This is a genomic window from Mesorhizobium sp. G2-6-1, from assembly GCF_055809095.1.
Map to the genome: position 1 here is coordinate 57,672 of NZ_CM147896.1, position 115,343 is coordinate 173,014.

Sequence of the window (115,343 nt, forward strand, 5' to 3'; positions counted from 1 at the left end):
CTTCGCAGTAACGAACAAAGGGATGTTGCGCAAACAGCGAGACGCATCATGAACATTCCTACCCAACCAGAAAGCCGCTTGCAGCGATGCAGGCACCGGGATTTCCCGGTCACCCTACTTCGAATCGAAAGGAACGCCTGATGGCCGAAGTAAAGTCTGACATTGAGATAGCGCGTGCTGCGAAGAAGCAGTTGATCCAGGAAGTTGGGTCCAAGATTGGCATTGCGACGGAGCATCTGCTTCCCTACGGCCACGACAAGGCGAAGGTATCGGCCAAGTTCATCAACTCGGTGCAAGGCAACAAGGACGGCAAGCTGATCCTTGTCACGGCGATCAACCCGACGCCTGCGGGCGAAGGCAAGACGACGACGACGGTTGGCCTTGGCGATGGCCTCAATCGCATCGGCAAGAAGGCAATGATCTGCATCCGCGAAGCCTCGCTGGGGCCAAACTTCGGCATGAAGGGTGGCGCGGCCGGTGGCGGCTATGCCCAGGTGGTGCCGATGGACGACATGAACCTGCACTTCACCGGCGACTTCCATGCCATCACCTCGGCCCACAATCTGCTGTCGGCGCTGATCGACAATCACATCTACTGGGGCAACGACCTCGGCATCGACACGCGCCGCGTCACCTGGCGCCGGGTCATGGACATGAACGACCGGGCGCTTCGGCAGATCAACTGCTCGCTGGGCGGCGTTGCCAATGGCTATCCGCGCGAGGCCGGCTTTGACATCACCGTCGCCTCCGAAGTGATGGCGATCCTTTGTCTTTCGCGCAATCTTCAGGACCTCGAAAAGCGCCTTGGCGACATCATCGTCGCCTATCGCCGCGACAAGACACCGGTCTTTGCCCGCGACATCAAGGCACCGGGTGCCATGGCGGTGCTGCTCAAGGATGCCATCCAGCCCAATCTCGTGCAGACGCTGGAGAACAACCCGGCCTTTGTGCATGGCGGCCCGTTTGCCAACATCGCGCATGGTTGCAACTCGGTGATGGCAACGACAACGGCGCTCAAGCTGGCCGACTATGTGGTGACCGAGGCCGGCTTCGGCGCTGATCTGGGAGCGGAGAAGTTCTTCAACATCAAGTGCCGCAAGGCAGGCCTGAAGCCTGCCGCAACCGTCATCGTGGCAACCGTTCGCGCCATGAAGATGAATGGCGGCGTCAAGAAGGAGAACCTTGGCACCGAAGATGTGGAAGCCGTGCGCAAGGGCTGCCCGAACCTTGGTCGTCATATCGAGAATGTGCGCCAGTTCGGCGTCCCGGCAGTGGTTGCCATCAACCATTTCCACTCCGACACGGACGCCGAGATCAAGGCGCTGAAGGACTATGTCGCGGAGATGGGCGAGGAGGCGATCCTGTGCAAGCACTGGGCGCATGGCTCGGCCGGTATCGAGGAACTTGCCCACAAGGTGGTGTCGCTTGCGGAATCGGGCGCTTCGCAGTTTGCACCGCTTTATCCCGACGACATGAAGCTGTTCGACAAGATCAACACCATCGTGCAGCGCGTCTATCGCGGTTCGGAGGCGATTGCCGACAAGAGCGTTCGCGACCAGCTTCATACATGGGAGCAGGCAGGTTATGGCAATCTGCCGGTGTGCATGGCCAAGACGCAATATTCGTTCTCGACGGACCCGAACCTGCGCGGTGCGCCGAGCGGGCACACGGTTGCGGTGCGCGAAGTGCGCCTGGCAGCGGGTGCGGGCTTCATCGTCGCCATCTGCGGTGAGATCATGACCATGCCGGGCCTGCCCTCCAGGCCATCGTCGGAGAACATCCGTCTCAACGCCGACGGCGACATCGAAGGTTTGAGCTAAACGACCGGCCCCGTAAAAGCCTGTCGCCCAAAACCGCTCGCTGCACACTTTTGGACGACAGGCATCAAGGCACAATCATCTCGAACAAAAGGGCGGGTGCCAAAACACCCGCCCTTCTTGTATGCGGCTAATCACATCCTGACCATCGCTGGCATATCGACAACAATCGCGCGAAATGCCAAACGCCACTATGCGCGGCACGGCGTTTCCGACAGCTGTTAACTGGATGAAATTGTAAATGCTGGCTTATGCCGAAGCGATGCGAAACGTCAGGCGCAAAGCCTAAATAGGCCCCGCACCTAATCTTATCTGCATTCAATTCAGATCATGTGATCCGGTTACTTCAACACCATATTCGGCTGAAGAGTCGAGTATGGCGTGCCAGATACTGTCCGCGAAGCTGGTGGTGACCAAAACATTGAATACTGGCGATCCGTCTTTGGAATTGGCTTCGCGCCATATACTGACGCCTGTGTGATCGATGGAACTCGCAGCAGCCGCGCCGACCGGGAAGATCTTGTCATCGAGGTCCAGCGATGACAATTTGGCCAGCATCGCGCGTGCCTTGGCACCAGAAATGCGAATGAATGCGCGCCCATCCGACTGATCGGACAAAGACGCTTTGCCCGCAAATGCTTTGTCCAAACCATCCTGCGGCTGCTTGTTTGCGGCGCGTGGGAATAGTGCATAGAATTGATCTGCTCCAGACCAGATCAGCGTTGCGGCCTTGCCTGATACAACTTGCGCAGGTGCTGGGGCTGCTACGCCGAAGAGGGTCTTGGCGGCTTTGGATGTCACTGACCATTGGCCTCGTCTGGCCAATACCAAGACAAGGTTGAAGCCGTAAATTTCCGACAGGATGACGCCGGGCTCTTGTGCTGCCGCGCCGTAACGACGAGCGTTTGCGGCGTGCTGCAGTGGTGAAATTGCGGTCCAGGTAAACTCAGGCACGCTGGCGTCCTCCTTCGGGATCGTAGAAGACGGGATTGCAGATTTCGACATCGTAGTCTTCATCGCGTAATGGATCGTGCGCGCGGGCAACCTCACCAATGCGATCGCGTCCGCGTTCGACAATTCCAAGCCCAACCCACTGACCAAGCATGGGTGAGTGGCAAACCGAGGTGACATAGCCCTGATCCGTAGCAGGACCCGGCAGGGCACCTTTCGGAATGATATGCGCGCCCGAGCGCAAACGCCGTGCCTTGTCGAGCGGCTTGATCCCGACGACAACCTGACGGTCGGGATCGGCAAGGCTTTCGCGGTTTGCCAGAATACGCCCGACAAAATCCTTCTTCTTCGATGCCATCTTGCCAAGACCAAGATCGCCCGCGGTCGTCGTGCCATTGAGTTCAGGCCCGGCAACATGACCTTTCTCGATCCGCATGGCGCCGAGTGCCTCTGTCCCGTAAGGCGCAATGCCAAACTGCTTGCCTGCAAGCATCAGATTTTGAGCCAGTGATCGGCCATAGCGTGCCGGAACGGCAATTTCGAAGGCCATTTCGCCGGAGAAGGAAATTCGGAACAGCCGCGCCATGATGCCGCCGCGCAATTTCACCTCGCGCACGCCCATGAACGGGAAGCCTTCATTGGAAAGGTCTTCCGCCGGATCGACAATCTCGCGCAACAGATCGCGCGTCTTCGGCCCCGCGATCGAGAACTGGGCCCATTGGTCCGTCGCCGACGTCAGTTGCACGTCGAGTTCCGGCCAGAGCACTTGCCGACAGTATTCAAGATATTGCATGACCGGCCCGGCCTTGGCCGTGGTCGTGGTCATGAAGTAATGATCCTCGGCAAACCTCGACGTGGTGCCGTCATCCATGGCGATGCCGTCTTCACGCAGCATCAGACCATAGCGCGCCTTGCCAATTGCGAGTGTGGAAAAGAGGTTGATATAGACGCGATCAAGGAGAACACCCGCGTCCGGCCCCATCACCTCGATCTTGCCCAATGTGGAAACGTCGCAAAAACCAACACCATTGCGCACGGTAAGAATTTCCCGATCAACGGAGGTCAGCCAATCATTCTCGCCCGCGTGCGGATACCATTGCGCCCGTTTCCAAAGGCCGACATCAACAAAGACCGCCCCTTGTTCGGCTGCCCAATGGTGTGAAGGCGTCAAACGGGTCGAATGAAAACTTTCGTCGCGATGATGGCCAGCAAGCGCCCCAATCGCCACCGGCACCTGTGGAGGCCGGTAGATAGTGGTGCCCGTCTGCGGAATCGAGCGGCCGCTGACTTCGGCCATGATAGCGAGACCCGTGACGTTGGAATTCTTGCCCTGGTCCGTCGCCATGCCAAGCGTCGTATAGCGCTTCAGATGCTCGACCGATTCAAAGCCTTCACGCTGGGCAAGTGCGACATCGGATGCTGTCACATCATGCTGGAAGTCAACGAATGCCTTGTGCTTGCCTTCAACATGCCAAAGTGGCGTGATCGAAAATGTTTCACTGCTGGCAGTCGGTGCCTTGGCCACCTTGGCCTTGTGCCCGCTTTCGGAAGATGCAGCTACACCGGCGGCATGCCCGTCACGCAAGCAGGCATCGAGTGCGAACTCGCCATTGGCTGCGCCAATCACCGTCATTCCCAGAGGGCATTCACCAGCTACAAAGGCTGCAATGTCTTCGCGCCAGCTTGGTCTCCCACGATGATGGGACGATAGACCAACCGATGGGTTCCATCCGCCGGACATGGCCAGCGTATCGGCATCAATTTCAGCCGAACCACCGTTGGCCTGAGCGATACTGACCTTGCTGACACCCGAAACGCCGCCCTTGATGTCGTGCACAACACCATTGAACACCCGAGTGCCAGACTGCTCCGCTTTGGCGCGCAATTCATCTGGAATATTCGGCCGCGAATCAATGACAGCGGACACCGAAACGCCTGCACGAATAGCTGAATCCAAGGTCTTCCAGCCGTCACTATTGTTGGTGAACAGTGCAATGCGCTTGCCCGGCAATGCTGCGAACCGCTCGATATATGTGCGAACCGCCGACGCCATCATGACGCCAGGACGATCGTTTCCGGAAAACACGATCGGGCGTTCGATCGCACCTGCCGCCACCACGCACCGTTTGGCAACGATACGCCACAATCTTTGACGAACCTGATGTGGATCGGGAACCGCGACATGGTCGTTGACACGCTCAAGCGCGCCATAAGTGCCACCATCATAAACGCCGAACACGGCCGTTCGCGTCATGATGCGGACATTAGGTAACGATGTGAGTTCGGCAAGCACAGCTGCTGTCCATTCGAGCGACGCCATGCCATCGATCTCGTCAGGTTCCGACAACAATCGGCCACCAACCCGGCTGTCTTCTTCAACGAGAATGACGCGTGCTCCCGCACGTCCAGCCGCAAGTGCCGCCGAAAGACCAGTCGGACCGCTCCCGACAATCAGAACGTCGCAATGAGCCCAAGCCTTGTCGTAGTGATCGGGATCGGCAAGTCCGCTTGGCCTGCCCATACCTGCGGCGCGACGAATGGCAGGCTCATACACAGCCTCCCAGAATTTCGCGGGCCACATGAATGTCTTGTAGTAGAAGCCGGCGACGAAAATCGGTGACAGCAATTGGTTGATCGACATCACGTCGTTGCGTAGCGACGGCCAACAGTTTTGGCTTTGGGCGTCGAGCCCATCATAAAGCTCAGTGGTGGTCGCCTTCGTATTGGCCTCGCGGCGCGCACCTTGCCGCAATTCAACCAATGCATTCGGCTCTTCCGATCCCGCAGTCATGATACCGCGTGGACGGTGGTATTTGAACGAGCGGGCTACGAGTTTCACCCCGTTGGCCACCAGCGCGGAAGCCAGCGTATCTCCGGCAAAGCCGGTCATTGGCTTGCCGTCGAAAGTAAAACTCATCGATGCGGCGCGATCAATCAGGCCGCCTTTGTCGAGACGATTGGATTGGGAGCTTCCGGTTGCCGGCCTGTGGGCGGCATGGGAAGGCGTTGACTGGCCTGTCATGATCTCTTGCCTGAGGTTTTGGATTTTGGTGCTGAATTTGCGCCAGCGCCGGGCGCGGCTTCAACCGCGGTGATCTCATGCGTCGTGGTGCTACGGGTGACGGTCAGCCAGGAACGACAGCCGCCGCCGTGATACCAGTGCTCGTTCATCGTTCCAGCTACGTTGTCACGCAGATAGACATAGTCGAACAGCGCCTGTTGCTCGGCGGTTTCATCGCCTTCGGCATCGCGCGCCACCAAGGCCGGACGCCTGGGTTTGGCATCACCGAGATAGGTGAACTCCCCAATCTCGCGCGTTCCACAATATGGACAAGCTATGCGCATTTACCCACAGTCCCGTTGTTGTCTTCAATGAAGGTTCGGTTGAGGCCCCTGCCCCTTTTCGTCGATCATCGCGCCCCGCTGGAAGCGGTCGAGGCGGAAACGCTTCGCCTCTTCATGCGGCTCGTCGCGCGCCAGCAAATGCGCAAATGTCAGTCCCGCCGCCGGCGTCGCCTTGAAGCCGCCATAGCACCAACCCGCATTGATATAGAGCCCATCGACGGGCGAGCGATCAATGATCGGCGAGCCATCCATCGACATGTCCATGATACCGCCCCACTGGCGCAGCAGCCTGACACGACCAATCATCGGCATCAGCGCCATACCGCCTTCGCAGACGTCTTCCATGGTCGGCATATTGCCGCGTTGTGCGTAGGAGTTGTATCCATCGAGATCGCCGCCAAATACCAGGCCGCCCTTGTCGGACTGGCTGACATAGAAATGGCCTGCACCAAAGGTGACAACACCGGGAATGAGCGGCTTGATGGCCTCCGTGACGAAGGCTTGCAGGACATGACTTTCAATCGGCAGGCGCATTCCCGCCATCGCCGCCACTTTCGACGAACTACCAGCTACAGCCATACCGACTTTGCCGGCACCGATTTCGCCACGCGACGTCTCGACGCCGGTGATCTTGCCATTCGCATCCCGAACAAAGCCTGTCACTTCGCAGTTTTGAATAACGTCAACGCCGTATTTGTCGGCTGCATGGGCATAACCCCATACGACGGCATCGTGGCGTGCCGTGCCGGCGCGCGGTTGCGAAAGACCACCCTGAATGGGGAAACGGGCATTGTTGTAATTGAGGAATGGCAAGACTTTACGTATCTGTTCGCCGTCAAGCAATTCGGCATCAATACCATTGATGCGCATGACATTGCCGCGACGCGCAAAAGCATCACGTTGTGCATCAGAATGGTAAAGGTTGATGATACCGCGCTGGCTGACCATCGTATTGTAATTCAGATCTTGTTCCATGCGCTCCCAAAGCTTCATTGAAAGCTCATAGAAGCCGGTATTACCAGGCAGCATGTAGTTGGATCTGATGATCGTGGTGTTTCGGCCAGCGTTGCCCGAGCCTATCCAGCCTTTTTCCAATACAGCGACGTTCCTGATGCCATATTCATGGGCAAGGAAATACGCTGTGGCCAGCCCGTGACCACCGCCGCCGATAATCACCACATCATAGTGTTTTTTCGGTGCAGGATCACGCCAGGTTCGCGCCCAGTTTTTGTGGCCCGAGAGGGCTGCGCGCGCAAGTGAGAAGATGGAGTAATTCATCGCGTTAATTTCCGCCGCCAATGCATTGGAGCGACCTCAAAAACCATTCGTCAACTGCCCTGCCCAAAACGATGGGCCGCAGTGGTTGAGAACTATCCGTACTGGTTCCTAGACATCCAGCGTGTGGTCACGTTCCCATTGCGTGAGGTGAGAGGCATAGGAGTTCCACTCCTGCTGCTTCAGCTTGATATATGCGCTCGAAAACTCTTCACCCATCGCCGCCTTCAGTTCGCTGTCTTCGTCATATTGACGCAATGCGTCGAGGAGATTGAGTGGTAGTTTCGGACCGCTCTTGACGGTGTGGCCGTCCTTATACATGTCGATGTCTGAACGCTCGCCGGGATCGGCTTTGGTGCGAAGTCCCGAAAGGCCCGCAGCAAGGATTACCGCCTGCATGAGATATGGATTGGCCGCTCCATCTGGCAAGCGCAGTTCAAAGCGACCAGGTCCGGGAACACGCACCATATGCGTGCGATTATTGCCGGTCCAGGTCACCGTGTTTGGTGCCCAGGTCGCGCCGGAAACTGTGCGAGGTGCATTGATACGCTTGTAGGAATTGACGGTTGGGTTGCAGATCGCGGCAAGAGCCGAAGCGTGCTTCATGATGCCGCCGAGGAAATGCCTGCCCTGATGGGAAAGTCCCAATTCCATATTCTTGTCGGCAAAAGCATTTGTCTTACCGGCAAGATCCCACACAGAGATATGTGCGTGGCAGCCATTGCCGGTCAGGCCAAGGAACGGTTTTGGCATGAATGTCGCGCGTAAGCCGTGCTTTTCAGCAATCGACTTGACCATAAATTTGAAGAAGGAGTGTTTGTCTGCGGTTTTCAGGACGTCATCATACTCCCAGTTCATCTCAAACTGGCCGTTCGCATCCTCATGGTCGTTCTGGTAAGGTGACCACCCCAAATCCAGCATGCCATCGCAGATTTCTGCGATCACATCGTAACGGCGCATCACCGCCTGCTGGTCGTAGCAGGATTTCGCCGCGGTATCGTATTCGTCCGATATTTTCTCGCCATTCGGTGTGGTCAGGAAAAACTCCGGTTCCACACCGGTCTTTACCCTTATGCCCAATTCCGCAGCGTCCGCCACCAGGCGCTTGAGGGTGTTGCGCGGTGCCTGATCGACGCCTTTTCCGTCCATGACACAGTCGGATGCAAGCCAGGCAACGTCTTTTTTCCAAGGCAACTGAATGACGGAAGATGCATCTGGAACTGCCAGCATGTCGGGGTGGGCAGGCGTCAGGTCCAACCAAGTGGCAAAGCCGGCAAAGCCGGCTCCGTCTTTTTGCATATCTGAAATCGCCTGCGCGGGAACAAGTTTGGCGCGCTGACCGCCAAACAGGTCCGTGAAGGTAATCATGAAGTATTTGATACCTTTCGCTTTAGCGAACTCCGTCAGATCGTTTATCACCGTAGGCTCCAATTTGCTTTCGAAAGCCGACCCCATGGCATCCTCCTCCCAGATCTTATTTGATTAGAAATTGTTCTTGCCAGGTACCCAGCTCGTGCCAGCCAAGGGAACCCCGGCCATCGCCGCAGCCTCAAGCGTCAGCGCGCAAAGGTCTTCGGGCTCAAGGTTGTGCATGTGGTTCTTGCCGCATGCACGGGCGATGGTTTGCGCTTCCAGCGTCATGACCTTCAAGTAGTTCGCGAGCCGCCGACCGGCAGCGACCGGATCGACACGTTTCATCAATTCGGGATCCTGAGTGGTGATACCGGCAGGGTCTTTCCCTTCGTGCCAGTCGTCATAGGCACCTGCTGTCGTGCCAAGCTTTTGATACTCGGCCTCCCAACGCGGATCGTTATCACCCAGCGCAACAAGCGCCGCTGTGCCGATTGAGACCGCATCCGCACCAAGCGCCATGGCTTTTGCCACGTCCGCGCCATTGCGAATGCCACCGGAAACGATCAGCTGCACCTTGCGGTGCATGCCGAGGTCCTGAAGCGCCTGAACGGCGGGCCGGATACAAGCAAGTGTCGGCTGACCGACATGTTCGATGAACACTTCCTGCGTTGCTGCCGTGCCGCCCTGCATACCATCGAGAACGACAACGTCGGCACCGGCCTTCACTGCAAGCGCGGTATCGTAATAGGGTCTGGCGCCACCGACCTTCACATAGATCGGCTTTTCCCAATCGGTTATCTCGCGAATTTCGAGAATCTTGATCTCGAGATCGTCCGGACCGGTCCAGTCTGGGTGCCGGCAGGCGGAGCGCTGGTCGATGCCCTTTGGAAGCGTGCGCATCTCAGCGACGCGGTCGGAAATCTTCTGGCCAAGCAACATGCCGCCGCCGCCCGGTTTCGCGCCTTGACCGACAACGATCTCGATCGCATCGGCACGGCGCAAATCGCGCGGATTCATGCCATAGCGTGAGGGCAAATACTGGTACACAAGCGTTTCTGAATGACCGCGCTCTTCCTCGGTCATGCCACCGTCGCCCGTTGTGGTCGACGTCCCGGAGAGCGTCGCGCCGCGCCCAAGCGCTTCCTTGGCCGGACCCGACAGCGAGCCGAAGCTCATGCCGGCAACGGTGATCGGGATTTTCAGCGTGATCGGCTTTTTCGCATTGCGTGCACCAAGCACAACAGTCGTTTCGCATTTCTCGCGATAGCCTTCGAGCGGGTAACGCGAAATCGACGCCCCAAGAAAAAGCAGGTCGTCGAAATGGGGAACTTTGCGTTTCGCGCCGCTACCGCGAATATCATAGATGCCGGTGGCCGCAGCACGGCGGATTTCCGACATCGTATATTCGTCGAACGTTGCTGACTTGCGTGGTGTGGTTGGTGGGTTTTGATAGGTCATGATGAATGGCCTCAATACGCAGCAGCGTTATCGATGTTAAAGTTGTAGAGCGTGCGCGACGAACCATAGCGGGTGAACTCTTCCGGCTTGATGCCCTTCACTCCAGCCCGGTCGAGCAACTCCTGTAGCTTGGCGATATGTTCAGGTCGCATCTCCTTGGCAACGCAATCGGCACCCAGGCTTTTAACCTTGCCGCGGACAAAGAGCTTTGCCTCATAAATGGAGTCGCCCAATGCGTCGCCGGCATCACCCAGCACGACCAGATGACCTGATTGCGCCATGAAGGCCGACATATGACCTACATTGCCATGCACGACAATGTCGATGCCCTTCATCGAAATACCGCAACGCGACGAGGCGTTTCCTTCAATAACCAGAAGACCTCCCCTGCCCGTTGCTCCGGCATACTGGCTGGCGTCAGCCTTTACGACGATTTCGCCCGACATCATGTTTTCACCGACGCCTGGGCCGGCTGAACCGTGCACTGTGATGGTGCCTTCGCTGTTCATACCACCACAATAATAGCCAACGCTGCCACGGATATCGACCGCGATCGGCTGGTCAACGCCGGCGGCAACCGCATGGCCTCCATCCGGGTTCAGGATTTCCCAAGAGGTTTCATTCGATCCATCCTGAATATTGTGCAGCGCCTGATTGAGTTCGCGCAGCGGCGTTTTGGCAAGATCGAATACTACCGGCGCTTGGCCAGAATTGCGTGACACTTCAGCTGTTGCAAGGGTCGAAGTATGCATGGCCTCAATGCTCCCAAAAATAGACGGTTGACGGCTCGGGCTCCCAGACCTTGGCTCCATCAATGCCCGGAAGCATTGCAAGCGCCCGATATTCAGATCCGAAAGCGACATACTGATCGGTTTCCGCTAGGACTGCCGGCTTGCAGGCGATAGGATCGCGCACAACGCCGAAGCCGGATTTGGTGCCGACCACGAAAGTGAAGAAACCGTCCAGATCGCTCAGCGTCCCTTCAAGGGCTTCACCCAGATTGCTGCCATGCGCCATCTTTGACGACAGATAGGCTGCGGCAACTTCAGTATCGTTCTCAGTTTCAAACTTCATGCCGTCGCGCTTTAGTTCGCGCCGCATATTGTTGTGGTTCGACAGCGAACCATTGTGAACGAGGCACTGGTCGGGGCCAGTCGAAAACGGATGCGCACCCATCGTGGTGACGGCAGACTCCGTTGCCATACGCGTATGGCCAATCCCATGCGTGCCTGTCATCTTCGTCAGATCGAAGCGTTTGACTACTTCTTCCGGCAAACCGACTTCCTTGTAAATCTCGACGGCATCGCCCGAGCCCATGACGCGCACCGACGGGCGCAACTCGGAAAGGGCATCGCGCGCTTGAGCGATCTTCGCGGTAGGCAAATCGATAACTGCATGTGTCGAATTTACGGTGACCTTTGCCTCGACACCAATCTTCTCACTCAATGCCTTGGCAAGACCGGGAAAATCATCTTGCGGGGCTGGCGACTGAATGGTGATCTTGCCGCTACCGGCTTTCGACGCACCGTAGATCGCTATGCCCGCGCTATCGGGTCCGCGGTCGGTCAGCGACACCAGCATTTCCGACAGCATTGCACCCAATTGGGGCTCAAGCGATTTGTCCTTCAAGAAGAGTCCTACAATACCGCACATGACGGCCACCCCATTGTGATTGCACCTGACGAAATTGGTATCAGGTTCAAAATAGAAATTCAACTAGCAGGAATTTTTTTTCATAAGGGAAAAGCGACGAAGCAAATCACATATCTTTCGGTGCCACCACCATCATGTGCGGCAGACTGCAAGTTCAAATTTCCTGCGAAACCTCGGTTCAATTGCCGAATTATGCAAACCCGAAAATGAAATCACAAACGTGAAAATGCTGAGATAACGGATATGTTTTGGTCGCATATCTCCGCTGAAATACGGGGATAAGGAAAGCGCGTGCCGACCTTCCTTATCCCACTCTATCGCCGACGCCAGGCCTGGGTGCGCCCCAGAATGCCACGCGAGGCAACGGCGTGCAGAATCCGAGCACCTGCATTTGTATAGAATATCATCATCCCCATCGCCGCCGCAGGCGCGATATCGCCGGCATCGTCCATATTTAGCACCGCAACTGATGCCAGTGCCGTATGGGTGGAGTAGATGAACACGACCGCCGAAACAGTCGTCATCGCATTGACGAACATATAGATCGAGATATCAAGGATTGCTGGCAGGCAAACCGGCACCGTAACGCGCGCGAACAGCCTGTAAAACGGCTGGCGCAGAGAACTGGCGACCGGCTCGAACTCCGCATCGATCTGCTTCAATGCTGTCAGCGCGGTCAAATGGCCGACGGTGTAGAAATGAGTCACGGTGGAAACGACAAGGATCGCCATCGTGCCGTAGATGAAGTTTAAGGGATTAGAGGGATTGTTGAAGAAGAAGATATAGGCCAACCCCAACACCATTCCCGGCACCGCCATCGGCAACATGGCAAGAAACTGGAAAACGCCCCTTCCCGTTTTAAACCCGTCGATCTTTTCCACCATATAAGCGCCGGTGAAGATTACCGCCGTGCCGATCACGGCTGTCAAGCCGGCCAGTTTGATCGAGTTCCAATAGGCTGCCCAGCCACCGCCATCCATTCTATCGAAGGCATAATTCTTCAAACTCAGGCTCATGTCATAAGGCCAGAATTTGACAAGCGCGGCGAGTTGGCAAACCCCGATGATGCCGATGATGAACACCGCCATCAGGCTGCACCATGCCAGGCACGCCATTTCAAACCGCCGGTTCGGCCTTGGCTGAAAGGGCACCGAGCGGGCCGACAACAGCGACACCTGTTTCTTCTGTACCATCCGGTCGACAACGAAAGCCAATACCGCCGGTATCAAAAGAACTACGGAGACGACCGCGCCCATTTCGAAATTCTGCTGGCCGATAACCTGCTTGTAGATGTCGATTGCCAGCACATTATATTGACCGCCGATTACCTTTGGCAGACCAAAATCGGTGATGACCAGCGTGAATGTAACGAAAACCGCCGAAATCAAACCATAGCGCGCGCCCGGAACCGTAACTGTCCAGAATGTTCGCCAGCGACTGGCGCGCAAACTTTCTGCGGCTTCATATTGGCGCTGATCCGAGATCGCTAACGCCGTCGAAACAATGATCAGCGCATGGGGAAAGGTGAAAAAGACAGAGCCTATGACGAGGCCAAGAGGGCCATAGATCGTCTGGCCCATCAGCAATTCCTTGAGCAAGCCCTGATTGCCGAACAGATAGATCAACGCGATACCCGGAAGTAGCGACGGTACCAGTATGGGCATCATGGCGATCAAGCGGAACGTACCCTTGAACGGCATGCGGCTGCGATTCATCGCGTAGGCAAAACCAAACGCCAAAAACACCGTCAAGGCCGTGCTGACCGTTGCGATGAACAGCGAATTCTCGATCGAAGAAAACAGCACTGGGTTCGAAAAATATTCGCTATAGTTCTGCGTTCCGACCGACTGTACCGGTCTCAAATTAATGCGCCTGAATGTGGCGCTGTCATATTCGCGCCATTCCGTGGAATTCTGAAGATTCAACCCGACCAGATAGGGCGCATCGGCCTGAGTTCCGCGTATGCGGTATTTGACCGGACTACGGAAATTAAAATCAGGGAACAGGTCGGTCACCGACAGGCGGCCATCGGAACTCGAGTGCAGATTTTCTGCTGATATCAGGCTATTTTCGGCATTCAACGCCGACCCGGTAGCGGGTTCGCTCCAGTTGCCCGCGCCGTCGCTGACCTGGAACTCGTAGCGGGCGAGATCGAAGGCGTATGTCACGAATGATTTGGAGAGCATCGCATAGATCGGCAATGCCAGAGCGACAATGAGATAGAGCGCGATGATACCCATGAACAGGCGCTTGATCGCGCCGTCGCTGTCTATGCCGAGCTTGACGGGACGTCCCGGCGGCAGAGCAGTTGCGCCATCGACCACGCTCATGCTTTTCGTCCAAACACGAGCACGCGCTCGGCGGGAAGTTCAACATTGAGGTCCACGCCTGTTTTCAATTCCAACCGACGCACCGCATTCATCGAGAAATTCGCGACAAGCGCCGTTCCCGCCAGTGCATTGCTGCGCAGGTGGGTACGCCAATAAGAACCCAGGAACTCCATGTCAGTGATCGTCGCAGGAAGTACATTTTCAGCGCCACTGCGGTCGTCATTCAAGGCATGGGGCAATATGTCTTCAGGACGCACCGCCACCGTGACGTTTGCACCCTCCTCAATCCCCTTTGCGCTGGTCTTCAGGACGACATCACCAATCTTGACCGATCCCTTGGCGAAATTTGAGGCCACCTTGTTGGTTTCGCCGATAAAATCAGCTACAAACAGCGTGTCGGGGTGGCGATAGACTTCGGTCGGCGTGCCGACCTGTTCGATAACACCGTGGTTCATGACCACGATCCGGTCCGCCATCGACAGCGCCTCTTCCTGATCGTGCGTCACCATTACCGTAGTGACGCCAAGCTTGCGCTGCAATTCCTTGATCTCGTGACGAAGATGAACGCGCACCTTGGCATCCAGCGCCGACAATGGTTCGTCGAGCAGCAAGAGACCCGGATTGATAGCAATGGCGCGCGCCAATGCGATGCGTTGTTGTTGACCACCTGAGAGCTGGGCCGGATATTTATCCGCCTGTTCCGGCAAACCGACAAGTTCGAGAAGTTCCTTCACTCTCGCGGTTATCTCAACACGGGGGCGTCCGGTATTTTCAAGCCCGAAGGCGATATTCCTTCTAACCGTCAGGTTAGGAAACAAGGCATAAGACTGAAACACGATGCCATAGTCCCGCTTGGAGGCGGGTAGGCTTGAAATATCGACGTCGCCCTGGCGGATTGTTCCGCGCGTCTGTGGGTCAAGACCGGCAACCGTGCGCAACAGCGTGGTCTTGCCGCACCCCGACGGGCCGAGAAAGCAGACAAATTCGCCTTGTGCGATATCGAGCGAAACATCCTTGAGAGCAAGGAAATCGCCAAAAGCCTTCCACAAACTCCTGATCTGCAAGTAAGGCTCGCTGGCCGGATGTATATCGGCCTCGCCGGCAGGGGTTGGCGTATGCTCGTGCATTTTCACAGCATTCATAAAACCATCCGGTTGAAGATTATGGAGAGGGTCAGGTGCCACGCAGTCGCGCAGCACCCGTTTCGAGACTATTGGCCTCGCTCAGCCCTTCGGCTCCGACTTGGAGTCGTAACGCTTGCTCCACTCTTCAAGGATGGCGCTGCGGTTGTTTGCAGCCCACTCGAACTTATTGTCGATCATCTTGGTGTCGATATCTGCCGGAAAATGTTCGACAGGCTTGGCAATGCCGGGAATACCAACAACGGCATAGCCGACATTGTACATTTCCATGGCTTTTTTGGAGATCGCCCAATCAACCAGCGTCTTGGCAGCCTCTTCCTTGGCTGTGCCAGCAACGATGCTGATGGCTTCCATGTCCCAGCCAACGCCCTCTTTCGGCAGGATGATGTCGATCGGTGCGCCATCAGCCTTGGATTTTGCACCACGGAAGGCAAATGAGACACCAATCACGGTTTCGCCCGCCGCAGCCATTTTACACGGCTTCGAGCCTGAATGTGTATAAGCGGCGATGTTGTCGTGCAGGCTGTCCATATAATCCCAGCCCTTGTCCTCACCGAAGATCTGCAACCAGCTCGACACATCTAGGAAGCCAGTGCCCGACGAGGCCGGGTTCGGCATCACGACATGGCCTTTGTATTCCGGCTTGGTAAGGTCCATCCAGCTTGTCGGCGCGGTCAGACCCAGCTTTTCGCCTTCGACCGTGTTGTAGCAAACGGCCGCAACCCAGGCGTCCATGCCAACCCATGATGGCGGCGTATCGCTGTCGCGGAAATTGGCGCTCAATTTGTCCAACCCGGCAGGCGCATAGGGTTCGAGCATGCCTTCCGTCTTGAGCACCAGAAGCGACGTTGCGGCAAGTCCCCAGACCACGTCGGCTTGGGGATTGTTCTTTTCAGCCAACAGCTTGGCGGTAACAACGCCAGTTGAATCGCGAACCCAGTTGATCTTGATGTCTGGATGTTCCTTGTTGAAAGTCTCGGCGTAGCGCGCGAGATCTTCCGCTTCAATCGCCGAATAGACAGTCAGTTCGGTATCGGCGGCATAGGACGCACTCGAATAGAGTGCGGCAGCGAGTACTCCTAGGAGCAGTGATTTCTTATTGACCATGTGGTTCCCCTGTCTCTGCACTAGCAGATGCTTTGTTGCGACATGCGCGACCATGGCTGGCGCCGTGATCCGAACCCGTCGGGTGGTAGCGACCGAATGTGACAAGGCGACAACAGTCACCATATGACTTCGGCACCTCTTCCATTTTGGAGTTTGGGAACTTGCCATCAGTAAGTAAAATCTATTTATTTTATGAAAAGCAAAGAAATAATTATAGATCAGCCCGACGCAGCCAGCGCAATGACACCGGCGGCAACGAGCGTCGCTGCGATCAGCCTTCCACCTACAGGCCGCTCGCCAAACATCACGATGCCGATCAGCGTTGCAATGACAACGCTTGATTCACGCACGGCCGAAACGGCACCCAGTGGCGCGAACGTTGAAACAAACAATACCAATCCGTAGGCGGTGACAGCAAATACGCCACCGAGCATACCGGTTGCGATGGTTTTTGTGTCGAACCGACCGCCCCTCTTCAAGCGTGTCAGGGCAATGGCCAATGGGACCGGCGCTTCGCACAAAAACAGCCATCCCATGTAGCCAAGCGGGCTACCGGAATGGCGCACACCAATACCATCGGCCACCGAATATGTGGCAATGCAGATGCCCAACAGACAGGCCAATAGAATTGGCCAACGCCCGGCTCCAGCCGCCCCTTTTGCAAAGCCAGTACGCCAATTCCCAACGAGACGGCAGCCAAACCTGCCCACCCTAGTGGCGCAAGTGTTTCGCCGATCAGGAAAAATGCCGAGAACGCCACGATAACTGGTGCCAACCCACGCGAAACTGGATAGACCTGCGACAGGTCGCCATACCGATAGGCGTAGAACAAAAGGACATAATAGCCGTAGTGAACAACGGTCGAAATGAAGATTGCCGGCCATGATTCAATGGCAGGTGCGGGCACATTCAAGACGAAGATCAATCCGAGAATGGCATGCGTTGCCGAAACCGCAGCCAACACCGCCGCGCGATCTTTGCCCACCTTGAGCATGGCGTTCCAACTGGCGTGCAGCAGCGCTGCCAGCAATACGAGCGACAAGGCAAACAGGCTCATTCAGTTTGTCTCGGCGCAAATGGCCGTTTCGACAATACTCAAAGCATGATCGAGGTCCTGGCGCGCAATCATCATCGGCGGTGAGAGGGTCAAGACATTTCCAGCACTGATCTTGAAGCTCAAGCCTGCTTCCAGACACCGGTAGTAGATGCGTTCAGCCCGCTCAGGTGCCGGTATGCGACTGTCACGATCCTCTACGACTTCCACGCCAAACATCACACCCCTGCCCCGAACGTCGCCAACATATGGGCTTCGATCAAACAACCCCATCAAACGTTGCATCGCGTAAGCACCCAATTCTGCGGCGCGCTCAGTCAACCCTTCTTCCTTGATGATAGCCAGTGTCGTCAGCGCGGCGCGCGCGGTCACCGGGTTCTTCTCGTGGGTATAATGGCCAATCGCATAGTCGCCGCACACGTCGAGATCACGCCGGGCAATAACGGCAGCAATTGGCAAAATACCGCCGCCCAGCGCCTTGCCCAGCGTTACGATATCGGGAACGACATCGTCATGCTGAAAGGCGAAATCGCGCCCGGTCTTGCCCAGACCGGTGGGGATTTCATCCATAATCAGCAAAGCACCGTGCCGGTTGCAAGCTTCGCGTACAATGCGCCAGAACCCCGGAGGCGGAACTGTTGGCACGGCACGCATCGGCTCGGCAATCACAGCAGCCACATCGCCCTCCCGCTCAAGCACATATTCGACCATTTTTGCGCAGGCCAGACCGCAATTTTCCGGGCCCGGATGGTTGTAAGGGCAGCGGTAGCAATTGAAGGGAGCTACATGCTCGGTGCCAGGAAGCAGCGGGCCGGCAATGCCGGATCTGAATGTCGCCTCGCCCCCACACTTGCTGCGCCAAAGCCTGCACCATGAAAAGAATCCCAGAAACTGATGGTTTTGAAGCGCCCGGTTGCGGCCCGTGCGATCTTCAACGCAACCTCATTGGCGTCCGTGCCACCGGTCGTAAAAAGCACCTTTCCCAGATCGCCGGGGGTCATGGCCGCCAGCGTCTCGGCCAGTTCAACAGACACCTCGTTGGTAAACCGGCGTGGAGAAAAGCTCAGATCATCGAGTTGCGCTTTGATGGCGGCGACAAGGCGAGGATGAGCATAGCCGATATGATGAACCGAGTTGCCGTGAAAATCCATGAATCTTCGCCCGGCCGTATCCTCGATCCAGATGCCTTCGGCTTTGGCAATCGTCGACACGCAGGGACTGGACAGGCTTTGATGAAGAAAGGCATCGGCATCGCGTGCAAGCAGGCTGCGCGTGGCAGCATCGGCGTGGTTTTCGGCCCAGAGGCGGCGGGCCTCAGAGGTGTTCGATTCACCCTCGATGTGCGTGATCTTTGCCTTCATACTGCGGCCCCTCGCGGCAAACCAATGCGAAACCCGCAAGTTACGCCCTGATTGTATGTTCGCCCATCATCAACCGAACCGCTATCCCCAAGGCAGCGAAAATGTCTTGACGTTGGTGAAACTCTTCATCGCTTCGATCACGCCTTCCTTGTAGCCGTTGCCGCTGTCCTTGATGCCGCCGAAAGGCGACATCTCGATGCGATAGCCAGGAACTTCCCAGATATTGACGGTGCCGACAACCAGCCCCGAGATATAGTGCTGCATCCGGTGCCAATCGTTGGTGCAAACTCCGGCAGAAAGGCCAAAGGCAGTTGAGTTGGAAATGGCCATGGTTTGATCGTCATTGTCAGGCACCCTGACTATCGGAATAACCGGGCCGAAAGTTTCTTCCATCACCAGTTCGCTCTCATGGTCAACATGATCCACCACGATCGGCGGCAGCAGCGCGCCTTTTCGTCCCGGATTGTAAAGAATGGCTGCGCCTTTCGCTTCGGCCAGATGTACCCGGTTTTCAAAAGTCTCGGCAGCCTTGGCATGAACCACGGTTCCCAATGCCGTTTTCGAGTCCATCGGATTACCGAAGGTGATCGCCTTTGCCCGTTCCAGCACCAGCGCAACGAAACGATCAGCAACGCTTTCCTGACACAGGATGCGTTTTACCGCCGTGCAGCGCTGCCCGGAATTTTTGGTGGCTCCTGCAACAGCCAGATCGGCGGCCTTGACGAGGTCCGCATCATCGAGGTCGTTGCAGATAATCAACGGGTCGTTGCCGCCCAGCTCCAGCACCTGGCGCTTGTAGACCGCCTTGGCTGCGATCATCTTGCCGACGGGAACGCCGCCGGTAAACGTGATCAGATCAAAGTCCGGATTGGTAATCATCTCGTCACCGATGTCACCGGGCCATCCTGTCACGACCGACAGCATCTGCGGCGGAAGCCCCGCTTCATAGAGCGCGTCAGCCAACCAGATTGCCGTCAGCGGTGTCAGTTCCGTCGGCTTGACGACCATGCAATTGTTGGTCGCAATCGCTGGCGCGATCTTGTGACTGACCATGTTGAGAGGGTGATTGAAGGGTGTGATGGCGGAGATGGCGCGCAGCGGTTCACGCGTCGTGAAAATCTTGCGGGCTTTGCCATGCGGGGTCAGGTCACACGAAAAGACTTCGCCATCGTCGTGAATGCACATCTGGCCGGCGAGCGTATAGACATCATAGGCCCGGCCACACTCGTAAAGGCTGTCCGATATCGAGATGCCAAGTTCTGCGGTAATGATTGGCGCAAGCTCAGCCTTGCGGTCATTGATGATGGCCGCGACATTCAGAAGGATTTTTTGGCGTTCATAACGCGTCAGCGTAGGGCGATAGCTGGCGGCAATGGCAAAGGCTTCTCGCGCGTGCTCGGCGGTTCCGGCTGGAACCGATCCGATCTGCTCATCCGTATAGGGATAGAAAACCGGCACGCGATCCTTGGTGTCCACCTTCCTCCCGGCAATCCGCATCGCTTCATGGCGCATCGCAATAGGGGAATTTCCCATAGTCTGTCCCCTTACAAAGCAGCAGCGGTGGTCGCGTAGAAGAATGCATCGAAATTGCGCAAAACAGGCATTGCCGGAAGGGCGATGACCCGGTTCACGATGAAAGGCACTTCCTGTTCCGTCAAACCGCCGTGGCTGCGCAACGGTTCGTTCAAGGCCGCAAGGTTGTGACGGTCCGCCGATGTGCCGATGGTCATGTTCTCGCCGGAGATCATGACAATGTCGCCAATGCGGTCGCCGGGGAGTTCAAAACGCCTGATTGCCTCCTCCTTGTCAACGACCAGGATGATCCCGTCGACGGCCTTGAGCTTTGCAATGATGGCGGCCTTGTCGGCACCTGATGGCAAATACGCCGTTGCAAACGAACCAAGCGCGCCATGATGGACGACATATGGATCAGTGATGGGCAAGATCACGCGCGCCTCTGCCTTGCCAAGCCATGTGTCCATCAAATCCTGCACATAGACGACCGCTGGTGATCCATCGGCCAGATGCTTGGGCTTCATGCCATGATCTGCCGTCACCACGATGGCCGCTCCCATAGCGTCCAGTTCAGCCAGATATTTGTCGAACATTTCATAAAATGACTTGGCTTCGGCGTGTTCTGGCGCATATTTGTGCTGCACATAGTCCGTCGTGGTCAGATACATGACGTCGGGCTTCCACTCGCGCAGCAGCTTGACACCAGCGGCGAACACAAACTCGCTGAGCCTGGCTGAATAGACATCGGGTTGGGCCATACCAAGCCATTCGGCAGCATTGTCCTGACCATGTTCGGCAATGGTGGTCGTCGCTGATTTTTCTGCCGAGAAGCACTTGGCCCGGTCTTCATCAAATGAGAGGCCAGCCCCCAACAGGGCGCGCAATTTGTCCTTGGCCGTAACCAGCGCAACACGAGCACCAGCATCGTAAAATTGTTTGAAGACGGTTGGCGCGCGCAGAAAACGCACGTCGTTCATCATGACTTCGTCGCCCGTTTCCGGGTCGTAGAGATAATTGCCGCAAATGCCATGCACGATTGGCGGACGGCCCGTGGCAATCGACATATTGTTGGGATTGGTGAAGGACGGTATCACCGAATGCGCCAACCGATCAGTGCCGGTTTGGCGCATGCGCTTGAGAGTCGGCATAAGGCCGGCCTTGATCGCCTCCTCCAGATAGGCCGGCTCGCAGCCATCAAGGCAGATCGCAATCGCGGTCACGCGCGGCCAGGGATAGTCGCGGCCATTGGCGCTCACGGCGGTGTGCGAGGTCTCGGTCATTCTTCGTCCTTCCAATTAAATGTTCTTGCGCCGTTCAGGCGGCTAGTTTCGCGCGCTCGGCAATCGCGTCTGCAGGAGGTGCAGCACTATCGACGCCCATTTCAGCAAGAGACAGACGCGCTGCTTCGACCACACGGCGCATCACATGTTCGTCCATTCTCCCGATGCAGCCGATGCGGAAAGAATCCACAACCGTCAGCTTACCGGGATAGATGATGAAGCCCTTGGCTTTCATCAGTTCGTAGAAGCGGGTGAACTCGAATTTCGGATGCGCCGGATTGAAGAAGGTCACGATAATCGGCGAAAGCCAGTGGTCCTTAAGCAACGTCTCAAAACCGAGAGTGCGCATGCCATCAACCATTACATCGCGATTGCGGGCATAGCGTGCGCCACGGGCAGCAACACCACCTTCTTCACTATGAATGCGCAGCGCTTCCAGAAAAGCTGCAACCACATGGGTTGGCGGTGTAAAACGCCATTGGCCTGTCTTGTTCATCGCCGCCCATTGCGCGTGAACGTCAAGGCACAGCGAGTGGCTGCGCCCCTTGGACGCCTCAAGCTCATCTTTGCGCGCAATGACAAAGCCGAACCCCGGCACACCCTCAATACATTTGTTGGCCGATGAAACCATCGCCTCATAGCGTATGTCATTGACATCGAGCGGCACCGCGCCAAAGGCGCTCATCGAGTCCACCAGCAGCTTGCGGTTCTTCGCATAAACTGTTTTGGAAATTTCGGCGACAGGATTGAGGATGCCGGAACTCGTCTCGCAATGGACGACAATGACGTGGCTGATTTCAGGGTCAGCATCCAAAGCGGCTGCTATCTCGTCGCCGCGCGGGGGCATGTAGTCGCCCTTGTCGATGACCACATGGTCTCGACCCAGATAGCGCAATGTCTCTACGGCACGCAGCCCATATGCGCCATTGGCGAGCACCAATATTTTGCCGTCCCTTGGAACGAAGCTGGCAAGCATCGCTTCAACGACGAAACTGCCGCTACCCTGTATCGGCACGCAATCAAACACATCTTCGCGGTCGCCGGTCAATGCCAGCAGATCGTGGCGCAGCTTCGCTGTCATCGCCCGAAATTCGGCATCCCATGAACCCCAATCGCGCAACATGGCCTGTTTCACGCTATATGCGGTGGTCAACGGGCCAGGCGTCAACAGATATGGCTCACCAAGTTCCGGTGCCGGAAATGGTGCGCTTGAGGTGGCCAAGTCGTTCGTCAACATGGATAAACATCCTTCGCAAAGACCAATGATCTATCCACATTTTCCACGCACCGATCTATATGTAAAATCGTTATTTTGTATCATTCCATAAATTATGCTGTTAGTTGTGAGAGGCGAGTTCGCTTCACATATCATCGGCCATATGCCGATCAGACCGATTGCGTTGGATTGAAGTGATCGCGGTTGGTTTTTGTGGGAGGTTCAGATGCGCTATGTTCAACTCCGTGCCTTTCACTATGTCGCTATTTGCGGTGGCTTTTCACGGGCAGCAGAAGAACTCTACCTCACGCAACCGGCAATCTCGGATCAGGTTCGCAAGCTCGAAGAGCAGTATGATGTGTTGCTTTTCAATCGCCGCAAAAAACAGGTCATCATGACCCCCGCTGGGGAGCGGTTGCTGGAAATCACCCGCAGATTGTTCGACAACGAACAGCAGGCTCTCGAACTGTTGTCTGAATCGCGGGCCTTTCGCTCAGGTACGCTGCGAATCGTGGCCGATTCCGCCTACCATCTGCTGCACATACTTGCCCGGTTCCGCGAGAAATATCCCGGCGTGCGGGTTTCAGTGCGCTCCGGCAATACCGAGACCGTCATCGAAAGCCTCTATAATTACGATGCCGATATCGGCGTCTTGGGTGAAATACCTTCGCGCCGAGATTTCGAGTCCGTCCTGTTGAGTTCAACACCAATTGTCGCGTTCGTGTCGAGCGCGCACGCTTTGGCCGGACGAGCTTCAATCAGTTTGGAGGAACTCAACGCAACCTCTCTGGTCATGCGCGAACAAGGTTCAAAAACACGGAAGAAACTTGAAGATGCCGCGACAGACAAAGGCATCCAACTGCAACCGGCGATCGAGGCTGAGGGGCGAGAGGCGGTGCGCGAGATCGTCGCTTCAGGTGCCGGAGTCGGTTTCGTTTCCGCTGCCGAATATGGCGTAGATACCCGACTGGTACAGATCCCCATCGAAGATGCTCAGAATGTAACGATGGACGAGGCATTGATCTGCTTGCGCGAACGCAGCCAGGGGAAACTGGTCAATGCTTTTTGCAATCGCAAACGCTGCGATGACCTGATCACGACTGCTATATGAGGATGAGCGACCCAGGAAGATGCACGAAATGAGTGAATGCCTTTTGATACAAGCCGGGCCTCGATGTCTCAAGCCGTTCCAGTCATCAGGTCCGCTATATAAACAATGCTCGACAAGAGTTCCTTGCGCCTTGCCGCTGACAGCGCCACGAATCGCTCGGCAAAGGCCGTACCCAACAGGCCGGGCGCGCTGCTGACCAAGTCATGACCCTTTTCAGTCAGACGCGTGAAAACAATCCTGCGATCTGCACTTGAGCGATAGCGCTCAATTATGGCGCGGTGTTCCAAATTTTCCAAAACCATGACGACGGTTGCTGCGCTCAGATCTGCATGATCTGCGAGTGCCTGCGTCGTTACCTCGCCCTTTTCGGCAATCGCCATGAGAATGACGAGTTGCGGGCCGGTGAGTCCTGTAGATTTGGCCAGCACACGCGACTGCAAATCGTTGGCACGAACAATTCTTCGGATCGATTTCAGGAGTACGCGCGTTTCTTCAGGCGCGATGGTGTCTGATGGTGTTGGAAATGTGGCTTCTTTTTTCATTGAATTATTTGACTTCTAATCATTCGCACCCTAATTAATAGCGCATTCATGACAGGCTGACAATGGAGGTTCAAAACCCGCGTATGTGTGGAATCTGCGGCGAAATAACTTTTGACGGATCAAGCCCGTCAATTTTGACGATCTCGAACATGACAGACGCTCTTGCAAACCGCGGCCCCGACGGATCTGGCATCGTGGCTCACTGCAATGCCGGATTCGGACACCGGCGTTTGCGCATCATTGATCTTTCCGAAAAAGCCCAGCAACCCATGGTCGATGCCCAACTTGGCATGACCATCGCGTTTAACGGCTGCATCTACAATTATTCGCAGCTTCGCCAGGAGCTTGAGAGTGCTGGGTACAGTTTCTTCTCAAACGGCGACACCGAGGTGATTTTGAAAGCGTGGCACGCTTGGGGAGACCAATGTGTCGAACGCTTCAACGGCATGTTTGCCTTCGTCATACAGGAGCGCGATACGGGCCGCATCTTCATGGCTCGTGATCGGTTTGGCATCAAGCCTCTCTATCTATCGCAAACGGGCAAACGGTTGCGTTTTGCATCGTCGCTGCCCGCTCTTTTGAAAGCTGGCGACGTCGACACATCAATCGACCCCGTCGCTCTCCACCACTATATGAGCTTCCATGCGGTCGTGCCGCCGCCGCGTACCATTCTCAATGGCGTGCGCAAGTTGCCGCCCGCGACCGTTCGCACCATCGACCCAGATGGCGCAGCGCGAGACCGGCGCTACTGGGACGCGCCGTTCGGCCGCTCAGAAGGCGACCTCGCGATATCGGATGAAGAATGGGGCGAACGCCTTCTGGATGCACTAAGACTGGCGGTGAAGCGACGCATGGTGGCCGACGTTCCTGTTGGCGTGTTGCTGTCTGGTGGCGTCGATTCCAGCCTGATTGTTGGCCTGCTCGCAGAAGCAGGCCAACCAAGCTTGATGACATTTTCTGTCGGCTTCGAGGAAGCAAACGGCGAAAAGGGCGATGAATTTGCCTATTCTGACCTGATTGCGCGCGAATACGGCACCGATCACAGCAAGATTTTTGTTCCTTCCGACCAGTTGATGGGCGCATTGCCCGGCACTTTCGCCGCGATGTCGGAACCAATGGTGTCTTACGATAATGTCGGTTTTTACCTGCTCTCGCAGGAAGTCTCGAAACGGATCAAGGTTGTCCAATCGGGACAAGGAGCCGACGAAGTGTTCGGGGGCTATCACTGGTATCCGCCGCTGGCCAATAGCAACAACGTCGTCGACGATTACGCTCGCGTATTTTTTGACCGATCGCATGAAACGCTGAAGAAGCAGCTTTCGCCGGACTGGATCGGCGACCGGGACCATAGTCGCGAACTGGTCGCAGCCGAACTCGAACGCCCTGGCGCAGACACGCCGGTCGACAGGGCGCTGAGGCTGGATTCCACTGTTATGCTGGTGGACGACCCGGTAAAACGGGTCGATAATATGACAATGGCTTGGGGCCTTGAGGCGCGTGTACCCTTCCTCGATCATGAATTGGTCGAGCTTGCGGCGCGTATCCCGCCCGAATTGAAGCTGAAGGATAATGGCAAGGGCATATTGAAAGATGTGGCGCGCCAAATTATTCCGCATGAGGTGATCGACCGTAAAAAGGGCTATTTCCCGGTTCCACAATTGAAATATGTCGATGGTGCCTATCTTGACCTTGTGCGCGATGCACTGGGTTCAAGTGCGGCACGCGAGCGCCATCTGTTTCGCGACGACTATTTGAACGCCTTGTTTGATGCGCCGTCAGAACACATCACACCGTTGCAAGGTTCAGAGCTTTGGCAGGTTGGCCTGCTTGAAATGTGGCTCCAGACACATGGTATCTAGGACTATGGCAAAAAGCGGCACTACCAGCCACAAGTCGGGAACCGGCCGAACGGAACGCTCGCTCGACCATCGGCTGAAACGGCTGCGCGTCAATTCCATGCAGGAAACGATTGCCGGTGGAGAACTTGCCGCCCCCGTGCCAAAATCCGTCACTCTCGACTGCGGCTGGGGACGACTTCTGTTTTCGCAGACATTTGGCTCTGATAGCGATCTGGTCGATGAATTGCGCAAGGAAAGCCCCGGCCAGCGCGACATCGCTTTTTATGTCCGGGACCCGCATGTCCTTCTCACATTGGCCCCGCAAGAGGCTTTTCTCGATCCCTCGCACACATACCGGCTTGATTTGTCCACCCACAGGACAGGACGGCGGCGCCCCAAGGGCTTTTTCATCCGCCGACTGACGTCCGAGGCTGACGCCAAGGCCGTCAATGCCATCTATGTCTCGCGCGGCATGGTACCGGTTGCGCCCGACTTCTTCTGGGCCAAGCGCGACAGCCGTTCACTGACCTATTTCGTCGCCGAAGAAGAGACCACAGGCGATATTATTGGAACTGTAACAGGTGTCGATCACCACAGGTTGTTCGACGATCCCGAGCGTGGATCGTCACTATGGTGTCTGGCGGTTGATCCACAATCGCGGCATCCAGGCATAGGCGAGATGCTGGTTCGCCGGCTTGCCGAGTATTTTCAGGCGCGCGGTGCCAGCTATCTCGACCTGTCGGTTCTGCATGATAACGAACCGGCGATCGGGCTTTATGAAAATCTCGGCTTCCGGCGTGTTCCTATCTTTGCCGTCAAACGCAAGAACCCGATCAATGAGAAGCTGTTTTCCGCGCCCATCGATGATTATGACGCGCTCAACCCTTATGCGCGCATCATCGTCGATGAAGCTCATCGACGCGGCATTCATGTCGAAGTGACTGACGCACCGGGCGGATTCTTCCGCCTTTCTTACGGTGGGCGCACCATCCGCTGCCGCGAGAGCCTCTCCGAGATGACCTCTGGCGTTGCCGTATCATTATGTGACGACAAGGCAGTGACGCGCCGGCTTGTCGCTTCTGCCGGCCTTAACGTACCCGAGCAAATCATTGCTGGAGACGACCATTCCTTGCGCAAACTGCTTGCCTGCCACGAATCGGTGGTCGTCAAACCCGCCCGTGGTGAACAGGGACGCGGCGTTTCTATCGGCCTGTCCGAGCCGGATGAAATCAAGGACGCAGTGGAAGCAGCCGGCCAGATTTGCGACCGTGTGCTGATTGAGTCCTGTTTCGAGGGCGACGATCTTCGACTACTGATGATTGACCATAAACTGGTCGCTGCCGCCATACGCCGACCGCCAACGGTGATAGGTAATGGCCAGATGACCTTGCAAGCCCTGATCAAGCAGCAATCGCGCCGTCGAGCAGCAGCGACCGGCGGCGAAAGCATCATCCCGATTGATGACGAAACACGGCGCTGCATCAAAAATTCAGGGCGCACTCTCGATACCGTTCCGGCAGAGAATGAGGAGGTTCTGGTGCGCAAAACTGCCAATCTCCACACTGGTGGGTCGATCCACGATGTTACCGATACGGTGCACCCCAATCTGGTGGAAGCCGCTGTGATTGCCGCACAGGCAATCGATATCCCCGTTGTCGGCATCGACTTCATGGTCAAGGCTCCGTCACAACCCGACTACATCTTCATCGAAGCGAATGAGCGGCCAGGCCTTGCCAATCATGAACCACGGCCAACGGCGGAGTGCTTCATTGACCTGCTGTTTCCTCAATCGCGTATGCGCGCCGGGAGAAATACCGGTGCAGACAGCAAGGTTTCTTTATGACGTCTCCCCTGATTGATTGCGACTATCTGGTCGACAAGCTGAAAGGCCTTTTGGCAATCGACAGCCCGACCGGCTATACTGATAATGTCGTTCGTTATTGCAGCCGCGAGCTTGAAAAGCTCGGCCTTGCTCCGGAATTGACACGGCGTGGCGCGATCCGGGCGGTTAGCCAGGGCAACCAGCGTGAGGGCGCACGCGCCATCGTCTCGCATCTCGACACGCTTGGCGCACAGGTCAAATTCGTTAAACCCGGCGGCCGCCTCGAACTCGTTCCTATTGGAAACTGGTCGGCGCGTTTCGCCGAAGGCGCGCGCGCTACGATCTATAGCAATAGCAAGGTGTTTCGCGGCACTATCCTGCCGCTCAAAGCTTCGGGGCATACTTTCAATGACGAGATCGACACGCAGCCAACAGGCTGGCCATTTGTTGAAATGCGTATTGACGCTCCAAGCACCAGCACTCAGGAAACTCTGGCCCTTGGCATCGAGGTTGGCGACATTGTGGGCATCGACCCCTGCCCCGAATTCAGCGACAATGGCTTCATCAATTCACGCTACCTCGACGATAAAGCGGGTGTCGCCATCATGTTGGCAACAATCGAGGCATTCGAGCGCGCTGGTGCGCGTGTACCAGTCGACATTCACTGGTTGTTCACAATCGCAGAAGAAGTGGGCGTCGGAGCCTCCTCCGTCATCCTGCCTGAGGTCGCATCGCTTGTCGCTGTTGATAATGGCACGACGGCACCCGGTCAAAACTCCTCGGAATTTGGCGTGACCATCGCCATGGCGGACCAGTCAGGTCCGTTCGATTACCACCTCACGAAGCAACTCCGGCAGCTCTGCCGTGACAATGCCATCAGCTATCAGAAAGACGTTTTTCGCTACTATCGCAGCGATTCTGCGTCCGCACTTGAGGCGGGTCACGATATTCGTACTGCTCTCGTGACGTTCGGGGTCGACGCCTCGCATGGCTATGAGCGCATTCATCTTGATGCTTTGCGCTCAGTCAGCGAGTTGCTGATGCACTATGTTGCAAGCCCGATCGAAATCGCAAGGGACGTGGAAGATTTCTCCGATGTTCGCGATTTCACCGTCTTGCCAGCGCGAAAGCCAGTTGGAAACGGACGTTGAACATTTGCAAATAGGCAAATCGTTACGCCGGAGGCGGCCCGCACGTTGCAAAGCCGCAGAGTGCTACGCCCTCACCTCAGAACGGGATTTCGTCATCGAGGTCGCGCGAACCACCGCCACGACCTGCGCCAGACCCGCCGCCGCTACCTGAGTCATAACCACCAGGCCCCGACTGGCCGAAATCGGAACTGCGGCCACCGCCACCACCGGAATAGCCGACCTGTCCGCCCTCACTCTGGCCTCGCGAATCAAGCATCTGCAGTTCACCACGGAACTTCTGCAAAACAATTTCCGTCGAATAGCGCTCAATGCCATCTTTTTCCCATTTGCGGGTCTGCAACTGGCCTTCGATATAGACCTTCATGCCTTTTTTCAGATAGGATTCAGCGACCTTGGCAAGATTGTCGTTGAAAATGACAACCGAATGCCATTCGGTCTTTTCCTTGCGTTCGCCGGAATTTTTGTCTCGCCAGGTTTCCGACGTTGCGATGCGCAAATTGACGACCGGATCGCCAGAGTTCAAACGGCGAATATCGGGGTCAGCACCGAGATTGCCGACCAAAATGACCTTGTTGACGCTGCCCGCCATCACACTTCTCCACGCTCATCCGAAACAAATTTCCAAGCCGCACCTTACAGATTGCAAAGCCGTTTCGCTCGCTTCCAACCGCTTTTCCCCATAAGGATTTTGTTCTATATTTGTTCTACTCTCTCCGGATTTCGTGTCAAGATTTTTCCCTATGGGGGCAAGTCTGCACACCATCCAGAGGAGAAAGCGGTTTTACGCGGCTTATTGCGCGGAAAGATACCGAAGTTCGGAAGCGGCCTGATCGGCATTGTCTTGCGCGCGATCAATATCCCACCCCGCCTGGCGCAATCGGGTCACGTATTCCAGATTTTGCATTCTGCTGGTTTCTGATTGGTCTGGATTGTGCTTGATCGCGGGTCTATCATCGCACCATGGCAAAAGGACCTACCGACATATCAACGACAATGATCGGCGTGGCATTGCTTCTTGCAGCCTTGCCGACAAGTAGCATTGCCGGAAGCCTTTCTAACGGGAAAAGCAATCCCGCATTGCCCGGTGTGAACAGCGATTTTCGGATAATCCAGCCACTTGAAGCAGAACCGGACGATACCCTGCCATCTCAGGGTACAAGTCAATTCAAGGTTGGCGATGTTGATGTCCGGATTTCCGGCAGCGTTACTGTTGATATCGGGGTCGGTTCGACACGACCACCGCGACGCTGAGGTTCAACATAAATCGCCCCACCACTGCTTGCGCAAACTGGTGGGGCTTTATGGGTCTACCCATTTTTGTCGGAAGATTCTTCCGGCTTTGTAATTCGGATGCCTCGTGGCATTTAGCCAACGATCCGACCATTGGTCTCTGATTTTGGAGTGGGAAACAGCAGATATCCGGCAAATCAGCCAAAAGCAAACTGCGCGAATTTCCTACTGCGGCTCCGTCTAAGCGCGGAGCCTTGGGGTACTATCAGGTGGAGTCATGCCTCACTCCTTCGCTTCATTGCGCCGTTTGTCTACAGAGCACTTCATTTGCTGGTCTGCGGCCTATTCAAAGCCATTTTCCAGTAGCAAAGATCGCCCTTCCGGCAATCGGCTTCTGCGACAATTGATAGCCTGCTCCCTTTTCTGGCACGTCGTCAACCTTAGAAAGGCCCCGGCAATGAAATGTGATCTTCTGTAACATGAAGACACACGCGCTGGCACGATTTGTCAGGAGCCTGTTCGGTCTTTGTTCTTTTCACTTGCCCGCTGCCCCGAAAGACGCTTAAACCCAATTGAAGGCAAAGTTGCCGCGTCTCTCGAATCTGTGGCAAAACGACCTATATTGGCGGAGGGCCGGGAATTCCTGCCATTCCGAAACATTCAAGACCGAGGCGGCGTACCGGCTATGGCCGACCAAAAGTATATTTCCATTCGCGGCGCGCGCGAACATAATTTGAAAAACATCGATATCGATCTGCCGCGCGACTCGCTCGTCGTGATGACCGGTCTTTCGGGTTCCGGCAAATCATCGCTGGCGTTCGACACGATTTATGCCGAGGGCCAGCGCCGCTATGTCGAAAGCCTTTCGGCTTATGCGCGTCAGTTCCTCGAAATGATGCAGAAGCCGGATGTCGACCAGATCGACGGCCTCTCGCCCGCCATTTCGATCGAACAGAAAACCACCTCGAAGAACCCGCGTTCAACTGTTGGAACCGTCACCGAAATCTACGACTACATGCGCTTGATGTTTGCACGTGTCGGCGTTCCCTATTCACCGGCGACCGGATTGCCCATCGAAAGCCAGACGGTCAGCCAGATGGTTGATCGCGTGGTGGCGCTCGATGAAGGAACCCGGCTGTTCATTCTGGCGCCAATCGTTCGGGGGCGTAAGGGCGAGTACCGCAAGGAACTGCTGGAGTTACAGAAAAAGGGCTTCCAGCGCGTCAAGGTCGATGGTGTCTTTTATGAAATTGCCGAGGTGCCGACGCTCGACAAGAAATACAAACATGACATCGATGTGGTGGTGGATCGTATCGTCGTGCGGGGAGACTTGGCAACACGGCTTGCCGATTCCATCGAGACCGCGCTGAAGCTCGCGGAAGGCCTTGCTCTCGCCGAATTTGCCGACAAACCGCTCGATTCCAGCCAGACTGGCGAGGATTCCGTCAACAAATCGAAGAATGAAACGCATGAACGTATTCTGTTTTCGGAAAAATTTGCCTGCCCGGTTTCCGGTTTCACCATCCCGGAGATAGAGCCGCGGCTGTTTTCCTTCAACAATCCATTCGGGGCCTGCCCCACCTGCGATGGGCTCGGCAGCCAACGCGCCATTGACGCCAGCCTGATCGTTCCCGACGCCAATGTTTCATTGCGTGGCGGCGCGGTCAGCCCGTGGGCCAAATCGACCTCGCCTTACTATTCGCAAACATTGGAGGCGTTGGGAAAGGTCTATGGCTTCAAGCTTGCCGACAAGTTCAACGATCTGGACGAAGAAGCGCAAAATGCCATTTTGCACGGCACTGGCGAACGCGAAATCGCCTTCCAATATGATGATGGTTTGCGCTCCTACAAGACGACCAAGACATTTGAAGGCGTCATCCCAAATCTTGAACGGCGCTGGAAAGAAACCGAATCTGCATGGATGCGCGAGGAAATCGAGCGGTTCATGTCGGCAACCCCTTGCCCCGCCTGCAAGGGCTATCGCCTGAAGCCGGAGGCGCTGGCGGTCAAGATCGGCGGCAAGCATATTGGCCAGGTGACAGAAATGTCCATTCGCAAGGCCAACCAGTGGTTCATCGACCTGCCGGCGCTGCTCAATGAGAAGCAAAACGAAATCGCCGTGCGTATTTTGAAGGAAATTCGCGAGCGGTTACGCTTCCTCAACGATGTCGGGCTCGACTATCTGACACTGGCGCGCAATTCCGGCACGCTCTCTGGTGGCGAAAGCCAGCGAATCCGCCTGGCATCGCAAATCGGCTCGGGGTTGACTGGCGTGCTTTATGTGCTGGATGAGCCGTCGATAGGCTTGCATCAGCGTGATAACTCCCGCCTGCTCGACACGCTGAAACATCTGCGAGATATCGGCAATACCGTCATCGTCGTCGAGCATGATGAAGATGCGATTTTACATGCCGATTATGTGGTCGACATTGGTCCTGCTGCCGGCATTCATGGCGGGCGCGTCATTGGTGAAGGCACGCCCCAGCAGATCATGGCCAATCCCAACTCGATCACTGGCAAATATCTGTCCGGCGACCTTGAGATCGCCACGCCTGCCCTGCGTCGTGAGGCCAAGAAGAGCTGGCGGCTGAAAGTGGTTGGCGCGCGCGGCAACAATTTGAAGAATGTCACCGCCGAAATCCCGCTCGGCACCTTCACCGCGGTTACCGGCGTTTCAGGCGGGGGCAAATCAACCTTCCTGATTGAAACACTCTTCAAGGCAGCCTCGCGGCGCATCATGGGATCGCGCGAGCACCCGGCCGACCATGACCGCATCGAGGGGTTGGAATTTCTCGACAAGGTTATCGACATCGACCAGTCCCCCATCGGCCGCACGCCGCGCTCCAACCCGGCCACTTATACGGGGGCGTTTACGCCGATCCGAGACTGGTTCGCCGGCTTGCCGGAAGCCAAGGCGCGCGGCTATCAACCCGGTCGATTCTCATTCAACGTCAAGGGTGGCCGTTGCGAAGCCTGCCAGGGCGATGGTGTCATCAAGATCGAGATGCACTTTCTGCCGGACGTTTATGTCACCTGCGATGTCTGTCACGGCAAACGCTACAATCGCGAAACACTTGACGTTGTGTTCAAAGGCAAGTCGATTGCCGACGTTCTCGATATGACGGTCGAGGAAGGCGTCGATTTCTTCGCTGCCGTACCAGGCGTGCGCGACAAGTTGGAGACGTTGAAGCGGGTTGGCCTCGGCTATATCCATATCGGACAGCAGGCGACGACGCTTTCCGGCGGAGAGGCGCAGCGTATCAAACTGGCCAAGGAATTATCGCGCAAAGCCACAGGCAAGACGCTTTACATTCTTGATGAACCAACCACCGGCCTGCATTTTCACGATGTCGCCAAACTGCTCGAAGTGCTGCACGAGTTGGTCGAACAGGGCAACTCGGTCGTTGTCATCGAGCACAATCTTGAAGTTATCAAGACGGCGGACTGGGTGCTCGATCTTGGCCCGGAGGGTGGCGACGGCGGTGGCGAACTCGTGGCGTCCGGTCCACCGGAAGCAATCGTTTCCGAACCGCGCAGCTATACCGGCCAGTTTTTGAAAGAGTTGCTGGAACGAAGGCCGGGAAGGAAGCGGGAAGCGGCGGAGTAAGTGATGGACCAAGACACAAGCATCAGAACGGCGCGAGCCGATGATTTTGCTATCGTCATTTCTCTAACCGACGTCGCTTTTTCTCCTTACACGCTTCAGTTCGGTGCGCCGCCGATCCCGGTAACGGAAGATTACGTGCCACGCATCGCACGCGACGAAGTCAGTATTCTGGAAATTGACGGTGAAGCGGCAGGGATACTGGTGTTGGTGCGACACGCCGATCATGCTGAAATATTCAGTATTGCCGTAGCGCCACGCTTTCAGCACAAAGGACTAGGTATCGTGCTGCTGGATTGGGCAGAAAAACAGGTCGGCCTTTGGGGTTTGCCAGAGATTCGACTCTATACAAATGCGATGATGGAGCGAAACATTTCGTTCTACCTGGCATACGGTTTTCACGAAACGGGTCGCCGTCCAAATCCATACCGTGAAGGATGGATTTGCGTAGACATGGCGAAAGCCATCGAACCGAATATACACGCTTAGGGACTGTTCAACATCTTGGAGGGCGGAATGACTACCACCGGAAAAATCCGCGCAGGTATGGGCGGCTGGACATTTGAGCCGTGGAATACATCTTTTTATCCTGAAAAACTGGCGAAGGCGAAGCAGTTGCAATTCGCGTCGCGGCAAGTGCCAACCATCGAGGTCAATGGCACCTATTATTCGAGTTTCAAGGAGCCAACCTTCGTAAAATGGGCGAATGAATCGCCCGATGATTTTGTTTTCGCATTGAAAGGCAATCGTTTCATCACCAACCGCCGCGTGCTTGCAGAGGCGGGTGAATCGATGACGCGCTTCTTGCAATCCGGCATAACAGCACTTGGTGACAAACTCGGGCCACTACTTTGGCAATTCATGCCGACCAAGAAGTTTGACCTCGACGATTTTGGCGCTTTTCTCGCCCTTTTGCCGGAAAAACAGGATGGAATAACACTTCGGCACGCGGTTGAGGTTCGAAACCCAACTTTTGTCGTTCCGGAATTCGTCGCGCTTGCGCGAAAATATAATGTGGCGATCGTCTATGCCGACCATGAAAAATATCCGGCCATCGCCGACGTGACCGGCAACTTCATTTACACACGGCTTCAAACCGGCGAGGACGATAATCCAGATTGCTATCCATCCAATGGATTGGATGAATGGTCTCTACGCGCAAAGGTCTGGGCTGAGGGCAAGGTTCCGACCGACCTCACCCGCGCCGATCCTTCGAGTGAGGCACCGGTCAAGCCGCGCGACGTATTTGTCTATTTCATTACCGAAGGCAAAGTTCGTGCACCTTTCGGTGCGATGGCTTTGATGAAACGGCTGGAAGGCAAGGCTTGAAAGGAGTGCTATAGAAGCCCTGTCCAGTTACGAAAGTGCGTTGCTTCAGATTTGGCGTGTGTGTGTGTCAGGAACCCCGCGCAACACGCTCGATTTCTTCACGCACCAACCGTTCGACCAGAGTCGGCAAATTGTTGTCCAGCCAATCCTGCAACATGGGCCGCATCATATCCTCGGCCATCTCGTCAAAGGTCTGCTTGCTTCTGCTGGCAAAAGCCTCGGACAATTCGCCAAATGCAGCCGCGACCTGCCGACCGGTCTGTTCCGACACAATCGACGGTTTGAGAGCCGACAGTTCGCCCAAATTCGGCTGCACCGGCTCGTCATGAGGCGTTGCAGCTTCCGGTCCCAATTCTGACAATGCGTCGACGAAATCCTTGTCGCCAGCCATCGTGTCCGGTGTCTGTTCGGGCTGCTGCTCAGCGGGGCCGGCACTCGCCTGCTCGGCTATCGACACGATGTCTCGACGCCAATCCGCAACGGCGGAGTGTAACGATACGTCCTCTTGCGGCTTCAATGTCGCGTCGTGATCAGCCTGACTTTCAACGGAAAGCTGCGCACTCACGTCAGCCAAAGCTACCGGGGTGGCCGTTTCCGGCACAGGTGCGGCAGCCGCTTCATCAGTCGTATCCCCAGAATCACCAGCCGCAATCTGCGTCTCGACATCGGCTAATGATATTGGTTGTGTGTTCTGTGTGGGCGCGTTGAACTCTTCGCGAAACGCATTCGCTTCAGGCACATCCACGGACCTCGGTCCAAGATCCTGCTTGAACTCGTCGGATGATTCTTCCGTTTGCTTGCGACCGGTGTCACTATCTTCAATGATCCGTCGTATCGAAGCCAGTATCTCTTCCATAGAAGGTTCGCGCTGCGCGCTGCTTGCCATAGCCATTGTCACATCTGCCGCCCTTGCGACCCAGGCTGGTTTTCTTGCCGATGCCGGCTAGGCCCGAATCATTTCACCAGCGTAACCGAACGATGGCCGTTCGAGAATCCCCAATCCGGAGTCATGTTGGATTTCAACAGATTAGAGAATTTTCAAAGAATATGGGTACAGGGTTGCTCTCGGAATCTCGCAAAATCAAAAGATTCGAGCCGGATTTAGATCCGATGACAGGCGAATCAGAGCCTGCATTACAGATGCAAACGCCTGGATACCGCACCATCATGACGCAGCGAGTGTGTAGATTCCTAAAGCGCGCCGCGTCTAAAAGGATTCATGCAGGGTGCTTTAAGCCCTTGTTTTTGTGCATGTCGTTGCCCCAAAATCGCTGCACACTTTTGGGCGACATGCACGAAAGCGCCGAACCGAAAAAGGTTTACCGGCTTCCCGAATTCCTCGACGCTCCATCAAGGTGATAGAGCGCCCCACGCATTGGTTTAGCGTCCGTCGGGCGTGCGGAGACCGTACCACTTGTCTTTCACCGCATTGTAATGCTCTTCGGGCTTGTACTTCGCCACCTGAAGCCCGAGGCGTTCGGTGGAAAGACGCCCCATCGCCTGGACGATGGCATAGCTTGCAAGAACCACATCGCGTTGCGACCCGGCAAGATTGATCTTCGCGCTGATCACATCTGCCTGCGCATTCAGCACATCAAGAGTGGTGCGCTGGCCAACATTGCGTTCTTCGACAACTCCGTTCAACGCAAGCTGCGCTGCGTTCACCAACGCACGATTGGCAGAAACGCCTTCCTGCGCAGCAACGTATGACGTCCACGCTGATGTTACGGCATTGCGCACCTGGTCGCGATTGACGTCAACCTCGATACGGGCCTGACCAAGTGATTCCTTTGATTGACGAACCTGCGCAGAGGCACGACCACCTTGATAGATCGGGACACTCAACGTCGCGCCAATATTGGCCGAGGTCGAGTCGCCCGTCGAGGTGGTCACAAGACCTCTGGCACCGGAATAATTCTGAGAAATTCCGGCAGATGCGGTCACCGAAGGCAGCAACGTACCTTCCGCCGACTTCACCGCATATGCGGCGGCATCGACCAGATGGGCGGTTGCGAGAATTGCCGGGTGTTCTTTCGACGCAATAGCAATTGCAGAGTCGAGGTTGCGCGGCAAAAGCCTTGAGAGCGGTGAAGGTGATTTCAGCTTGCGCGGTTCTTCGCCAACGAGCTGGCGATATGAGGCGGCGCTGGCCAATGCCTGTGCCTGCGCGGCACTCACCTGCGCCCGTGCGCTGGAGCGCGCTGCGTCCGCCTGGGCCACGTCGGTGCGGGTTCCCTCACCGACTTCGAAGCGCGACGAGGCAGCCCGCGCCTGCTCGTTCAGGAATTGTAGATTTTGCTTGGTGAGCGCCGTAACCTGGCGGTTATAGATTACATTCATATAGGCTTGGGCAGCCGTAAACAGAATGTTCTCTTCAGTGTTTCGCAAGCTTTCCTGCGAGGCGGCAACGCGCGCTTCGGCAGCGGCTACATTGTTCTTGGTCTGGAAGCCGTCGAACAATGTCTGATTGATCTGCACGCCGAAATTGCCAGACGTCAGGCGTGTCGATCCGGCGCTGCGGCGCGTATTGGTGTAGTCGATACTGGCCGAACCAACGACGGATGGACGCCAGCCGGACTTGGCAATGGCGACACCTTCATCAGTAACGCGCACACCGGCACGCGCCGAGTTCAACTGTGAATTGTTCTGGTAAGCCTTGGAGAGTGCACCGGCTATGGTCTCTGCAGAAGCAGTCAGCGGCGAGAGCGCTGTTGCAGAGAAAAGCAGGGCAGCAAAAACAGTCTTTCTAAAGGACAGCAAGTTGACCCCTCACACATTCAAAATCGCAGACACAGCGCAGTTCCAACCTTCCCCCTACAGAGCAAGCCGGACCGCGCATTCCACACCCCAATTTGCAGTATCACGAAACTATTAACCTGAACTGCAACATTTATTGAGCCCTAGGCGAACATGACATTGCCCAGGCTGCAAGAAAAAACCGTTCAAAACTCGAAGGTTCGAGTACGTTCGAACCCCGGTAGTGGCTTTATTGCCGCATTAAATGCCCATCGCCCCGACACAACCCCCATAGTTTTCAGGAAGATTCGCGCAGTGCCAGCATTTCCGTAACCTTCCACGGCCACAAGGCGACCGCCTTCCGCAAGCTGGTCCAGCAATGTCTGCGGCACTTCTTCGACGCTGCCGCCAACAAAAATGGCATTGTAAGGTGCCTTTGGTGCATGCCCGCTTGAAGCGGGCCTGTAACAACAGAAACATTGTCGCAATCAAGCGATGACAGTGCCTCCTCAGCCTGCTGCGCCAACGCCGCATCGCTTTCCAGCGCAACCACGCTCCCTGCCAAACGAGAAAGGATTACCGCCGAATAGCCTGTGCCGCAGCCGACATCGAGCACATGGTCGTCGGCCCGGATTTCCGCAAGTTGTATCAACCGGGCAAATGGCGATGGTTCCATCAAGTAGCGCGGGCCATCAGCCCCGTCGGCAATCCTGATATCTTCGTCGATATATGCGAGATCTCGCAGCGATTCGTTGACGAAAGCCTCACGCGGCACTGAAAGCAGCGCATCAAGCAGTGGCGCGCTGGTCACGTCTGTGGTGCGAACCTGGCCATCGACCATTTTCACGCGACGTTCGGCGAATTCCGCATTCATACCCAGACCGTCCTGTCCTTGGCGCGAGCTGCGCGCAACCGTTCAACCGCACAGCGCGACAATGCGTGCGCTTGCGTCAAACGTCCGGAAAACTGGAGGCCTCGCCCGGAATCGAACCGGGGTGCAAGGATTTGCAGTCCTCTGCGTAACCACTCCGCCACGAGGCCTCATTTCTTCGGGCGTTCCACGGCGCTTCAATAGGTTGACCGCGATTTCGCGTCAAGCAGGCAAAGGTCATTCCCAAAACAATCCTTTACCTCCGGTGAATCTCGAACCGCGTCAGACCGGTAAAAAACGTCAAACAGGTAATTTCGACCCGATCGCGGCAACGCTAACAGTGTGTTTCAAGTTCGAGCCGTCGCGCTCAATTCGCATTCTTATTTACCCCGCCGCCGGCGGCGCTCCCACCAAACCATGATCCGGCGACGAAAACGGCGAACGGACGCGTATTCGTAAGACAGTATCAACAAGCCAAGCGGAATCATCCAGAAACCAAGAACTGGCAGAAAGCCAAAAATGCCGAGCACGATCAGCGCAATACCGATAATAACGCGGGTGCGCCGCGACCGGGGCATCGCAAACTCACGCCCGAATATGAAAATCTTGCGTGACGCGTCGGGTGGGCAGTTATGTTCCGAAGTCATCTTCTATGCGCCCATGCATTATATGGATTTCCCGTGATCATCTGGCTTTAAAAGCTTGTTGCGCGCTCGCATAGCGCCGTCAAACGCCGATATGATGGCATATAGCGCCAATTGCTAGAACGCTGCGCGCAATGGCTGCAAAAAACCGAAATGCTTCTTTGCAAAGCGGAAAAGGGTTTGCTATAGGCTGCCTGTCTGCACAAGAGCGTACTGTTCCCCGGTAGCTCAGTGGTAGAGCAACCGGCTGTTAACCGGTTGGTCGCTGGTTCGAATCCGGCCCGGGGAGCCATATCTTCAACCTCTTAGCGAATTCTCAAATCTGCACGAAAAGCCGATAGGTAGGGAAACGAGCGTTGTTTCGGCGCGCCACCGAACAACGGTCCAGTGAAAAACAATGTTGCTCCGACCACGGCCGGGTTCCATATTCATGTTTGAAAAGAGAGACGATGAGAGAACCATATTTCAAATGCGCTTTGGCAGGTATGGCGTTGTCGGCTATGGTCAGCATCGGCCATGCACAAGCGACTTCCGACAGAAACTTAGCTTTGTCGGCATTTGCAAAAGATTTGGCGCACCTTCAAGAACAGGTACCCACGAGTTCACAAGAATACATGGCGATGAATGGGGAGATGATTGCCGATTGGTGGGATCAACTCATCAAAAACGCGCAAGAGATGAAGCTGCGCTGGAACGATAATCCATTTGTAAGCGTCACGGGATTTTCACTTTCGCTTAGCGTTCCGCCCTCAATTGATGTTGAATTTGAGTTCAAATGAAAGCCGCATTGATCTCTCAAGCCGGCAATTGTTGTTAATCGCGTGCAAACGTTCACACTGCGACCTTGTATGCTTGACGGGCTGGGAAAATCGGACTGTTCGCCATGCTGGCAAACATATAAGTTCCTTCAAATTTTGGTGGAACAAACTATCGGGTTGTGGCACTCTTGAAACGCGACCATACGAGCGTAACGCTACGCTAGAGCAATATTAGCTTGAGGTTATATAGTGGTCTCGCACATTTCCAATGACGCCAAGGCGCAAGCTCAGAAGACTTGGGGGCCTCTCCAACTGGGCATACCTCCGCTGTCGGGCATCAACCTGGAACCGACGAGTTTTTCGAAAAGGCGCGACATTTCAGGGACACCATTGAACAAGACTGGCTTGAGGATGTCGTGCCGTTCAAAGATATGGCAGACAAACGTGTTCTCGAAGTGGGCTTTGGCCCCGGCTATGATGCGTTGAAATTCATGGAACATGATGCCGAGTATTCCGGCATCGACATTACCCCTGAAAACGTCGATCGAACCAAAACCCATTTGCAAAAATTCGGTTTCAAACCAAACGTGGTGCAAGGGGATGCGGAAGCCCTGCCCTATGACGATGCTTCGTTCGAGATTGTCTATTCAAATGGGGTGCTTCACCACGTTCCCGATATGGCGAAAGCATTTAGAGAAGCAAACCGCGTCCTCGAGCCAGGAGGAACCTTCTACGTAATCCTCTATCACAAGCGGTCAGTCTTTTACCTTCTATCAGTGGTGGGCGTCCATTTCTTGACTGGTGGTTTCCTTCGAGAGAGCCTTGCCGCAAGACGCTCGAGGATAGAATTTACAAACGCCGAAGCGGCACCACTTGTGAACGTTTACTCCCGCTCGGAGTTGACCACCATCCTGTCCTCCGCTGGATTCAACGTAGTTCGAACGTCTGTCCGAAAACTCACTTGGGATGAATTGCCTGGGGCCAGTAAGCTTGGCCGGCTTTATCGCAGCGTCCCAAAATCCGTTTACGACGCGATCGGGAAATATGCAGGCTGGTATGTCATCGCCGAAGCTACGAAACTATAAACCCCACCAAGCGAAAAATATTTGTTAGGGTTTTTATGTTGCATAATAATTTTATTCGACATGTTTCGAGTATATACCCAATGTATATATTCCTAGGAATGTATTTCTCAACAACAATTATCGGTAATATTATTTATTTGACTCCTTTTGGCCGTGATTGGCCAGCATTATCAATTATCGATTTTTCCTGGCATGACTTCAGCGCAACATTTGGGCTCGAGTATTGGGCCCTACTTCTGTTCCCGTTTGTCCTCACACCTGCCATTGCGCTCCCTATCAGCACCGGCACCAAGCCCATTATGAAGGCTGTGACGCCATGGATAGCCGAAATCGGTCGGCTTCCCTATTTGCTTGTCTCCGGCTGCCTGTTTTTCTATGCATTTTATTCTCTCTATAGTGCTGATGCTTCGACACGAATGACAGCGGCCGAGGGCGCAATCGATGCAGTGCATGCCAGATTCTCGGTCCTTGCCGCACTTGGATACTGGCCGCAGATGGTCATGCAATCCCTCTTGGTTTTCTTGGTCATCTACGCCGTCATAAAATCGTTACAAGGCAGCGGACTGTTCTGGTACATAGCAGCAGGGATTGGCGTGCCGCTTCTTTCTGTCGCCTTGATCCTGTTGAATATGAAATGGCCGGTCGTTATCTTCCTTCTGTTGGTAACTGCATGTGTATTCGTTTGCTCGAAGCGATATGTGATCGTAAAGACCAGTTTGGCCCTGATATTGGCGATTTGCGTTTATCTGGTCATTTCTGTCGTTCTGTTACGTCTGGGACCGTCATACATCTCTCAAGAGAATGAACGTTCTCAAGAGAGTGAACAAACGCGGTCGTCCATCGAGCGCGGCCTCCATACCGCTGGGCAAGCCTATAGTTTTGCGCCGCGGCTGCTTGTCGTAGGATTCAACAGAATGGCTATGGCTACACCATACTACTATGATCGCTTCACGACGAAGGGCGCGGTATGTGGCACGCTTTTGGATCGAATTGAACGAAAACCAAGCAGATGCCAACCCTCCACCTACATTTACAAGCAGATGTTTGGCGATGACGGATTCGTTGGAACAGCTCCGGCTGCACTTAACATTTATGGCTATGCATTAGGAGGTTGGACAGGGGCGCTTGCAGAAACCATTGTCGCCAGTATCTTACTTGGGTTGTTACTTTCCCTTTACGGCCCCGCCCAATCGCAACCTGTAATAATGGCCGCGTTCATGATGGGCGGATATGCCGCTTACTTCATGACCCAGTTGCCTGTAGAAGGTTCTGTCATTTATACGCATGGCATGCTCTGGTGGGCACTTCTCGTCGTGGCTCTATCGATCCCGCTCGGCATATCACAGAATCATGTCCCTGCGTTAAGCTGACAGCGCTGTTGGTGGGAAGAACGAGGCAGTAAGTACCATCCGCCACATCGCGCTAAAATGTTCCAGCTTTTATGGAATCGTTGAACCACTTTAAGTATTTGTTTTACGTAATTCTTGGCAGAAACCGCTGCACAGTTTTGGGCGACATGCATTGGCGCGGACTATCCTGCCTGCAATCACCTCACAGTGTCAGGCGCTGGATACCACATCGGCGGAAAAGCGCAGTTCACGCATGGGTCTCACCTTGCGTGTCGTTTCGGCATAAATTGGATGGGCCTTGAATGCGGCCAGAGCCGCATCGTCATCGAACTCGGCATACACAACAATGTCGATTTCATCTGAGAGTGGATCGACTTTGCTGTTCATGGATACTTCGAAACGACCTGAACCGGGAATATCGGCCAATGACAGCAAGCCGTGGCGCACAGCTTCTGCGTCGATTGTCGGTTTTACACTGAAAAACACGATGTGGCGTATCAAGCCAGTCTCCGAGGAAATTGAGTGGAAAGGCGAACAGCCCTCCCCATTGGCATTCATGGCAGGGCGAGCGTTCACGGTCGTGGACGTATCTATTGGGTCGCGAATTTTGTGACGTCAACCGGCAGGATGTCGCGCCTAAAGCACGCCGCGTCTAAAGGGATTCATGCAGCGTGCTTCAAGCCATTGTTTTCATGCATGTCGTTGTCCCAAAACCGATGCACACTATTGGGCGACATGCATTTGGTTCAGCCTGCAACAAGATGAACGATGTTTCTGGTCCCCCTGACCGTATAGTCGAGGTAGTGGCCTTCATTGTACATGCCGTCCCAAATAATGAAGACAGCGAGGCTGCATATTATGATGACGTAGCGCATGGCTCTAGCTAGCGCAAAACATGGCGGATCGCCATAGCTTCGCATCGGCGCAACACAGCGCGTCCCCACTTATTTCCGCAGAAAAAGCAGACATCCCGGTGCCACCGGAGATATAGATATGCGACCAGAAATCGGCGCAAATGTCGCCAAATGACTGGCGAATACTAATGTTCGCGCCTAATTTCGATTGAATTTTGGAATGGAGAGACAGCATGAGCGGCAATGACGACGAAAAATCCGGGCACTATGCGTCTCCGCCGTGCTTCATGCATGAACTCGATCCCGAATATAATTCTCCACCTAGTGACTGGGATGATGTCAGGCGCTGGCGCAAAGCCGAGCGCGAAAGGCTGATCGCCGCGCGCCTTGAAATCCCGGCTGATACGCGCGCGCAAATGTCAGAACGCATCGCCGAGGGCATTGATGCGGTGATCGGCGACATTGCGGGGCGCATGGTTAGCCTCTATTGGCCATTTCGCGGCGAACCGGACCTTCGCCCGTGGATGGATAGAATCAATGAACGGGGTGGACGTACAGCGCTGCCCCTTGTGATTGCAAAGGCGCAACCTCTTGTATTTCGGGCTTATCGCAAAGGGGACCGTCTGGAAAAAGGCGTCTGGAATATTCCCATTCCAGCCGAAGGAGATCCGGTCTTTCCAGATATTGTCATTTCTCCCATCGTGGGCATAGATCCCGGCAAGTACCGGCTTGGCTATGGCGGTGGCTTCTTCGACCGGACTCTGGCAGCCATGCCATTCAAACCGATAGTAATCGGCATCGGCTACGAAATGCAGCGCATACCCACCATCTACCCGCAAGATCATGACATTCCGATGGACCGGATCGTGACGGAGTCGTCGCAAGGGTCGTGACGAACCGGCACCGGGTTCAGGCCAATTCAGGCCAATTCAGGCCAATTCAGGCTTGAGCCCCACTGCGGTACGATCAACAATTTCGCGTAGTGCGAAGGAAGAGTTGATCCTTGTCACATGGGGCATTGCCGAGAGCCATTCCTTGTGAATGCGCTCATAATCAGCCAGATCTTTTGTCGCGATACGCAATATGTAGTCATATTCGCCCGACATCAGGTGACACGACAACACATTTGGGCAGCGCATGATCGCTGCTTCAAAATCCGACAATGTCTTTTCAAACTGACCCGACAGCGAGATGTGCACGATGACCGTCGTCTGATGGCCAAATGCCACATTGGAAAGACGGGCATGATAACCTCTGATGGTGCCCGATTTTTCCAGATTGTCGAGGCGGCGCGAACAGGCCGATTGCGACAGGCCGACCTTCTCGGCCAAGCTGGCGTTCGGTATGCGCCCATCCTTCTGCAAAGCCTCAAGAATGGCGATATCGATCCTGTCTAGTGAAATTTTTCGTTGTTCTTGCGATGAATTTGTCATTTGGCGCAAATATTAACGGTGACGCCCCAGTCATGCAAGCCCATTCGCAAACACATGCGAAGCGGTTCGTGATTTAATCTGCCCATCAAGGGAGCATGGCCGGTCCGGCCAAGAGGAGATAAACACGATGCGCGTCGGTTGCCCGAAGGAAATCAAGAATCACGAATATCGTGTCGGGCTGACTCCCGGCTCGGTTCGCGAATATGTAGCCCATGGCCATGACGTACTGGTCGAAACCGGCGCTGGTTCGGGTATCGGTGCCGATGACAATGCCTATCGCGGCGCGGGCGCCACTATCGCCAAGACCGCAGCCGATGTGTTTGCCAAATCCGACATGATCGTCAAGGTCAAGGAGCCGCAGCCCGGCGAGTGGGTTCAGTTGCGCGATGGTCAGATCCTTTACACCTACCTCCACCTCGCGCCGGACCCGGAGCAGACCAAGGGCCTGCTCGGTTCAGGTGTTACCGCGATTGCCTATGAGACGGTCACCGACGACCGGGGCGGGTTGCCGTTGCTGGCACCAATGTCGGAAGTCGCCGGTCGCCTCTCGATTCAGGCGGGCGCTACGGCATTACAGAAAGCCAATGGCGGACGCGGCGTTCTGCTCGGCGGTGTGCCGGGTGTGTTGCCGGGCAAAGTCACCGTTCTGGGTGGCGGGGTCGTTGGCCTGCACGCCGCAAAAATGGCGGTAGGCCTTGGAGCCGACGTTACCATCATTGACCGCTCGATCCCTCGCCTGCGCCAGCTTGACGATATTTTTGGCGGTCGTGTTCATACGCGCTACTCGACTGTCGAGGCACTGGAAGAAGAATGCTTCTCCGCCGACATTATCGTTGGTGCCGTTCTTATTCCCGGCGCGGCCGCGCCAAAGCTGGTCACGCGTGAAATGCTTTCCGGCATGAAGAAAGGAGCGGTGCTGGTCGATGTCGCCATCGATCAGGGCGGATGTTTCGAGACCTCGCATGCCACCACCCATGCCGATCCGACTTATGAAGTGGATGGCGTCATTCATTATTGCGTCGCCAATATGCCGGGTGCCGTACCGGTTACCTCGGCCCACGCGCTCAACAATGCGACATTGCATTTCGGGTTGCAGCTTGCCGACAAGGGCCTGAAGGCACTGGTCGACGACCCGCATCTGCGCAATGGCCTGAACGTCCACAAGGGCAAGATCACCAACAGCGCGGTCGCCGAAGCTCTTGGCTACGAACTGGCCGAACCCAAAGCCGTGCTGGCCGCATAAACGCGGCACGTCTTGACGACATGTATTAGGGCCTGTTGAGTATCAGCGAAGCAGATCGCCGATGTGGCTCGCATATCGCCAGCAACAAAAAAGCGGAGCCAGAGCCCCGCTTCCTCGTTGTCGAGATTTCCCGCCGGTTCATCCGCGGTCGAAATATCTATCGACATCTGCCTTTTACCCCGTCAATGCGACAGAGATACGACAGCCGTAGATGATATTCGATCATCATGGTTAACAAACCGTTTCATATTGAACGTTCGTGGTTCAATCGGGATGTTCCGACATTCGGGCCGCCTGCTCCATCACGCCAATTCAGCAAATCAAACTGTCGAAGCGGCGCAACTTCGTCGTGGCGCACTGTCGGGTTGCCGCTCAATCTGGGAGGCAGAGGGTGTTGTTTGCGAAGATTGCGAACCGAAATTGAAGCAGGAATGAAGATGTGTTCAGGAACCCGAGCTTACGCGCGCATCACGCTTGCAGAGCGTTCGTCGAACGACATGGGATGGACCATTTCCTTTTTTTGCCCAACTGGTTCGAAGCCAAACTTCTGATACAAGGGAAGCGCTGCGGGATGATCGAGCGTACAAGTCTGTACCGTCACCCGTTTCGGTTCATGAGCCCAACATGCAGCAATTGCCGATCCGAGGAACCAGCGGCCAAGTCCTTGTCCGGTTGCGTGTTTCATCATGCCAAAATAGGCCAGTTCCACTTCATCTGCCGAATGTGGCTTGATATCGAAGAAACCGGCCGGCGCACCATCGAGGTAAAGCACGCTTATTTCCCGGTCCTCGTGATGAATGGAAGCTGCCAATTCCGCGTCGGTCAATCTGAGGATATTGACCCATTCCCATTTCCGTCCAACCCGATCATTGAGATACCGGTAGAAATGCAATGGGATGTCATGCACCTGTAGCAGGGCGATCTGGCGATTGAACGGTAGCGGCGGGGTCGCAGCTGGCTGAACGCTCATTTCGAGAAACGTTACAGTAACTTCGATGCTCTCCTGCAATCCATTCTCCATTCAGTTCAATCCTTGCCGGTCGCGACGGGCGTGTCGGTTAGACCACCCCACTGCGTCCACGAGCCATCGTAAAGCCGGTTGTCGGTGTGACCCAGTGATTCAAGCGCCAATGTGATCACCGCGGCTGTAATTCCCGAACCGCACGAGGTCACGACGGGCTTGGAAAGATCAATGCCCGCCCCTTCCAACACGTCGCGCAAGCGGGTCTTGGACAAAAACGCGCCATTTTGCGCGAGTGCGGTTGCCGGCACATTGTGCGCGCCCGGCATGTGCCCGGAGCGAATACCGGCGCGTGGTTCCGGCTCCGTACCGGCAAAGCGCCCCGTTCCGCGCGCGTCAGCAATTTGAGACTCGCCCGTCTCGACGACATCGCGCATATCGGCCAGACTGGCCACTCGAGCCTTGTCGAAATTCGCGTGGAAAACGCAAGGTGCAATTTTGGTAATGTCAGATGTTACCGGCTTACCGGCCGCCTTCCAGCGATCAAAACCACCGTCCAGCACATAGACCTGATGAACACCCATTATCCGAAACATCCACCATGCGCGTGGGGCGGAGAAAAAGCCCGGTCCGTCATAGATGATGATGGTGTCGTCGGCTGAAATGCCTAACGCCCCAACAAATTTGGCGAAGTGTTGCGGAGTGGACAGCGTATGGGGAAGCTCACAATCCTGATCCGATACGGCATCGTGATCGAAAAACACGGCGCCGGGAATATGAGCGGCTTCATATTCGGCTCGCGCATCGCGATTTTGTGCGGGCAAGTACCACGAGGCATCAATGATGCTGATGCCGGCCTCACCAAGGCGGTTTTGAAGCCATTCGGCGTCAACGATGAAGGGACTGTCTTCGGCCATTGTGTTTCCCCGTAACTCTAAAACGCGCTCCATGCGCCCCATATTTTTCTATCCGCGATCAAGCAACAGGCGATGGGCCGAAGCGGAGGCGAAAGCGCCTGTTCTCGCGCCCCTTTTTTCAATTTTTCCAATGTGTATATCGCCAATTTCGCCGGTGCTTTTGACATGTGTGCCACCGCAAGGCTGGCTGTCGACAACCCCATCATCGCCAATGCAAACCAATCTTATCTTACCGGTGCCGGTTGGTGGGCGTACATTTTTCGATTTTACCAAGCTCGGATTCGCGGCAAGCTCATCTTCATCTATCAGCCGCAGAAAAACGGGATGGTCGGCTCGCACCAGAGCCATCAGTTGTTCGGTCACATCCTCCTTGGTCAATCCAGCATCGGGCATATCGAAATCGACGCGCGAGATCTTCCTCGGAAACCGATGCCCCGGTGATCGGAAACGGACAGATGACCGTCAGCAGGTGGCAGGCTGTGTGCATACGCATGAGGCGGTAGCGCCGCTCCCAGTCAATCGTCAACCTGACCGCTTCACCGACCGCAGGTAGCGGCTGGTCGGGTGCAGGCACATGGACAATATCGTCCTTGGTCTCGCCCGTCACGGTTGCGGCAATGGCTATGCGGGTACCGTCCGACCGTTCGAACTGACCAGTATCGCCCGGCTGCCCGCCGGAGGTGGCGTAGAAAACCGTTCGATCCAGAACAATGCCGCCTCGATCATTTAGAGCAACGATGCTCGCATCCGCTTCCTTCTGGTAGGCGTCATCGCGAAAAAGCGTCTGTGTCAAATTGCTCATGCAGGAATTTCCTCAAACGGCACAGGGATATCGCTTTTGCCTTCCATCCAGCCGGGGACCGGCAAATTCTTGCCGCGCAGAAATTCAGGATTGAACAGTTTTGACTGATAGCGATTACCGTAGTCGCAAAGAATTGTTACGATGGTGTGGCCGGGGCCAAGTTCACGAGCCAGACGAATGGCGCCGGCAATATTGATGCCGGTCGAGCCGCCAACGCACAATCCCTCTTCCTGAATGAGGTCAAAGACGATGGGCAATGCCTCGCCATCAGGCACCTGGAAGGAAAAATCGGGCGCAAAACCTTCGAGATTGGCGGTTATGCGCCCCTGTCCGATCCCTTCCGTGATGGAACTGCCTTCCGACTTCAATTCGCCATCCGTATAGAAGCTGTAGAGTGCTGCCCCCAATGGGTCGGCCAGCGCGATTTTCACGTCTTTGCTGTTAGCCTTCAACCCCTCTGCAACGCCCGCCAGCGTGCCGCCCGAACCGACAGCCGAGACAAAACCATCAACCTTGCCGTTCGTCTGGTCCCAAATCTCGCGGGCAGTTGTGCGCACATGGCCATCGCGGTTGGCGACATTATCGAACTGGTTGGCCCAAACGGCTCCATTCGGTTCCGACTTCGCCAATTGCGCGGCCAGCCGTCCCGACAGCTTCACATAATTGTTGGGATTTCGGTAAGGTACTGCTGGCACTTCGATCAATTCGGCCCCAAGCAGCCTTATCGTGTCCTTTTTCTCCTGACTCTGGGTTTCAGGGATGACGATCACGGTTCGATAGCCAAGCGCCTTGGCGACCAGTGTCAGTCCTATCCCGGTATTGCCTGCCGTACCCTCGACAATCACACCACCCGGTTTCAAAAGGCCGCGCTTTTCAGCATCGCGAATTATGAACAGCCCGGCTCGATCCTTGACCGACTGGCCCGGGTTCATGAACTCCGCTTTGCCTAGAATTTCACAACCAGTTTCTTGTGAGGCACGCCTCAACTTGATCAAGGGAGTGTTGCCGATAGCGTCGATGACCGAGCCGTGCATGGGGAGTCCTTTACGAATATGGGTGTCACGAAACCCTAGAAATGCGCGGGCCGTGTTTCAAGGTAAGAAATTGCCTGGACCAGCCGCATTCGAGCATTGCCTACCGCAAATCGCTCAAAAAGACTCGGTTCAGAACACGATATTTCCACAGTTCTTCCAATTACGCCCTTTTCTTTGAATTTTCATCCCGATAGACCATCGGCAACGTATTCTTTCGAACTCCAGATCGCCCACGGACATATCCTGATTTCAGATGACACTTTATAGGGCCAACCCCGCAGACGGCGTCGCTTGGCTTACAGGTGGCAGTTCGGGCATTGGCCGGGAGCTGGCCAAGGAACTTGCCGCAGCGGGGTACCGCGTTGCCGTTACGGCACGAGAAGGCGACCCGATCGACATGCTCGTCGCGGAAGCGGCACGCCTTGCCGGGGATATCATTCCCTACCCCTGTGATGTGACTGACGAAAAGCAGATGGCTGCCACTGTAGCCACCATTGAAGACAATATTGGCCCGATCACGCTGGCTATTTTCAACGCAGGCAGCTTCACGCCGATAGCCGGCGAAAATCTTTCCGTGCGAAAATTCCGCCGCTCATTCGATGTCAACGTCTTCGGTATTGTTCACGGACTTGTGCCTGTGGTCAGACGCATGCAGACACGTGGACGCGGCCATGTCATGTTTGTCGGCTCCATCAGCGCCTACTTCGGCTGGCCAACCACCTCAGCCTACGGGGCAACCAAGGCTGCCATCAATGTCATGGCGCAAGCCCTGAAATTCGATTTCGACAAGATCAATATTCGCATCCAGGTGGCAAATCCCGGCTTTGTCGATACACCGTTGCTTCAGGAGAAAGGCATTCGCCTGCCGGCGACGATATCGTCTTCAACTGCCGCGCGAAAGATCATGCGCGGGCTCCGTTCGGGCGGCTTTGAAATTGCCTTTCCACGAAGGTTGGTATGGGGCCTGAAATTTCTTGCCATGATGCCGCAACCTGTTTGCCACTGGATGATTGCCAGATTGACAGGCTGGAAAACGCGCTCCCTGAGCTTTGGGCGCAAAGCGCCGCCGCATTGAAAATGCTTCGGATGTTTTGAGTCTGGAAAACACTACAAGTCTTTGTTCTTAAATGGTTCGGGTCAATGGTTGTTTGGCACGCAAAGTGGAATTTCAACCAAATACAATACGCAAATAACAAGGGCGCTCGCGGTTAGCGAGCGCCCCTTATGCTGAATCTTGACGTGACAGATCAGGCAGCTCTTGTTGCTGGGCGCTTTCCGCCAAAACGACGCTTGTTGTTGCCCTTGAACGGCTTTGCGCCTGCCGGTTTGTGTTCACCGCCCGGCTGACCGGCAAATGACCGATCACCACCCGGCTTGCCGCCGAAGCGTTTTTTACCAAAGCCACCGCTTGGCTTTTCGCCTCCGGGCCGCCTGCCATCGCGCCGCCCATTGCGATCGTTGGCCGGGGCGTGGGCACGGTCGTTTTTCTCTTTGGGATCGCGTTGCGGGTCTGGATCGCCCAGATGATCGGCGATCACTGCCAATTTGCCACGAATAATGCGTTCCACCTGGCGCAGCTTGCTGTTTTCGGATGGATCGACCAACGTGATGGCAATACCGTCCAGCCCATTGCGACCCGTGCGGCCAATACGGTGGACATAGCTTTCAGCTTCGTCGGGAAGATCGAAATTCACCACATGGCTGATGCCGGGAACGTCGATACCGCGCGCCGCAATATCGGTTGCCACAAGAATACGCACCGAACCGGCGCGGAATTCACCAAGTGCTTTCTGGCGGGCGTTTTGCGACTTGTTGCCGTGAATAACCGCAGCTTTGAAGCCGTCGCGCTCCAGATCGCGCACCACGCGGTCGGCACCATGCTTGGTGCGCGCAAAGATGATGACCGAACTCATCGCCTCGTCGGCAAGCATGGTCGACAGAACTTTGCGTTTCTGCTTGGTACGTGCAAGCACGACGCCTTGCACGATTTCAACCGCGGCAGTGCTTTGCGGGGAGACTTCAACCCGAACAGGGTTTTTCAGAAGCCCTTTCGCCAGATTTGCGATTTCATCAGGCATGGTAGCTGAGAACAGCGCGGTCTGGCGGTCCGGTGCAGTTGCGCGTGCAATGCGCTTCACATCATTGATGAAACCCATGTCGAGCATGCGGTCGCCCTCATCGAGTACCAGCCATTTGGTATCGGAAAGCACGAGATCGCCCTCGCGCACCAGATCGGTCAGACGTCCGGGTGTCGCAACCAACACATCAATGCCGGGAGCAATTTTCTTGACCTGGCTGAAACGCGAGACACCACCCAGCACCAGCGCGGTCGAAACATGCGCGCCCTTGGCCAATATCTTGATGGTGTCTTCGATCTGAACGGCAAGTTCGCGCGTTGGAGCAAGAATCAGCGCTCTGGCCGTCTTTGGCCTGCGCTTTGTACCAAGAGCAATGATCTTGGACAGGATAGGCAGCGCAAAGGCCGCAGTCTTGCCCGAGCCCGTCTGGGCAATGCCCAGAATATCGCGGCCTTCAAGCTGCGCCGGGATCGCCTGCTCCTGAATCGGTTTTGGTTCGGCAAAGCCGGCACCAAGTGTCGCCTTCAGAAGTTGCCCGGAAATTCCCAATTTGGCGAAGCCGGAAAGCTCCGCAGTGTTTTCATTCGTCAAAATTATCTTCTTTCATGCGGCGTCATGGCCGCAAACGGTTTCGCGACAGGGCGCAACCTGTCGTCAAAAAATTGTCATGGAACGACAAGGCGGCGAACATTTTTGTTCGCGCGGCTGCGCTGTCGTGCCCGCAGGCTTTATCCTGCAGGGCTTTTTCACCACCTTTCCAACATCGGAAAGCGGGAAAACAGACGCAACCTGTCTCAATTCTTGGAGAAAGCCGAATTGCCCGGCTCAAGCGCCTATGTGCTGCATATGGAGGAGTTCATCACCAAAAGCAAGAGGCGTCATGTTGCAGTGCAACAATTCAACCGGGAAACGCCGGATGCTCGACCAAAGCCATGCTTGCACTTGATGTCCGGCACGGATACCAAGTTTTCGAAACTCGATACAGGGGGATTGCCGCATGAAAGATGTGCTGAAGGAACTCGAACGCCGCCGTGCCAATGCGCGCGCCGGTGGTGGCCCCGTGCGTATCGAGGCTCAGCACAAGAAGGGCAAACTTACCGCGCGCGAGCGAATTGACGCTTTCCTCGACGAAGGTTCATTCGAAGAGTTCGACATGTATGTCGAACACCGTTCAACCGATTTCGGTATGGAAAATTCCAAGGTCTCGGGTGATGGCGTCGTTACCGGCTGGGGGACTGTAAATGGTCGCCCTGTCTATGTATTTGCCAAGGATTTCACGGTGTTCGGAGGATCGCTTTCGGAAGCGCATGCCGAAAAAGTGGTCAAGGTTCAGGAAATGGCGCTCAGAAACCGCGCGCCAATTATCGGTCTGTACGATGCTGGCGGCGCGCGCATTCAGGAAGGCGTGGCCGCGCTCGGCGGGTACGCTGAAATTTTCCAGCGCAATGTTCTCGCTTCAGGCGTTATCCCGCAGATATCCGTGATTATGGGCCCCTGCGCCGGAGGTGACGTCTACTCACCGGCCATGACCGACTTCATCTTCATGGTGCGTGACACCTCATATATGTTCGTGACGGGCCCCGACGTGGTAAAAACCGTAACCAATGAAACGGTGACATCCGAGCAACTTGGCGGCGCCTCGATCCATACAACGAAATCTTCAATTGCCGACGGCGCATATGACAACGACATAGAAGCCCTTTTACAGATGCGTCGTCTGGTCGACCTTTTGCCCGCTTCGAATACAGCCGAAATTCCCGAGATCGAATGCTACCAATCCGTCACAGATGACGATTTCTCGCTGGACCGGCTGATACCCGACAACGCCAACAAGCCCTATGACATCAAGGAATTGATCCTGAAAACCTGCGATGAGGGCGATTTCTTCGAAATTCAGGCCGATTTCGCCAAAAATATCGTCACTGGCCTTGGCCGTATCGAGGGCAGCACGATCGGTTTCATTGCCAATCAACCGATGGTTCTAGCCGGGGTTCTGGATTCGGATGCCTCGCGCAAGGCCGCGCGGTTTGTGCGTTTCTGCGATTGCTTCAATATCCCGCTGGTCACATTTGTCGATGTGCCGGGCTTCCTGCCGGGAACGGCGCAGGAATATGGCGGGCTGATCAAGCACGGCGCGAAGCTTCTGTTTGCCTATGCGGAGGCAACCGTGCCGAAAATCACAGTCATCACACGCAAAGCCTATGGTGGTGCGTATGACGTCATGGCCTCCAAGCACTTGCGGGGCGACATGAATTATGCTTGGCCGACTGCCCAGATCGCCGTTATGGGTGCGAAGGGCGCGGTGGAGATCATTTATCGCAAGGACATTGGCGACAAGGAAAAGATTGCCGCTCACACGGCCGCCTATGAAGACCGCTTTCTCTCACCTTTCGTTGCCGCCGAACGTGGCTATATCGACGAGGTGATCATGCCTCATTCTACGCGCCGCCGCGTTGCGCGCGCGCTGAGAATGCTGCGTAACAAGGATATGCAAAATCCCTGGAAGAAGCACGACAACATTCCGTTGTGATATATCCGCCAAGTGAAACCGCAACATGGTTCCCGAAATATTTAGCGCCATGCCGACGAAACATCTGCGGGAATAGCTCTCTGTCTGAATCAGAAAGCTATTCTAGCTAACTGTTTTCACGATGTTTTGCACGATAAAACGGCTCTGTTTTCTGCAATCGATCCGATTGGCCTTATGCTGCCTCAACGACCTCGTTAAAGGTATCGAGATCGACATAAAAGACGCGAATGATCTCCTTGATCAGATCATCGTCGTCGTAACCTTGAGATTTCAAAATATTGATGGCGGTCAAGATATCGAAGCGATCCGTTAACCGGCGCTTCTGATAATCTTCCACAAAACGTTCCATCGACGATCCCCTGCCAGATTGCCCAAACGCGATGAACAACACTGAAACTGCTGGACAGATGCTAGGAACATTCGCTTGCGCGGAACTTGCAGGACACCAATGACGCCCGCATATTGACCTGTCCCAACTCAGACTGACTCGCAAAGCGGCCGACTCGCCGTGACCAAGGGTACAATAGCATGCAACTTGCAGCACGCCATGATTGCACCGCGCCATATGTGGAGAAAGTAGCTGCCGTGTCCGCCACATGGAAACAAGGCCGAACCAAGCGCCAACCATCGCGGCTGAACATGGGGCACATCCTGCTTGCGGCAAGTCTCGCCCTCATCACAACGACCAGCGTCACTTCCGCGTCGGCTATCGATGGTAAATTGCCAGACGGCTCCTATGGCTGCGAGGCCTATCTGCTTGGCCAGTTCATCAGCCTTGGCACCATCACAATCAAAGGAAACGTCTATACGGAACCCTCTCTTCCGGCATCTGAAGAGCAGGGGTACAACTACCAGATGAACCCCAATGGCGAGATCGCATGGCTCGGACCATTGGGCGGGTTCACTTCCGGCGGCAACAGCATTTCCCTGACACAGGCCACTCTCAACGGTGGAAATGATGCCTCGTTCGACATCATCATGCGCCAACCGGGTGGAGCTTTTACGGCCATAACCTGCACGAAGCACTGATTAAACAATCGGCAAGCTAATACGAGTGGGATCAGTCAAACCAGTTGCGGGGTGTTCGGATTACTCTTCCAAAACTTCTTTCACAACGGTCGCCAATTGCTTCAATGAAAACGGTTTCGGCAAAAATCCGAACTGTGCATCGGCTGGAAGGTTCTTGGCAAAGGCATCTTCAGCATAGCCCGAGACAAAGATGAACTTGATATCGGCCTGGCGCTCACGCAGTTCGCCAAGCAGCGTCGGACCATCCATCTCCGGCATGACCACATCGGAAACAACGATATCGACCTTGCCTCCCAGTGCCTCGAATACTTCAATCGCCTCGACGCCCGAGGAAGCCTCATGCACTGTATAGCCACGCGATTTCAGGGCTCTGACGCCACCCATGCGAGACCGCATCCTCATCCTCAACCAGCAGCACCGTCGCAGAACCGGAAAGGTCTTTTGCCGCTTCGGCTGGCTTGGCTGGAGCAGCAACGGCGTCCGAACCGGCTGCGGATTCGACCTGCGTCCTAACCTCAGCAACATAACGCGGCAGGAAGATACGAAATGTCGTGCCTTTTCCGACTTCAGATTCGCAGAAGATAAAGCCACCCGTCTGCTTGATTATGCCATAGACCATGGACAGACCGAGGCCGGTTCCCTTGCCCACTTCCTTGGTCGTGAAGAATGGCTCGAAAATCTTTTTCAGGACATCGGGGGCAATACCGCTACCCGTATCGACAATTTCCGCCAATACGTAATCACCCGGCGTCAGTTCCCGATAAGAATAGGTCCCGGCTTCATCGGCGCTTACGTTACGGGTGTGCACGGTAAGCTCGCCGCCCTCGGGCATGGCGTCACGCGCATTGACGGCGAGGTTCACCACCACCTGCTCGAACTGACCAATATCCACCTTTACTGCCCACAAATCGCGTCCATGATCGATCTTGAGTTTGATCTCATTGCCGACAAGGCGGGCAAGCAACATCCGAAGATCGGCCAAAACGTCTGTCAGGGTCAACACTTCGGGGCGAAGCGTCTGCTTGCGCGAGAATGCGAGCAACTGGCGTACCAGAGATGCTGCCCGATTGGCGTTCTGCTTGATATTCATGATGTCAGGGAATGACGGGTCAGACGGGCGGTGATTTGTCAGCAACAAGTCCGACGCCATGATGATGGCGGTCAGCACGTTGTTGAAATCATGGGCAATGCCGCCCGCCAATTGCCCAACGGCCTGCATTTTCTGGCTCTGGGCCATCTGGCCTTCGAGCGCCTTCTGCTCGGTCGTGTCAACGGCATAGACGATGGCCGCCTCCTCGGCCCCATCATCGCCGGTGCCATCGGCCACCGCATTGACGTAAAAACGGATGTGGCGATCTTCGTTGCCCGGCAATACGGTATCGATCGGGTCAATGTCAGCCTGGCGCTGGCACGCCCTTTCAAGGGCAGCCGCGAAAGTCTGCGTGTCACGCTCGTGGATCACGGTGTCGAGGCGAACACGCCGATCAAGCGCATCGCGATCAACCACCGATGAAAAGAGCGACAGGAAAGGCGCGTTGGTGCGCAAAATGCGCCCGCTCTTGTCGACACCGGCAATCGCCATCGGTGTCGAATTGAAGAAGCGGGTGAAGCGGATTTCCGACGCGCGAAGATCGGCGGAGGCATCTTCGCCTTGCGTTCGATTGAGCACGATGGTTCGGGTGGGGCCATTATTGCCTTCACGGCTGGCCGATACACGATGCATGAAGCGCACCGGAAGCGCCTCACCCGACATTGTCGTCAAATCGAGATCAATGACCGCGTTGCGCGTCGTTCCGGGGTCTGCGCGAACCGACTGCACCAGCGCCATTCCATCGCCGGCAACGATGTCTGACAAGGCAACCGCGCCCGGCGTGAAACTGGCAAGATCAATGCCCAGCCATTCCGCCAGTGTTGCGTTGATATAGGTGACATGCCCCTCCTGATCGGCTGAGAAAAAGCCTGCCGGAGCATGGTCGAGGTGATCAATGGCCTGCTGCAAATCAAGGAAAAACCGCTCCTGTTCGGCCCGCTCCTTGGAAATATCCGCCAATTGCCATGCCAGCAGCGGTTGGCGCTGCCCCGGAATGCTGAATGTCCGCGCGCTTGTTCGATACCACTTGGCACCCGAATCGGCACCCGGTCGAATGGATTGGCCAAGGCGAAATTCACCATCTCCGCGCTGGCCGTCGCGCAAGGCAGATGCCAATCGAATGACGATTGCCGATGCTTCCGGCACGTCCGAAAGCAAACCTTCCACCGTTTTAATGTCGGCGGCAGAGCTTGCGCCTGTCATCTCTGCATAGGCGCGGTTGGCATAGATGATGCGGGCTTTGGTATCGGTGACCAGCAATCCCTGCCCCATCGAATCGATGAACGCTTTCGAAAGTTCGTCATTATTTGATCGTGGGGCAATCTGGACGAAGCCGATCGCGGTCGCGAACAGGAAGCCAACGCCAATCATCGCCAGGACGCCAAGCATGCCGAGCAGAAATGGATCGCCCAAATGATTGCGGAACAGGCCGAATATAATCGCCGCCCCGATCAAAACGAGGATAAAGACGATTAGCCGTGTGACCGTGCCGGGTCGTGTGCTTTGGTCAACAATCGGCACCGGATAGAAATCGCCGCGCGTTTCCTTGGCCATCTGCCCCCTACTTTGCGAATCTGGTGCCCCGACACCAATCCGGACCGGTTGAATCACATTCTCAGGGTCGGGAAAAGTCCCCGATAGGAATTGTTCGCGAAAAATGACATGGAATCACAGATGCAACGTTGTAACCGACGTTTCATGTAGGTTACGAAGCGTGAATGGCAGCTTGCGACAGGCCGATGCACAGGTCTAGAGTCGCGTTACTTTTTCGCCTTTTTGAGAGATTCGATGTTGGATTGGCTGGATAGCGTCACGGGGCCGGGGTATGGCGCGGCAATCTTATGGACCGCCGGCGCCCTTATTCTTCTGGTAATCGTCCTGATCGTTATCAAAATGATCCGCAGCCTGACGTTTGGAACATTCGTGGCAGGAGGCAGGAATCGCAAGACGCGCCTTGCAGTCATGGATGCGACCGCGGTGGACAGCCATCGGCGCCTCGTACTTATCCGCCGCGATGACGTCGAACATCTCCTGTTGATTGGCGGACCAACCGATGTTGTTGTCGAGCGGGACATCAGGCTGGCGGCGTCACGCCGGTCCAACCTGACCAATGAGGCCAAGCAGATGCAACCGGCTTCCAGCACATCCAGACCTTCTGCGCCCCGGTCAACGCCAGTTTCGAACACGGCACCGGTTACGTCTCGGACGCAAGCCATTGTCGCGCCGCCGCACAGCCCGGTTGCTGCACCGCGCCATCAAGAACAAGGACAGCAAGCATCTGCAACCCATTCCGCAGGCAACAACCAAGCTGCCCTCAATAGCTCTGCACAGGCAAAACATGCGCCGTCCAGCCAGTTTGACGGTGACGATGCTGCCTTGATGGACGAACTCACATTGTCACTGGATGAAGCCACGACGGGCAATAACCTGCCAAAAGCTCCCCCACCGTCGCCGGACGACGAGATGGCGAAACTGCTTGGGGAACTTTCGAGCCTTAAAAGATAGGCGCAATACCCTCAACAAAGGTGATGATTGCCAGCCAATTCAGCTTGCGCCTGCAATTGCCTCAAAACTCAGTCGTCGCGATAGATTTTCTCACGCTTCTCATGGCGCTCTTGCGCTTCGATCGACAAGGTGGCGATAGGGCGTGCGTCAAGACGTTTCAGAGCGATCCGCTCTCCTGTCTCTTCGCAATAGCCATACGTGCCCTCGTCAATACGTTGAAGAGCCGAGTCAATCTTGGAAATGAGCTTGCGCTGACGGTCACGGGCGCGAAGCTCGATCGAGCGGTCCGTTTCCGAAGATGCACGGTCAGCAAGATCAGGATGGTTTGCGTTTTCCTGCTGGAGAATTTCCAAAGTTTCACGCGCCTCGCGCAAGATGTCGCTTTTCCAGGTGACAAGCTTGTCACGGAAGTATGACTTCTGCCGGTCATTCATGAACGGCTCTTGTTCTGAGGGAACGTAATCGGCAGTAACGGTTTCGTTCATTCGACTCACCCGACAACCCCAAATTTGGCGTTTATATATTCACCGAAGCGCAAAGGCACAAGTGCAATTGGTGATGCATTCACACAATCGTTAGTGGCATTTGATGTCGGACGCGCGACATGCTTTTGGCTATTCAACTGTTCCTCGGACATGGCTTTTAGGATTAACATTCGTGGATTTCGTTGCGCAAAATCATACCTGTGGCTAAGCCTGTGGTATCACACAACGCAGGAGCGCCAGTGGCCAAGCTATATCTTCTCAGACACGCAAAGGCCGGATGGGCGTTGCCCGGTGTTCGCGATTTCGACCGGCCGCTCGACGCTTCAGGCGTCGAAGACGCTGCGGCAACCGGGGTTGCGATGCACAACCGAGATTTCGTGCCGGACCTGACCCTGTGTTCCAACGCAAAACGCGCGCGCGAAACATTGGAGGGTATAGCCTCCAAGCTCGATACAGGACGGGTTTTGTTTTTCGATACGCTCTATACCGAAGATGCGTCCGGCTATCTCACCATCATCCGCGAAAACGGGGTGAAGGGGTCTATTTTGGTCATTGGACACAATCCGATGATGGAAGACCTTGCAATGGCTGTTTCCGGCGATGGGGACAACATGGCTCAGACAACCCTGACTTGTGGTTTTCCAGCTTCTGGCCTGGCTGTCATACGTTTCGATGGCAGCCTTGCCGATGCTGCGCCGGGCGCTGGCTATCTCGAAACCTTCCTGACGCCGGCAGACCTATAAACCGGCGCCAGCCATTCCAAAAGCGGGATGACACACCTATATCGGATGACACGAGGCCGAAGAGGACCAGATTGGCATCATCGCTGACCACCTTTACCGACGAAGCGCGTATTGCGCTGGATACGTTATCCGGGCGGGCCAGCGGTCTTTTCTCGCCATCTCTGCGGCTTGGCGTAACCGGGCTTTCGCGTGCCGGCAAAACGGTATTCATCTCCTCACTCGTTCATAATCTCATTCATGGCGGGCGGCTTCCGCTGTTCGACGCGCAGAAAACAGGGCGAATCGCGCGGGCTTATCTTGAAGAGCAGCCGGACGACGCCGTTCCCCGCTTCCAATATGAAGACCATGTCGGGGCATTGATCAATGAGCGTGTCTGGCCCGATTCCACACGCGCCATTTCGGAATTGCGGCTCACCATAGAATTTGAGTCAGCTTCCGGCTGGAGTCGTTTGTTTTCCGGGGGAAAGTTGTCTCTCGATATCGTCGATTATCCCGGCGAATGGCTGCTTGATCTGCCCCTATTGGGCAAATCCTTTGCTGACTTCTCGCAAGAGGCGTCCGAGATGGCAGCCTTGCCGGTGCGGGCAGATCTTTCAAAGCAATGGCGTGCGCTTTCGGCAGAAATTGACCCCGACGCTGATGCCGATGAAACAGTGGCACGGCGGCTGGCTGAGAATTTTGCAGCCTATCTCAAGGCGTGCAAGCTGGATGAACGGGCCCTTTCGACGCTACCGCCCGGACGTTTTCTGATGCCGGGCGACCTCGAGGGTTCACCGGCGCTGACCTTTGCCCCTTTGCCGCAACTCGATACCAAACGCCCTCGTCCTGGTTCGCTTCACGCAATGATGGAGCGCCGCTACGAAGCCTACAAAACTCACGTCATCAGGCCGTTTTTTCGGGAACACATCACTCGGCTCGATCGCCAGATCGTGCTGGTAGATGCCATGCAGGCATTGAATGCAGGGCCTGACGCGATGATGGATCTCGAACGGGCCATAACCGAGATTCTCGCCTGCTTTCGGCCCGGACGCGGCAATCTTCTCACTGATTTGCTTTCGCGGCGAATTGACCGCATTCTCATCGCCGCCACCAAGGCGGATCACCTGCACCATGAAAGCCACGATCGGTTGCAGGCAATTGTGCGTCGCCTTTCCGACCGGGCCATTGCCAATGCGAATTTCACTGGTGCCGCGGTCGATGTTGTCGCCATGGCAGCCGTGCGCGCAACCCGCGAAGGAACCGTGAAACAAGGCCGTGAAACGTTACCGGTGATAATGGGAACTCCCCTTGCAGGCGAAAAAATCGGCGGCGACACATTTGATGGAGAGACCGAAACGGCCATATTTCCCGGCGACTTGCCCGAGAATGTCGATGCAGTCTTCGATCTGCGCGCAAATGAGCAGCAGCGCGATAAGAGCGACCCAGAAATTCGATTTGTACGCTTCCGGCCCCCGAAACTTGAATGCACCGCCGAAGGCATCAAGCTCTCATTGCCCCATATCCGGCTCGACCGTGCCTTGCAGTTCCTGATCGGAGACTATCTCGCATGAGCGGCCCCCGCAAACCCTCGGCATTCCGGATTGAACCTGATGCCAAGCTGCAAACCGCACAGCGCGAGGACCGGCATGCGACAACAATCAAAGCGCAACCGCGAAAGCCGCGCGCGCTCAAAGACGGTGCTGTCATCGTCACTCCGGCGGCGATAGACGTCTTCGATGAAGCAGATTTGATGAGCGCCGAGCCGCTTCCGGCAACCGCCCGGAGAAAGCGATCGTTCCTTGGGAAAATCCTTTTCAGTGCGATCGGTGTCCTTTTATCGCTGGCTGCCGGCCTGTGGCTCGACCAACTGATCCGCGATCTTTTCGTGCGCGCGCCTTGGCTGGGGTGGCTTGCTGCGGGCATGGCAGCGGTAGCGGCGCTGGCTCTCGTCATTGTACTTGCCCGTGAATTTCTGGCCATCAGCCGGCTTGCCAAGGTGGAAAAACTGCAACAGCGCGCGTTCGATGCTGTTGCGCGCGACGATGCCAAGGCCGCGCGCCACGTCGTTGATGAATTATCCGATTTCGTGGCCTCAAAGCCCGACACTGCGGCTGGCAGACGATCACTCACCGAACTTCGCGGTGATATCATCGACGGTGGCAATCTGGTGCGGTTGGCCGAAACTGAGATCCTCGGGCCACTCGACGCGCGCGCCAAAGTGCTGATCCTCGATGCAGCAAAGCGGGTATCTCTGGTGACGGCGGTAAGCCCGCGCGCCTTGGTCGATATTGCCTATGTCGTGTTTGAGGCCGGGCGATTGATACGGCGCCTGTCGGAACTCTATGGCGGGAGGCCCGGAACGCTGGGGTTTTTCCGGTTAGCGAGAAGTGTTCTTGCTCATCTGGCAATTACAGGTTCAATTGCGGCTGGCGACAGCGTCGTCCAGCAAATCGTTGGCCATGGCCTTGCCGCGCGCCTTTCAGCCAAACTTGGCGAAGGGGTCGTCAACGGCATGATGACCGCACGCATTGGCGTTGCGGCAATGGAAACGGCCCGTCCCTTCCCTTTCAATGCCGTCAAACGCCCCGGAATGAGCGATTTTCTGTCCGCACTCACATCATTTGCTGGCAAAAAAGCGAAGGAACCTGAGCCGTGAGCTCCAGACGCAGTTCCAATGACAGTTTCGACGCAATTGCGCGGCGGTGACTAAGCATTAACCAATCTTGTTCATGGTTGAGTTCTGTTCTCCACAGTGCAGTTGCAGCCGGGTGTCGTTGATGAAAAGCGTAATGGTCTCTTATGTGCTGCCAGTGGCGTGCGCCGCCGTGGCATTTACCGGTCTGTCCGGGCATGCATTGGGTGGCGAACGCGACCAGCAGTTCTTCCATTCCGTGCAGGGCGAATGGGTCGGTCCCGGCGAAATCGTCGCGGGAAAGTACAAGGGCACCAAATTTACCTGCAGTTTCACCGGTACGACGCCCGAAGAGAATATCGGAATGACGTTCGATGGGTCATGCCGTGTCGGCGTCTTCAGCCAGAAAATGTCGGCAAAGGTCGAACGCAAGGGCAGCGACGGCTACAAGGGAAGTTTCATGGGCGGCGCGTCCGGTTCCGGGCTCGACATCATTTCCGGCAAGGTAGTCAATCCGAACAAGGTCGTCTTCGCGATCCATCGCAAGCAGTTGCGTGGCGTCATGCAGGCGAGCATGAAGGGTAACAATTCGATGATTGTAACGATTTCGGTTCGTGTTGAAGAGCAGGCCATTCCTGTTATCGGCATGAATTTGAAGCGTGTCGATGCTGTTGAAGTCGGCTCCATCGCGCCAAACTGATCCCCGCGAAATATTCCGGGCCTCAGACACCTCCCTGAAATTCATGCCGGATTGGCACTGTTCGACACCGCATCAAATGCCTATCCTCACGGCATTGAATTGTATCGCGAACAATTTGCCGGGGGTTGGATTTATCAATGGCTGTAGAGGCATCCAGCAGTGATCTTGTTCAGGTTGTCGCGCTTCTTGCGGCAGGCGTCATCGCAGTGCCGATCTTCAAACGGATGGGATTGGGTTCGATACTTGGCTACCTCGCCGCCGGAATCGTGATCGGTCCGTTCGGTCTGGCCATATTTTCTGAATCCGAAGCCATTCTTCATATCGCCGAACTTGGCGTCGTCATGTTCCTGTTCATTATCGGTTTGGAAATGCAGCCGTCGCGATTGTGGGGGCTGCGCCGTGAAATCTTCGGCTTGGGCGCGCTGCAAGTCGGCATATGCTCGGTATTGCTGGCCAGCCTCGGGTGGATCGGTGGCTTTCCCCTGGCGCAATCCTTTGTCGCGGGCGCAGGCTTTGTCCTGACCTCCACGGCGATTGTCATGCAAAGCCTCGAAGAGCGCGGCGATATGGCCACGCCCAAGGGTCAACGCATCGTCTCGATCCTGCTTTTGGAGGACCTTGCCATTGTGCCGCTTCTGGCGCTCGTTGCATTTCTGGCACCGGGAGGTGCTGAGACCACGTTTTTGGAACGAGCGACCAATATTGGCATCGGCCTTGCCGCAATTGCGGCACTGGTCGTAGCCGGGCGTTATCTGCTTAATCCGTTCTTTCGCATGCTTGCCGCAGCGCAGGCGCGCGAGGTGATGACGGCAGCCGCCCTGCTCGTCGTCCTGGGGTCGGCGCTGATCATGGAACTGGCCGGTCTGTCCATGGCAATGGGCGCATTTCTGGCTGGTGTGCTTCTGTCTGAATCGACCTTCCGCCACCAGCTTGAAGCCGACATCGAACCTTTTCGTGGTGTGCTGTTGGGCTTGTTCTTTCTGGCCGTCGGCATGTCGCTTGACCTTCATGTCGTGGTCCAGAACTGGCAGTTGATCGGCGTTTACGTCGTCGCTTACATGGTGGTGAAGGGACTTGCCATCTATGGTGTTGCGCGTTTCCTCAAGGCCGGTCATCGCGAGGCGGTCGAACGCGCGGTGCTGATGGCGCAAGGCGGCGAGTTCGCTTTTGTGCTCTATTCCTCTGCTGCCGCTGTCGGCATCATCGACAGTCAGGCGAACGCGACGCTAACAGCCATCATCATCATTTCCATGGTGCTGACGCCACTGGCAATCATAGTCTTGCGCATGTTCACCTCGCAGGACGAACAGTCGCTCGACGGTGTCGATGTCGCCTCCGGTCTTTCCGGCAGCGTCCTCGTCATCGGCTTTGGCCGCTTCGGACAAATTGCCAGCCAGCCACTTTTGTTGCGCGGCGTCGATGTGTCGATCATCGATAATGATGTCGAGATGATCCAGGTTGCGGCGGATTTCGGCTTCAAGGTCTATTATGGTGATGGTGCGCGGCTGGATATTTTGCGTGCTGCGGGTGCGGGACGCGCGCGTGCCGTTCTGATTTGTGTCGACAAGGCAGATGTTGCCGTGCGTATCGCCGAACTGGTCAAAGCGGAGTTTCCGCTCGTGACCGTGATGGCGCGCGCCTATGATCGAGGCACCGCGCTGCAACTTATCCAAACCGGGGTCGACTATCAGGTTCGTGAAACCTTCGAATCGGCTTTGGCCTTTGGCAGTTCCACGCTTGAAGCTCTTGGCGTCGATCAGGAAACTGTCGGCGAAGTAATCGAGGACGTGCGCCGGCGCGATGCGGCCCGACTGGATATGCAGATCACCGGCGACATACGCGACGGACGCAATTTCCTGAAAGGCAATATCGCCAGTCCGGTGCCAGCGCCCTTCGCCCAACCGCGCCGCCCTGGCCAGCCGCTTAACGAAGAGACAGCGGATGTGCTAAGCAAACACGCTCAGGCAGATTGAACAATATCGAGGCTATGTTGGAAAAATCAGACGAACGCGCCCTTTTGCTCACTCAATTCTGGCGTGATGCCGGACCTGAGGCATGGTTTCGCAAGGATTCCGCCTTCGACGTTGATTTCAAGCTGCGGTTCCTAGACTTGCACTACGCAGCGGCACGGCGCGAACTCGACGACTGGATTGCAGATGCAGAAGGTGCGCTGGCGCTGATGATCCTGCTGGACCAGTTCCCACGCAATTGCTTTCGCGCAACCGCCCATATGTTTGCAACCGACCCGCTGGCGCGGCACTTTGCCAAAGCCGCCATTGACGCGGGACACGACGAAGCCGTCGATACTCAAATCCGCGTTTTCTTCTACCTGCCCTTCGAACACTCAGAAGACATCGTCGATCAGCGTCTTTCTGTGGAACTGCACGAGGCCAAGGCTCCGTCATATCTGGATTACGCAACCCTTCATCGCGACATTATCGAACGGTTCGGTCATTTCCCGCATCGAAATCAGGTGATGGGCCGTCAAACAACGCCGCAGGAACAGGCATTCCTCGATGAAGGCGGCTTTTCAGGCTAACTATTCCTCTGTAAATTCAGAAATGCGGGAGCGAACTTAGTATTTGTTTTTACGCAATCCCGGACGGAAAACCGCTACACACTTTTCCTGGAATTGCTCTACTCCAGCCACCAGCCCCGACCCGAAGGCTGACGCTCGATACCTGCAGCATCGACAGCCTCAAGGCGTTCGGCAATGCGCTTTTCATCCACCGACAGATCGGGAGCGATCTCAGCCAAGGGCGCGAGGACGAATGCCCGTTCAAGCATGCGAGGATGCGGCACCTCCAGCCCTGTTTCGTGAATGATACGATCTCCGAACACCAATATGTCGATGTCGATCAAGCGTGGTCCCCAGCGCTCCTCACGCACGCGCTTGAGCTTGCGCTCCGCTTCCAGGCAACGATCGAGAATTTCGCGAGGTGAAAGCCCTGTGGATAACTGTGCGGCGGCATTCAGGAAATCCGGTTGATCGAGCTTACCCCATGGTGGCGTGCGGTAGAGTGACGAGACAGCCACGACGTCAATCTGCGGATCGGCGCTCAGAATCCGCAGCGCAGAGCCCATGGATCTGGCGGGATCGCCCAGATTGCCACCCAAACTGACGTAGACGGCGTTATTGGGGCCAGACAACTGTCACCTCTACATGATCGAGCACCCCGCGCACGGGTGCGTTCGGCTTGCGAACGGTGATCTCGGCTTGCTTGATTTGCGGGAAGCGGGCGGACAGGGCTTTGGCGACTTCCAGGGCCAAAGCTTCAATCAGGAAGCGACGAGCGCCGGTGATGATCTTTTCGATCACTTCAAAAGCGACACCATAGTCGACCGTGGTTTCGATGGAATCGTTTTCCAGTGCCTCGCTGGGATCAACGGAAAGTGCCGCATCCACATAAAACCGTTGGCCAAGCGCTTCTTCTTCGTCCAGCACGCCGTGGCGGGCAAAGAAAGCACAATTCTTCATGCGGATAACATACATTATTCAATGCCCGGCTTCTCAGTTCGCAACAACATAGCATCGACCACAGCCAATGCATCCATGTTGATTGCGACATCATGGACGCGAAAAACATGCGCGCCCTTCATTCGCAATATGACGCTGGTCGCGGCGGTACCCGGCCCGCGCTCCGCGGCCTCTTTACCCGTGACCGTGCCAATGAAACGCTTTCGCGACGTACCGACCATGAACGGGAAGCCCAGCGCGTGCAGTTCTTCAAACCGAGCCATGACATCGAGGTTCGCCTCAGCGGTCTCCTTGGCAAAGCCAAAACCGGGGTCGAGGACGATGTGATCGTCTCGAACGCCAGCGTGTCTTGCAATTTCCAGCGATTTTTCGAGGAATGTGAACTGATCTTCGATCACGTCAGGCAATTTTTGACGATCGCGCCCCGTATGCATGATGACGAGACCCGCCCTCGTTTGCGCGGCAATCTTTGCAATACCGGCATCGCGCTGCAATCCCCACACGTCGTTGACTATATGCGCGCCAGCGGCAACAGCCAGCCGTGCCGTTTCCTCGCGATAGGTATCGATTGAAAGCAGAGCATTGCCATGGCTTGCCAGAGCCTCAATGACAGGAAGCACCCTCGCCTGCTCTTCAGCGGCTGTGATTGGTTCGGCGCGCGGACCGGTCGACTCGCCGCCGACGTCGATAATCGTTGCGCCTTCTTCCACCATGCGCCTAGCCTGAGCGATTGCCTTTTGTGTCGTGTCAAACAGGCCACCGTCGGAGAAACTGTTCGGCGTGACATTCAAGATACCCATCACAATGGCCTTGGGACCAAGATCGAGATGGCGCCCATGTGCCAAATGCCATCGCTTCTTCATCATTGCCGATCAACCGAATATTAGGCCAAGCCGATTTTCGTTGCGCCGATAAGGGCCGTAAAGCAAGGTGAAAGGCGAGGCAATATGATGAAAAGACTTCTGTTCGCTGTTCTCGTCCTTATTCTTGCTCCCCTTCCCGCCGATGCGGCGAAGCTGGTAAAGTCGTATAGCTACTTCACCATTGGCGGCACGACGTTTGAGGGTATTCAAGACCAACTGTCAAAACGTGGTCCACATGTGAACACAACGGGCCTGCGCCATCCCGGTGCCACACGCATCGCCTTCACCACGCGTATCGGTTACGCTCAGGATGCCGATCACTGTCGGATTGCGTCGGCCAAAGTGACGGTGAAAGTCAAAATCATCCTGCCTCGATGGCGCAAGCGCAGCAAAGCGGACGCCGATGTGCGGATTTTCTGGGACACATTGTCGGCAGATATCAAGCGCCATGAGGAACGCCACGTCGAGATTGCCAAGGCGCATGGGCGAGACCTTGAACGCGCGCTCATGGCTTCGGGACGCCAGGATACGTGCAAGATTGCTGCCGCAAAGGCGAAGAAAATCAGTGCCTCCGTTCTTGCCAACCATGACAAGGCGCAGGCGCGCTTCGACCGCGTCGAGGCCATCAATTTTGAAAGCCGCATTCTGAGGTTGCTGCGCTACCGCATCGAACGCATAGAAAATGGGCGTTTGCCGGGATAGCGCCTCGCCCCCTCACAAGGCCAACGCCCTTTCACAATATCGATATGGCCACGCTATCCCTCGACAGGCGCGTGCGCGTCTGCTATCTCCCGCGCCGCTGTTTGAAAGAAACGCGAGCCGGTTGGTAGTCCGGCGATCCTGTCATTCAGGGTCCGAAGCCCGCCATAGTGGCGAGGTCCACAGCCTAATCCGGAACTTATGTTCCTGCCTTTGTGCAGTCATGCGACAGGCGGGTGAGCGAGCAGATTTCTGTTCCGGGAATGGTATGCGCAAGCGAGTGGATCTATGGACAAGCAAACAAATGCGAATGTCGCACAAAGCTTTGAAGCGCCGCCGCTGACCGAAAAAGAAAAGAACGTCATAATTGCCGGTGTTCTTTTGTCGATGCTTCTTGCGGCACTGGACCAAACCATCGTCGCACCCGCACTACCCACCATTGCCGGTGCGCTTGGTCATGCCGAATATCTGCCTTGGATCGTAACCGCTTATCTTTTGACGGCAACAGCGGTGGCTCCTCTTTACGGAAAGATTTCAGATGTTTATGGACGCCGCCCGACGATCTATGCGGCGCTGCTGATTTTTTTGGCCGGATCGGTAATCAGTGCGCTGGCACCCAATATGCTGGTTCTGGTCGCGGGGCGTGCGGTACAGGGATTGGGTGGCGGTGGCCTGTTTGCCCTCACTCAAACCGTCATCGGCGATCTCGTTCCCCCGCTTGAACGCGCGCGTTATGCGGCTTGGATATCAGGAACCTGGGCCGTGGCCAGCGTTGCTGGACCACTTCTTGGTGGGACCCTTTCCGAGCATCTTCACTGGTCGCTCATATTCTGGATCAACCTGCCGCTCGGTCTTCTGGCCATGACAATCATCAACAATCCTCTCAAAAAGCTGCCGATTGCGGCAAAACATCACCGCATCGATGGCTGGGGCGCAATGCTTCTGGTAGCGGCTACCGGGATATTGCTGCTTGCCATGAACTGGGGCGGAAACCGATATCCGTGGATTTCAGCCGAAATCATGAGCCTTTTGGCCTGTTCGCTCCTGTTCTGGAGTGCATTTGGGCTCCGGATTTATCGCGCGTCAGAACCGCTGGTCTCGCTGGAAGTTCTTGGCAATCCGATCGTCCTTTTCGGCACATTCTCGATGTTCGTGTTGCAAGGTGCCAGCGTCGGATTGGCTGTATATCTTCCGGTTTTCCTGCAATCCGATCTTGGCCTTTCGGCAAGTGATGCCGGCATGGGCATGCTTGGCCTGCTTCTAGGCACGGTTGCCGGCGCAACGACGAGTGGTCGGCTGATTCCACGCTTTGTCCACTATAAGAGAATCGCCCTGATAGGCGTTACGTTCGCCGCGATTTGCCTTGTTGTCCTGGGTTTTGTCGCCGGGAGCGCCTCATTGCTGGAAATCGAGATCCTCACTGCCTGCATTGGCTTTGGAACCGGGACGATATTCCCCGTTTCGACGGTATCGGTTCAAAATGCGGTGGATCGCGCGCATCTCGGCGTTGCCACCGGCGTTTTGACGTTCCTGCGCTCACTGGGTGGAGCTCTGGGCGTTGCGCTGCTTGGTGCGGTTGCGATGAGCTTCGGGCTCCCACTTGCGGGTGAAGGCCAGCAGACCAGCGCCCATGCCGTATCTGCACAGCCGTTTTCGGTCATGTTTTTCGTTGCAGCCGCCATGTTGATCGTGGCGCTCGTCATTTTGTCATTCATGCCTGAGAAGCCGCTTCGCGGTTATGCCGCCGAGGCCGCGCCCGTCACCGTGGAATAATACATCAGCCTCCCACGCCGAGCTTCTTTTGAAGGCTGGTCGAAGATGTCGTATATTGAAACACGATGCGTTCGCCGGGATTAACGATACGCTTGGCCGCCTGCGCCATCAGCGCCGCCTCGTGAAATCCGGACAAAATAAGCTTCAACTTGCCGGGATAGGTGTTGATGTCGCCGATGGCGAAAATCCCCGGCACCGAGGTCTGGAATTTCTCCGTATCGACTGGAATGAGATTTTCATTGAGATTGAGGCCCCATTGCGAGATCGGCCCCAACTTCATCGTCAGCCCAAAAAACGGCAGCATGCGCGTGCAAGGCACGTCGACATTGCCCTCCGGTCCCTTGATTGTGGCTGAGGCAAGTTGGCCGTCAGCACCAGTCAGCGCGGTGATCTGCCCAACCTGGAATTCGAGGTGTTTCATTTCCTGAAGGGCATACATCTTGTTGACGCTGTCGGGAGCCGCACGAAACTCAGGCCGACGATGTACCAATGTTACGCTTTTTGCGACAGGCTGAAGGTTGAGCGTCCAATCCAGCGCAGAATCACCGCCGCCGACGATAAGCAGATCATGGCCGCGAAACTCTTCCATGCGCCGCACGGAATAGAAAACGCTCTTGCCTTCATAGGCTTCAATGCCGGGAATGGGCGGACGTTTAGGCTGGAAAGAGCCACCACCGGCAGCAATCACTACCACCTTGGACTCGATAATTTCGTTTTCGTCAGTCGTGGTGCGAAAACTGCCGTCCTCCAGTCTTTCCAGGCCTGAAACCATTCGATTGAAGGAGAACTGCGGATCGAACGGGGCAATCTGTTCCATCAACTTGTCGACAAGCCCTTGCGCCGAAATAGAGGGCCATCCAGGAATGTCGTAGATTGGCTTTTCCGGATAAAGTTCGGCGCACTGGCCACCGGCTCGGTCCAAAATGTCAACCATGTGGCATTTCAGATCAAGCAACCCGAGTTCGAAAACCGCGAACAGGCCGACTGGCCCTGCCCCTACGATGAGAACATCCGTTTTTGTAACACCGCCCATAAAAGTCGCCCCTGTTCAGAAACTGGGCAACACTGCATCACGTGGCCTCGTAAGCCAAGCGACAGTCGTTGAATGTTTATGGGCCTGTGATGTCAGCCTTGGCGGGCGGGTACCCTCACGACGAGGCCGTCAAACTCATCCCGAACCTTGATCTGGCAGGACAAGCGAGAGTTCGGCTGCACGTCGTAGGCGAAGTCGAGCATATCCTCTTCCATCGCCACCGGCTCACCAACCGTGTCTTTCCATGCCTCGTCAACATAGACATGGCATGTGGCACAGGCACAGGCGCCCCCGCACTCCGCCTCAATGCCGGGAACTGCATTACGAATGGCATTTTCCATGACAGTCGAGCCGTTTTCGGCTTCAACGGGAAATTGGGTGCCGTCATGGGCAATGAAAGTCAATTTTGTCATTATGTCACCTGAAGAAGTCTACGCCGAGATAATCAATCAGGCAGACAAGTCAACTCTCTCGCGAAAACGGCGTTCGTTGACGATTTTCGGAAATTGCAACGATTGCTGAAATCGAAACTTCGGATTCAGCGGTTTATAGCGGCAACGAAAGCGCGCACATCCTCCACCAGATTGGTCAGGCGCTTCAAATTGCCCTTGTTGTCGGGATGCAGCTCTATCGCATCGGCGCAATCTGCAACTGCGAAAGCTCCGACACCGCGCGCCGCACCCTTCAACCCGTGTGCCAATGATTTCCGCTGTCTGGCATCCGCTAGAGCAATCTGTTCGCAAAGGCCGAGCGACTGCTGGACAAAGAGTGCGAGCACCTCGCGTTCCAAATCACGGTCGCCCATTGTTTGGCGGGCGAGATGGTCGAAATCCACGGGCCTGCCCTTGGCTTTGCCGCATGTCTCCCCACCAGGCATCGTAAACGCCACTCCACTTTCTCTATGCATCATTCCGGCTCCCCAGCCCAGTATGTCTGCCTGTGACAAAATTTGGACATCAACATGGTCGAGACGAATGGATATCGCGTTAACGGCCTAAGAATCTGTCATCTTTGAGAAATTTGACGCTAGTTTGATACTCACGACCACGTTAACCTTATATTTAAAGTTTTACGTATCGCGCCGAATGCAGGTTTTCTTTACCCCCTGTGTCATTACGATACGAAGTGTCCACTTTCAGCCTCACGCGCGGGGCACGAGAACCACAACAATGCGTTCCGCAGCAGCTAGTACAGGGTAGCGAAGGCATGGCCAAGAAAACGATCACGGCAAAGTCGCTCGACAAAGACGTCGCCAAGGAACTCGAAAATGCACTCGATCTTGATCTGAGTGCCGATGATGCGGACCTCGATATCGCCGCCTCGATGGAAGATCTGGAAGCCCAGATTTCTCAGGCAGCCGACGAACTTACCCGCGCCAGCTCATCTGAAAACAAGGCGCCAGAAAGCAAGACGTCTGAAAGCAAGGCACAGGCTGGCGCCAAAGCTGCACCCCAGCAAAAGAGCGAGAGCCCGGCAAAGCCTGCTGATCTGCGGCCCGTGGAACCGCGCGACGTTGCCAAGCCCGCGGGATTTTCGCCGGCCAATGACGACCGCCAAAAAGACTACAAAGCGCTACAGCACAATCTCGCCCGGCGCGCATCGAACTCGATTTATTGGATAGTCGCCTTTATTTCGATCGCCTGGATCGTCGGTGCCGTTGCCTTGGTCAACCTGCTTTTTGGTTCCGATGTCTGGAATATTCGTTCGATTGACCAGATATTGGCGCGCCCGGAACTAATCGGTGCCTTTGTCGCCACCGTCTTGCCTATCATCCTGTTTTGGGCATTCGCCGCAATGGTGCGTCGTGCGCAGGACATGCGCATTGCCGCGCAGTCGATGACGGAAATGGCCCTGCGCCTCGCGGAGCCGGAAAACCTCGCCCAGGATCGCGTAATGATGATTGGGCAGGCTGTGCGCCGTGAAGTTGCCGCCATGGGCGAAGGCATCGAGCGCACCCTGGCGCGCGCTGTCGAGCTTGAAACGCTGGTCCATAGCGAGGTCAATCAGATCGAGCGGTCCTATTCGGAGAACGAAGCCCGCATCCGCTCGTTGGTCGATGGCCTGGGCAGCGAGCGAGAAGCCGTCGTCAGCCATGCCGAGCGTGTTCGAGCCTCGATTTCGGGCGCTCATGAGACATTGCGCGATGAAATCAGCTCCGCGAGCGATCTTATCCGTGAAAACATTCTTGGCGCTTCGTCCAAGCTTTCGATGACCATCACCGATTCCGGCGACACGCTTATCGATCGCATCAACGAAAGCAGCCTTTCCATTTTCGATACCGTGGAAACCCGTCTCGACACGATTACCGATCGCCTTTCGACCTCCGGCGAGGCTTTTGCCAGCCTGCTCGACACCCGCATCGCCAAGTTGACCGACAGCGCCGACGGATTGACGCGCTCATTGACCGACCTGCTCGACGATCGTACGGCTGGCATGGTTTCGCTGCTCGGGGTGCTGCGCGCACGCTCAGCTCCGAATTCGAAACAAGTCTCAATGATATCGAACGGACATTGGCCGAACGCGGCCAGAGCCTGATCAGCGAGTTCCAAACCCGCGCCGAAGCGCTCGACACCGGGACGCAAAAACTCAATGCGGCGCTCGAAGAGCGTGCACGCCAGATCAACGAGACGTTGGTGGAACGTGCCCGTGACATCGCCGACACGTTCTCACAAGGTAAAGATTCATTGTCGGTCATGATCGATCAGGGCAAGACCCAGATCGGCGCCGAAATGGCAGACATCATTACATCCACATCAACCATGCTTGAAGCCCGCGCGATCGATTTCAGCGGCCGCATGGAAGCCTCGCGAGAAACCGTGTCGCGCGCTTTCGATGCCGATATCGAGCGGCTTGCGCATGCGCGCTCCGGCATTGTGGAGGCGGTGGAAGCACAGAGCCTCAAGCTCGCCGAAAGCCGCGACCGAATGGCGGCAGCCTTGCAGGAAGACCTGGCACAGTTCGCCGAAGGACGCGCCAGCATCGACACTGCTGTCACAGATCAGGTCCAGAAGCTTGCCGAAGGCCGCGCCTTGATTGCACGCGCCCTCGAAGAAGATCTGCGCAAGGTCAATGAATCGCGCGCAGCCATCGACACGTCTCTGGGTAGCCACCTCGAACGGCTGCAAGAAGGCCGGACACGCCTTTCCGAAGCTTTGGAAGAAGACACGGGCAAGCTGGCCCAGACGCGCGCAGCCATTGACGAAATGGTTGCCGGTCATGTCGGCAAAATCGCCGAAGGACGCAGCATTCTGGCGCGTGCGCTCGAAGCCGACCTCGACAAGCTTTCGCAAGAGCGCGCAAACATCGACGGACTTGTCGCCAGCCAGGTTCAGAAAATTACCGAAGGGCGTGAAATCCTCACCAAAGCCCTGGATTCGGACCTTAACGGGATCAACAAGCTGATCGTCGATCACGCCGACAAGCTTGCACAGGACCGTGGTCTTCTGTCCAGGACACTGGAAGACGATATTGCCAAGCTGGCCGAAAGCCGCTCAAGCATTGACGGTCTCGTCGCTGGCCAGGTCGAAAAGCTTGCCGAAGGCCGCGACATTCTCAAGCGGGCGCTCGAAAACGACCTGAACACTATCAAAGGCGTGATCACCGACCAGTCGCAATGGCTGACCAATGATCGCGAGCAGTTCGCACAGGCGTTGGAAAATGACCTCAAGAGTGTCAACGCACTGGCCAGTGGCCATACGGAAAAGCTCATGCAGGACCGCGCCAGCCTGTCACAGGCGCTGGAAGCCGATCTTGCCAAACTCGCCGAAAGCCGTTCGAGCATCGACGGGCTGGTTGCCAGTCAGGTCGAAAAGCTTGCCGAGGGGCGCGACATTCTCAAACGCGCCATGGAAAGCGATCTGGGCGTGGTGCAAAGCGTCATTGCCGAACAGACGCAGAAAATCTCAGATGACCGTGCGCAGCTTTCACACGCGCTGGAGAGTGATCTTCAGAGTGTCAACCGGCTTGTCCATGAGCATATGGAGAAGTTGGCCAAGGATCGGTCGTCGCTGTCTCAAACGCTCGAAGACGATCTTGCCAAGCTCGCCGAAAGCCGGGCGGAAATTGATGGTGCGGTGAGTGGTCACATCGGCCAGATCGCAGCTACCAGTGGCCGTATTTCCGAAGGCATCGCTGCCGAGGTCGAAAAAGTCGAACAGGCGTTCGGGCGCCAGACAGGTGTGATCGAAGAACGTACAGGCACGATGGAGCGTGCGCTGTCGGTTGGTGTCGACAATATCAAGGGTGCGCTTGAAAAAGCGCGGTTTACGTGGCCGGAGCCTTGCGTGAAAAGGTTCTGGAAGTCACCGCAACGCTACACGAGCAGGCCGGTGCCGCTTTTAGCGACGCTGATCGCAAGATCGCCGAGCGCGCCGAACAAACGTCGGCGGCGCTGCTTGCCAGGGCTGAAGATATTGCGCACACCTTCAACGAGGCAGACGGCCGCATGGTTACGCGGGCGCAGGAAACTTCCAACGTGCTTTTGTCACGGGCTGAAGAAACCGCGGAGAAATTGGCGTCCCGCGCAAACATGATCGTCGATTCATTCAATACAGCAGACCAGCAGCTTGCTGCGCGCGCCATTGAGACGGCGCGGTCACTCGCCGTGCGTGCTGATGATATCTTGCGCAATTTTGAAAACGCTGATGAAAGGCTTGGCGTCAGGATCGGTGAATCCGCAGAGGCACTGGCAGCACGCGCTGCGGATCTTGGCCGCATTTTCGATACGGCCGACGAGCAGCTAACGACACGCATTGCCGAAGGATCGGAAGCGTTGACCAGCCGCGCTGCGGAAATAGGCCGCGTTCTAGACGATGCCGATACCCGCATGGTGTCGCGTATCGCCGATACGGCTTCCACCATCGGTGAGCATACGAACCAGATTGTCGGCGCTTTTAGCGATACGGAGCGCCGGGTCGCAGAACGTGTCGAGCATACGGGACAAGAACTTGCCGCCCGCACCCGCGAGATCGAGCAGACCCTTGCCAGTGCCGAGGAGCGCCTCACAGCGAGTGCCGACACGATCGCATCCAGAGTCGGCGAAAAGGTGACCGATGCCGAAGGCCGCATCGCCTACTCCGCCGAGGCTATGGGACAGAAGCTCAATGAGCATATTGCTCAAGCTGAGAACCAACTCGTTTCGCGTGCCAATGTCATTGCCGAGACCTTTACTGCGGTTGGCCAGCACATCGGTCAAAGCACCAATGATGCAGCCCGCACCATTGGCGCCAACACGCGTGAACTTAACGCAATGCTTGCCGCGCGTTCGGCCGATATCTCGAAGATTCTCGACGAAACCGCCCGCCCGCTGGTCGAGCGTTTTGCCGATGGCGGCACTGAGTTGCAGCGCAGCATGGAAGATGCCACCAACCGTGCAACCGAGAAGTTGCGCCAGGAGAATGCTGTACTGATCGACGCGCTCGCAAGCCGCACCGCCGAGACCCTGTCTGCTGTAAATGGTGCCCACACCACACTGGCAAACAACGTCACCGACCTGATCGGTCGAATGACCACGTCGAGCACTCAGTTGAACGATCTCATCGAACATGCTGCAGCCAATCTCGGCCAGATCGACGAACGTCTCGAGGGCAGCACGCAAAGTTTCGCCGCCACCACAGACAAGGCAGCCCAAACCTTTGCAAGCTCGGCGCGACTGGTCGATTCCAATACGGCCCGCCTCACCGAATTGTCCTCAACCACGTTGCGTGAAGTCGCGTCCATCGCCACCAAGTTCGATGAACACAGCAGATTGCTGTCAAGCGCATCTGAGTTGTTGAGTTCTGCGCAAAACAATCTCGAACATACGCTCGAGCGTCAGTCATCTCTGGACGATCTCGCCGTCGGCCTGGTCAAAAAATCGGAAGACCTCGAAAAAGTCATGCGGTCCTTCGAGACGCTGGTTGGCCAGACGCTGCAAGGTGCTGAAGGCAAGACGCTGCAATCGGCGGACAAGATCCGCAATGTCATCAGCGAAGCCATCGATTCGGCGACCAAGCGCTTTGCCGACGCCACCGAGGAAATGAAACGCACGACGAGCGAGATCAAGGGAGAACTCGACCTAACCCGCGCCGAGTTGAAGAAAGGCGTCGTCGAAATGCCGCAAGAGGCAAAGGAATCGACGACGGCAATTCGACGCGCCGTTTCTGAGCAGATCAACGCATTGAAGGAACTTTCCGATATTGTCGCCAAGTCGGGGCGCAATGTGGATGTGGCCGAACCGCGTGATCTTCGGCCGGCTCCACAAGCGGCCACGCCTGCACCTGCCCCTCGTAGCGCGGATCATCCGAACCCACGCATCACGCAGCCAGTCCGTTCGGCTCCACAAGCTCCCGCAGGTGGCACCCAACTTCGTGGCGCATTGGAAGCAGAGCGGCCGGCAGAAGCACCTCTGCGGCCTCGTGAAGCGGGTACCCGAACCGCACAGGGTGGCTGGGTTCAGGATCTTTTGACGGGTGCCTCGCGCGGCGACAATGCAAAACACGCCCCGGCAGAGGATATACGCGAGGCTCCGGCAAAGAGGTCGCCGCTCCATGTCGTTGAATCGCTCAACTCCTTGTCGGTCGACATTGCCCGCGCTATTGACCACGATGCTTCGATCGAGTTGTGGAACCGCTACCGCAGCGGCGAACGCGATGTGTTCACGCGCCGTCTCTACACGTTGAAAGGCCAGCAGACCTTCGATGAAATACGCCGCAAATATCAAACGGAACCAGAATTCCGGGTTGCCGTTGATCGCTACTGCGACGATTTCGAGAAGCTGTTGAAAGATGTGTCGCGCACCGACCGCGACAATATCATGACGCAGACCTATCTGACTTCGGATACCGGCAAGGTCTACACGATGCTTGCCCATGCAAGCGGGCGTCTACGTTAGGGCAATTACAGGAAAAGCGGACCGCGGTTTTCCATCTGGAATTGCGTAAACATGAATAGTTGGAGCCGCTCAGTGTTTCTATCGAATGCTGAGTGGCTCTAAGCAGTTTGTAACGCCGCGTCGCAGGATGGCGACTTCGCAGCGGTAGGGTGTACGAAAAAGGGCGGAGAATTTCCCGCCCTTTTTCGTTTGCGATATTGTCTAGTGCATGTCGCCCAAAAGTGTGCAACGGTTTTGGGACAACGACATGCAAAAACAAAGGCTTAAAGCACCCTGCATGAATCCCTTTAGACGCTATGTGCTTTAAAACGCCGTGCGTCCGATGAGACGCACGGCGTTTTTTTCATCTCGATTCAGCTTCCGGTTCATCCGAAAACCGGGAACCACTTTTCCTGCAATTATTCTTTTGCGTTCGCGCAATTGCGGACGGAAAACCGGGAACCACTTTTCCTGCAATTGCTATGGACTCAGGTTATCGGCGAAAGCTGGATTTCAACACGGCGATTTTCAGCCCTGCCCGCTTCCGTTCCATTGGTCGCGATCGGCCGTGTTTCGCCAAACCCGGTGACCGCGAAGCGGCGCGAATCGATACCTTGCGCTGATAAATAGTTGGCAACGGACAAAGCACGGCGCTGCGATAGATCGAAATTATACTGATCGTTGCCGGTCGAGTCGGTATGGCCGAAAACATCGACTGTCGTCTTGTTGAATTTCTTCAGCACGAGCGATACCGAATTCAGTGTCTGGTAGAATGCCGGCTTCACGCTATCCTGATCGGTCGCAAAGGTAATGTTGGATGGCATGTTCAAAATGATCTGGTCGCCCGAGCGGGTTACACTGACGCCCGTGCCTTGAAGTTGGGCGCGCAGTTCTGCTTCCTGCTTGTCCATGTAGCCGCCGACCAGACCGCCGGCCAGCGCACCAACGCCGGCTCCGATCAAGGCGTTGCGACGATCATTGCCGCCCGCAAGCAAGCCCAATCCAGCACCCGCGAGCGCACCGATTCCTGCACCGGCAGCCGTATTGGAGACCTTCTGTTGGCCAGTATAGGGGTCGGTCGTGCACGCACTTAACAGTGCTGCGGCCGTCACCGCGGCGATCACGGATTTCTTCATCGAAACTATCCCTCTCAAATTGGTGCCTCGCACGCGAGGCATAGAGTCACCCTTCGGCTGACATGTAGCACAGAATACGGCGAAATGCGGTCCTTACCCAAGCTTACAATGCTTTTCGCGCCCTGTTTTCTACTGAACTTCATCCCCATCCGCGCATTTTGTCCACAAGATGATGGCGATGCGCACAACTCAATTTTTGGCAAACCATTCCACGATTGACGGCATCATCTTTTCGAAACCGCCAGGGATAAACACGTTCAACAACCCCGCACGCTCATCGGTCCGGTTCTCAAAGTCATGCGTGACGGTGGCGGGCACCATGACGAACGATCCCTGCTCCACGCAATGCCACGTATCGCCAACAAGAATGCTTGGTCTGCCGGCTATGACAAAGAATAACTCGTCGTTGTCTTCATGCGAGTGTGCGCCAGGCCCTTTCGAATTGGGTTCGAGCCACCATTCGGAGACTGAGTAGCAATCCTGCGTTTGCGCACCATCGGCCTTGAACACCGCGTTCATGGGCCCGCATTGGTAGTGTCTGCCCTGTTCGGGTCCGAGAATAATCGGGTCGCGCGGTGGTGCTTCAAGCATGCGTGTTCCTCGATTGCACCTCTACCCGACAGGTCGTCATGCTATCATGTCATCCTCAGTCGAGATCGGCGACAGCTTCGCCCGAACCACCCTCGATGCGTTGAGACAACGATGCTTCCATGAAATCATCGAGATCGCCGTCGAGCACGTTTGACGGGCTGGTGCTCTCTGTGCCGGTGCGCAAATCCTTCACCAACTGGTAGGGCTGGAGCACGTAAGAGCGTATCTGATGGCCCCAACCTATCTCGCTTTTCGTGGCTTCCGTTGCGTTGGCGGCAGCTTCGCGCTTCTTCAATTCCTCTTCATAGAGGCGCGAGCGCAGCATTTCCCATGCTTTTGCGCGGTTTTTGTGTTGAGAACGTTCCGCCTGGCAGGCCACGGCAATACCGCTTTCAATATGCGTAATGCGCACGGCCGAATCGGTAGTGTTGATGTGCTGCCCACCGGAGCCTGATGCCCGGTAGGTATCAATCCTCACATCGGATTCGGAAACATCTATCTCAATCGAATCATCGACGACGGGATAGACCCAAACGCTGGCGAATGAGGTGTGGCGGCGAGCATTGCTGTCATAAGGCGAAATACGCACCAACCGGTGAACGCCGGATTCCGTTTTCATCCAACCATAGGCATTGTGCCCCTTGATCAGCAGGGTCGCGGATTTGATTCCCGCTTCTTCGCCATCATGCACTTCCAGAACTTCGACCTTGAAACGCCGCCGCTCTGCCCAGCGCGTATACATGCGCAACAGCATCGAAGCCCAATCCTGGCTTTCCGTGCCGCCCGCACCGGCGTGAATTTCGAGATATGTGTCGTTGGAATCGGCTTCGCCGGATAGTAGTGTTTCCACCTGACGCGCCTTGACCTCGCCACGCATTGAATGCAATGCGTCCTCCGCCTCGCTGATGACGCCTTCATCTCCTTCTTCCTCACCGAGTTCGATAAGGCCGAGATTGTCTTCGAGCGACTGGGTGAGATTCTTGACCGCAGCAATGCCTTCCTCGAGGCTTTGTCGCTCACGCATCAGCTTTTGAGCTTCCAGCGGATCGTTCCAAAGATTGCCGTCCTCAGCAAGATTGTTGAGATATTCCAGCCGCTTTATGGCTTGATCCCAGTCAAAGATGCCTCCTCAGCAGGGTTATCGCCTGCCTGATCTCATCGACAACATTCTGCGTTTCCGCGCGCATGGCTGGCCGTTTCTTCCTGTATATTGACGGGATATCGTTTCAGTCGGCGCGATACATAGGCACGCTTAAGCTGGCTGTAAAGGCAAAACGGTCAGCCCGGCGGCTTCCGAAAGTTCAGTGGCGCGGCCTCAGTAAAGACCGCCGCCACCTGTCTGGATGGCCTGGTTGGCCTGTGGCGACAATGCACCGCCGACTTGTCCGACGCTGTTGTCGTCCATGCCGATCACCCAATAGGAGTCGGCTGGACCAGTGCCGGGCTTAAAGGCTTCAATGATGGTATTTGGATCACCCTTGTTCGCTCGCATGCCGGTTTTGCGATTGATGGGAATGAGGCTCATCCCCTCGGGCACCTTGAAGTCGACATTGGGTGTTCCATCCAATGCCACGCGCATGAAATTCTTGAAGATGGGCGCGGCAAGGCCACCACCCGTCGCACCATGACCAAGCCCTCTCGGCGTGTCGTAGCCAAGATAAAGACCAACCACGAGGTTAGGCGTATAGCCGATGAACCAAGCGTCCTTTTCGTCGTTTGTCGTTCCGGTCTTGCCCGCAATATGGCGTCCGAGTTCGGCGACGGTTCTGCCGGTGCCGCGCTGAACGACGCCCTCCATCATCGAGGTGATCTGGTAGGCGGTCATCGAATCCAGCACCTGTTCGGAATGGTCGACCAATACCGGCTCCGGCTGATTCTTCCATTCGGTCGCATTGCAGCCTTCGCAACTGCGCTCATCGTGTTTGAAGACAGTCTTGCCGTAGCGGTCCTGTATCCGGTCGATCAATGACGGTTTGATGGACAAGCCGCCATTGGCCATAATCGCAAAAGCCGAGACCATGCGCATGACAGTCGTTTCGCCTGATCCCAGAGCCATCGGCAGGTATGGTGCCAGATGGTCGTAAACGCCAAAACGTTCGGCATATTCGACAACCAGTTTCATGCCCATGTCATTGGCAAGCCGCACCGTCATCAGGTTTCGCGATCGTTCGATACCATTGCGCAAGGTTGATGGCCCGGCTGAGCGGCCATCATAGTTCTTCGGCGTCCATGTCGTGTTGCCGCTCTGGATGGTAATAGGGCCATCCATGATGACTGATGCGGGCGTGTAGCCATTGTCCAGCGCAGCCGAATAGACGATCGGCTTGAATGACGAGCCTGGCTGGCGCATCGCCTGCGTGGCGCGGTTGAATTCCGATTTAGCATAGGAGAACCCGCCAACCATGGCCAGGACACGGCCTGTATGCGGGTCCATCGCAATCATGCCGCCTTCCACCTCAGGTATCTGGCGCAGAATGTAGGCGCCGTCCTTTTTCTCCACATAGATGACATCGCCCACTTTGAGCACATCTGCAGGAGACTTTGCCTTGAGGGTCTTGCCTTTCACGATGTGGCGCATCGCAAAGCTCATGTTAGCTTTGGTAACGGTGGCTGTGACACGTTCCTTGACCAACTCGCCTGAATCTTGCCTATCCGGGCGCAAGCCGATGGAAAGACCCTCGTCGGAACTCTCCAGAACCACGGCGATCTTCCATTCGGGTACGTCGCTCATCCCCTTGACCTTGCCCAGCGGCACACCCCAGTCGCCTGACACGTCAATGGACGTCACCGGCCCGCGATACCCGCGCAGCGTGTCATATTTGATGAGACCGTTCTGCATGGCGGTTCGCGCCATTCGCTGCATCTTCGGGTCAAGTGTGGTGCGGACCGAAAGCCCGCCTTCGTAGAGCGCGTTGTTGCCATAGCGCGCAATAATCTCGCGACGAACTTCCTCGGTGAAATACTCGCCGGCAAACAGATATGTGCCGTTTCTGCGAGGCTTCACGCCAAGCGATTTCGCCTTGGCCTTGTCGCCTTCTTCACGGGTCACGTAGCCGTTCTCGACCATCTGATCTATGACCCAGTTGCGCCGCGTGATTGCGCGATCTGTATGCCTGAAGGGGTGGTAATTGGATGGCCCCTTTGGCAGTGCCGCCAGATAAGCGGCTTCGGCCACAGTCAGTTCGTTGACCGACTTGTCAAAATAAGTCAGCGCAGCGCCCGCGACACCATAAGAGCCAAGTCCGAAGAAAATCTCGTTCAGGTAGAGCTCAAGAATTCTGTCTTTCGAATATGCCTGCTCAATTCGAAAGGCCAGAATCAATTCCTTGATCTTGCGTTTGTAGGTCTGGTCGGAACTGAGAAGAAAGTTCTTGGCCACCTGTTGTGTAATGGTGGAAGCGCCAACCTGACGACGTCCGGTGCCAAGATTTTGCAAGTTGGTGACGATTGCGCGGCCAAGCCCGATGAAGTCAATGCCGGGATGATTGTAAAAATTCTTGTCTTCAGCGGACAAAAATGCTGCCTTGACGCGATCTGGAACAGCCTGGATCGGCAGGTAAAGCCTGCGCTCATGGGCATATTCTGCCATCAACGACCCGTCCGAAGCATGAATGCGCGTCGTTACCGGCGGCTCATATTTTGACAGCACCTCGTAGTCGGGCAGTTCCTTGGTCAATTGGCCAATGTAGACCGCAACAGCCCCAGCCACCACAAGGGCAAGCATGGTTCCAATGCCAAAAAAATAGCCAATAAGCCGAATCATACTTGCTCCACTCGAAGATCTGGGAATTCCCTAAACCACACAGCTTTGCGCGCAAGGCGTTGAAGCAGCCCCAGACTGCAATATAGAACCCTTGTCGCGCTGATGTGGATAAAATACGGCAATACCCGATTTACCTCCGTGCAAATCCGACAATTTTGCAACTCGAGTAACATGGGTGCTGCTTCTGGTTGTCACTTGCGCCACGTTTCGGTGAATAATGTTCAAACATTCCCGACGACTAGCCTCCCGCCGCCGCTTTGGCCGATGCGAACAGGGCGACCGCTTTTGTTATGCATTCGGCGGCCTTGCGGCGCCAACCGGGATCGACCAGTTGCGCTTCGTCCTTCGGGTTCGACAAATAGCCGAGTTCGACCAGCACGGACGGAACATCCGGTGCCTTCAAAACCCTGAACCCCGCGAAGCGATGGGGGTTGTTGATAAGACCGACTGTCGTTGAAAGCTGATCGACCAATGTGTTGGCAAAACTCATGGAAAAGGAATGGGTTTCGCGCCGGATGAGATCGATCAGAATATCGGTCACCTCCGGATTGTCCGCCTCCACTTCGATGCCAGCAAGCTGGTCGGAGAGGTTTTCCCGGTCGGCAAGGGCTTTTGCGGCAGCGTCGGATGCCTTGTCCGAAACGGTGTAAACCGTTGCGCCGCGAATGCCTTTTAGATTGATCGTGTCAGCATGGATGGAAATGAACAGATCGGCTTCGTGCTGGCGCGCGATGCGCACCCGATCGTCCAGGCGCAGGAAAGTATCATCGTCGCGTGTCAGGAACACGTCGTATGCGCCGCTTGCCAGAAGCCGATCCCTCAGTTCCTTCGAAAATGCCAGCGTTACGTTCTTTTCTATCGTCCCTTCAGGACTTTCCGCACCACCGTCGAACCCACCATGACCAGGATCAATCACCACCGTAAAACGGTGGAGCGGGAACTTGCTGACCCGGTCACTCTTGTCCGTAGACACGGTTGAACCGGTTGTTTCAGCCTGTATCGAAAGGGCTTCGTCAAACTCACGTTCCGATGCCGCCGATATATCGGCAACAACTCGGAAGCCGGTCTCATCGTCATTCTTCAAAATGTCCAGCCGATCAACGAGAAACGGCCCCTTGCCGGTTAAAATTAGCCGCGAAGTCCCGTTTTCCAGAGTGCCGTAACGAATATTCTTCACCAACCCCTTTGCCTTCAAATCCTTGGGTTCAATGGAGATTTTCGTATCTGGAAGGTCGATGACCAGACGGTTTGGGGCACGCAGAAGAAACCATCTCAAATCTGGTTCACGGTCGAAATTCAACACAACTCGCATCTTTGTGGCATCGCCTGCCATCCGGTAAGCATGGGCGTGAATTGGCTGCTCAGCCGCAAACGAGGCCGGTAAATGAAGCAATGAGGCAAAAAAGGTGCAAAAAGCAAAACGACAAGACCCGGTCGCCAGATACCATTGGGTATGATCGCTCTCAGCTCCATCTAAAATTCCAGCATTTCCAGTCTGTTATCGTTGTCGTGCCGACCACTGGACAAGCCGTTGAAGGGCGTCCGATTAATAATTCGTATCCAGATAAGGTTAATCAAGCCTTGCCAATGACGTGAGCCGACGACACCACGCTTTGCCGGCGGCAGAAAACAGGGTTGCCTTCCATGGCGTCAAATCATAAAAGCGACAGTGGATTACCACAATCCTGGAACCGGATGCCACTGCAGGTTACATCTGCACATGGCAAGGCGGCTTCCTCGCACCCAGCGACACAGATTGTGGATAATCGCGACGAATTTCGCAGGTGTGCGCCCGTGGCGGGGGATGCGCCTGCGTGAATAAAACGGCATGAGACATTCTCAGGCTGGCTCTGTACGAGCAAACAAGCTGGTCCGGTTTTTCCGGGCTTTGGTTCAAAATTTGAGGTTCACTGAGTCACGATGCTCTCGAGCGCTATCTGGGAAAGGTCCGCAAACAACCGCGCCACTTCGGCTGCGGGCGGCACCGCCTTTGCGCTCCGGCTGCGACCAGGGGATATTCAATTGTCCGGCACCCTGACCCACCCACACCAAAACCAGCATGCGTTGCGACGCCCGCTGCGGTTGGCGGCTGCCGGGGGAAACGAAATAATGCCCAACAAAATGCTAATAGACGCCTCCCACCCGGAGGAAACCCGCGTTGTCGTGGTTCGCGGCAACCGTATTGAAGAATTCGACTTTGAATCCCAGGACAAGAAGCAACTCAAAGGAAACATCTATCTCGCCAGAGTAACGCGCGTAGAACCATCCCTTCAGGCTGCCTTCGTCGAGTATGGCGGAAATCGTCACGGTTTCCTGGCATTTAGCGAAATACATCCAGACTACTATCAAATTCCCGTCGCAGACCGTCAGGCGCTGCTTCATGCCGAAGCCCAGGAGGCTCAGGAAGAAGAAGACGAGGACAACGAGGATCACCAGGAACGCGGCCGCGGACGGCGTGGTCGCAGGCGCGGTGGAAAAGGCCGCGAGCGTGGCGAACACAAGCGCGATGCGGCAAGTTCCGACGAGCCTGGTGAAGACAACGCCACGAACGAAAACGTTGAAGGCGACAAGCCCGACCTCGCCGCGGACAACGGCGATGCTTTGGTGGAAGCAACCGATGATGCGGAAATCGTGCCCGCATCCGAAGAGGAGCAATCCACCGACGAAAACGTTGCCCCCGATGCAGGCGAGCCCAAGTCGATTGCGGCCAGCGTTGATGCGGATGTAATTTCAGAACCCGCTCCACCTTCCGAATCAGTCGCCGAAATCACCTCCGAAGACGAGGAACACGGCACCGCCGTTGAGGTGCATGTCTCGCAATCGGACGATCGCGATCCAGCCCCTCGCAAGCCAAACGATGCCGACGCAGATGATCATGACTCAGATGATCACGATGTCGAGTCCGTGGGTGCCGAGGATGCATTGGAAGAAGTGCGCAACCGCCGCAAGCCGGTGCGCCGCCAATACAAGATTCAGGAAGTCATCAAGCGCCGCCAGATTCTTCTGGTGCAGGTCGTCAAGGAAGAGCGCGGCAACAAAGGTGCAGCGATCACCACATATCTGTCACTTGCCGGCCGCTATTCGGTCCTGATGCCCAATACGGCGCGCGGTGGTGGCATTTCGCGCAAGATCACCAATGTGCAAGATCGCAAGCGCTTGAAAGAAGTCGTTGCCGACCTGGAAGTTCCGCAGGGCATGGGCGTGATTTTGCGCACGGCCGGCGAAAGCCGCACCAAGGCCGAAATCAAGCGCGACTATGAATATTTGATGCGCCTGTGGGAAAATGTCCGCAACCTCACCTTGCAGTCGTCGGCCCCTGCCCTCGTCTATGAGGAAGGCTCGCTCATCAAGAGGTCGGTGCGCGACCTTTACAACAAGGACATCGACGAAGTTCTTGTCTCCGGCGACGAAGGTTACCGCGAGGCGAAGGACTTCATGCGGATGCTGATGCCCAGCCACGCCAAGGTGGTGCAACCTTATCGCGACATTACGCCGATCTTCGTTCGTTCCGGCATTGAAGCGCAACTCGATCGCATGATTCAGCCACAAGTCACCTTGAAGAGCGGTGGCTATATCATCATCAACCAGACCGAAGCGCTTGTCGCCATCGACGTCAATTCCGGGCGCTCCACCAAAGAGCATTCAATCGAGGAAACGGCGCTCCACACCAATCTCGAGGCTGCCGAAGAAGTCGCCCGTCAACTCCGATTGCGCGATCTTGCCGGCCTGATCGTCATCGACTTCATCGACATGGAGGAAAACCGCAACAATCGTGCGGTCGAAAAACGCCTCAAGGACCATCTCAAGAATGATCGTGCGCGCATTCAGGTCGGGCGCATTTCACATTTCGGACTGATGGAGATGTCGCGCCAGCGCATCCGTGCCAGCGTTCTGGAATCGACGATGAAGCCCTGCCCGAATTGCAGCGGAACCGGCCATGTTCGCTCCGATTCTTCCGTCGCGCTTATGGTTGTGCGTGCAATCGAGGAATTTCTTCTCAAGGATTCCCGCAATCACATCACTGTTCGCACTCTGGGGGCGACAGCGCTTTACGTGCTCAACCACAAGCGCAGCACGCTCGTGGAACTCGAAGGCCGTTTCGGAGTGACCATCACCATCGAATCCGACGAAACCGTTGGTCTTCAGCACTATGCGATTGCCCGCGGCGTCATCGCCGAAAAGCCGGAAGGCTTTGTTGAGGCACGCCCTGCACCCGCCTATGTCGAACCCGACGAACCGGATGACGAGATTGTCGTCGAGGAGGAAGAGACCAGCGAGGCCGGGCAAGCGCAATCGGGCCACCAGCATTCCGAGGACGGTGGCGAGGGCCAGCGCGACCGCAAACGGCGCAGGCGGCGGCGGCGGCGTGGGGGCAAGGACCGCGAGAACGGCGCAACGGAGCAGGCAGACGGTATTGTTACATCTAGCGCGCCCATTGATTCCAGCGAAGCCAACGACCAAGGCGCGGCGCAGACGGATGGCGAGATGGCCTCTGCCAGTGATGAGACACCAGACGATGGTCAAGGCAAGAAGCGCAGACGCGGCAAGCGGGGTGGCAAACGTAACAAGCGCGATGACGATGCCCAGTTGGAAGCCAGCGGTGCGTCGCAAGCCGAACCGGAAGTGAGTGTTGCATCGGACTCCGAGTCAGAGACGAGCGTCAAGCCGCAAGCCGAGCCTGTCGCGCAGGACACAGCCACCGAGATGGTGGTGAACGATGCGAAACAGGCAGCCGAACCGGCAAATGACGACAATCCTGTCGCGGAAAAACCAAAGAAGCCACGTCGTGCCGCAAAGCCGAAGAAGGCAGCCGTCAAGGCTTCCGAAACGGTCGCGGACGCACCAGCCAACACCGCACCTATTGAGGTCGCGGTGGAGGCGGACGCGCCGGCGAAAAAGGCTGCGGAGAAGAAGCCTGCAAAACCGCGTGCCCCGAGACGCAAGGCCGCTGCGACGAAGGTGTTAGCGGAGCCGGTCGTATCGTCCACCATTGCCACGGAGGCGACGGAACCAATGCCAGAGGTGGAAGACAAGCCTAAACGCGCTGGCTGGTGGCAGAGAAAAGGATTTTTCTAGGATTTACAGATAGATACGATAATTTCCGGATAAATTGAATCCCGCGCCGTCATGAAAAGGCGACGCGGGATTTTCCGTTGTAGCATCCGATATCAAAACGCACCATGCTCACGCCGTGTTTGCATGTGCCGTTTGAGCATTGGGCGGAAAACCGGGGGCCACTTTTCCTGGAATTGTGTCGGTTTTTCGCAATTCCGGACGGAAAACCGCAAACCACTTTTCCTGGAATTGCTTTATTTCAACCAGTTTTCTATCCGCGCCAAAGCTTCGACCATATCATCGTGGCTGCCAGCATAAGAAAAGCGCATGGTGCGGTGACCTTGCAGCGGATCGAAATCGCGCCCCGGTGTTGCAGCCACATGGGCCTGCGCCAGCATGCTTTGCGCAAACGCCATACTGTCATTGGTCAGCTTCGTTACATCGCAAAAGGCATAAAAAGCGCCGTCCATGGGGGCCGCCAATGAAAAACCCAATTCGGGCAAACGCTTCATCAGCAATTTTCTATTGCCTGCATAGCGCGCCTTCACCGCTTCTAATTCCTCGGTTGCCTTGAAAGCCTCAATGGCGGCGATCTGCGACAATTCCGGTGCTGAAATGTAAAGGCTTTGCGCTATTCGCTCGACGGGCCGCACCAGTTTTTCAGGAAGCACCATCCAGCCGATGCGCCAGCCAGTCATACAATAATATTTCGAGAACGAATTCACGATCGTTACGTCATGATCATAGGCCAAGGCCGTGGCGTCGGGGGCGTTATAGGCGAGCCGATGATAAATCTCGTCAGATATGACAGCTATGCCGAGTTCGCTGGCGGTCTTTATCAGATCCGACAATTCCGGTGCGGGAATGACTGCGCCCGTCGGGTTGGCGGGGCTGGCAAACAGTACGCCTTTCAATGGCTTGACCCCGTGGGCGACCTTCAGATGGCTTGCGTCCAGATAAGGCGCACCGTCGAGTTCGATCTCGACAATTTCGATACCAAGGGCGGTCATGATGTTGCGATAAGCAGGATAGCCAGGGGCTGCGATTGCTACTCGATCACCAACATCAAACATTGCGAGGAAGGCAAGATTGAAGGCGGCAGAAGACCCCGTTGTAACGGCGATGCGGCTTGGTGCGACGTCGATGCCATAGTGATCGGTGTAATGGGCTGCGATAGCCTTGCGCAATTCGGCAAGCCCGAGGGCATCGGTATAGCCGATCTTGCCAACGGCCAGAGCAGCAACCGCGGCATCGCGCACGCCAGCGGGTGCAGGGTCCGAAGGCTGACCGACCGCCATCGAGATGACGGGGGTGCCAAGTGCCTTCAGCCGATTTGCTTCAGCCAGAATATCCATGGCGTGGAATGGCTCGACCGCACTGCGTTGCGAAAGTGAAACACTCATTTTACCTCATCCCTTGCCAATTTTGACAGGCTGCGCCGCACAAATGCCCGATTGGTATGAGGATCACAAGTTCATGAAGTTGTCTGGATTGGCTTTTCATCAACCGCAGGCTCGGCTACCAGTGGAGGCACCATGTTGAACATGTCACGCCCCGTTTCAACGATAACAAGGACTGCGCGCGCGCTGGTCGCGGCTTTGCTCGCACTGACGTTGACGATAGCGGCGACTGCCGTGTCGTTTGCACAAAATGTGCCTGTCGTGCGCGATGCAGAGATAGAAGCACTGGTGCGCGACTATGCGCGGCCCATTTTCAAGGCAGCGGGCCTCTCGAATGCGGGAATCCAGATCGTACTGGTCAATGATCCGAGCTTTAACGCATTTGTGGCTGGCCGGCGTCTGTTTATCAATACCGGCGCGCTGATGGAGGCGGAAACGCCGAACGAGATTATAGGTGTTATCGCGCATGAATGCGGTCATCTGGCCGGTGGCCACCAACAAAAACTGCGCGACCAGCTTGAACGAGCCAAGACGATGGCCATCGTTGCCGGTCTTCTTGGTGCAGGCGCCATGGTTGCGGGTGCCACAACCAACAGCCGTGGTCTTGCGGGCGCGGGAATGGGGCTTGCCACCGGCGGTGGCGAGTTTGCCCGGCGCACCCTGCTCACCTATCAGCGTGGTGAGGAAATAACCGCTGACCGCTCAGCAATTACCTATCTCAACGCCACTCATCAATCGGGCAAAGGCATGCTGAAGACGTTTCAGCGTTTTCAAAGCGCTTTGTCGCTGTCGGGCACACAAGTCGATCCTTACAAGATCAGCCATCCGATGCCGCGGGAGCGTATAGCAAACCTCCAGACGCTGGTTCAAAAAAGCCCCTATGTCGACAAGACCGACTCGGCCGCCCTTCAGCAACGACACGACATGATGCGGGTGAAAATTGCCGTTTACACGCAAGGTCAATCCGCAGCTTCGCGCCTGATGCGCAAGATATCGACCGGCATTGCCACCAAATATGGCGATGCACAGGCAACATATCTCTATGGCAGCTTGCGCTCGGCTCAGGCAAAGACTGATGCCCTGATCAAGCAGCACCCCAAAAACCCCTACTTTCAGGAATTGCGCGGCGACATCATGATGAAGGCCAACCGCCCAAATGACGCGGCGAAAGCCTATGCCAGAGCGGTCAAGCTTGACCCGGCAAAATCGGGATTGCTGATGGTATCCTACGGTCAGGCCTTGCTGGCGATGGGAACACCGGGTTCCTTGAAGGAGGCCGTTGGTGCCATCACCAAGGGAATTGCGCGTGATCGGGAAAATGTTTCGGGCTACCGGTATCTCGCGCAAGCCTATGGTATGCTTGGAAACATACCGGATGCCGATCTGGCTACAGCCGAGGGCCATTTCTATTCCGGTGCCTATCAAGATGCCAAGATTTTCGCGATGCGCTCGCAAAAAAACTGAAGCGCGGCAGCCCGGACTGGCTTCGTGCGCAAGACATCATAAATTACGGCACGTCAGCCAAGAAAAAATGAATTTTTTGGGCCACACTGCGGCCCAATCGAACATGCGAGAGGATAGACGATGATGAACAAGGCAATTTTGCTGAGCGCCGCTAGCGCGACTGCTGCACTGGCTATGCTTGTGTTCGGCTTCGTCGCCGGCACACCTCAGATAGCCAAAGCCGAGAACACGGCGGCGGTTGTCCGGACAGCATCTGCCGACACCAAAATCGACCGCGCGCAAGTCGAAGCTATTGTGCGCGACTATCTGTTGAAAAACCCGGAAATCCTGCTGGAGGTTCAAACTGCGCTCCAAGCCAAGCAGGAAGAAGAGCAACGCATTGCTCATCTCGGTGCCATCACCGACAATAAGGACGAGATTTTCAATTCGGCCTTCGATGGCATTGTCGGTAACCCTGACGGCAAGGTCACGGTCGTCGAGTTCTACGACTATAATTGCGGCTTCTGCAAACGGGCAATTGAGGACATGCACGCACTGACCAAGGCAGACCCGGATTTGCGGTTCGTACTCAAGGAATTTCCAATTCTTGGTCCTGAGTCGCAAAAGGCGAGTGTGGTTTCAATGGCCTTCCACAAATTGATGCCCGAACAATATGGTGCTTTCCATGATGAATTGCTGGGTGGCCAAGGCCGTGCCAACGAGGCGTCGGCTATCAAGGTCGCGCTGTCACTGGGTGCCGATGAGGCAAAATTGCGTGAGGCGATGAAAGACCCCTCAATCATCGAAGCCTTTGGAAGAACCTACGACCTCGCCAACAAATTGGCGATCACGGGCACGCCATCCTATGTCATCGGCAACGAGGTTGTATTCGGCGCACTCGGCCAGAAGGTTCTGGCGGAAAAAATCGCGGCAGCGAAAGCCGAACTTTGAGGCGTTTTTGATCTCAATCCTGCGTTGGTGCGCTGTGGACAGGAAAAGAACGCACTTGCGCTCTTTTCGCAGCCGTTTATGCCCATTATAGAAGGTCCGGCGCGTCGATCTGAATCCGGCGCGTGGAAAGGTCGGCATTTTTGAAAACGGTTTTCGTTCTGAACGGTCCCAACCTCAATATGCTCGGCACGCGCGAGCCGTCGATCTATGGCACAAAAACGCTTGAAGATATTTCGGGCGACTGCCATGAGGCCGCTGCGAAGCTGGGGATAGAGGTCGACTTTCGCCAATCCAATCATGAGGGCGATATCGTCGACTGGATACAGGAAGCATCGGGCACGGCTGACGGAATTGTTCTCAATGCCGGGGCCTATACCCACACCTCAATCGCCATTCACGATGCCATCCGGGCAGCAGCGCCCTTGCCAGTCGTTGAGGTGCATTTGTCGAATATCCATGCGCGGGAACCGTTTCGTCATGTTTCCAAGGTAGCGCCTCACGCACTAGGTATGATTTGCGGCTTCGGTCCGCTCGGTTACACACTGGCGCTGCAGGCGCTTGCCGCCAAATTTTGAGCGGCGATTTCAAGAAGAAGGCTCAACGATGACAACGAAGAAAACCGGTGTTGACCAGGAGTTGATCCGCGATCTGGCGGGTATACTGAACGACACCAACCTGACCGAGATCGAAGTCGAGTTCGGTGACCTGAAGCTGCGGGTTTCGCGACAAGCTCCGCAGGTTCAGGCCTATGCGCAGCCAAGCTTCGCTCCGCCCGCTCCACAGTCTGGCGCGCCGACCGCTCCATCTCCCGCTGTCGTGTCTGATGAACCTTCGAAGAACGCCGTGCCTTCACCGATGGTCGGGACTGCCTATCTGGCACCGTCGCCCGACACCAAGGCATTCATCGAGATCGGTCAGGTGGTCAAGGAAGGCCAGACCCTGCTTATCATTGAGGCGATGAAGACGATGAACCAGATTCCTTCACCGCGCGCTGGTAAAGTGACCGCAATTCTGATCGAAGACGCACAGCCGGTCGAATTCGGCATGCCGCTTGTCGTGATCGAATAGGCCGGCCAAGGATGTTTCAGAAAGTACTCATCGCCAATCGTGGCGAAATCGCGCTTCGGGTTCTCAGAGCCTGCAAGGAACTCGGCATTCAGACCGTGGTCGTCCACTCGACCGCAGACGCTGATGCCATGCATGTTCGCCTTGCAGACGAAAGTGTGTGCATCGGCCCGCCACCCTCACGCGATAGCTATCTCAACATTCACCAGATTGTCGCCGCCTGCGAGATCACCGGAGCAGACGCTGTTCATCCAGGCTATGGCTTCCTGTCGGAAAACGCCAAATTCGCAGATATTCTCGCCGCTCACAACATTACCTTTATCGGCCCTTCGGGTGACCATATCCGGCTCATGGGCGACAAGATCGAAGCCAAGCGCACGGCAATTCGCCTTGGCATTCCAGTTGTCCCCGGCTCAGACGGCGCGGTAACGGATCAGGCGGACGCCAAACGCATTGCTTCCGAGATCGGCTACCCGGTCATCATCAAGGCGTCGGCCGGCGGCGGCGGTCGTGGCATGAAAGTGGCAAACAGCGAGGCCGACCTCGAAGTTGCGCTTGGCACCGCGCGTTCAGAAGCGGGCGCAGCCTTTGGTGACGACGCCGTTTACATTGAAAAGTATTTGCAAAAGCCGCGCCATATCGAACTCCAGGTTTTCGGTGACGGAGCAGGCAATGGCATACATCTCGGTGAACGCGACTGCTCGTTGCAGCGGCGTCACCAGAAGGTATGGGAAGAAGCAAACTCACCTGCCCTTAACGAAGCGGAGCGCACCCGTATCGGTGAGATATGCGCCAATGCAGTTGCCAATCTCGGTTATTCCGGGGCTGGCACCATCGAATTTCTCTATGAGAATGGTGAATTCTATTTCATCGAAATGAATACCCGCCTGCAAGTTGAACACCCCGTGACGGAGGCAATTACCAACATTGATCTGGTGCATGAGCAGATCCGGGTTGCTTCCGGTGCCGGCCTTTCGGTCAAACAGGAAGACATTCATTTCCAGGGCCACGCCATTGAATGCCGCATCAATGCGGAAGATCCGCGAACCTTTACCCCCTCGCCTGGTACGATCACACATTTCCACACGCCAGGTGGTTTGGGCATTCGTGTCGATTCAGGTGTCTATTCCGGCTACAAGATCCCGCCCTATTATGACAGCCTGATCGGAAAGCTGATCGTGCATGGGCGCAACCGCGTCGAATGCATGATGCGGTTGCGACGGGCGCTTGACGAGTTTGTAGTTGATGGCATCAATACGACATTGCCATTGTTCCGTGATCTGGTCAGCAACGCCGATATTGCCAATGGCGACTATGATATTCATTGGCTCGAAAAGCATCTCGCAGCACCCGAGTGAGCACCGGGGCGTGATGACCCGTCCCTACGCTCCAGGATTTCGCATACCAACCGACCTGTTGCTCAAGGCCTATGCTTCGGGCGTCTTTCCCATGGCGGAGAGCGCGTCAGACCCGGAAGTTTTTTGGGTGCGCCCCGAAATGCGTGGTCTGATCCCACTGGATACTTTCCACATCCCGAAGAGCCTTGCCAAGGCAATGAGGAAGAAGTTTTTCGACATCCGCTTCAATTTCGATTTCGAGGCGACCATCGACGCCTGCGCGGAAAGGCGTGAAGAACGCAATTCCACCTGGATCAATGCGCCTATCCGTGACGCCTACATCCAGTTACACGCTCTGGGCCACTGCCATTCGGTCGAGGCTTGGCGCGACGATCATCTCGTTGGCGGTCTCTATGGTGTTTCGCTGGGAAGGACATTTTTTGGAGAAAGCATGTTTTCCAAAGAAACCGATGCCTCCAAAATCTGCCTCGTCCATCTGGTAAACCGGCTTAACGCGCGCGGCTTCATTATGCTCGACACGCAATTTACGACAGAACATCTGAAGCGCTTCGGTGCGATTGATGTTCCCCGCGGCAAGTATGAAAATATGTTGGCTACGGCACTGGAAGGCCACGCCAGTTTTTACCCCTGATCCAGCCTCTTTCCATCTTTTACAATGTCAGGCGCATCAGCGGCCGGCCAGCCTTGCGTTCCACGATCCTTTGAAAACCCGCCTTTTCGAAAACGCTGGATGAACCGACGAAAAGCCCGATCGAGCGTGAATTTTTTGCCAAATCCACCGGGCAGGCTTCCAGCAAGCGAGCACCGTTGCCGCGCGCGTGGACAATTCCCTCCTCGACAAATCGATGAGTCAGACCTTGGCCGCGCGCTTTGCTGCGAATGAAAAAACATGAAACAGCCCAGACATCCGGTGCTGCGGCATCATCCGGGTCGAGCGGTGCGGACCCCCTGCCCGCATTGTTCCATTCGGGTATATCGGCCCGAGGACCGATCTGCATCCAGCCTATAGCCTGTTCTTCATCAAAGGCCAGCAGACCGGGCGGTGGACCTGCCTCGATGCGCGCCTTTATGTGGTCCTTGTTGCGTTCACGGTCATTTTCGCGGCGCACCGCAGGTGACAGCCGAAAATGTGTGCACCAACACCCATAACAAGCCCCTGCTTGCCGAACAATGCCTCGAAATCCGGCCATAATGCCGCCGTCACCGGTGCAATCGTCACGCTCATCAGCCTCTCCGCTCCAAAGCCTTGCTGCTTTCCGCATCCTGACGTAACATGCTATATGTTCTCTTTATGTTCGCACTGATGAGCATGACTGTCAACGATCCAGAGCACGGTTTCTGCCGCGACTGCCTGACGCTTCAAAACAGTGTCGTGCGGCGCTGCCAAAGCTGTGGCAGCCCGCGCTTGGCCAGGCATGAAGAACTCTACCGGCTGCATTTTGCGCATATCGATTGTGACGCCTTTTACGCCGCGGTCGAAAAGCGGGACAATCCCGAACTAAAGGACAAGCCCGTCATAATTGGTGGTGGCAAGCGCGGTGTGGTTTCCACCGCCTGCTATATTGCGCGCATCAACGGGGTGCGCTCGGCCATGCCGATGTTCAAGGCGCTGGAGGCCTGCCCACAAGCCACTGTCATCAAGCCGGATATGGAAAAATACGTCCGCGTCGGGCGCGAAGTGCGCGCCATGATGCAGGCGTTGACGCCGCTGGTCGAACCCGTCTCCATCGACGAGGCATTCCTCGACCTTTCGGGTACGGAACGCCTGCACGGCCTGCCGCCTTCACTGGTGCTGGCGCGCTTTTCGCTGGCGGTCGAAAAAGAAATCGGCATCAGTGTCTCGGTCGGCCTTTCATACTGCAAATTTCTGGCAAAAATGGCTTCGGATTTCCGAAAACCGCGCGGTCTAGCCATCATTGGCAAAGCTGAGGCGGTCGGGTTTTTGGCTGAACAGCCGGTGACCATGATCTGGGGTGTCGGCAAGGCCTTCGCGGCAACGCTGGAACGTGATGGCATTCGTATGATCGGCCAGTTGCAGCGTATGGATCGCGGCGACCTCATGTGCCGTTACGGAGTTATGGGAGACCGGCTTTACAGGCTGGCGCGCGGCGAAGACGAACGACAGGTTGTTGCCACCAGAGAATCGAAGAGCGTTTCTGCCGAAACCACATTCGATGCGGATATCGCTACCGCGCAAGAGCTGATTCCAGTGCTGCGCGCCTTGTCCGAAAAGGTTTCAGCACGGCTGAAAAAAGCTGGAATTGCGGGAAGAACGGTTGTCCTGAAATTGAAAACAAAAGACTTCAAGACACGAACCCGCAACCGTCAACTCGGCGATCCAACCCGGCTTGCCGACCGCATCTTTTCGATAGGGCTCGATCTTTTACGCAAAGAGATCGACGGGACAAAATACCGCCTATTGGGCATCAGCGTCAGTGACCTGTCCGATGACGGCAAAGCCGACCCCCGATCTGGTGGATGACCTCTCCCGAAAGCGCGCGCTGGCCGAGGGCGCGATAGATTCGCTTCGTGACAAATTCGGTCGTCATGCTGTCGAGACGGGTTACACCTTCGGCAAAGGGCGCAATGCGCATCCGCCTGAGCCGCTGGACGACTGATCCTGTGGACGACTGGGCCGCGCCAACGCAGCTGGCCCAGCTAAATTCTGCCATTAGCAATTGCAGCCATTGGCGCAGTCTGCGACACAACCGGCATGACTTCGACTCCATCAATTTCCAAGGCTGCGTTCTGGATGGCCATGTCGATCGCCTCGTTTTTGGGGATGACGGTGGCCGGACGTGAAACCACCAAATTGCTCAACGTTTTTCAGGTCATGGAACTGCGCTCGTTGATCGGCATCGTTATTCTTTTGCCGCTGGTGCTTGCAAGCGGCGGCTTTCCGGCGATGCGAACGGCAAGGCCACTTCAGCACATTGGCCGCAATATCGTTCATTATGCGGGTCAGGCGGCATGGCTTTTCGGACTCACGCTCATCCCTTTGGCACAACTTGTTTCAATTGAATTCACCAGCCCAATCTGGACAGTTTTTCTTGCGGTCGCATTTCTCGGTGAACGATTGAACGTTCGCAAGTTGATCGCTATTTCGTTCGGCATGCTCGGCGTCATTATCATCGTGCGACCGGGCGTCAGTTCCGTAGATCCGGGGCATGTCATAGTCCTGGGTGCAGCAATCTCTTTTGCCATTTCAATGGTCATGGTCAAATCGCTGACCCGTACTGAAAGCGTTGTACGCATCATCTTCTGGATGCTCGTCATTCAGTCCATTCTCGGTCTTGCGCCTGCGCTGTATGAGTGGCGCGACCCGCCATTGGCGCTGTGGCCTTGGATAGTGATGATTGCTTTCACCGGCATGTCATCGCATTTCTGTCTGGCTCGCGCGCTTGTCTTTGCCGACGCGACGATCGTTTCACCAATGGATTTCCTGCGCCTTCCACTGACAACCCTTGTCGGCTTTATGCTTTATAGCGAACAGATCGACCTGTTCACTGTTGCCGGCGGTGCGTTGATCCTTCTCGGAAATTTGCTGAACCTACGACGGCGGCCCCTGAAACCTGTCGAAGTAGCCGCATCATAGATAGTATTGCGAACGGAAAACCGGAGGCCACTTTTCCTGTAATTGCTCTTAACGCCCGCTATCTGGAATGTTCAGCAGGTTGCCGCACGCCTTGCAGTGAACTGCATCCGGTTCATGCCTCTGAAGGCCGCATTTCGGGCATGGGAAGAAAACCTTGTAGGGCCGGAACATCGCCTGAGCCAACCTTACAAACAGCGATATGCCGATGATCATCGTGACAATGGCCGTCAGCTTGCCCGCCACGCCCGGCAATACGATGTCGCCAAAACCGGTGGTAGTGACCGTCGCCACTGTCACATACATGGCGTCCACGTAACCGGCAAACCCGGACCCGTTGCGGAAGAAGAATGTGTAGACAAAGCCGGTGATGACGAACAGGAAGGTGACGAGATTGACAACGGCATTGCTGGCGTCGCGCCAGGGCCTGAACTCTCTCATTTCCAGATGGCGCCACAAGGCTCCGCCGTGTGACAGTGACCAAAGACGCAAGATGCGCAAAAACGCCAGATTGGCAAAAGCCGCAGGAAACAGAAGCGTCAAAAGAATGAAGCCATCGACCCATGATGTCGGTTTCTTGATCAGCCGCCAGACATCTGTGGACGCGAGCATCCGTGCTATGATGTCTGCAGCAACCAATGCCGCAACCGTATAATCCAGCCAGAGAAAGGTTGGAGATTCCTGCAAAACGGGCGTGAGTATGAAAAAGGTTATGATGGCCAGATCAATAATGATCGCCACAATCTGAAATCGGAACGCGGCCGGGCTGTTGCCATGATATAATTTACGCAACTTGTCGCGCACCTTGGCCAAGGCCGAAAGCTCTTGATCGTTGTCCTCGACGCTCATGCCGATCCAACGGCCCGAGTGACTTTTCCGATGAAACGGCGGGGCATATCGATGCAACAATCCTTCATACCACGCTCCAATTCCCGATAGTCACCAGGCTCTAAACCAGTTCCACTTCCACGACCCCCGGCACCGCACGCATGGCCGATGCGACTTGCGGTGAAATGCGGTAGCGGTCGGGTAGTTCCACCTCGACTTCACCTTCGCCACCATCCTTTATCAGAACGAAGCTGACCTGCCCCTCACCCTTGACGGAAAGTTGGCCGGCAATCGTGCCCAGCGGCTTTGAATCACGGACGAATATGCGCAGAGCCTTTTGAATCCGGCTTGCTTCGTCTTCCAGCGACTGCACCGTCTGAATGCGCAAATTGACACCTTCTGGCCGATCTTCGGCCGCGACTGTAATGACCACCGATTTTCCGGCCTCCAGATGGTCACGAAACTGCGCCAGTGTCTCGGAAAACATCACCGCTTCATATTGTCCTGTCGTGTCGGAGAAGTTCACGACGCCCATCTTGTTGCCGGTGCGTGTCTTGCGCTCCTGCTTCGAGGTAACAGTTCCGGCAAGCCGCCCGGCGGTCGCTCCGCGTTTCACGGCGGCAGAAAACTCACTCCACGTCTGGACCCGCATCTTCTCAAGCGCCGTCTTGTATTCGTCGAGTGGATGGGCGGACAGATAAAAGCCGACAACCTGGAACTCCCGATGCAAGCGGTCTGCGGGAAGCCACGCATCGACCGCCGGCAAATGCAGCGCTTCAGACTGGGCGCCGAGCGAAGCCCCGAAAATATCCGTCTGACCGGAACTGGCATTTTGCTGGGCCAGTGCCGCCAACCCCATCATACGTTCGACCCCGGCCAGCAAGGCCGCACGATCATGACCAAAGCAATCCAGTGCGCCTGCCGTAATCAGGCTTTCAAAGACACGTTTTCCAACGACCTTTGGATCGACGCGCTCGCAAAAATCAGCGAGGGTTTTGAACTGGCCTTCCTTGCGCTTCTCGACAATGTGTTCCACCGCCGCGTCACCAACACCCTTGAGAGCGGCCAGCGAATAAAAGATACGATTTTCTCCAACCTCGAAATCACGGAAGCCAGTCAGTACCGACGGTGCCACCACGTCGATACCGAGGCGCAACGCATCCTGGCGAAAATCGGCAAGCTTGTCTGTATTGCCCATGTCGAGCGTCATCGACGCGGCCAGAAACTCAACCGGATAGTGCGCCTTCAGATAAGCCGTTTGATAAGAGACAACCGCGTAGGCGGCCGCATGCGATTTGTTGAAACCGTAGTCGGCGAATTTGGCCAGAAGATCGAAGATGAAGTTGGCCTGCGGTTTGTCCACGCCGCGCTCTACGGCACCTGTGACAAAGCGCTCGCGCTGCTTGTCCATCTCGGCGCGGATCTTCTTACCCATTGCACGGCGCAACAGATCAGCCTCACCCAGCGAATAGCCGGCAAGTTCCTGGGCGATCTGCATCACCTGTTCCTGATAAACGATGACGCCCTGCGTCTCCTTCACCAGATTGTCGATTTTTGGATGAATCGAAGCTGTTTCTTCCTCGCCATGTTTTCTGGCGTTGTAGGTCGGGATATTCTCCATCGGGCCGGGCCGATAGAGCGCCACTAGCGCAATGATATCCTCGATACAGTCCGGTTTCATGCCAATCAGCGCCTTGCGCATGCCGGCACTTTCCACCTGAAACACACCAACGACCTCGCCACGCGACAGCATTGCGTAGGTCTTCTCGTCATCCAGCGGGATATGGGCCAGATCGATCTCGATCCCGCGCCGCTGGATCAGCTTCACCGCCGTGTTGAGAACGGTCAGGGTTTTCAAGCCAAGAAAGTCGAATTTCACCAACCCCGCCTGTTCGACATATTTCATGTTGAACTGGGTGACCGGCATATCCGAACGCGGATCGCGGTACATTGGAACCAGTTCAGACAAGGGCCGATCACCGATGACAATGCCTGCGGCATGGGTCGATGCGTGGCGGTAAAGCCCTTCCAGTTTCTGCGCCATATCGAGCAATGTCTGAACGATAGGTTCTCTTTCAGCCTCCTCCGCAAAGCGCGGCTCATTGGCAATTGCCTCGGCCAGCTTCACGGGATTGGCCGGGTTTTGCGGCACCATCTTGCACAGCCGATCGACCTGGCCGTATGGCATTTGCAAGACACGTCCAACGTCGCGCAGGACGGCTCTTGCCTGCAGCGTTCCGAAGGTGATGATCTGGCCGACCTGATCGCGGCCATATTTGTCCTGAACGTAGCGGATCACCTCCTCGCGACGGTCCTGGCAAAAATCGATATCAAAATCCGGCATCGAGACGCGATCAGGATTGAGGAAGCGCTCGAACAACAGTGAAAAACGCAGCGGATCAATGTCGGTGATGGTCAAGGCATAGGCAACCAGCGAGCCGGCACCCGAGCCACGACCCGGACCGACTGGAATATCCTGTGTTTTCGCCCATTTGATAAAGTCCGCCACGATCAGGAAGTAACCCGGAAATTTCATTCGCTCGATGATGCCGAGTTCAAACTCCAGTCGCTCGCTATATACCTCTTTCGTGTGGCCTGCGGAGGTTCCGTGTATTGCCAAGCGTATTTCAAGCCCTTCAACGGCCTGGCGTCTCAGCTCATTCGCTTCAGCCTTCACCGCGGCATCCGCATCGGCAACATCGCCGCCAGTAAAGCGCGGCAGGATTGGCTTGTGCGTCTTCGGGTAAAACGAACAGCGGCGGGCTATTTCTACAGTGTTGTCGATAGCCTCCGGCAAATCGGCAAACAAAACCGCCATATCCGCCTGGCTTTTGAGAAAATTGTCCGGCGACAAGCGCCGCCTGTTGTCGGCGGCCACGACCGAGCCTTCGGCAATGGCAATCAGCGCATCATGTGCCTCGTAGTCCTCGCGCGAAGAGAAAAAGGCTTCGTTGGTGGCAACCAATGGTAATTCGTGCCGATAGGCCAAAGCGATCAAATCGCGTTCAATCCTGCGATTGTAACCCGAGAGGCGTTCGAGTTCGACATACAGTCTGTCACCGAACAGTGATTTTAACCGGACTAGGCGCGCTTCTGCCAGATCGCGCTTGTCCGCCTTGAGCGCGCGACCAATCGGGCCGAGCGGACCACCAGTCAGGCAGATCAACCCGTCGCACCGCTCTGCAATCATATCGGTTGTCAGGTGGAGGGAGCCACCCGGAGGCGTTTCAAGGTAAATACTACTTACCAGTCGAACGAGGTTGCGATAGCCGGTTTCATTGGCGGCAATCAGCACGAGCGCCGGCGTTTCCGGCCCCTGCTTGCGGCGGTCGAGCTGACCGTCACTGGTCTCACCGGAGAAAGCCACATCAATCTGGCAGCCAATGATCGGTTGAACGCCGTCCTTCACCGCTTTTTGGGCAAATTCCAGCGCACCAAATAAATTATTGGTGTCGGTCACCGCGATAGCCGGGGCCTCATCCTTGATCGCGTGACCGACCACCTTGCCCAGTTGCAGGGCACCTTCAAGCAGCGAATAGGCAGAATGCACGCGCAGATGGATGAACCTGCGCGACGGCACGGCTGACCGCGCCGCATTATCCATTGCAGCGCGCTTCAGGGGATCACGTGGGGGTCTATCGTCAGTCATAAGCTCGCATTCTTCAAAGCGATTCGGGATTCCAAGTGAATCGCTGGTCATTGTCCCGGAACCTGCTTGCCGGGTCGAGTCACAAATGGCGCATAGTCGAGAATACGTAAGGCTATTTACTGGCCCGGTTGTGTCAGATCATCGTGCAATCACACACTCAACCGAACTCCATGATGACCGCGTCCACCGCAAGGCTGTCCCCCTGTTTTGCGCAAAGCTTGGTCACGGTAAGGTCGCGGTCCGCACGCAAGACATTCTCCATCTTCATGGCCTCGACCACGGCCAGGGTCTCGCCAGCCTTGACCTCCTGCCCTTGTGTGACCGAGATCGACACGACGAGGCCCGGCATCGGGCACAAAAGCAGTTTCGAGGTATCCGGCGGCACTTTTTCCGGCATCAGTTTTTCAAGCTCGGCCACGCGTGGCAGCATGGCTTGCGCCGTCACGGACATGCCTTTCCATGCAATGCGCATACCATTGGGTATCACCCGCAATTGCGCGGCAATTTTTTGCCCGCCAACTGTGCCTCGCCAGACCGGTTCGCCTGGACGCCAGCCGGATTCGATTGTCTTCGGCTCGTTGCCGTTGATCGAAATATCGACTTCCATCGGAATGGAAATCATCCCCTCGCGAATGGACGCCAAGAGATATTCCTTGCCAATCTTGATTTCCCAATCGGTTTTAAGCACGCCACTATGGGGTGCCAGCCGCCCGCCAAGCCGGTCAAGCCGGTCGCGCCGTAGCAGTTCGACCACTACAGCAATCGAGGCAAGTACCGCCTTTTCATCATCGGTCGGAATGACCGGAGTGAAACCGTCGGGGTATTCCTCAGCAATGAAGCCTGTCGAAAGCTCGCCTTGACGCCAACGCGGGTGTTGCATCAAGGCCGACAGAAACGGGATATTGTGTTCAATTCCGTCAACGACGAAATTATCGAGCGCTTCCGACATGGCGTCGATGGCTTCCAGCCGCGACGGTGCCCAAGTGCAAAGCTTGGCGAGCATCGGATCGTAGAACATGGAAATTTCCGAGCCTTCGCTAACACCGGTATCATTGCGAATGACAATATCGCCGAAACGGCCCTCTTGTGGTGGCTGATAGCGCGTCAGACGGCCGATCGAGGGCAGGAAATTGCGATAGGGATCTTCCGCATAGAGCCTGCTTTCAATCGCCCAGCCGGTTAATTTCACATCGCTCTGCTTCATTGCGAGCTTTTCGCCTGCGGCCACCCGGATCATCTGCTCGACAAGATCGACCCCGGTAATGAGTTCGGTAACCGGATGCTCGACCTGCAAACGCGTATTCATTTCGAGGAAATAGAAATTCTTGTCACGGTCGACGATGAACTCAACCGTGCCGGCGCTTTGATAGTCAACCGCCTTTGCCAATGCCACCGACTGTTCGCCCATGGCTTTTCGCGTCGCCTCGTCCAGAAATGGCGACGGCGCTTCTTCGGCAACCTTCTGGTTGCGGCGCTGGATCGAACACTCGCGCTCCCCGAGGTAAAGCGCATTGCCGTGCGCGTCTGCGATCAACTGGATTTCGATATGGCGCGGATCGACAACGAATTTTTCAATGAAAACGCGGTCGTCGCCGAACGAACTCTTCGCTTCGGAACGCGCCCGGTCAAACCCATCACGGACTTCAACCTGTGACCATGCGATGCGCATGCCCTTTCCGCCGCCGCCCGCAGATGCCTTGATCATCACCGGATAGCCAATCTCACCGGCTATCTTTTCGGCGTGGTCGGCATCTTCGATGACCCCGAGGAAACCTGGTACCGTGCTGACCTTGGCAGCATTGGCAAATTTCTTCGATTCGATCTTGTCGCCCATCGCCTCGATGGCGCGCGGCTTCGGCCCGATGAAAACGATGCCTTCCTTTTCCAGTGCGGAGCAAAACGATGCGCGCTCGGAAAGAAATCCATAGCCGGGATGGACAGCTTCGGCCCCTGTTTCCTTACAGGCGGCGATGAGTTTTTCTGGCACAAGGTAGCTTTGCGCTGCGACAGATGGTCCGATGTGAACGGCTTCATCAGCCATTTCTACGTGCATCGCATTGCGATCGGCGTCGGAATAGACCGCAACGGTCGCGATCCCCATCCGCTTGGCTGTCTTGATAACGCGACAGGCGATTTCACCACGGTTGGCGATCAGAATTTTCTTGAACATTAGTGGTTTCTTTCCCTCGCTCACGGGTTTCTTTTATGGACTTCGTGACGTCCGCTCAAGCCGACAAAGGTTTATATTGGCCGTCGTCGCGGTAGATGCCTTCTTGCAAAGGGAAAATCCGGCTATTCGGGAGGCTTGCAGGCTGGTAGCCTTTCTGCCAGTCCCGTTGTTCAGATGATTTGCCTTGGAGGATACGCTTTATGAAAACCCGTGCCGCGGTAGCAGTAGGAGCCGGAAAGCCGCTTGAGATCATGGAGGTCGATCTCGAAGGTCCACGCGAGGGCGAGGTTCTTGTCGAGATCAAGGCGACGGGGATCTGCCACACGGACGAATTCACCTTGTCGGGGGCCGACCCCGAAGGCATTTTCCCCGCGATCCTTGGCCATGAGGGCGCTGGTATTGTCGTCGATGTTGGCAAGGGCGTCACCTCGGTGAAGAAGGGCGACCACGTCATCCCGCTCTACACGCCGGAATGCCGCGAGTGTCCGTCATGCCTGTCGCGCAAAACCAATCTGTGCACGGCCATCCGCGCCACGCAAGGCCAGGGCCTGATGCCGGACGGCTCCTCGCGCTTCTCCATCGGCAAGGACAAGATCTTCCATTATATGGGCTGCTCGACCTTTTCCAACTTTACCGTGCTGCCCGAGATCGCGGTTGCCAAGGTCAACCCGGACGCACCGTTCGACAAGATTTGCTACATTGGCTGCGGGGTCACCACCGGCATTGGCGCTGTCATCAACACCGCCAAGGTAGAGATCGGCGCAACGGCAGCCGTGTTCGGGCTTGGCGGCATCGGGCTCAATGTCATTCAGGGCCTCAAGCTTGCCGGGGCCGACATGATCATCGGCGTTGATCTCAACAACGACAAGAAGGCCTGGGGCGAGAAGTTCGGCATGACGCATTTCGTCAATCCGAAGGAGATCGACGGCGATGTTGTCGCGCATCTGGTCAATATGACCAAGCGTGGGGCCGACCAGATCGGCGGGGCCGACTATACATTCGATTGCACCGGCAACACCACGGTCATGCGGCAGGCGCTTGAAGCGTCGCATCGCGGCTGGGGCAAGTCCGTTGTTATCGGTGTGGCGGGAGCCGGGCAGGAAATCTCGACACGTCCGTTCCAGCTTGTCACCGGACGTAACTGGATGGGCACGGCGTTTGGCGGCGCGCGTGGACGCACCGACGTGCCCAAGATCGTCGATTGGTACATGGATGGCAAAATCCAGATCGACCCGATGATTACCCATACCCTCAGGCTCGAAGACATCAACAAGGGCTTCGACCTGATGCATGCCGGGGAAAGCATCAGAAGCGTGGTTATTTATTGACAGCGGCGCTAAAGCCGACCTCGGCGTCTTCTCACATGGATAAGAGAGCGCGCGTTCACTGCGCGCCTCTTGCACGATAGCAATGTCCTCACCATCAATCCTCGTTGACGCCGATGCCTGTCCAGTAAAAGCAGAAGTCATAAAGGTGGCGGAACGGCATAGCGTTGTCGTCACCTTCGTCTCGAATGGTGGCCTGCGGCCATCGCGCGACCCAATGATCCGCAACGTCGTCGTACCCAAGAGCGCCGATGCAGCCGATGACTGGATCGTCGAAAACGCCAACGCCAACGATATTGTTGTCACAGCCGACATCCCGCTTGCGGCACGTACGGTTGCCCTTGGCTGCCATGTGCTCGGCCCGACCGGACGCCCCTTTACGCCCAGATCGATAGGCATGGCCGTTGCCATGCGCGATCTCAAGCAGCATCTTCGCGAAACAGGTGAAAGCAAGGGTTACAATGCCGGTTTTGCGCCGCAGGACCGCTCACGTTTCCTCTCGGAACTCGACCGCATCTTGCGACGCGCCCTTAAATCCACCCCGCCGGGCTGAGCGGGTCAGCGATCTGGCCTGATATCAGGATAAATCCAGGAGACCAGCGCTTCGCCATATTCCGTTTGCAGCTCTGGCCTGCCCGGTGGTTGAAAACTCTTGCGCACCGCCTCTCCATTCACAACAATTCGTGAACGAGCGAAACATCAGACCGTCTGGCCACGTATCTGGATTAAGGGCGAAATTGGCCTAACGTGATACGATGCATAACCACAGGGACAGGAACGATGGATAGAGCCGTGACCGGGCAAGTGGATACACCAAGTGCCACCGCTCCCACAGCCGGGCCTCTCGTCTACAAACAGTCGAGTTGGACGCGCCTGACGCATTGGCTGTGGGCGATTACCCTGTTCTTCATGCTGCTCAGCGGCCTTCAGATATTCAACGCCCGTCCTCAACTTTACATAGGCAAGCAATCGGGTTTCCAGTTCGAAAACACCATTTTGGCGATCGGTGCTGAAAACACAGCCAATGGTCCGCGCGGATATACCGAGATATTCGGCAAGCGTTTCGACACAACCGGCGTTCTTGGCTGGTCGGGTCCAGAGGGGCGCGAGCGTGCCCGCGCGTTTCCATCATGGGCGACCATACCGTCCTATTACGATCTCGGCACCGCGCGCGTCGTTCACTTCTTTTTTGCCTGGGTGCTGGGCATCACGTTGCTTACATGGCTGGTTGCCAGCCTGGTCAACGGTCATCTGCGCCGCGATCTCGCACCGCGCATTGATGACATACGAAAGCTGCCGCGCGACATCGCCGATCACGCCAGACTGAAGTTTCATCATGCCCGCCGTTACAATACGTTGCAGAAGCTCTCCTATGGCGGTGTCCTGTTCGTGCTTTTACCCCTGATGATCATCACGGGTTTTGCCATGTCGCCTAGTATGAATGCGGTTTTGCCGTTCCTGAACGACCTGCTTGGCGGGCGCCAGACAGCGCGCACGATCCACTTCATCGTCATGGTGCTTCTGGTTGGCTTTTTCATCATCCACATGTTGATGATTGTTGCCGCCGGGCCGATCAATGAAATGCGTTCGATCATCACCGGCTGGTATCGTATCGATCCCCCCACACCCGAAACCGATACAGAAGAGAGGAATGCGTGATATGGCCAAATTCCAGATAAGCCGCCGCAAATTCCTCACCGCCGCCAGTCTTGGCATTTCAGGCTCCATCCTTTCAGGGTGCGAGGCTTTCGACAGCGGCCTTGGCGTCGGTGACGGGTTACGCAACTTCCTTGAAGGGGCCAATGACCTGACCCACCGGGCGCAACGCTTGCTGGCCGGGCGCGACTCACTGGCGCCAGAATTTACACAAGCCGATATCCGCCAGCCGATGCGGCCAAATGGCGTTACCGCTCCCGACGACGATGTCTATAAAGGATTGCTTGCCAGCGACTTCACCGACTGGCGCCTTGAAGTTACCGGCCTTGTCGAACAGCCTCTATCGCTGTCGCGCGGTCAACTGATGGCCATGCCCAGTCGAACACAAATCACCCGCCACGATTGCGTCGAGGGTTGGAGTTGCATCGCCAAGTGGACGGGCACGCCCCTGTCACTGGTGCTCGACCAGGCTCGCGTCAAACCGGAAGCGCGCTACGTCATGTTCCATTGCCTCGATACGATCGACCGCAGTCTTTCCGGCGACATAAAATACTATGAGTCGGTCGACCTGATCGACGCCCGGCACCCGCAAACCATTCTTGCTTACGGCCTTAACGACAAGCCGTTGCCTGTCGAAAACGGCGCGCCGTTGCGGGTGCGTGTCGAGCGCCAACTCGGGTACAAAATGCCGAAATACATCGGCAAGATTGAATTGGTAGACGGCTTTGCAAATTTCGGTGGTGGTCGTGGCGGATATTGGGAAGATAATGGTTATGATTGGTATGGCGGCATTTGACGATCTGCTGTGCGTTTCGTCTGCGGAAAGGCGCAACTCTACCAATTTAATCCTTGTTATATCAGCCGCTTGTCTCAAAAGCAGGATTGTAACCTTGTGATTCTCTGCACTTTCGCCCATGTTGGTCAGGTCTCGCCGTCTATGGCGTTATGATTCCGATTAACGAAGTCAGGAGGTGTATCGGGTGCCCGACACCACGAATATTTTTGAGCAAAGGCCAGATCAAGATACTTTCGGCGGACGCTTTTCACGAGCTCGCGATGCGAGCGGACTTTCAACAAAAGACTTAGCCTGGCGCCTTGGCGTCAAGGTCTCGACGATAAAAGCCTGGGAAACAGATCGCTCCCAACCAGGCTCCCATCGTTTGACAACTCTTTCAGGGTTACTGGGTGTTAGCTTGGCATGGCTCATCCATGGAGTCGGCATGGGGCCACTCGATGCTGGCGATGAAGCCGACGAGACCGCTTCCGAGGCGCTCGTTGATGAGCAATTTGCCAAGCTGAAACTTCTGCATATCGAGACCGGCCAACTATTGGGCCGAATCGAAAGTGATCTCGGCCGACGCACGAGCGAACCGGCAATCTGACCGCTGCATTTCTCTTGCGCAGTCGAGATAGCTGAATAACCAATACCAACAGAACGCCGTGCATCCCGATGGATTCACGGCGTTCTTGCTGTTTGAGGTCAGAATTTCGGTTTGTGAGTTCACGAAAATGTGAACAACACGCAAACCGCTGATTTTGCCAAAATTGTGATGGTTTTTCGAATGTTATTCACAATTTTCCGTTTGCGAGCGACTTTAACCGCCGATTGCTTGTCGCAAGCTGATGACAAGTCGTCGCAGCTGGGCTATGGATTCAGATGTCGGAGGTTGATTTGACCTCAACTGTTTGCGGGAGAGTTCAGCGAAAGCTGGCGCCGAAGGGGAAATAGCCCGAAATCTCTCAGGCAAAAAGAACCGTAGACAGGACGACACTCTGGAAAGTCGGGGCAACAAACCCCGCGCCGAAGGTGTAAGCGCTACCGACAGAGTTCCGGTCGCGCGAGTCTCTCAGGCTTCAGACAGAGGGGCACGGACTGGTCGCCAGACGCGACCGTATACGTGCGACTCTGGAGAAGACATGACGGGCGATGAAATAAGGCACTTACCCCTCGAAGATTTGCATATTGCAGCCGGAGCACGATTTGGTGCGTTTGCCGGCTGGTCGATGCCCCTGACTTATCCGGCGGGCGTTATGAAGGAGCATCTTCATACGCGCCAAAATGTGGGCTTGTTCGACATTTCTCACATGAAGCTGTTCGAACTGTCAGGTAGCGGTGTCACAGAACTGCTTAACCGCGCCTGCCCGCTCGATGCGGGCACGTTGGCGATTTCCCAATCCAAATACACGCTGCTGCTGAACGAGGCAGCCGGGATTATCGATGATCTGATCGTCACGCGGCTGGAGCCAGAACGGTTCATGGTCGTCGCGAACGCAGGCAATGCGGCGGCTGACGAAGCCCAGCTACGCGAGCTGGCTGCTGGTTTCGACGTGAAGATTGCGCCCCTCGACCGTGTTTTTCTGGCAATTCAGGGACCGGATGCCTGGGCCGTGCTTTCACGTGCCGGGATCGAAACGGGCTCACTCTTGTTCATGACCGGTTGTGAACCCCGCAAGGACTGGTTCATGACCCGTTCCGGCTACACCGGCGAGGACGGTTTCGAGATCGGCCTGCCAGAACAAGATGCGCGCGAATTATTAGCAAAATTACTGGACGAAGAAAGTGTGCAATGGATCGGCCTTGCCGCCCGCGACAGCCTGCGCCTTGAAGCCGGTCTGTGCCTGCATGGTCAAGACATCACACCTGATACCAATCCGGTTGACGCCGGGCTTATGTGGGCAATCCCCAAGAATATTCGCGCTTCTGGTACATTTGTCGGTGCCGAGAACTTGCGAACACTCATCGCAAATGGGGCCATTAGAAAGCGCGTCGGACTCAAGCCGGAAGGCCGCCAGCCCGTAAGGGCGGGCATCACAGTGTTCGATGCCGATGACAACGAAGCCGGCACCGTTACCTCCGGCGGTTTCGGCCCTTCTGTCGGCCATCCAGTCGCCATGGGTTACGTTCGCGCACCACTTTCAAGCGCTGGCACTCGGCTGTTTGCTGATGTTCGCGGCACCAAAATACCTGTCGAGATCCATTCCCTTCCCTTCACGCCTCATCACTACCGCAAAGGATAAGTCCTCATGGCAACGACATATTTCACCGAAGATCACGAATGGCTGCGCGTCGAAGGCGGCATCGCCACGGTCGGCATCACCGATTATGCCCAGGAACAACTCGGCGACATCGTTTTTGTCGAAATTCCCGAAGTCGGCAAGAGCATGACCAAGGGCGATACCGCTGTCGTCGTCGAATCGGTCAAGGCCGCATCGGACGTTTATGCACCCGTCGATGGTGAAGTCTCGGATGCCAACGCGGCACTGACCGGTGACCCGGCCCTCGTCAACTCCTCGGCCACCGGCGATGGCTGGCTCTGGAAGATGAAGCTGGCTGACGAAAGCCAGTTGGAAGGCCTTATGGACGAGGCCGCGTACCAATCCCATATAGGTTAAGATCGAGGCATATGATGACCACTTCACCTTATCCGTTTGCGGCCCGCCACATTGGCCCGGGCGTTGATGAAACCCGTGCCATGCTGGCAACCATAGGCGTGCCCTCTATCGAGACACTGATCAGTCAGGCTGTTCCAAAATCGATCCGTCTGGGGCGCCCCCTCGACCTGCCAGCGCCCGCCAGCGAAGCCGAGGCCCTTGGCGAACTATCGGCCATTATGGCGAAAAACGTCGTTCTGAAGAGTTTCATCGGCGCTGGCTATCATGGTGTCCATGTGCCGCCGGTCATCCAGCGCAATCTCTTCGAAAACCCTGCCTGGTACACGGCATATACGCCGTATCAAGCCGAAATCAGCCAGGGCAGGCTCGAACTTCTGTTCCACTTCCAGACGCTCGTTACGGAACTGACCGGCCTGCCCGTCGCTTCCGCATCCCTGCTCGATGAGGCGACAGCGGTTGCCGAGGCCGTCGGCATTGCCGTTCGCCATCACCGAGACAAGCGCACCAAGATAGCGTTGGCAGGCGTGCCGCATCCGCAAACGCTGGATGTATTGCATACACGCGCCGAACCGCTTGATCTCGAGATCGACGGAGAAACTATCGACGACAATACGGCCGCCCTGCTGGTCTCATGGCCCGACACAAACGGGGTTTATGGCGACCACACCGCAGCAATCAAAAAAGCGCGCGCGCAGGGCGCGATTGTCGTTTTCATCTCTGATCCGCTATCGCTCACCATTACCGACGCGCCAGCGACGCTCGGAGCCGATATCGCTGTCGGTTCGATGCAACGTTTTGGCGTGCCCATGGGCTTCGGCGGACCCCATGCCGCCTATTGTGCGGTATCTGATAAACTCACCCGCCTGATGCCCGGCCGGCTTGTCGGCCAATCCGTCGACAGCAAGGGACGGCCCGGATACCGTCTCGCCCTGCAAACCCGCGAGCAGCATATCCGCCGCGACAAGGCGACCTCCAATATCTGCACCGCACAGGCGCTTCTTGCCAACATGGCCGCAGCCTATGCGATCTGGCATGGCCCGGCAGGACTGCAAGCAATTGCCCAGCGCATCCACGCGCTCGCCAATGGCCTTTGCGAAGGATTGAAAGATGCCGGCATCAAAGTTGCCGGCGCGCACCGCTTCGACACCGTTGTCGTTGAAGCCAAAGGCAAAGCGCAAGACATCGCCGCCGAAGCCGAGAAAAATGGGCGACTGCTGCGTATGATCGACGCCAATCATGTCGGCATCAGTTTCGATGAAACTTCGACCGATGCGGATGTGGAAGCCATCGCTGCGCTATTTGGCGCGCAGGCCGGTGCATCCAAGACAAACACAATGCCCGGCAAGTCGCGTGCGAAGGCGTTCCTGACGCAAGCCGTGTTCCATGAGAACCGCTCGGAAACAGACATGATGCGCTTCCTGCGCCGCCTGGCCGACAAGGATCTGGCGCTTGACCGCGCCATGATTCCACTCGGCTCATGCACCATGAAGCTGAACGCCGCAGCGGAAATGATGCCGGTCAGTTGGCCGAACGTGGCCAATTTGCATCCCTTTGCACCCAAGGCACATTCTGCCGGTTACCGCGCCATGATCGACCAACTCGACAATTGGCTGGCGGAAATTACAGGCTTTGACGCCGTAACCCTGCAACCCAATGCAGGCAGTCAGGGTGAGTATTCAGGACTTCTGGCCATTCGCGGCTACCATCACTCCCGAGGTGATGACAATCGCAACATCTGCCTCATCCCCTCCTCCGCGCATGGCACCAATCCGGCAAGTGCGGCGATGGCTGGCATGAATGTGGTTGTGGTGCGTTGCACCGATGACGGCAATATCGACATTGACGACTTGAAGGCCAAGGCTGCCGCCCATGAAGCCAATCTTGCCGCGCTGATGTTTACCTACCCTTCGACGCATGGCGTGTTCGAGGAAGGCGCGCGCGACATCTGCGCCATTGTGCATGAGCATGGCGGGCAGGTCTATTTCGACGGTGCCAATCTCAACGCACTTGTCGGGCTTGCACGCCCCGGTGACATCGGTGCCGATGTCTGCCACATGAACCTCCACAAGACCTTCTGCATACCCCATGGCGGCGGCGGCCCCGGCATAGGCCCGATCGGCGTGAAAGCACATCTGAAGCCCTACTTGCCCGGCCATGTCACCGAAGGTTCTTCGCATGCTGTCTCGGCAGCCCCCTTCGGCAGCGCCTCGATCCTGCCCATCACATGGATGTATATCCGCATGATGGGTGCGTCGGGCCTGAAGCAGGCCACCGAAATTGCAATCCTTTCCGCGAACTATCTGGTTGCACGGCTGGAAGGTCACTTCCCGGTGCTTTATAGGGGCCGCAGCGGACGTGTGGCGCATGAGTGCATTCTCGACACCCGCAGCTTGAAGGATACGTCCGGAGTCAGCGTCGATGACATCGCCAAACGATTGATCGACTATGGCTTCCACGCACCGACGATGTCGTTCCCGGTTGCGGGTACACTCATGGTCGAGCCGACCGAGTCGGAACCCAAACGGGAGGTGGATCGTTTCTGCGAGGCGATGATCGCCATCGCCAACGAAGCGGCGAAAATTGCCAAGGGAAAATGGCCGCGCGAGGATAATCCACTGGTCAATGCGCCCCACACAGCCAGCGAAACGCTGGCAGGAGACTGGAGCCATCCCTACACGCGCATGGAGGCGGCCTACCCCGCGGGCGATGCTGATACCGCGTCGAAATACTGGCCGCCGGTCTCGCGCATCGACAATGTCACTGGCGACCGCAACTTGATCTGCTCGTGTCCACCCATGGAAGAATATCTGGGTGCCGCCGAATAGAAAAAGGGCCGGTGCTCGACACCGGCCTTTTTCTTGTCTCACGAGGACAAATTAACATTCCCGAAGTTGGGTATTCGTTTCCTCACGGCTTGGTTGTCGGTCGATTTTCAGGTAGAAGGACGCCAATTCACGAACGGAACGGGAACCTCGGTGCGCGCTCGCAAAAAGCGTGGCAGTATTGGGCCTGATTCGCAGCACCGGATTCCAGTCAGGCATGGACGACAGCAACGATCTTTTCGGCACTTTGGACAAACCCGCGCAGCCCGTGCGTGCGCCGTCACGTCCCAGCGATCCACTGGTTCAAGCTGCCAAACGCACACCGCCGCCTCAAGACAATATCGCCAGCTACAGTGCTGCCGATATCGAGGTTCTGGAAGGGCTGGAGCCGGTTCGTCGCCGTCCGGGCATGTATATTGGCGGCACGGATGAAAAAGCCCTTCATCATCTCTTTGCCGAGGTCATCGACAATTCGATGGATGAAGCGGTTGCCGGGCACGCTACCTTT

Annotated in this window: 89 protein-coding genes, 2 tRNA genes, 7 pseudogenes and 1 riboswitch (2 of these 99 cut by a window edge); of the genes and pseudogenes, 47 read left to right on the top strand and 51 right to left on the bottom strand. The window is 56.1% G+C overall.

The window, feature by feature from the left end; all coding sequences use genetic code 11:
* A protein-coding gene (folD, locus tag AC0L7S_RS00265) for a bifunctional methylenetetrahydrofolate dehydrogenase/methenyltetrahydrofolate cyclohydrolase FolD (protein ID WP_473472561.1) crosses the window boundary here: on the top strand, positions 1–11 show its 3' portion. Its footprint begins 883 nt before the window's first position; only the last 11 of its 894 coding nucleotides appear in the window; the start codon falls outside the window, past its left edge; the stop codon is at positions 9–11.
* A 129-nt stretch (positions 12–140) separates the two neighbouring features.
* Positions 141–1,820, top strand: coding sequence for a formate--tetrahydrofolate ligase (locus AC0L7S_RS00270; protein ID WP_473471284.1), 1,680 nt, complete (start codon positions 141–143; stop codon positions 1,818–1,820).
* Positions 1,821–2,135: 315 nt separating this feature from the next.
* Here the strand turns inward: AC0L7S_RS00270 and AC0L7S_RS00275 are convergent, their stop codons facing one another.
* From AC0L7S_RS00275 to AC0L7S_RS00360, 18 genes are all read right to left on the bottom strand, one after another.
* Positions 2,136–2,771 (bottom strand): sarcosine oxidase subunit gamma, encoded by a 636-nt coding sequence (locus AC0L7S_RS00275; protein WP_473472562.1) that lies wholly within the window; start codon positions 2,769–2,771, stop codon positions 2,136–2,138.
* Positions 2,764–5,790, bottom strand: coding sequence for a sarcosine oxidase subunit alpha family protein (locus AC0L7S_RS00280; protein WP_473472563.1), 3,027 nt, complete (start codon positions 5,788–5,790; stop codon positions 2,764–2,766). Before AC0L7S_RS00280 ends, AC0L7S_RS00275 begins: the two co-directional genes overlap by 8 nt.
* Complete coding sequence (locus tag AC0L7S_RS00285) at positions 5,787–6,113, bottom strand: sarcosine oxidase subunit delta (RefSeq protein WP_473472564.1); 327 nt, start codon at positions 6,111–6,113, stop codon at positions 5,787–5,789. Before AC0L7S_RS00285 ends, AC0L7S_RS00280 begins: the two co-directional genes overlap by 4 nt.
* Positions 6,114–6,137: 24 nt before the next feature.
* The gene (locus tag AC0L7S_RS00290) at positions 6,138–7,391 is read right to left on the bottom strand and encodes a sarcosine oxidase subunit beta family protein (RefSeq protein ID WP_473472565.1); all 1,254 of its coding nucleotides are present in this window, start codon (positions 7,389–7,391) and stop codon (positions 6,138–6,140) included.
* A gap of 108 nt (positions 7,392–7,499) precedes the next feature.
* Positions 7,500–8,843 (bottom strand): type III glutamate--ammonia ligase, encoded by a 1,344-nt coding sequence (gene glnT / locus AC0L7S_RS00295; protein ID WP_473472566.1) that lies wholly within the window; start codon positions 8,841–8,843, stop codon positions 7,500–7,502.
* Positions 8,844–8,870: 27 nt separating this feature from the next.
* Positions 8,871–10,199 (bottom strand): FMN-binding glutamate synthase family protein, encoded by a 1,329-nt coding sequence (locus AC0L7S_RS00300; RefSeq protein WP_473472567.1) that lies wholly within the window; start codon positions 10,197–10,199, stop codon positions 8,871–8,873.
* 11 nt (positions 10,200–10,210) lie between these two features.
* On the bottom strand, positions 10,211–10,951 hold the full coding sequence (locus AC0L7S_RS00305; RefSeq protein ID WP_473472568.1) for a GltB/FmdC/FwdC-like GXGXG domain-containing protein: 741 nt from the start codon (positions 10,949–10,951) through the stop codon (positions 10,211–10,213).
* A gap of 4 nt (positions 10,952–10,955) precedes the next feature.
* Complete coding sequence (locus tag AC0L7S_RS00310; protein WP_473472570.1) at positions 10,956–11,852, bottom strand: class II glutamine amidotransferase; 897 nt, start codon at positions 11,850–11,852, stop codon at positions 10,956–10,958.
* A 314-nt stretch (positions 11,853–12,166) separates the two neighbouring features.
* Positions 12,167–14,182, bottom strand: a complete 2,016-nt coding sequence (locus tag AC0L7S_RS00315; protein WP_473472571.1) for a putative 2-aminoethylphosphonate ABC transporter permease subunit — start codon at positions 14,180–14,182, stop codon at positions 12,167–12,169.
* On the bottom strand, positions 14,179–15,309 hold the full coding sequence (locus tag AC0L7S_RS00320; protein WP_473474376.1) for a putative 2-aminoethylphosphonate ABC transporter ATP-binding protein: 1,131 nt from the start codon (positions 15,307–15,309) through the stop codon (positions 14,179–14,181). Before AC0L7S_RS00320 ends, AC0L7S_RS00315 begins: the two co-directional genes overlap by 4 nt.
* Positions 15,310–15,405: 96 nt before the next feature.
* Positions 15,406–16,431 (bottom strand): putative 2-aminoethylphosphonate ABC transporter substrate-binding protein, encoded by a 1,026-nt coding sequence (locus tag AC0L7S_RS00325; protein ID WP_473472572.1) that lies wholly within the window; start codon positions 16,429–16,431, stop codon positions 15,406–15,408.
* A 218-nt stretch (positions 16,432–16,649) separates the two neighbouring features.
* The gene (locus AC0L7S_RS00330; RefSeq protein ID WP_473472573.1) at positions 16,650–17,015 is read right to left on the bottom strand and encodes an EamA family transporter; all 366 of its coding nucleotides are present in this window, start codon (positions 17,013–17,015) and stop codon (positions 16,650–16,652) included.
* On the bottom strand, positions 16,916–17,488 hold the full coding sequence (locus tag AC0L7S_RS00335) for an EamA family transporter (protein WP_473472575.1): 573 nt from the start codon (positions 17,486–17,488) through the stop codon (positions 16,916–16,918). The genes AC0L7S_RS00330 and AC0L7S_RS00335 overlap by 100 nt, the downstream gene beginning before the upstream one ends.
* Positions 17,489–18,196 carry an aminotransferase class III-fold pyridoxal phosphate-dependent enzyme gene (locus AC0L7S_RS00340; protein ID WP_473472577.1) on the bottom strand — a complete coding sequence of 236 codons (708 nt, stop codon included), beginning with the start codon at positions 18,194–18,196 and terminating at the stop codon, positions 17,489–17,491.
* Between the two features lie 71 nt (positions 18,197–18,267).
* Positions 18,268–18,846: an aminotransferase class III-fold pyridoxal phosphate-dependent enzyme gene (locus AC0L7S_RS00345; protein WP_473472578.1), complete on the bottom strand. Its 579-nt coding sequence runs from the start codon at positions 18,844–18,846 to the stop codon at positions 18,268–18,270.
* An 81-nt stretch (positions 18,847–18,927) separates the two neighbouring features.
* On the bottom strand, positions 18,928–20,379 hold the full coding sequence (gene phnY / locus AC0L7S_RS00350; RefSeq protein ID WP_473472579.1) for a phosphonoacetaldehyde dehydrogenase: 1,452 nt from the start codon (positions 20,377–20,379) through the stop codon (positions 18,928–18,930).
* Positions 20,380–20,390: 11 nt separating this feature from the next.
* Positions 20,391–21,641, bottom strand: coding sequence for a phosphonoacetate hydrolase (gene phnA / locus AC0L7S_RS00355; RefSeq protein WP_473472580.1), 1,251 nt, complete (start codon positions 21,639–21,641; stop codon positions 20,391–20,393).
* A gap of 34 nt (positions 21,642–21,675) precedes the next feature.
* Complete coding sequence (locus tag AC0L7S_RS00360) at positions 21,676–22,878, bottom strand: 2-aminoethylphosphonate--pyruvate transaminase (RefSeq protein ID WP_473472581.1); 1,203 nt, start codon at positions 22,876–22,878, stop codon at positions 21,676–21,678.
* A gap of 205 nt (positions 22,879–23,083) precedes the next feature.
* Here AC0L7S_RS00360 and AC0L7S_RS00365 point away from each other — a divergent pair, with 205 nt between their 5' ends.
* Positions 23,084–23,968 (top strand): LysR substrate-binding domain-containing protein, encoded by an 885-nt coding sequence (locus tag AC0L7S_RS00365; protein ID WP_473472582.1) that lies wholly within the window; start codon positions 23,084–23,086, stop codon positions 23,966–23,968.
* A 68-nt stretch (positions 23,969–24,036) separates the two neighbouring features.
* Here the strand turns inward: AC0L7S_RS00365 and AC0L7S_RS00370 are convergent, their stop codons facing one another.
* Entirely contained in the window at positions 24,037–24,510 is a 474-nt protein-coding gene (locus AC0L7S_RS00370; RefSeq protein ID WP_473472583.1) for a MarR family winged helix-turn-helix transcriptional regulator, read from the bottom strand.
* A gap of 83 nt (positions 24,511–24,593) precedes the next feature.
* Here AC0L7S_RS00370 and AC0L7S_RS00375 point away from each other — a divergent pair, with 83 nt between their 5' ends.
* The 3 genes from AC0L7S_RS00375 to AC0L7S_RS00385 are packed head-to-tail and all read left to right on the top strand — an operon-like array spanning position 24,594 to position 29,321.
* Positions 24,594–26,369, top strand: a complete 1,776-nt coding sequence (locus tag AC0L7S_RS00375; protein ID WP_473474377.1) for an N-acetylglutaminylglutamine amidotransferase — start codon at positions 24,594–24,596, stop codon at positions 26,367–26,369.
* 4 nt (positions 26,370–26,373) lie between these two features.
* Positions 26,374–28,191, top strand: a complete 1,818-nt coding sequence (gene ngg, locus AC0L7S_RS00380) for an N-acetylglutaminylglutamine synthetase (protein WP_473472584.1) — start codon at positions 26,374–26,376, stop codon at positions 28,189–28,191.
* Entirely contained in the window at positions 28,188–29,321 is a 1,134-nt protein-coding gene (locus AC0L7S_RS00385) for an osmoprotectant NAGGN system M42 family peptidase (RefSeq protein WP_473472585.1), read from the top strand. Before ngg ends, AC0L7S_RS00385 begins: the two co-directional genes overlap by 4 nt.
* A 76-nt stretch (positions 29,322–29,397) precedes the next feature.
* On the opposite strand, the gene ssb is transcribed toward AC0L7S_RS00385, so the two are convergent.
* Entirely contained in the window at positions 29,398–29,910 is a 513-nt protein-coding gene (gene ssb / locus AC0L7S_RS00390; protein ID WP_473472586.1) for a single-stranded DNA-binding protein, read from the bottom strand.
* Between the two features lie 371 nt (positions 29,911–30,281).
* On the opposite strand from ssb, the gene AC0L7S_RS00395 reads away from it, so the two are divergent.
* The 4 genes from AC0L7S_RS00395 (at position 30,282) to AC0L7S_RS00410 (ending at position 35,484) form a co-directional block, all read left to right on the top strand.
* Positions 30,282–30,572, top strand: coding sequence for a hypothetical protein (locus AC0L7S_RS00395; RefSeq protein WP_473472587.1), 291 nt, complete (start codon positions 30,282–30,284; stop codon positions 30,570–30,572).
* 664 nt (positions 30,573–31,236) lie between these two features.
* On the top strand, positions 31,237–34,158 hold the full coding sequence (uvrA, locus tag AC0L7S_RS00400) for an excinuclease ABC subunit UvrA (RefSeq protein ID WP_473472588.1): 2,922 nt from the start codon (positions 31,237–31,239) through the stop codon (positions 34,156–34,158).
* 3 nt (positions 34,159–34,161) lie between these two features.
* On the top strand, positions 34,162–34,644 hold the full coding sequence (locus AC0L7S_RS00405) for a GNAT family N-acetyltransferase (RefSeq protein WP_473472589.1): 483 nt from the start codon (positions 34,162–34,164) through the stop codon (positions 34,642–34,644).
* Positions 34,645–34,671: 27 nt separating this feature from the next.
* Complete coding sequence (locus tag AC0L7S_RS00410) at positions 34,672–35,484, top strand: DUF72 domain-containing protein (RefSeq protein WP_473472590.1); 813 nt, start codon at positions 34,672–34,674, stop codon at positions 35,482–35,484.
* A gap of 67 nt (positions 35,485–35,551) precedes the next feature.
* Here AC0L7S_RS00410 and AC0L7S_RS00415 read toward each other — a convergent pair whose 3' ends face one another.
* From AC0L7S_RS00415 to AC0L7S_RS00435, 5 genes and pseudogenes are all read right to left on the bottom strand, one after another.
* Positions 35,552–36,376: a PopZ family protein gene (locus AC0L7S_RS00415; protein ID WP_473472591.1), complete on the bottom strand. Its 825-nt coding sequence runs from the start codon at positions 36,374–36,376 to the stop codon at positions 35,552–35,554.
* Between the two features lie 488 nt (positions 36,377–36,864).
* Positions 36,865–38,244: a TolC family outer membrane protein gene (locus tag AC0L7S_RS00420; protein WP_473472592.1), complete on the bottom strand. Its 1,380-nt coding sequence runs from the start codon at positions 38,242–38,244 to the stop codon at positions 36,865–36,867.
* 182 nt (positions 38,245–38,426) lie between these two features.
* A pseudogene (locus AC0L7S_RS00425) lies at positions 38,427–39,094 on the bottom strand (protein-L-isoaspartate O-methyltransferase family protein).
* 93 nt (positions 39,095–39,187) lie between these two features.
* Positions 39,188–39,261, bottom strand: a tRNA-Cys gene (locus AC0L7S_RS00430).
* A 210-nt stretch (positions 39,262–39,471) separates the two neighbouring features.
* Entirely contained in the window at positions 39,472–39,738 is a 267-nt protein-coding gene (locus AC0L7S_RS00435; protein ID WP_473472593.1) for a hypothetical protein, read from the bottom strand.
* Positions 39,739–39,952: 214 nt separating this feature from the next.
* Between AC0L7S_RS00435 and AC0L7S_RS00440 the strand changes: the two genes are divergently transcribed.
* The 4 genes from AC0L7S_RS00440 (at position 39,953) to AC0L7S_RS00455 (ending at position 42,948) form a co-directional block, all read left to right on the top strand.
* Positions 39,953–40,027, top strand: a tRNA-Asn gene (locus AC0L7S_RS00440).
* Between the two features lie 157 nt (positions 40,028–40,184).
* A complete protein-coding gene (locus AC0L7S_RS00445) occupies positions 40,185–40,514 on the top strand; it encodes a hypothetical protein (RefSeq protein ID WP_473472594.1) in 330 nt (109 codons plus the stop codon).
* Between the two features lie 275 nt (positions 40,515–40,789).
* Positions 40,790–41,578 (top strand): class I SAM-dependent methyltransferase, encoded by a 789-nt coding sequence (locus AC0L7S_RS00450; protein ID WP_473472595.1) that lies wholly within the window; start codon positions 40,790–40,792, stop codon positions 41,576–41,578.
* 80 nt (positions 41,579–41,658) lie between these two features.
* Positions 41,659–42,948, top strand: a complete 1,290-nt coding sequence (locus AC0L7S_RS00455; RefSeq protein WP_473472596.1) for a hypothetical protein — start codon at positions 41,659–41,661, stop codon at positions 42,946–42,948.
* A gap of 189 nt (positions 42,949–43,137) precedes the next feature.
* Here the strand turns inward: AC0L7S_RS00455 and AC0L7S_RS00460 are convergent, their stop codons facing one another.
* On the bottom strand, positions 43,138–43,428 hold the full coding sequence (locus AC0L7S_RS00460; RefSeq protein WP_473472597.1) for a Dabb family protein: 291 nt from the start codon (positions 43,426–43,428) through the stop codon (positions 43,138–43,140).
* Between the two features lie 586 nt (positions 43,429–44,014).
* Between AC0L7S_RS00460 and AC0L7S_RS00465 the strand changes: the two genes are divergently transcribed.
* A complete protein-coding gene (locus AC0L7S_RS00465; protein ID WP_473472598.1) occupies positions 44,015–44,674 on the top strand; it encodes a 5-formyltetrahydrofolate cyclo-ligase in 660 nt (219 codons plus the stop codon).
* A 36-nt stretch (positions 44,675–44,710) separates the two neighbouring features.
* On the opposite strand, the gene AC0L7S_RS00470 is transcribed toward AC0L7S_RS00465, so the two are convergent.
* Entirely contained in the window at positions 44,711–45,184 is a 474-nt protein-coding gene (locus AC0L7S_RS00470; RefSeq protein ID WP_473474378.1) for an Lrp/AsnC family transcriptional regulator, read from the bottom strand.
* 157 nt (positions 45,185–45,341) lie between these two features.
* Between AC0L7S_RS00470 and ald the strand changes: the two genes are divergently transcribed.
* Positions 45,342–46,457, top strand: coding sequence for an alanine dehydrogenase (gene ald, locus AC0L7S_RS00475; RefSeq protein WP_473472599.1), 1,116 nt, complete (start codon positions 45,342–45,344; stop codon positions 46,455–46,457).
* Positions 46,458–46,914: 457 nt separating this feature from the next.
* On the opposite strand, the gene AC0L7S_RS00480 is transcribed toward ald, so the two are convergent.
* From AC0L7S_RS00480 to AC0L7S_RS00495, 4 genes and pseudogenes are all read right to left on the bottom strand, one after another.
* The gene (locus tag AC0L7S_RS00480; RefSeq protein WP_473472600.1) at positions 46,915–47,478 is read right to left on the bottom strand and encodes a GNAT family N-acetyltransferase; all 564 of its coding nucleotides are present in this window, start codon (positions 47,476–47,478) and stop codon (positions 46,915–46,917) included.
* Between the two features lie 5 nt (positions 47,479–47,483).
* A complete protein-coding gene (gene sseA / locus AC0L7S_RS00485) occupies positions 47,484–48,335 on the bottom strand; it encodes a 3-mercaptopyruvate sulfurtransferase (RefSeq protein ID WP_473472601.1) in 852 nt (283 codons plus the stop codon).
* A gap of 58 nt (positions 48,336–48,393) precedes the next feature.
* Positions 48,394–49,137: pseudogene (locus AC0L7S_RS00490) on the bottom strand (alanyl-tRNA editing protein).
* Positions 49,134–50,171 (bottom strand): cysteine synthase A, encoded by a 1,038-nt coding sequence (locus tag AC0L7S_RS00495; protein WP_473472602.1) that lies wholly within the window; start codon positions 50,169–50,171, stop codon positions 49,134–49,136. The pseudogene AC0L7S_RS00490 and the gene AC0L7S_RS00495 overlap by 4 nt, the downstream one beginning before the upstream one ends.
* Positions 50,172–50,424: 253 nt before the next feature.
* On the opposite strand from AC0L7S_RS00495, the gene AC0L7S_RS00500 reads away from it, so the two are divergent.
* A complete protein-coding gene (locus tag AC0L7S_RS00500) occupies positions 50,425–51,246 on the top strand; it encodes an SDR family NAD(P)-dependent oxidoreductase (protein ID WP_473472603.1) in 822 nt (273 codons plus the stop codon).
* Between the two features lie 172 nt (positions 51,247–51,418).
* Here the strand turns inward: AC0L7S_RS00500 and AC0L7S_RS00505 are convergent, their stop codons facing one another.
* Positions 51,419–52,840 (bottom strand): DEAD/DEAH box helicase, encoded by a 1,422-nt coding sequence (locus tag AC0L7S_RS00505; protein ID WP_473472604.1) that lies wholly within the window; start codon positions 52,838–52,840, stop codon positions 51,419–51,421.
* Positions 52,841–53,246: 406 nt separating this feature from the next.
* On the opposite strand from AC0L7S_RS00505, the gene AC0L7S_RS00510 reads away from it, so the two are divergent.
* Positions 53,247–54,779 carry an acyl-CoA carboxylase subunit beta gene (locus AC0L7S_RS00510; RefSeq protein ID WP_473472605.1) on the top strand — a complete coding sequence of 511 codons (1,533 nt, stop codon included), beginning with the start codon at positions 53,247–53,249 and terminating at the stop codon, positions 54,777–54,779.
* A gap of 172 nt (positions 54,780–54,951) precedes the next feature.
* On the opposite strand, the gene AC0L7S_RS00515 is transcribed toward AC0L7S_RS00510, so the two are convergent.
* A complete protein-coding gene (locus AC0L7S_RS00515; RefSeq protein ID WP_473472606.1) occupies positions 54,952–55,128 on the bottom strand; it encodes a hypothetical protein in 177 nt (58 codons plus the stop codon).
* Positions 55,129–55,307: 179 nt separating this feature from the next.
* Here AC0L7S_RS00515 and AC0L7S_RS00520 point away from each other — a divergent pair, with 179 nt between their 5' ends.
* Positions 55,308–55,808: a hypothetical protein gene (locus AC0L7S_RS00520; protein WP_473472607.1), complete on the top strand. Its 501-nt coding sequence runs from the start codon at positions 55,308–55,310 to the stop codon at positions 55,806–55,808.
* A gap of 60 nt (positions 55,809–55,868) precedes the next feature.
* Here the strand turns inward: AC0L7S_RS00520 and cckA are convergent.
* A pseudogene (gene cckA, locus AC0L7S_RS00525) lies at positions 55,869–58,452 on the bottom strand (cell cycle histidine kinase CckA).
* A 234-nt stretch (positions 58,453–58,686) separates the two neighbouring features.
* On the opposite strand from cckA, the gene AC0L7S_RS00530 reads away from it, so the two are divergent.
* A complete protein-coding gene (locus AC0L7S_RS00530; protein WP_473472608.1) occupies positions 58,687–59,403 on the top strand; it encodes a hypothetical protein in 717 nt (238 codons plus the stop codon).
* A 68-nt stretch (positions 59,404–59,471) separates the two neighbouring features.
* Here the strand turns inward: AC0L7S_RS00530 and dksA are convergent, their stop codons facing one another.
* Entirely contained in the window at positions 59,472–59,888 is a 417-nt protein-coding gene (dksA, locus tag AC0L7S_RS00535) for an RNA polymerase-binding protein DksA (RefSeq protein ID WP_473472609.1), read from the bottom strand.
* Positions 59,889–60,127: 239 nt separating this feature from the next.
* Here dksA and AC0L7S_RS00540 point away from each other — a divergent pair, with 239 nt between their 5' ends.
* The 6 genes from AC0L7S_RS00540 (at position 60,128) to AC0L7S_RS00565 (ending at position 66,481) form a co-directional block, all read left to right on the top strand.
* Positions 60,128–60,631, top strand: coding sequence for a SixA phosphatase family protein (locus AC0L7S_RS00540; protein ID WP_473472610.1), 504 nt, complete (start codon positions 60,128–60,130; stop codon positions 60,629–60,631).
* Positions 60,632–60,702: 71 nt separating this feature from the next.
* A complete protein-coding gene (locus AC0L7S_RS00545) occupies positions 60,703–62,181 on the top strand; it encodes a YcjX family GTP-binding protein (RefSeq protein ID WP_473472611.1) in 1,479 nt (492 codons plus the stop codon).
* Entirely contained in the window at positions 62,178–63,266 is a 1,089-nt protein-coding gene (locus AC0L7S_RS00550) for a YcjF family protein (RefSeq protein WP_473472612.1), read from the top strand. Before AC0L7S_RS00545 ends, AC0L7S_RS00550 begins: the two co-directional genes overlap by 4 nt.
* A gap of 121 nt (positions 63,267–63,387) precedes the next feature.
* Positions 63,388–63,942, top strand: a complete 555-nt coding sequence (locus AC0L7S_RS00555; protein WP_473472613.1) for a hypothetical protein — start codon at positions 63,388–63,390, stop codon at positions 63,940–63,942.
* Positions 63,943–64,079: 137 nt separating this feature from the next.
* Positions 64,080–65,915 (top strand): monovalent cation:proton antiporter-2 (CPA2) family protein, encoded by a 1,836-nt coding sequence (locus AC0L7S_RS00560; RefSeq protein ID WP_473472614.1) that lies wholly within the window; start codon positions 64,080–64,082, stop codon positions 65,913–65,915.
* Between the two features lie 14 nt (positions 65,916–65,929).
* On the top strand, positions 65,930–66,481 hold the full coding sequence (locus AC0L7S_RS00565) for a DUF924 family protein (RefSeq protein WP_473472615.1): 552 nt from the start codon (positions 65,930–65,932) through the stop codon (positions 66,479–66,481).
* A 98-nt stretch (positions 66,482–66,579) separates the two neighbouring features.
* Here the strand turns inward: AC0L7S_RS00565 and folK are convergent, their stop codons facing one another.
* The 3 genes from folK to folP are packed head-to-tail and all read right to left on the bottom strand — an operon-like array spanning position 66,580 to position 68,286.
* Entirely contained in the window at positions 66,580–67,092 is a 513-nt protein-coding gene (folK, locus tag AC0L7S_RS00570) for a 2-amino-4-hydroxy-6-hydroxymethyldihydropteridine diphosphokinase (RefSeq protein ID WP_473472616.1), read from the bottom strand.
* Positions 67,076–67,435: a dihydroneopterin aldolase gene (folB, locus tag AC0L7S_RS00575; RefSeq protein WP_473472617.1), complete on the bottom strand. Its 360-nt coding sequence runs from the start codon at positions 67,433–67,435 to the stop codon at positions 67,076–67,078. The genes folK and folB overlap by 17 nt, the downstream gene beginning before the upstream one ends.
* The gene (gene folP / locus AC0L7S_RS00580) at positions 67,435–68,286 is read right to left on the bottom strand and encodes a dihydropteroate synthase (RefSeq protein WP_473472618.1); all 852 of its coding nucleotides are present in this window, start codon (positions 68,284–68,286) and stop codon (positions 67,435–67,437) included. The genes folB and folP overlap by 1 nt, the downstream gene beginning before the upstream one ends.
* A gap of 81 nt (positions 68,287–68,367) precedes the next feature.
* Between folP and AC0L7S_RS00585 the strand changes: the two genes are divergently transcribed.
* Positions 68,368–68,985, top strand: coding sequence for a DUF922 domain-containing Zn-dependent protease (locus tag AC0L7S_RS00585; RefSeq protein WP_473472619.1), 618 nt, complete (start codon positions 68,368–68,370; stop codon positions 68,983–68,985).
* Between the two features lie 285 nt (positions 68,986–69,270).
* Positions 69,271–70,755 carry an MDR family MFS transporter gene (locus tag AC0L7S_RS00590; RefSeq protein WP_473472620.1) on the top strand — a complete coding sequence of 495 codons (1,485 nt, stop codon included), beginning with the start codon at positions 69,271–69,273 and terminating at the stop codon, positions 70,753–70,755.
* A 4-nt stretch (positions 70,756–70,759) separates the two neighbouring features.
* Here AC0L7S_RS00590 and AC0L7S_RS00595 read toward each other — a convergent pair whose 3' ends face one another.
* From AC0L7S_RS00595 to AC0L7S_RS00605, 3 genes are all read right to left on the bottom strand, one after another.
* Positions 70,760–71,788, bottom strand: a complete 1,029-nt coding sequence (locus tag AC0L7S_RS00595) for an NAD(P)/FAD-dependent oxidoreductase (RefSeq protein WP_473472621.1) — start codon at positions 71,786–71,788, stop codon at positions 70,760–70,762.
* A 92-nt stretch (positions 71,789–71,880) separates the two neighbouring features.
* The gene (locus AC0L7S_RS00600; RefSeq protein ID WP_473472622.1) at positions 71,881–72,201 is read right to left on the bottom strand and encodes a 2Fe-2S iron-sulfur cluster-binding protein; all 321 of its coding nucleotides are present in this window, start codon (positions 72,199–72,201) and stop codon (positions 71,881–71,883) included.
* Between the two features lie 125 nt (positions 72,202–72,326).
* Positions 72,327–72,698, bottom strand: a complete 372-nt coding sequence (locus tag AC0L7S_RS00605) for an Hpt domain-containing protein (protein WP_473472623.1) — start codon at positions 72,696–72,698, stop codon at positions 72,327–72,329.
* A gap of 296 nt (positions 72,699–72,994) precedes the next feature.
* Between AC0L7S_RS00605 and AC0L7S_RS00610 the strand changes: the two are divergent.
* Positions 72,995–78,659, top strand: a pseudogene (locus tag AC0L7S_RS00610) (kinesin).
* Positions 78,660–79,126: 467 nt separating this feature from the next.
* On the opposite strand, the gene AC0L7S_RS00615 reads toward AC0L7S_RS00610, so the two are convergent.
* From AC0L7S_RS00615 to AC0L7S_RS00635, 5 genes are all read right to left on the bottom strand, one after another.
* Positions 79,127–79,774 carry a YiaD family glycine zipper/OmpA-like lipoprotein gene (locus AC0L7S_RS00615; protein WP_473472624.1) on the bottom strand — a complete coding sequence of 216 codons (648 nt, stop codon included), beginning with the start codon at positions 79,772–79,774 and terminating at the stop codon, positions 79,127–79,129.
* A 189-nt stretch (positions 79,775–79,963) separates the two neighbouring features.
* Positions 79,964–80,365, bottom strand: a complete 402-nt coding sequence (locus AC0L7S_RS00620; RefSeq protein ID WP_473472625.1) for a cupin domain-containing protein — start codon at positions 80,363–80,365, stop codon at positions 79,964–79,966.
* A 55-nt stretch (positions 80,366–80,420) separates the two neighbouring features.
* Positions 80,421–81,552, bottom strand: a protein-coding gene (gene prfB / locus AC0L7S_RS00625; RefSeq protein ID WP_473472626.1) for a peptide chain release factor 2 whose coding sequence is annotated in 2 segments (ribosomal slippage) — positions 80,421–81,485 and positions 81,487–81,552 — 1,131 coding nt in all. Because the reading frame shifts where the segments join, the coding sequence is not laid out codon by codon here.
* A 128-nt stretch (positions 81,553–81,680) separates the two neighbouring features.
* Positions 81,681–84,128 (bottom strand): penicillin-binding protein 1A, encoded by a 2,448-nt coding sequence (locus tag AC0L7S_RS00630; protein ID WP_473472627.1) that lies wholly within the window; start codon positions 84,126–84,128, stop codon positions 81,681–81,683.
* 238 nt (positions 84,129–84,366) lie between these two features.
* Positions 84,367–85,521 carry an N-acetylmuramoyl-L-alanine amidase gene (locus tag AC0L7S_RS00635; protein WP_473472628.1) on the bottom strand — a complete coding sequence of 385 codons (1,155 nt, stop codon included), beginning with the start codon at positions 85,519–85,521 and terminating at the stop codon, positions 84,367–84,369.
* A gap of 716 nt (positions 85,522–86,237) precedes the next feature.
* On the opposite strand from AC0L7S_RS00635, the gene AC0L7S_RS00640 reads away from it, so the two are divergent.
* Complete coding sequence (locus AC0L7S_RS00640) at positions 86,238–89,204, top strand: Rne/Rng family ribonuclease (protein WP_473472629.1); 2,967 nt, start codon at positions 86,238–86,240, stop codon at positions 89,202–89,204.
* A 233-nt stretch (positions 89,205–89,437) separates the two neighbouring features.
* On the opposite strand, the gene AC0L7S_RS00645 is transcribed toward AC0L7S_RS00640, so the two are convergent.
* On the bottom strand, positions 89,438–90,586 hold the full coding sequence (locus AC0L7S_RS00645) for a pyridoxal phosphate-dependent aminotransferase (protein ID WP_473472630.1): 1,149 nt from the start codon (positions 90,584–90,586) through the stop codon (positions 89,438–89,440).
* A 132-nt stretch (positions 90,587–90,718) separates the two neighbouring features.
* On the opposite strand from AC0L7S_RS00645, the pseudogene AC0L7S_RS00650 reads away from it, so the two are divergent.
* The 6 genes and pseudogenes from AC0L7S_RS00650 (at position 90,719) to aat (ending at position 96,031) form a co-directional block, all read left to right on the top strand.
* Positions 90,719–92,118 (top strand): annotated as a pseudogene (locus tag AC0L7S_RS00650) (M48 family metalloprotease).
* 52 nt (positions 92,119–92,170) lie between these two features.
* Positions 92,171–92,977 carry a DsbA family protein gene (locus AC0L7S_RS00655; protein ID WP_473474379.1) on the top strand — a complete coding sequence of 269 codons (807 nt, stop codon included), beginning with the start codon at positions 92,171–92,173 and terminating at the stop codon, positions 92,975–92,977.
* 140 nt (positions 92,978–93,117) lie between these two features.
* Complete coding sequence (gene aroQ / locus AC0L7S_RS00660) at positions 93,118–93,552, top strand: type II 3-dehydroquinate dehydratase (RefSeq protein WP_473472631.1); 435 nt, start codon at positions 93,118–93,120, stop codon at positions 93,550–93,552.
* Positions 93,553–93,580: 28 nt separating this feature from the next.
* Complete coding sequence (accB, locus tag AC0L7S_RS00665) at positions 93,581–94,045, top strand: acetyl-CoA carboxylase biotin carboxyl carrier protein (protein ID WP_473472632.1); 465 nt, start codon at positions 93,581–93,583, stop codon at positions 94,043–94,045.
* Between the two features lie 11 nt (positions 94,046–94,056).
* Entirely contained in the window at positions 94,057–95,400 is a 1,344-nt protein-coding gene (accC, locus tag AC0L7S_RS00670; RefSeq protein ID WP_473472633.1) for an acetyl-CoA carboxylase biotin carboxylase subunit, read from the top strand.
* Positions 95,401–95,413: 13 nt separating this feature from the next.
* Positions 95,414–96,031 carry a leucyl/phenylalanyl-tRNA--protein transferase gene (gene aat / locus AC0L7S_RS00675; RefSeq protein WP_473472634.1) on the top strand — a complete coding sequence of 206 codons (618 nt, stop codon included), beginning with the start codon at positions 95,414–95,416 and terminating at the stop codon, positions 96,029–96,031.
* A gap of 19 nt (positions 96,032–96,050) precedes the next feature.
* Here the strand turns inward: aat and AC0L7S_RS00680 are convergent.
* A pseudogene (locus AC0L7S_RS00680) lies at positions 96,051–96,625 on the bottom strand (GNAT family N-acetyltransferase).
* Positions 96,626–96,691: 66 nt separating this feature from the next.
* Here AC0L7S_RS00680 and AC0L7S_RS00685 point away from each other — a divergent pair.
* Positions 96,692–98,018 (top strand): annotated as a pseudogene (locus AC0L7S_RS00685) (DNA polymerase IV).
* A gap of 95 nt (positions 98,019–98,113) precedes the next feature.
* Entirely contained in the window at positions 98,114–98,995 is an 882-nt protein-coding gene (locus tag AC0L7S_RS00690) for a DMT family transporter (RefSeq protein WP_473472635.1), read from the top strand.
* A 48-nt stretch (positions 98,996–99,043) separates the two neighbouring features.
* Here AC0L7S_RS00690 and AC0L7S_RS00695 read toward each other — a convergent pair whose 3' ends face one another.
* The 3 genes from AC0L7S_RS00695 to AC0L7S_RS00705 all read right to left on the bottom strand — a co-directional run bounded on the left by AC0L7S_RS00695 (position 99,044) and on the right by AC0L7S_RS00705 (position 105,639).
* Entirely contained in the window at positions 99,044–99,841 is a 798-nt protein-coding gene (locus AC0L7S_RS00695) for an ion channel (protein ID WP_473472636.1), read from the bottom strand.
* 100 nt (positions 99,842–99,941) lie between these two features.
* Positions 99,942–103,469 (bottom strand): DNA polymerase III subunit alpha, encoded by a 3,528-nt coding sequence (gene dnaE / locus AC0L7S_RS00700; protein ID WP_473472637.1) that lies wholly within the window; start codon positions 103,467–103,469, stop codon positions 99,942–99,944.
* 157 nt (positions 103,470–103,626) lie between these two features.
* Positions 103,627–105,639 carry an acetyl-CoA carboxylase biotin carboxylase subunit gene (locus AC0L7S_RS00705; protein WP_473472638.1) on the bottom strand — a complete coding sequence of 671 codons (2,013 nt, stop codon included), beginning with the start codon at positions 105,637–105,639 and terminating at the stop codon, positions 103,627–103,629.
* Positions 105,640–105,839: 200 nt separating this feature from the next.
* Between AC0L7S_RS00705 and AC0L7S_RS00710 the strand changes: the two genes are divergently transcribed.
* From AC0L7S_RS00710 to parE, 9 genes are all read left to right on the top strand, one after another.
* On the top strand, positions 105,840–106,967 hold the full coding sequence (locus tag AC0L7S_RS00710) for an S-(hydroxymethyl)glutathione dehydrogenase/class III alcohol dehydrogenase (protein WP_473472639.1): 1,128 nt from the start codon (positions 105,840–105,842) through the stop codon (positions 106,965–106,967).
* An 82-nt stretch (positions 106,968–107,049) separates the two neighbouring features.
* Positions 107,050–107,517: a YaiI/YqxD family protein gene (locus tag AC0L7S_RS00715; protein WP_473472640.1), complete on the top strand. Its 468-nt coding sequence runs from the start codon at positions 107,050–107,052 to the stop codon at positions 107,515–107,517.
* A 251-nt stretch (positions 107,518–107,768) separates the two neighbouring features.
* The gene (locus AC0L7S_RS00720) at positions 107,769–108,623 is read left to right on the top strand and encodes a cytochrome b/b6 domain-containing protein (RefSeq protein WP_473474380.1); all 855 of its coding nucleotides are present in this window, start codon (positions 107,769–107,771) and stop codon (positions 108,621–108,623) included.
* Between the two features lies 1 nt (position 108,624).
* Positions 108,625–109,416: a molybdopterin-binding protein gene (locus tag AC0L7S_RS00725; RefSeq protein ID WP_473474381.1), complete on the top strand. Its 792-nt coding sequence runs from the start codon at positions 108,625–108,627 to the stop codon at positions 109,414–109,416.
* Positions 109,417–109,600: 184 nt separating this feature from the next.
* Complete coding sequence (locus AC0L7S_RS00730; protein ID WP_473472641.1) at positions 109,601–110,002, top strand: helix-turn-helix domain-containing protein; 402 nt, start codon at positions 109,601–109,603, stop codon at positions 110,000–110,002.
* A 297-nt stretch (positions 110,003–110,299) separates the two neighbouring features.
* Positions 110,300–110,387, top strand: a riboswitch (glycine riboswitch).
* 150 nt (positions 110,388–110,537) lie between these two features.
* On the top strand, positions 110,538–111,638 hold the full coding sequence (gene gcvT, locus AC0L7S_RS00735) for a glycine cleavage system aminomethyltransferase GcvT (protein WP_473472642.1): 1,101 nt from the start codon (positions 110,538–110,540) through the stop codon (positions 111,636–111,638).
* Between the two features lie 6 nt (positions 111,639–111,644).
* Positions 111,645–112,013, top strand: coding sequence for a glycine cleavage system protein GcvH (gcvH, locus tag AC0L7S_RS00740; protein WP_473472643.1), 369 nt, complete (start codon positions 111,645–111,647; stop codon positions 112,011–112,013).
* 11 nt (positions 112,014–112,024) lie between these two features.
* Entirely contained in the window at positions 112,025–114,838 is a 2,814-nt protein-coding gene (gene gcvP, locus AC0L7S_RS00745; RefSeq protein WP_473472644.1) for an aminomethyl-transferring glycine dehydrogenase, read from the top strand.
* Positions 114,839–115,052: 214 nt separating this feature from the next.
* Positions 115,053–115,343: the 5' portion of a DNA topoisomerase IV subunit B gene (parE, locus tag AC0L7S_RS00750; protein ID WP_473472645.1), read on the top strand. 1,764 nt of this gene lie beyond the right edge of the window; the window shows 291 of its 2,055 coding nt (coding positions 1–291); the start codon lies at positions 115,053–115,055; its stop codon lies beyond the right edge, outside the window.

Coding starts and splice junctions, on each gene's coding strand:
- AC0L7S_RS00270 (WP_473471284.1), top strand. CDS start 141: ATGGCCGAAGTAAAGTCTGACATTGAGATAGCGCGTGCTGCGAAGAAG.
- AC0L7S_RS00280 (WP_473472563.1), bottom strand. CDS start 5,790: ATGACAGGCCAGTCAACGCCTTCCCATGCCGCCCACAGGCCGGCAACC.
- AC0L7S_RS00285 (WP_473472564.1), bottom strand. CDS start 6,113: ATGCGCATAGCTTGTCCATATTGTGGAACGCGCGAGATTGGGGAGTTC.
- AC0L7S_RS00290 (WP_473472565.1), bottom strand. CDS start 7,391: ATGAATTACTCCATCTTCTCACTTGCGCGCGCAGCCCTCTCGGGCCAC.
- glnT (WP_473472566.1), bottom strand. CDS start 8,843: ATGGGGTCGGCTTTCGAAAGCAAATTGGAGCCTACGGTGATAAACGAT.
- AC0L7S_RS00300 (WP_473472567.1), bottom strand. CDS start 10,199: ATGACCTATCAAAACCCACCAACCACACCACGCAAGTCAGCAACGTTC.
- AC0L7S_RS00305 (WP_473472568.1), bottom strand. CDS start 10,951: ATGCATACTTCGACCCTTGCAACAGCTGAAGTGTCACGCAATTCTGGC.
- AC0L7S_RS00310 (WP_473472570.1), bottom strand. CDS start 11,852: ATGTGCGGTATTGTAGGACTCTTCTTGAAGGACAAATCGCTTGAGCCC.
- AC0L7S_RS00315 (WP_473472571.1), bottom strand. CDS start 14,182: ATGAGCGTGGTCGATGGCGCAACTGCTCTGCCGCCGGGACGTCCCGTC.
- AC0L7S_RS00320 (WP_473474376.1), bottom strand. CDS start 15,309: ATGCACGAGCATACGCCAACCCCTGCCGGCGAGGCCGATATACATCCG.
- AC0L7S_RS00325 (WP_473472572.1), bottom strand. CDS start 16,431: ATGGTCAATAAGAAATCACTGCTCCTAGGAGTACTCGCTGCCGCACTC.
- AC0L7S_RS00335 (WP_473472575.1), bottom strand. CDS start 17,488: ATGAGCCTGTTTGCCTTGTCGCTCGTATTGCTGGCAGCGCTGCTGCAC.
- AC0L7S_RS00340 (WP_473472577.1), bottom strand. CDS start 18,196: ATGGTCGAATATGTGCTTGAGCGGGAGGGCGATGTGGCTGCTGTGATT.
- AC0L7S_RS00345 (WP_473472578.1), bottom strand. CDS start 18,846: ATGAAGGCAAAGATCACGCACATCGAGGGTGAATCGAACACCTCTGAG.
- phnY (WP_473472579.1), bottom strand. CDS start 20,379: ATGGGAAATTCCCCTATTGCGATGCGCCATGAAGCGATGCGGATTGCC.
- phnA (WP_473472580.1), bottom strand. CDS start 21,641: ATGACCGAGACCTCGCACACCGCCGTGAGCGCCAATGGCCGCGACTAT.
- AC0L7S_RS00360 (WP_473472581.1), bottom strand. CDS start 22,878: ATGTTGACGAACGACTTGGCCACCTCAAGCGCACCATTTCCGGCACCG.
- AC0L7S_RS00365 (WP_473472582.1), top strand. CDS start 23,084: ATGCGCTATGTTCAACTCCGTGCCTTTCACTATGTCGCTATTTGCGGT.
- AC0L7S_RS00370 (WP_473472583.1), bottom strand. CDS start 24,510: ATGAAAAAAGAAGCCACATTTCCAACACCATCAGACACCATCGCGCCT.
- AC0L7S_RS00375 (WP_473474377.1), top strand. CDS start 24,594: ATGTGTGGAATCTGCGGCGAAATAACTTTTGACGGATCAAGCCCGTCA.
- ngg (WP_473472584.1), top strand. CDS start 26,374: ATGGCAAAAAGCGGCACTACCAGCCACAAGTCGGGAACCGGCCGAACG.
- AC0L7S_RS00385 (WP_473472585.1), top strand. CDS start 28,188: ATGACGTCTCCCCTGATTGATTGCGACTATCTGGTCGACAAGCTGAAA.
- ssb (WP_473472586.1), bottom strand. CDS start 29,910: ATGGCGGGCAGCGTCAACAAGGTCATTTTGGTCGGCAATCTCGGTGCT.
- AC0L7S_RS00395 (WP_473472587.1), top strand. CDS start 30,282: ATGGCAAAAGGACCTACCGACATATCAACGACAATGATCGGCGTGGCA.
- uvrA (WP_473472588.1), top strand. CDS start 31,237: ATGGCCGACCAAAAGTATATTTCCATTCGCGGCGCGCGCGAACATAAT.
- AC0L7S_RS00405 (WP_473472589.1), top strand. CDS start 34,162: ATGGACCAAGACACAAGCATCAGAACGGCGCGAGCCGATGATTTTGCT.
- AC0L7S_RS00410 (WP_473472590.1), top strand. CDS start 34,672: ATGACTACCACCGGAAAAATCCGCGCAGGTATGGGCGGCTGGACATTT.
- AC0L7S_RS00415 (WP_473472591.1), bottom strand. CDS start 36,376: ATGGCTATGGCAAGCAGCGCGCAGCGCGAACCTTCTATGGAAGAGATA.
- AC0L7S_RS00435 (WP_473472593.1), bottom strand. CDS start 39,738: ATGACTTCGGAACATAACTGCCCACCCGACGCGTCACGCAAGATTTTC.
- AC0L7S_RS00445 (WP_473472594.1), top strand. CDS start 40,185: ATGAGAGAACCATATTTCAAATGCGCTTTGGCAGGTATGGCGTTGTCG.
- AC0L7S_RS00455 (WP_473472596.1), top strand. CDS start 41,659: ATGTATATATTCCTAGGAATGTATTTCTCAACAACAATTATCGGTAAT.
- AC0L7S_RS00465 (WP_473472598.1), top strand. CDS start 44,015: ATGAGCGGCAATGACGACGAAAAATCCGGGCACTATGCGTCTCCGCCG.
- ald (WP_473472599.1), top strand. CDS start 45,342: ATGCGCGTCGGTTGCCCGAAGGAAATCAAGAATCACGAATATCGTGTC.
- AC0L7S_RS00480 (WP_473472600.1), bottom strand. CDS start 47,478: ATGGAGAATGGATTGCAGGAGAGCATCGAAGTTACTGTAACGTTTCTC.
- sseA (WP_473472601.1), bottom strand. CDS start 48,335: ATGGCCGAAGACAGTCCCTTCATCGTTGACGCCGAATGGCTTCAAAAC.
- AC0L7S_RS00495 (WP_473472602.1), bottom strand. CDS start 50,171: ATGCACGGCTCGGTCATCGACGCTATCGGCAACACTCCCTTGATCAAG.
- AC0L7S_RS00500 (WP_473472603.1), top strand. CDS start 50,425: ATGACACTTTATAGGGCCAACCCCGCAGACGGCGTCGCTTGGCTTACA.
- AC0L7S_RS00510 (WP_473472605.1), top strand. CDS start 53,247: ATGAAAGATGTGCTGAAGGAACTCGAACGCCGCCGTGCCAATGCGCGC.
- AC0L7S_RS00515 (WP_473472606.1), bottom strand. CDS start 55,128: ATGGAACGTTTTGTGGAAGATTATCAGAAGCGCCGGTTAACGGATCGC.
- AC0L7S_RS00520 (WP_473472607.1), top strand. CDS start 55,308: ATGCAACTTGCAGCACGCCATGATTGCACCGCGCCATATGTGGAGAAA.
- AC0L7S_RS00530 (WP_473472608.1), top strand. CDS start 58,687: ATGTTGGATTGGCTGGATAGCGTCACGGGGCCGGGGTATGGCGCGGCA.
- dksA (WP_473472609.1), bottom strand. CDS start 59,888: ATGAACGAAACCGTTACTGCCGATTACGTTCCCTCAGAACAAGAGCCG.
- AC0L7S_RS00550 (WP_473472612.1), top strand. CDS start 62,178: ATGAGCGGCCCCCGCAAACCCTCGGCATTCCGGATTGAACCTGATGCC.
- AC0L7S_RS00555 (WP_473472613.1), top strand. CDS start 63,388: ATGAAAAGCGTAATGGTCTCTTATGTGCTGCCAGTGGCGTGCGCCGCC.
- AC0L7S_RS00560 (WP_473472614.1), top strand. CDS start 64,080: ATGGCTGTAGAGGCATCCAGCAGTGATCTTGTTCAGGTTGTCGCGCTT.
- AC0L7S_RS00565 (WP_473472615.1), top strand. CDS start 65,930: ATGTTGGAAAAATCAGACGAACGCGCCCTTTTGCTCACTCAATTCTGG.
- folB (WP_473472617.1), bottom strand. CDS start 67,435: ATGTATGTTATCCGCATGAAGAATTGTGCTTTCTTTGCCCGCCACGGC.
- folP (WP_473472618.1), bottom strand. CDS start 68,286: ATGATGAAGAAGCGATGGCATTTGGCACATGGGCGCCATCTCGATCTT.
- AC0L7S_RS00585 (WP_473472619.1), top strand. CDS start 68,368: ATGATGAAAAGACTTCTGTTCGCTGTTCTCGTCCTTATTCTTGCTCCC.
- AC0L7S_RS00590 (WP_473472620.1), top strand. CDS start 69,271: ATGGACAAGCAAACAAATGCGAATGTCGCACAAAGCTTTGAAGCGCCG.
- AC0L7S_RS00595 (WP_473472621.1), bottom strand. CDS start 71,788: ATGGGCGGTGTTACAAAAACGGATGTTCTCATCGTAGGGGCAGGGCCA.
- AC0L7S_RS00600 (WP_473472622.1), bottom strand. CDS start 72,201: ATGACAAAATTGACTTTCATTGCCCATGACGGCACCCAATTTCCCGTT.
- AC0L7S_RS00605 (WP_473472623.1), bottom strand. CDS start 72,698: ATGATGCATAGAGAAAGTGGAGTGGCGTTTACGATGCCTGGTGGGGAG.
- AC0L7S_RS00615 (WP_473472624.1), bottom strand. CDS start 79,774: ATGAAGAAATCCGTGATCGCCGCGGTGACGGCCGCAGCACTGTTAAGT.
- AC0L7S_RS00620 (WP_473472625.1), bottom strand. CDS start 80,365: ATGCTTGAAGCACCACCGCGCGACCCGATTATTCTCGGACCCGAACAG.
- AC0L7S_RS00630 (WP_473472627.1), bottom strand. CDS start 84,128: ATGATTCGGCTTATTGGCTATTTTTTTGGCATTGGAACCATGCTTGCC.
- AC0L7S_RS00640 (WP_473472629.1), top strand. CDS start 86,238: ATGCCCAACAAAATGCTAATAGACGCCTCCCACCCGGAGGAAACCCGC.
- AC0L7S_RS00645 (WP_473472630.1), bottom strand. CDS start 90,586: ATGAGTGTTTCACTTTCGCAACGCAGTGCGGTCGAGCCATTCCACGCC.
- AC0L7S_RS00655 (WP_473474379.1), top strand. CDS start 92,171: ATGAACAAGGCAATTTTGCTGAGCGCCGCTAGCGCGACTGCTGCACTG.
- accB (WP_473472632.1), top strand. CDS start 93,581: ATGACAACGAAGAAAACCGGTGTTGACCAGGAGTTGATCCGCGATCTG.
- accC (WP_473472633.1), top strand. CDS start 94,057: ATGTTTCAGAAAGTACTCATCGCCAATCGTGGCGAAATCGCGCTTCGG.
- aat (WP_473472634.1), top strand. CDS start 95,414: ATGACCCGTCCCTACGCTCCAGGATTTCGCATACCAACCGACCTGTTG.
- AC0L7S_RS00690 (WP_473472635.1), top strand. CDS start 98,114: ATGACTTCGACTCCATCAATTTCCAAGGCTGCGTTCTGGATGGCCATG.
- AC0L7S_RS00695 (WP_473472636.1), bottom strand. CDS start 99,841: ATGAGCGTCGAGGACAACGATCAAGAGCTTTCGGCCTTGGCCAAGGTG.
- dnaE (WP_473472637.1), bottom strand. CDS start 103,469: ATGACTGACGATAGACCCCCACGTGATCCCCTGAAGCGCGCTGCAATG.
- AC0L7S_RS00705 (WP_473472638.1), bottom strand. CDS start 105,639: ATGTTCAAGAAAATTCTGATCGCCAACCGTGGTGAAATCGCCTGTCGC.
- AC0L7S_RS00710 (WP_473472639.1), top strand. CDS start 105,840: ATGAAAACCCGTGCCGCGGTAGCAGTAGGAGCCGGAAAGCCGCTTGAG.
- AC0L7S_RS00715 (WP_473472640.1), top strand. CDS start 107,050: ATGTCCTCACCATCAATCCTCGTTGACGCCGATGCCTGTCCAGTAAAA.
- AC0L7S_RS00725 (WP_473474381.1), top strand. CDS start 108,625: ATGGCCAAATTCCAGATAAGCCGCCGCAAATTCCTCACCGCCGCCAGT.
- gcvT (WP_473472642.1), top strand. CDS start 110,538: ATGACGGGCGATGAAATAAGGCACTTACCCCTCGAAGATTTGCATATT.
- gcvH (WP_473472643.1), top strand. CDS start 111,645: ATGGCAACGACATATTTCACCGAAGATCACGAATGGCTGCGCGTCGAA.
- gcvP (WP_473472644.1), top strand. CDS start 112,025: ATGATGACCACTTCACCTTATCCGTTTGCGGCCCGCCACATTGGCCCG.